This is a genomic window from Streptomyces sp. NPDC059852, from assembly GCF_042731455.1.
Classification (GTDB): Bacteria; Actinomycetota; Actinomycetes; order Streptomycetales; family Streptomycetaceae; genus Streptomyces.
This window is the reverse complement of sequence record NZ_JBHWJK010000012.1, coordinates 1-114,676: the sequence shown is the minus strand read 5'-3', so window position 1 is coordinate 114,676 and position 114,676 is coordinate 1. Positions and strand designations below refer to the sequence as shown.

General features: G+C 71.2%; 100 protein-coding genes, 1 tRNA gene and 1 pseudogene. 65 read left to right on the top strand and 37 right to left on the bottom strand.

The window, feature by feature from the left end; translation table 11 throughout:
• The first annotated feature begins 106 nt into the window (after positions 1–106).
• Together ACFV46_RS17855 and ACFV46_RS17850 are read left to right on the top strand one after the other, a co-directional pair.
• Positions 107–961 carry a nuclease-related domain-containing protein gene (locus tag ACFV46_RS17855; protein ID WP_385498829.1) on the top strand — a complete coding sequence of 285 codons (855 nt, stop codon included), beginning with the start codon at positions 107–109 and terminating at the stop codon, positions 959–961.
• Between the two features lie 146 nt (positions 962–1,107).
• Positions 1,108–1,434, top strand: coding sequence for a hypothetical protein (locus ACFV46_RS17850; RefSeq protein WP_385498828.1), 327 nt, complete (start codon positions 1,108–1,110; stop codon positions 1,432–1,434).
• 315 nt (positions 1,435–1,749) lie between these two features.
• Here the strand turns inward: ACFV46_RS17850 and ACFV46_RS17845 are convergent.
• A tRNA-Arg gene (locus tag ACFV46_RS17845) sits at positions 1,750–1,821 on the bottom strand.
• A gap of 59 nt (positions 1,822–1,880) precedes the next feature.
• Here ACFV46_RS17845 and ACFV46_RS17840 point away from each other — a divergent pair.
• The 26 genes from ACFV46_RS17840 (at position 1,881) to ACFV46_RS17715 (ending at position 30,138) form a co-directional block, all read left to right on the top strand.
• Positions 1,881–2,411 (top strand): response regulator, encoded by a 531-nt coding sequence (locus ACFV46_RS17840; protein WP_361926053.1) that lies wholly within the window; start codon positions 1,881–1,883, stop codon positions 2,409–2,411.
• Between the two features lie 119 nt (positions 2,412–2,530).
• Positions 2,531–3,787, top strand: a complete 1,257-nt coding sequence (gene nrtL, locus ACFV46_RS17835) for an ArgS-related anticodon-binding protein NrtL (protein ID WP_385498827.1) — start codon at positions 2,531–2,533, stop codon at positions 3,785–3,787.
• Between the two features lie 16 nt (positions 3,788–3,803).
• Positions 3,804–5,195: a diaminopimelate decarboxylase gene (lysA, locus tag ACFV46_RS17830; protein ID WP_385498826.1), complete on the top strand. Its 1,392-nt coding sequence runs from the start codon at positions 3,804–3,806 to the stop codon at positions 5,193–5,195.
• A gap of 171 nt (positions 5,196–5,366) precedes the next feature.
• The gene (locus ACFV46_RS17825; RefSeq protein ID WP_376729171.1) at positions 5,367–6,665 is read left to right on the top strand and encodes a homoserine dehydrogenase; all 1,299 of its coding nucleotides are present in this window, start codon (positions 5,367–5,369) and stop codon (positions 6,663–6,665) included.
• Positions 6,666–6,671: 6 nt separating this feature from the next.
• Positions 6,672–7,730, top strand: coding sequence for a threonine synthase (thrC, locus tag ACFV46_RS17820; protein ID WP_062667649.1), 1,059 nt, complete (start codon positions 6,672–6,674; stop codon positions 7,728–7,730).
• Positions 7,731–8,083: 353 nt separating this feature from the next.
• Entirely contained in the window at positions 8,084–9,013 is a 930-nt protein-coding gene (gene thrB, locus ACFV46_RS17815) for a homoserine kinase (protein WP_151785878.1), read from the top strand.
• 410 nt (positions 9,014–9,423) lie between these two features.
• A complete protein-coding gene (rho, locus tag ACFV46_RS17810) occupies positions 9,424–11,457 on the top strand; it encodes a transcription termination factor Rho (protein WP_385498825.1) in 2,034 nt (677 codons plus the stop codon).
• A gap of 123 nt (positions 11,458–11,580) precedes the next feature.
• Entirely contained in the window at positions 11,581–13,392 is a 1,812-nt protein-coding gene (locus tag ACFV46_RS17805; RefSeq protein ID WP_385498824.1) for a trypsin-like serine protease, read from the top strand.
• 211 nt (positions 13,393–13,603) lie between these two features.
• Positions 13,604–14,743, top strand: a complete 1,140-nt coding sequence (locus ACFV46_RS17800; RefSeq protein ID WP_385498823.1) for an LCP family protein — start codon at positions 13,604–13,606, stop codon at positions 14,741–14,743.
• A 124-nt stretch (positions 14,744–14,867) separates the two neighbouring features.
• Entirely contained in the window at positions 14,868–15,092 is a 225-nt protein-coding gene (gene rpmE, locus ACFV46_RS17795) for a 50S ribosomal protein L31 (protein WP_019753312.1), read from the top strand.
• 106 nt (positions 15,093–15,198) lie between these two features.
• A complete protein-coding gene (prfA, locus tag ACFV46_RS17790; RefSeq protein ID WP_361926065.1) occupies positions 15,199–16,275 on the top strand; it encodes a peptide chain release factor 1 in 1,077 nt (358 codons plus the stop codon).
• Between the two features lie 89 nt (positions 16,276–16,364).
• Positions 16,365–17,204 carry a peptide chain release factor N(5)-glutamine methyltransferase gene (gene prmC, locus ACFV46_RS17785; protein ID WP_151785883.1) on the top strand — a complete coding sequence of 280 codons (840 nt, stop codon included), beginning with the start codon at positions 16,365–16,367 and terminating at the stop codon, positions 17,202–17,204.
• 52 nt (positions 17,205–17,256) lie between these two features.
• The gene (locus ACFV46_RS17780; RefSeq protein WP_385498821.1) at positions 17,257–17,904 is read left to right on the top strand and encodes an L-threonylcarbamoyladenylate synthase; all 648 of its coding nucleotides are present in this window, start codon (positions 17,257–17,259) and stop codon (positions 17,902–17,904) included.
• Between the two features lie 52 nt (positions 17,905–17,956).
• Positions 17,957–18,625, top strand: a complete 669-nt coding sequence (locus tag ACFV46_RS17775; RefSeq protein ID WP_385498820.1) for a protein-tyrosine-phosphatase — start codon at positions 17,957–17,959, stop codon at positions 18,623–18,625.
• A 114-nt stretch (positions 18,626–18,739) separates the two neighbouring features.
• Positions 18,740–19,978 carry a serine hydroxymethyltransferase gene (gene glyA / locus ACFV46_RS17770; RefSeq protein WP_376729164.1) on the top strand — a complete coding sequence of 413 codons (1,239 nt, stop codon included), beginning with the start codon at positions 18,740–18,742 and terminating at the stop codon, positions 19,976–19,978.
• Between the two features lie 139 nt (positions 19,979–20,117).
• Entirely contained in the window at positions 20,118–21,419 is a 1,302-nt protein-coding gene (locus ACFV46_RS17765; RefSeq protein ID WP_376729165.1) for an MraY family glycosyltransferase, read from the top strand.
• Between the two features lie 305 nt (positions 21,420–21,724).
• On the top strand, positions 21,725–22,171 hold the full coding sequence (locus ACFV46_RS17760; RefSeq protein ID WP_361926075.1) for a hypothetical protein: 447 nt from the start codon (positions 21,725–21,727) through the stop codon (positions 22,169–22,171).
• Between the two features lie 225 nt (positions 22,172–22,396).
• On the top strand, positions 22,397–23,218 hold the full coding sequence (gene atpB / locus ACFV46_RS17755) for a F0F1 ATP synthase subunit A (protein ID WP_361926077.1): 822 nt from the start codon (positions 22,397–22,399) through the stop codon (positions 23,216–23,218).
• A gap of 75 nt (positions 23,219–23,293) precedes the next feature.
• On the top strand, positions 23,294–23,524 hold the full coding sequence (gene atpE / locus ACFV46_RS17750; protein ID WP_028804225.1) for an ATP synthase F0 subunit C: 231 nt from the start codon (positions 23,294–23,296) through the stop codon (positions 23,522–23,524).
• Positions 23,525–23,565: 41 nt separating this feature from the next.
• Positions 23,566–24,111, top strand: a complete 546-nt coding sequence (locus tag ACFV46_RS17745) for a F0F1 ATP synthase subunit B (RefSeq protein WP_361926079.1) — start codon at positions 23,566–23,568, stop codon at positions 24,109–24,111.
• Entirely contained in the window at positions 24,108–24,923 is an 816-nt protein-coding gene (locus ACFV46_RS17740) for a F0F1 ATP synthase subunit delta (protein WP_151785891.1), read from the top strand. Before ACFV46_RS17745 ends, ACFV46_RS17740 begins: the two co-directional genes overlap by 4 nt.
• A 132-nt stretch (positions 24,924–25,055) precedes the next feature.
• Positions 25,056–26,648, top strand: coding sequence for a F0F1 ATP synthase subunit alpha (gene atpA / locus ACFV46_RS17735; protein ID WP_062667670.1), 1,593 nt, complete (start codon positions 25,056–25,058; stop codon positions 26,646–26,648).
• A gap of 21 nt (positions 26,649–26,669) precedes the next feature.
• Positions 26,670–27,587, top strand: coding sequence for a F0F1 ATP synthase subunit gamma (locus tag ACFV46_RS17730; RefSeq protein WP_151785893.1), 918 nt, complete (start codon positions 26,670–26,672; stop codon positions 27,585–27,587).
• Positions 27,588–29,024: a F0F1 ATP synthase subunit beta gene (atpD, locus tag ACFV46_RS17725; RefSeq protein WP_283286066.1), complete on the top strand. Its 1,437-nt coding sequence runs from the start codon at positions 27,588–27,590 to the stop codon at positions 29,022–29,024. It abuts the gene before it with no gap.
• A gap of 129 nt (positions 29,025–29,153) precedes the next feature.
• A complete protein-coding gene (locus ACFV46_RS17720; protein WP_055625180.1) occupies positions 29,154–29,528 on the top strand; it encodes a F0F1 ATP synthase subunit epsilon in 375 nt (124 codons plus the stop codon).
• Between the two features lie 163 nt (positions 29,529–29,691).
• Complete coding sequence (locus tag ACFV46_RS17715) at positions 29,692–30,138, top strand: DUF2550 domain-containing protein (RefSeq protein WP_283286063.1); 447 nt, start codon at positions 29,692–29,694, stop codon at positions 30,136–30,138.
• 184 nt (positions 30,139–30,322) lie between these two features.
• On the opposite strand, the gene ACFV46_RS17710 is transcribed toward ACFV46_RS17715, so the two are convergent.
• The 3 genes from ACFV46_RS17710 to ACFV46_RS17700 form a co-directional block, all read right to left on the bottom strand.
• Positions 30,323–32,149, bottom strand: coding sequence for a glycoside hydrolase family 18 chitinase (locus tag ACFV46_RS17710; RefSeq protein ID WP_361926086.1), 1,827 nt, complete (start codon positions 32,147–32,149; stop codon positions 30,323–30,325).
• Between the two features lie 145 nt (positions 32,150–32,294).
• A complete protein-coding gene (locus tag ACFV46_RS17705) occupies positions 32,295–32,936 on the bottom strand; it encodes a response regulator (RefSeq protein WP_385498818.1) in 642 nt (213 codons plus the stop codon).
• Positions 32,933–34,120 (bottom strand): sensor histidine kinase, encoded by a 1,188-nt coding sequence (locus tag ACFV46_RS17700; RefSeq protein WP_385498817.1) that lies wholly within the window; start codon positions 34,118–34,120, stop codon positions 32,933–32,935. The genes ACFV46_RS17705 and ACFV46_RS17700 overlap by 4 nt, the downstream gene beginning before the upstream one ends.
• Positions 34,121–34,272: 152 nt before the next feature.
• On the opposite strand from ACFV46_RS17700, the gene ACFV46_RS17695 reads away from it, so the two are divergent.
• On the top strand, positions 34,273–34,845 hold the full coding sequence (locus tag ACFV46_RS17695) for a hypothetical protein (protein ID WP_385498815.1): 573 nt from the start codon (positions 34,273–34,275) through the stop codon (positions 34,843–34,845).
• Positions 34,846–34,858: 13 nt separating this feature from the next.
• On the opposite strand, the gene ACFV46_RS17690 is transcribed toward ACFV46_RS17695, so the two are convergent.
• The 3 genes from ACFV46_RS17690 to ACFV46_RS17680 are packed head-to-tail and all read right to left on the bottom strand — an operon-like array spanning position 34,859 to position 36,985.
• Positions 34,859–35,431 carry a cob(I)yrinic acid a,c-diamide adenosyltransferase gene (locus tag ACFV46_RS17690; RefSeq protein ID WP_361926095.1) on the bottom strand — a complete coding sequence of 191 codons (573 nt, stop codon included), beginning with the start codon at positions 35,429–35,431 and terminating at the stop codon, positions 34,859–34,861.
• Between the two features lie 13 nt (positions 35,432–35,444).
• The gene (locus ACFV46_RS17685) at positions 35,445–36,194 is read right to left on the bottom strand and encodes an ABC transporter permease (RefSeq protein WP_361926098.1); all 750 of its coding nucleotides are present in this window, start codon (positions 36,192–36,194) and stop codon (positions 35,445–35,447) included.
• An 8-nt stretch (positions 36,195–36,202) separates the two neighbouring features.
• On the bottom strand, positions 36,203–36,985 hold the full coding sequence (locus ACFV46_RS17680) for an ABC transporter ATP-binding protein (protein WP_385498813.1): 783 nt from the start codon (positions 36,983–36,985) through the stop codon (positions 36,203–36,205).
• Between the two features lie 79 nt (positions 36,986–37,064).
• Here ACFV46_RS17680 and ACFV46_RS17675 point away from each other — a divergent pair, with 79 nt between their 5' ends.
• The 4 genes from ACFV46_RS17675 (at position 37,065) to ACFV46_RS17660 (ending at position 42,029) form a co-directional block, all read left to right on the top strand.
• A complete protein-coding gene (locus ACFV46_RS17675; RefSeq protein WP_361926103.1) occupies positions 37,065–37,706 on the top strand; it encodes a TetR/AcrR family transcriptional regulator in 642 nt (213 codons plus the stop codon).
• A gap of 136 nt (positions 37,707–37,842) precedes the next feature.
• Positions 37,843–38,691: a 3-hydroxyacyl-CoA dehydrogenase family protein gene (locus tag ACFV46_RS17670; RefSeq protein ID WP_385498811.1), complete on the top strand. Its 849-nt coding sequence runs from the start codon at positions 37,843–37,845 to the stop codon at positions 38,689–38,691.
• Positions 38,692–38,898: 207 nt separating this feature from the next.
• Positions 38,899–39,222 carry an STAS domain-containing protein gene (locus ACFV46_RS17665; protein ID WP_055625190.1) on the top strand — a complete coding sequence of 108 codons (324 nt, stop codon included), beginning with the start codon at positions 38,899–38,901 and terminating at the stop codon, positions 39,220–39,222.
• A gap of 263 nt (positions 39,223–39,485) precedes the next feature.
• On the top strand, positions 39,486–42,029 hold the full coding sequence (locus ACFV46_RS17660; RefSeq protein WP_385498810.1) for an ATP-binding protein: 2,544 nt from the start codon (positions 39,486–39,488) through the stop codon (positions 42,027–42,029).
• A 66-nt stretch (positions 42,030–42,095) separates the two neighbouring features.
• Here ACFV46_RS17660 and nucS read toward each other — a convergent pair whose 3' ends face one another.
• Entirely contained in the window at positions 42,096–42,767 is a 672-nt protein-coding gene (gene nucS / locus ACFV46_RS17655) for an endonuclease NucS (protein WP_361926109.1), read from the bottom strand.
• Positions 42,768–43,033: 266 nt separating this feature from the next.
• Here nucS and ACFV46_RS17650 point away from each other — a divergent pair, with 266 nt between their 5' ends.
• Complete coding sequence (locus ACFV46_RS17650) at positions 43,034–43,426, top strand: SCO5389 family protein (RefSeq protein WP_062667708.1); 393 nt, start codon at positions 43,034–43,036, stop codon at positions 43,424–43,426.
• Between the two features lie 88 nt (positions 43,427–43,514).
• Here ACFV46_RS17650 and ACFV46_RS17645 read toward each other — a convergent pair whose 3' ends face one another.
• On the bottom strand, positions 43,515–44,543 hold the full coding sequence (locus tag ACFV46_RS17645; RefSeq protein ID WP_361926112.1) for an LLM class flavin-dependent oxidoreductase: 1,029 nt from the start codon (positions 44,541–44,543) through the stop codon (positions 43,515–43,517).
• A gap of 222 nt (positions 44,544–44,765) precedes the next feature.
• On the opposite strand from ACFV46_RS17645, the gene ACFV46_RS17640 reads away from it, so the two are divergent.
• A complete protein-coding gene (locus ACFV46_RS17640; protein ID WP_151785909.1) occupies positions 44,766–45,098 on the top strand; it encodes an ATP/GTP-binding protein in 333 nt (110 codons plus the stop codon).
• 3 nt (positions 45,099–45,101) lie between these two features.
• On the opposite strand, the gene ACFV46_RS17635 is transcribed toward ACFV46_RS17640, so the two are convergent.
• The 7 genes from ACFV46_RS17635 to mce all read right to left on the bottom strand — a co-directional run bounded on the left by ACFV46_RS17635 (position 45,102) and on the right by mce (position 54,845).
• Positions 45,102–45,974, bottom strand: coding sequence for an ABC transporter permease subunit (locus tag ACFV46_RS17635; RefSeq protein ID WP_151785910.1), 873 nt, complete (start codon positions 45,972–45,974; stop codon positions 45,102–45,104).
• Positions 45,971–47,227 carry an ABC transporter ATP-binding protein gene (locus ACFV46_RS17630; RefSeq protein WP_385498809.1) on the bottom strand — a complete coding sequence of 419 codons (1,257 nt, stop codon included), beginning with the start codon at positions 47,225–47,227 and terminating at the stop codon, positions 45,971–45,973. The genes ACFV46_RS17635 and ACFV46_RS17630 overlap by 4 nt, the downstream gene beginning before the upstream one ends.
• Before the next feature lie 135 nt (positions 47,228–47,362).
• The gene (locus ACFV46_RS17625) at positions 47,363–48,133 is read right to left on the bottom strand and encodes an ABC transporter permease (RefSeq protein ID WP_361926119.1); all 771 of its coding nucleotides are present in this window, start codon (positions 48,131–48,133) and stop codon (positions 47,363–47,365) included.
• Position 48,134: 1 nt separating this feature from the next.
• Positions 48,135–49,103, bottom strand: a complete 969-nt coding sequence (locus ACFV46_RS17620) for an ABC transporter ATP-binding protein (RefSeq protein WP_376727482.1) — start codon at positions 49,101–49,103, stop codon at positions 48,135–48,137.
• A gap of 124 nt (positions 49,104–49,227) precedes the next feature.
• The gene (locus tag ACFV46_RS17615; protein WP_062667721.1) at positions 49,228–50,163 is read right to left on the bottom strand and encodes a hypothetical protein; all 936 of its coding nucleotides are present in this window, start codon (positions 50,161–50,163) and stop codon (positions 49,228–49,230) included.
• Positions 50,164–50,346: 183 nt separating this feature from the next.
• The gene (scy, locus tag ACFV46_RS17610; protein WP_385498808.1) at positions 50,347–54,195 is read right to left on the bottom strand and encodes a polarized growth protein Scy; all 3,849 of its coding nucleotides are present in this window, start codon (positions 54,193–54,195) and stop codon (positions 50,347–50,349) included.
• A 209-nt stretch (positions 54,196–54,404) separates the two neighbouring features.
• The gene (gene mce / locus ACFV46_RS17605; RefSeq protein WP_055625010.1) at positions 54,405–54,845 is read right to left on the bottom strand and encodes a methylmalonyl-CoA epimerase; all 441 of its coding nucleotides are present in this window, start codon (positions 54,843–54,845) and stop codon (positions 54,405–54,407) included.
• 148 nt (positions 54,846–54,993) lie between these two features.
• On the opposite strand from mce, the gene ACFV46_RS17600 reads away from it, so the two are divergent.
• The 3 genes from ACFV46_RS17600 (at position 54,994) to ACFV46_RS17590 (ending at position 58,585) form a co-directional block, all read left to right on the top strand.
• The gene (locus ACFV46_RS17600) at positions 54,994–56,196 is read left to right on the top strand and encodes an acetyl-CoA C-acetyltransferase (RefSeq protein ID WP_376727481.1); all 1,203 of its coding nucleotides are present in this window, start codon (positions 54,994–54,996) and stop codon (positions 56,194–56,196) included.
• A 49-nt stretch (positions 56,197–56,245) separates the two neighbouring features.
• Positions 56,246–57,205, top strand: coding sequence for a methylmalonyl Co-A mutase-associated GTPase MeaB (gene meaB / locus ACFV46_RS17595; RefSeq protein WP_361926131.1), 960 nt, complete (start codon positions 56,246–56,248; stop codon positions 57,203–57,205).
• 153 nt (positions 57,206–57,358) lie between these two features.
• Complete coding sequence (locus ACFV46_RS17590) at positions 57,359–58,585, top strand: MFS transporter (protein ID WP_385498807.1); 1,227 nt, start codon at positions 57,359–57,361, stop codon at positions 58,583–58,585.
• A 16-nt stretch (positions 58,586–58,601) separates the two neighbouring features.
• On the opposite strand, the gene ACFV46_RS17585 is transcribed toward ACFV46_RS17590, so the two are convergent.
• A complete protein-coding gene (locus ACFV46_RS17585) occupies positions 58,602–59,282 on the bottom strand; it encodes a PepSY domain-containing protein (protein ID WP_385498806.1) in 681 nt (226 codons plus the stop codon).
• A 132-nt stretch (positions 59,283–59,414) separates the two neighbouring features.
• Here ACFV46_RS17585 and ACFV46_RS17580 point away from each other — a divergent pair, with 132 nt between their 5' ends.
• Together ACFV46_RS17580 and ACFV46_RS17575 are read left to right on the top strand one after the other, a co-directional pair.
• Positions 59,415–60,092 (top strand): response regulator transcription factor, encoded by a 678-nt coding sequence (locus ACFV46_RS17580; RefSeq protein WP_376727478.1) that lies wholly within the window; start codon positions 59,415–59,417, stop codon positions 60,090–60,092.
• Positions 60,089–61,558, top strand: a complete 1,470-nt coding sequence (locus ACFV46_RS17575; protein WP_385498804.1) for an ATP-binding protein — start codon at positions 60,089–60,091, stop codon at positions 61,556–61,558. The genes ACFV46_RS17580 and ACFV46_RS17575 overlap by 4 nt, the downstream gene beginning before the upstream one ends.
• Positions 61,559–61,578: 20 nt before the next feature.
• Here the strand turns inward: ACFV46_RS17575 and ACFV46_RS17570 are convergent, their stop codons facing one another.
• The 4 genes from ACFV46_RS17570 to ACFV46_RS17555 all read right to left on the bottom strand — a co-directional run bounded on the left by ACFV46_RS17570 (position 61,579) and on the right by ACFV46_RS17555 (position 64,239).
• Positions 61,579–62,055 (bottom strand): MarR family transcriptional regulator, encoded by a 477-nt coding sequence (locus ACFV46_RS17570; protein ID WP_361926144.1) that lies wholly within the window; start codon positions 62,053–62,055, stop codon positions 61,579–61,581.
• Positions 62,056–62,160: 105 nt separating this feature from the next.
• Entirely contained in the window at positions 62,161–62,958 is a 798-nt protein-coding gene (locus ACFV46_RS17565) for an AIM24 family protein (protein ID WP_361926147.1), read from the bottom strand.
• Positions 62,955–63,605, bottom strand: a complete 651-nt coding sequence (locus tag ACFV46_RS17560; RefSeq protein WP_361926150.1) for an AIM24 family protein — start codon at positions 63,603–63,605, stop codon at positions 62,955–62,957. Before ACFV46_RS17560 ends, ACFV46_RS17565 begins: the two co-directional genes overlap by 4 nt.
• Before the next feature lies 1 nt (position 63,606).
• On the bottom strand, positions 63,607–64,239 hold the full coding sequence (locus ACFV46_RS17555) for an AIM24 family protein (protein ID WP_361926255.1): 633 nt from the start codon (positions 64,237–64,239) through the stop codon (positions 63,607–63,609).
• Between the two features lie 241 nt (positions 64,240–64,480).
• Here ACFV46_RS17555 and ACFV46_RS17550 point away from each other — a divergent pair, with 241 nt between their 5' ends.
• The 9 genes from ACFV46_RS17550 to ACFV46_RS17510 all read left to right on the top strand — a co-directional run bounded on the left by ACFV46_RS17550 (position 64,481) and on the right by ACFV46_RS17510 (position 70,545).
• Positions 64,481–64,825, top strand: coding sequence for a DUF3817 domain-containing protein (locus ACFV46_RS17550; protein ID WP_361926152.1), 345 nt, complete (start codon positions 64,481–64,483; stop codon positions 64,823–64,825).
• Positions 64,822–65,118 (top strand): MTH1187 family thiamine-binding protein, encoded by a 297-nt coding sequence (locus ACFV46_RS17545; RefSeq protein ID WP_062667745.1) that lies wholly within the window; start codon positions 64,822–64,824, stop codon positions 65,116–65,118. The genes ACFV46_RS17550 and ACFV46_RS17545 overlap by 4 nt, the downstream gene beginning before the upstream one ends.
• A 242-nt stretch (positions 65,119–65,360) precedes the next feature.
• Positions 65,361–66,470 (top strand): SchA/CurD-like domain-containing protein, encoded by a 1,110-nt coding sequence (locus tag ACFV46_RS17540; RefSeq protein WP_376727476.1) that lies wholly within the window; start codon positions 65,361–65,363, stop codon positions 66,468–66,470.
• 44 nt (positions 66,471–66,514) lie between these two features.
• Complete coding sequence (locus ACFV46_RS17535; protein ID WP_361926158.1) at positions 66,515–66,979, top strand: cupin domain-containing protein; 465 nt, start codon at positions 66,515–66,517, stop codon at positions 66,977–66,979.
• On the top strand, positions 66,976–68,247 hold the full coding sequence (locus ACFV46_RS17530) for a beta-ketoacyl-[acyl-carrier-protein] synthase family protein (RefSeq protein ID WP_361926161.1): 1,272 nt from the start codon (positions 66,976–66,978) through the stop codon (positions 68,245–68,247). The genes ACFV46_RS17535 and ACFV46_RS17530 overlap by 4 nt, the downstream gene beginning before the upstream one ends.
• Positions 68,244–69,494, top strand: coding sequence for a beta-ketoacyl synthase N-terminal-like domain-containing protein (locus ACFV46_RS17525; protein ID WP_385498803.1), 1,251 nt, complete (start codon positions 68,244–68,246; stop codon positions 69,492–69,494). The genes ACFV46_RS17530 and ACFV46_RS17525 overlap by 4 nt, the downstream gene beginning before the upstream one ends.
• A 19-nt stretch (positions 69,495–69,513) precedes the next feature.
• Positions 69,514–69,780 carry an acyl carrier protein gene (locus ACFV46_RS17520; protein ID WP_055624993.1) on the top strand — a complete coding sequence of 89 codons (267 nt, stop codon included), beginning with the start codon at positions 69,514–69,516 and terminating at the stop codon, positions 69,778–69,780.
• A gap of 1 nt (position 69,781) precedes the next feature.
• Complete coding sequence (locus ACFV46_RS17515; protein ID WP_361926166.1) at positions 69,782–70,237, top strand: SRPBCC family protein; 456 nt, start codon at positions 69,782–69,784, stop codon at positions 70,235–70,237.
• Positions 70,222–70,545: a TcmI family type II polyketide cyclase gene (locus ACFV46_RS17510; RefSeq protein WP_361926169.1), complete on the top strand. Its 324-nt coding sequence runs from the start codon at positions 70,222–70,224 to the stop codon at positions 70,543–70,545. Before ACFV46_RS17515 ends, ACFV46_RS17510 begins: the two co-directional genes overlap by 16 nt.
• A 79-nt stretch (positions 70,546–70,624) precedes the next feature.
• Here ACFV46_RS17510 and ACFV46_RS17505 read toward each other — a convergent pair whose 3' ends face one another.
• Positions 70,625–71,593, bottom strand: a complete 969-nt coding sequence (locus ACFV46_RS17505; RefSeq protein WP_385498802.1) for an amidohydrolase family protein — start codon at positions 71,591–71,593, stop codon at positions 70,625–70,627.
• Between the two features lie 57 nt (positions 71,594–71,650).
• Positions 71,651–73,282, bottom strand: coding sequence for an FAD-dependent oxidoreductase (locus tag ACFV46_RS17500; RefSeq protein ID WP_385498800.1), 1,632 nt, complete (start codon positions 73,280–73,282; stop codon positions 71,651–71,653).
• A gap of 147 nt (positions 73,283–73,429) precedes the next feature.
• On the opposite strand from ACFV46_RS17500, the gene ACFV46_RS17495 reads away from it, so the two are divergent.
• The 5 genes from ACFV46_RS17495 (at position 73,430) to ACFV46_RS17475 (ending at position 77,757) form a co-directional block, all read left to right on the top strand.
• The gene (locus ACFV46_RS17495) at positions 73,430–74,698 is read left to right on the top strand and encodes a cytochrome P450 (RefSeq protein ID WP_376727472.1); all 1,269 of its coding nucleotides are present in this window, start codon (positions 73,430–73,432) and stop codon (positions 74,696–74,698) included.
• Positions 74,695–75,015, top strand: coding sequence for an antibiotic biosynthesis monooxygenase family protein (locus ACFV46_RS17490; RefSeq protein WP_361926177.1), 321 nt, complete (start codon positions 74,695–74,697; stop codon positions 75,013–75,015). The genes ACFV46_RS17495 and ACFV46_RS17490 overlap by 4 nt, the downstream gene beginning before the upstream one ends.
• A gap of 83 nt (positions 75,016–75,098) precedes the next feature.
• Positions 75,099–75,608, top strand: a complete 510-nt coding sequence (locus ACFV46_RS17485) for a MarR family winged helix-turn-helix transcriptional regulator (protein WP_283286018.1) — start codon at positions 75,099–75,101, stop codon at positions 75,606–75,608.
• 43 nt (positions 75,609–75,651) lie between these two features.
• Entirely contained in the window at positions 75,652–75,984 is a 333-nt protein-coding gene (locus ACFV46_RS17480; RefSeq protein ID WP_055624985.1) for a DUF3817 domain-containing protein, read from the top strand.
• 72 nt (positions 75,985–76,056) lie between these two features.
• Complete coding sequence (locus ACFV46_RS17475; protein WP_385498797.1) at positions 76,057–77,757, top strand: methylmalonyl-CoA mutase; 1,701 nt, start codon at positions 76,057–76,059, stop codon at positions 77,755–77,757.
• A gap of 57 nt (positions 77,758–77,814) precedes the next feature.
• Here the strand turns inward: ACFV46_RS17475 and ACFV46_RS17470 are convergent, their stop codons facing one another.
• Positions 77,815–78,450, bottom strand: coding sequence for a TetR/AcrR family transcriptional regulator (locus ACFV46_RS17470; protein ID WP_361926184.1), 636 nt, complete (start codon positions 78,448–78,450; stop codon positions 77,815–77,817).
• A 224-nt stretch (positions 78,451–78,674) separates the two neighbouring features.
• Between ACFV46_RS17470 and ACFV46_RS17465 the strand changes: the two genes are divergently transcribed.
• The 6 genes from ACFV46_RS17465 (at position 78,675) to ACFV46_RS17440 (ending at position 89,641) form a co-directional block, all read left to right on the top strand.
• Positions 78,675–79,652, top strand: coding sequence for a tetratricopeptide repeat protein (locus ACFV46_RS17465; RefSeq protein ID WP_361926187.1), 978 nt, complete (start codon positions 78,675–78,677; stop codon positions 79,650–79,652).
• A gap of 653 nt (positions 79,653–80,305) precedes the next feature.
• Positions 80,306–80,944, top strand: a complete 639-nt coding sequence (locus ACFV46_RS17460; RefSeq protein ID WP_385498795.1) for a DUF6230 family protein — start codon at positions 80,306–80,308, stop codon at positions 80,942–80,944.
• Between the two features lie 136 nt (positions 80,945–81,080).
• Positions 81,081–81,653, top strand: coding sequence for a DUF6114 domain-containing protein (locus ACFV46_RS17455; RefSeq protein WP_361926193.1), 573 nt, complete (start codon positions 81,081–81,083; stop codon positions 81,651–81,653).
• On the top strand, positions 81,643–82,989 hold the full coding sequence (locus ACFV46_RS17450) for a hypothetical protein (protein WP_385498793.1): 1,347 nt from the start codon (positions 81,643–81,645) through the stop codon (positions 82,987–82,989). The genes ACFV46_RS17455 and ACFV46_RS17450 overlap by 11 nt, the downstream gene beginning before the upstream one ends.
• Before the next feature lie 362 nt (positions 82,990–83,351).
• Entirely contained in the window at positions 83,352–88,316 is a 4,965-nt protein-coding gene (locus ACFV46_RS17445; protein ID WP_385498790.1) for an RICIN domain-containing protein, read from the top strand.
• Between the two features lie 74 nt (positions 88,317–88,390).
• Positions 88,391–89,641 carry a hypothetical protein gene (locus ACFV46_RS17440; RefSeq protein WP_361926198.1) on the top strand — a complete coding sequence of 417 codons (1,251 nt, stop codon included), beginning with the start codon at positions 88,391–88,393 and terminating at the stop codon, positions 89,639–89,641.
• 311 nt (positions 89,642–89,952) lie between these two features.
• On the opposite strand, the gene pyk is transcribed toward ACFV46_RS17440, so the two are convergent.
• From pyk to pta, 3 genes are all read right to left on the bottom strand, one after another.
• Entirely contained in the window at positions 89,953–91,383 is a 1,431-nt protein-coding gene (gene pyk / locus ACFV46_RS17435; RefSeq protein WP_361926199.1) for a pyruvate kinase, read from the bottom strand.
• Between the two features lie 113 nt (positions 91,384–91,496).
• Complete coding sequence (locus ACFV46_RS17430) at positions 91,497–92,711, bottom strand: acetate kinase (protein ID WP_385498789.1); 1,215 nt, start codon at positions 92,709–92,711, stop codon at positions 91,497–91,499.
• Positions 92,708–94,810 (bottom strand): phosphate acetyltransferase, encoded by a 2,103-nt coding sequence (pta, locus tag ACFV46_RS17425; protein ID WP_361926205.1) that lies wholly within the window; start codon positions 94,808–94,810, stop codon positions 92,708–92,710. Before pta ends, ACFV46_RS17430 begins: the two co-directional genes overlap by 4 nt.
• Positions 94,811–95,110: 300 nt before the next feature.
• Here pta and ACFV46_RS17420 point away from each other — a divergent pair, with 300 nt between their 5' ends.
• Complete coding sequence (locus ACFV46_RS17420) at positions 95,111–96,136, top strand: ATP-dependent 6-phosphofructokinase (protein ID WP_361926208.1); 1,026 nt, start codon at positions 95,111–95,113, stop codon at positions 96,134–96,136.
• Positions 96,137–96,152: 16 nt separating this feature from the next.
• Here the strand turns inward: ACFV46_RS17420 and ACFV46_RS17415 are convergent, their stop codons facing one another.
• From ACFV46_RS17415 to ACFV46_RS17390, 6 genes are all read right to left on the bottom strand, one after another.
• Positions 96,153–96,890: a helix-turn-helix domain-containing protein gene (locus tag ACFV46_RS17415; protein WP_385498788.1), complete on the bottom strand. Its 738-nt coding sequence runs from the start codon at positions 96,888–96,890 to the stop codon at positions 96,153–96,155.
• A 354-nt stretch (positions 96,891–97,244) separates the two neighbouring features.
• On the bottom strand, positions 97,245–98,084 hold the full coding sequence (locus ACFV46_RS17410) for a carbohydrate ABC transporter permease (RefSeq protein WP_385498787.1): 840 nt from the start codon (positions 98,082–98,084) through the stop codon (positions 97,245–97,247).
• A 3-nt stretch (positions 98,085–98,087) separates the two neighbouring features.
• Positions 98,088–99,023 (bottom strand): carbohydrate ABC transporter permease, encoded by a 936-nt coding sequence (locus ACFV46_RS17405; RefSeq protein ID WP_385498786.1) that lies wholly within the window; start codon positions 99,021–99,023, stop codon positions 98,088–98,090.
• 10 nt (positions 99,024–99,033) lie between these two features.
• Positions 99,034–100,407 carry an extracellular solute-binding protein gene (locus ACFV46_RS17400; RefSeq protein ID WP_385498784.1) on the bottom strand — a complete coding sequence of 458 codons (1,374 nt, stop codon included), beginning with the start codon at positions 100,405–100,407 and terminating at the stop codon, positions 99,034–99,036.
• Positions 100,408–100,531: 124 nt separating this feature from the next.
• Positions 100,532–101,233 (bottom strand): response regulator, encoded by a 702-nt coding sequence (locus ACFV46_RS17395; protein ID WP_361926219.1) that lies wholly within the window; start codon positions 101,231–101,233, stop codon positions 100,532–100,534.
• Positions 101,230–102,906 (bottom strand): ATP-binding protein, encoded by a 1,677-nt coding sequence (locus ACFV46_RS17390; RefSeq protein ID WP_385498782.1) that lies wholly within the window; start codon positions 102,904–102,906, stop codon positions 101,230–101,232. Before ACFV46_RS17390 ends, ACFV46_RS17395 begins: the two co-directional genes overlap by 4 nt.
• Before the next feature lie 197 nt (positions 102,907–103,103).
• Between ACFV46_RS17390 and ACFV46_RS17385 the strand changes: the two genes are divergently transcribed.
• From ACFV46_RS17385 to ACFV46_RS17370, 4 genes are all read left to right on the top strand, one after another.
• Positions 103,104–104,501 carry a cation:dicarboxylate symporter family transporter gene (locus tag ACFV46_RS17385; protein ID WP_361926225.1) on the top strand — a complete coding sequence of 466 codons (1,398 nt, stop codon included), beginning with the start codon at positions 103,104–103,106 and terminating at the stop codon, positions 104,499–104,501.
• Positions 104,502–104,616: 115 nt separating this feature from the next.
• Positions 104,617–105,006, top strand: coding sequence for a MerR family transcriptional regulator (locus tag ACFV46_RS17380; protein WP_361926228.1), 390 nt, complete (start codon positions 104,617–104,619; stop codon positions 105,004–105,006).
• Positions 105,003–105,335: a thioredoxin domain-containing protein gene (locus tag ACFV46_RS17375; RefSeq protein ID WP_361926229.1), complete on the top strand. Its 333-nt coding sequence runs from the start codon at positions 105,003–105,005 to the stop codon at positions 105,333–105,335. Before ACFV46_RS17380 ends, ACFV46_RS17375 begins: the two co-directional genes overlap by 4 nt.
• A 182-nt stretch (positions 105,336–105,517) precedes the next feature.
• Positions 105,518–107,734: a HelD family protein gene (locus ACFV46_RS17370; protein ID WP_385498780.1), complete on the top strand. Its 2,217-nt coding sequence runs from the start codon at positions 105,518–105,520 to the stop codon at positions 107,732–107,734.
• 127 nt (positions 107,735–107,861) lie between these two features.
• On the opposite strand, the gene glgB is transcribed toward ACFV46_RS17370, so the two are convergent.
• From glgB to ACFV46_RS17350, 4 genes and pseudogenes are all read right to left on the bottom strand, one after another.
• Complete coding sequence (gene glgB / locus ACFV46_RS17365; protein WP_385498778.1) at positions 107,862–110,903, bottom strand: 1,4-alpha-glucan branching enzyme; 3,042 nt, start codon at positions 110,901–110,903, stop codon at positions 107,862–107,864.
• Positions 110,900–112,348, bottom strand: a complete 1,449-nt coding sequence (locus tag ACFV46_RS17360) for a maltokinase (RefSeq protein WP_376727455.1) — start codon at positions 112,346–112,348, stop codon at positions 110,900–110,902. Before ACFV46_RS17360 ends, glgB begins: the two co-directional genes overlap by 4 nt.
• Before the next feature lie 84 nt (positions 112,349–112,432).
• Positions 112,433–114,133 (bottom strand): maltose alpha-D-glucosyltransferase, encoded by a 1,701-nt coding sequence (treS, locus tag ACFV46_RS17355; RefSeq protein WP_361926238.1) that lies wholly within the window; start codon positions 114,131–114,133, stop codon positions 112,433–112,435.
• Positions 114,130–114,676: pseudogene (locus tag ACFV46_RS17350) on the bottom strand (alpha-1,4-glucan--maltose-1-phosphate maltosyltransferase); the annotation flags it as partial. The gene treS and the pseudogene ACFV46_RS17350, both read right to left, overlap by 4 nt.

Sequence of the window (114,676 nt, the reverse complement as noted above, 5' to 3'; positions counted from 1 at the left end):
CTGCGCAACGGGCAAGCTGAGCGTGCGGCCTGTCCTGCGCTCTTGTGGCCCCGTCTCGCCTGCGCTGGCATGTCGGCAACGTCAATGCCGGAGAAGAGGGGGCCTTGTGGAGCTGCAGGTCACGCGCTGGAAGCGGTACGGTCATGATCGTCTGTACGGCAACCTGCCTGATGGCACCGCGGTCGGTTGGGCGGACATCGCTACGGGGGACATCACGGTCTTGCGGGCCGAGTGTCGTGACGACGTGATCGCCGTGCTCACGAAGCACTTACAGAACCTCACCGAGCATGTCCCGCCAGACAGGGCGCCGGAGGTTCAGGACCGTCCGGTGCTGCCGCCTCTGACGCCGGCCGACGACCTGGCCGCCAACCCTCCCGGGCAGGCGTTGCGTGATCTGCTCGCCGAATCGGGTCCGGGGCTGATGGAGCGAGTCGTTTCACGGCTTCTTCGGCGATCCTCAGAATGGGACTCCTGGCGAAAGGGATTGGCGGGGGAGCGGCGAGTGGGAGCCGAGTTGAACCGCTTGGGTCGCCACGGCTGGCGTGTCCTGCACTCGGTTCCGTTGGCCGACAAAGTGGATATCGATCACTTGCTGATCGGGCCTGGTGGAGTGTTCAGCATCAATACGAAGCACCACCACAAGCGGGCCGTGTGGGTCGGGGACGATTCCGTGAAAGTCGATCACGGGAAACCGGCACCCTACGCACGCAAGAGCCGGGCGGAGGCCAAGCGGGTCGCCCGAGTGCTTGAGCGCTACTGCGACTTCTCGGTGCCGGTGGAGCCGGTGCTCGTCTTCGTGGGTGTCACCGAGCTGAAGGTGGTCGCTACGCAGCTCGATGTCCGGGTGTACCAGGAGCGCCAGGTATCGGCACTCGCCCCCCTCTCAGGCGTTCTCACGGCTGACCAGGTGGAGCAGGTGTACGGCGTCGCTCGCCATCGCCAGGCTTGGAGCCTGGCTTGAGTAGCTGCTTCTCAGCGAACTGCCGGCCTTCTCTGCGGGGCCTGTGGGTGGTTTCCAGGGGGTGACCGTCGTCGGGGCGGGGCGCCCTGTCAGTGCCGTCTCTTACGCTCCGCTCTTGCACAAGCAGTTCGAGTGGAGGGACGCAGATGGGCGGCAACGCATGGACGCACACGGGCCCATATCAGCGGGATCTGGCGGCCGCGTTCCGGCAGGAGCAGGAAGACGAGCTGGCGCGGGACAACCACGGCTTCGAGGGGCGGTCCGTCGTGGAACTGTGGCGCGACCCGGAGTGGCATGAGTACATCTTCACCGGCGGCACGGGCTCCGTGTTGGACTTCCCTCTCATGATCGACGCCGCGGACACCGATGACGGTCCGTTCATGCGGCCGCTGACCGATGAAGAGGTGCGCGCGTGGGCTCCTCACGGCCGGCCCACCTACGAGGAGTGGGACGCTGCACTCGACTCCGAGTAACTGGACTTCCCAGGCCGCGCCCAGGGGAACTGCACAGTGCTCTACCGCGACGGGAGGCCCGCGCAGATCGCCTACTGGGGGGTCACTGCCGATTAGGGGAGTCGGTGCAGCCTTGCGATGCGGTCCCGTACCTGTCCGGGTCCGGGCCGCATCGTTCTGCGGGCTCACCTGCGGTGATGGTTCAAGATCCCGTCCACGCCTCGTCCACAGACCTCGACATAGAGCCGCTTCGGGCCGCATACGCCTGCACATACGCGAAGACCCCGCTCTCAGCGTTTCCGCTGGTGACGGGGTCTTTGGGCACCTCATACAGGGTGCCCCCGGCAGGATTCGAACCTGCGCACACGGCTCCGGAGGCCGTTGCTCTATCCCCTGAGCTACGGGGGCGTGTCGGTCGCGTTGCTCGCGGCGACGGGTAGAACACTACCAGCTCCGGTGGGGTGTTCATGAACGGGTTTCCCGGGGTGTGGCACCCCGTGCGAGCTGGGGTGGGTCCCCCGCAGGGGGTGGAAGTGGGGAAAACCCGGACGCGGTGGCCGGTCCGGACCTACTCTCGAGTTGTGCCAGGCGCGTCCGGCCGGGTGCTTGTTGTGGACGACAACAAGGTCATCCGGCAGTTGATCAGGGTCAATCTCGAGCTGGAGGGCATCGAGGTCGTGACCGCGGCCGATGGTGCCGAGTGTCTTGAAGTGGTTCATCAGGTGCGGCCCGACGTGATCACCCTCGACGTCGTCATGCCCCGCCTCGACGGGCTGCGCACCGCCGCGCAGCTCCGCGGTGACAGCCGTACCCGTGACCTTCCCCTCGCGATCATCAGTGCGTGTACGCAGTACGAGATCGAGAGCGGCCTTGAGGTCGGCGTCGACGCCTTCCTGCCCAAGCCCTTCGAGCCCGTCGAACTGGTGAGTGTCGTGCGGCGGTTGTTGGAAGGGGAGCGGCGGGTTGGTGGGGGGCTGGGCGCCGGCGTCAGGGTTTAAGGGTCCGGTTTCCGGTTCCTTCCGAGGGGTGGTGGCCCTTCGTCGCACCGTGCGGGAGCGCACCGACGCTCCGTAAACCCACTCGCACCCCCACCCCCCTCCTCCCATACGCTTGACCCGTGACCCCCGTCGAGCTCTCCCGTACCGTGCTGCGCGCGGTGCGTCGTGCTGTCGATGACGGGGTCCTGGACGTCGCCGTGCCGGAGCGGGTCAAGGTCGCCCCTCCCGGGCCCGGTGGCTGTGGTGACTACGCCACCAACGTCGCTCTTCAGCTCGCTCGGCCCGCCGGGCAGCCGCCCCTCCAAGTGGCCGAGATCCTGCGCACCCGGCTCGCCGCCAGTGACGGTGTGCGGGACGTCGTCGTCACCGGGCCCGGGTTTCTCAACATCTCCCTCGGGGACTCCGCCGGCGTCGATCTCGTCGCCCGCATCCTGCGACGCGGTCCCCGGTACGGGTTCGTGGAGCAGGCCTGCGGTGAGGTCGTCCATCTGCACGCCGCCCGCGAGGTCCGGGCCGTCGTCGTCATGGATGCCGTCGGCCGGTTGCTGGAGTCCCAGGGCGTGGACGTTCGCACCAGTTGTGAAGGCGGCTCGCCCGTGGGGGAGTGGGTGACCGTGCTGGGGGTGCCGAGCTGCGGGGTGGGTGAGGGAGCGCCGAGTGGGCTGTCGTCCTCGTGCGCCCACGTCATTCAGCCCGTCCCCGCCCCCGCCTCCCCCCTCCACCTCGGTCGTGACGCCGCCCGGTGGGCGCTGCTTCACCCGGCCGCCCATGACCGGCCCCGTATCTCGGACGAACATCTCGTCCAGCGTGAGGGCAACCCCCTCTTCCGCGTCCGTTACGCCCACGCCCGCATCCGGGCCGTCAGCCGTAACGCCGCCGACCTGGGATTCCGTGCCGAGCCCGGTGCAGTCGAGCCCGGTGCGGTCGAGTCCGACGGCGGCCCCGCCCGGCCGGGGGGCACCCCCACCCCGCCCACCGGCACCCCGCCCACCGGCACCCCGCCCGGGCCCCCCGGCACCCCGCCCGGCCCCCCCGACATCCCCACCCACCCCGGCGTCCCCACCCCCGGCGCCCAGCCCCGCAGCGCGCCCGGCTCGAGAGACCGTACGGCCACACCCCACCCCCTCCTCCACCTCCTGGCCGACCACCCCCGCGTCCTCGCCCAAGCCGCCGCGCACCGCGCTCCCGATCGTCTTGCCCGGCACCTCGTCAGCGTCGCCGATGCCGTGCTGCCCCTGCTGCCCGCGGTGCTGCCGCGCGGGGCGGAGAAACCCTCGGCCACCCACCGTGCCCGGCTCGCGCTCGCCGAAGCCGCCGGGGCGGTGCTGGCCGGTGGCCTGTCCCTGCTCGGCATCGACGCACCCGAACATCTCTGAGGAAGCCACGACAGTCATGAGCCGTTCCGCACATCCCGCCGGGCCCCGTCACGCCGACGTCCTCCCCGAGGGGCACTACTCGGCCCCGCCCACGGATCTCAACGCCCTCGACCCCAAGGTGTGGGCCCGGACCGTCGCCCGGGGCGACGACGGGGTCGTCACCGTCGGCGGGGTCGACGTGAACACCCTCGCCGAACAGCACGGCACCCCGGCCTACGTCCTCGACGAGGCCGACTTCCGGGCCCGTGCCCGTGCCTGGCGCGAGGCCTTCGGGCAGGACGCCGACGTCTTCTACGCGGGCAAGGCGTTCCTCTCCCGTGCCGTCGTGCGGTGGCTGCACGAGGAGGGGCTCAACCTCGACGTGTGCTCCGGCGGCGAGCTCGCCACCGCGCTGTCAGCCGGGATGCCCGCCGAGCGGATCGCCTTCCACGGCAACAACAAGTCCACCCACGAGATCCGGCGCGCCGTCGAGGCCGGGGTCGGGCGGATCGTCCTCGACTCCTTCCAGGAGATCGTCCGCGTCGCCCACATCGCGCAGGAGCTGGGCCGGCGGCAGCGGGTGCAGATCCGTATCACCGTCGGCGTCGAGGCGCACACCCACGAGTTCATCGCCACCGCGCACGAGGACCAGAAGTTCGGCATCCCGCTCGCCGGCGGGCACGCCGCCGAGGCCGTGCGGCGGGCGCTCCAGCTCGACGGTCTCGAGCTCATCGGGATCCACTCCCACATCGGGTCGCAGATCTTCGACATGTCCGGGTTCGAGGTCGCCGCGCACCGGGTCGTCGGGCTGCTCAGGGACATCCGGGACGAGCACGGGGTCGAGCTGCCCGAGATCGATCTCGGGGGCGGGCTCGGGATCGCGTACACGAGCGGCGACGACCCGCGCGAGCCGCACGAGATCGCCAAGGCGCTCACCGAGATCGTCACCCGTGAGTGCGAGAGCGCCCGGCTGCGCACGCCGCGCATCTCCGTCGAGCCCGGGCGGGCCATCGTCGGGCCGACCGCCTTCACGCTCTACGAGGTCGGGACCGTCAAGCCCCTCGAGGGGCTGCGGACGTACGTCTCCGTCGACGGCGGTATGTCCGACAACATCCGCACCGCGCTGTACGACGCCGAGTACAGCGTCGCCCTGGTGTCCCGGACCAGCGACGCCGAGCCGATGCTCGCCCGCGTCGTCGGCAAGCACTGCGAGAGCGGGGACATCGTGGTCAAGGACGCGTTCCTGCCCGCCGACCTGGCTCCGGGCGACCTCATCGCCGTACCGGCCACCGGCGCGTACTGCCGTTCCATGGCCAGCAACTACAACCACGTGCTGCGGCCGCCGGTCGTCGCCGTGCACGACGGCGCCTCCCGGGAGATCGTCCGGCGGGAGACGGAGGAGGACCTCCTGCGGCTGGACGTCGGCTGACCGCGGACGGGCAGCAGGACACCGGGCAGGGCACCGGGCTGGAAGATCTCCGGTCACCCACCCCGGTACAAATGAAATAGATGTCTCACGATCCGGACGAAGGGCAGAAACTTCCGTCCGGTGAGTGAGACTGGTGCAACCGTAGACGGTATGAGGAAACGAGGTCGGATGATGCGTACGCGTCCGCTGAAGGTGGCGCTGCTGGGCTGTGGAGTGGTCGGCTCAGAGGTGGCGCGCATCATGACGACGCACGCCGACGACCTCGCCGCCCGCATCGGCGCCCCGGTGGAGCTCGCGGGCGTGGCCGTACGGCGTCCCGCCAAGGTCCGTGAGGGCATCGACCCCGCGCTGGTCACCACCGACGCCACCGCCCTCGTCAAACGCGGCGACATCGACGTCGTCGTGGAGGTCATCGGGGGCATCGAGCCCGCCCGGACGCTCATCACCACCGCCTTCGAGCACGGCGCCTCCGTCGTCTCCGCCAACAAGGCCCTCCTCGCGCAGGACGGCGCGGCTCTGCACGCCGCCGCCGAGAAGCACGGCAAGGACCTCTACTACGAGGCCGCCGTCGCCGGCGCCATCCCGCTGATCCGGCCGTTGAGGGAGTCGCTCGCCGGCGACAAGGTCAACCGGGTGCTCGGCATCGTCAACGGGACCACCAACTTCATCCTCGACAAGATGGACTCGACCGGGGCGGGGTATCAGGAGGCCCTCGACGAGGCCACCGCCCTGGGGTATGCGGAGGCCGATCCGACCGCCGACGTCGAGGGGTTCGACGCGGCCGCCAAGGCCGCCATCCTCGCCGGTATCGCCTTCCACACGCGCGTGCGTCTCGACGACGTCTACCGCGAGGGCATGGCCGAGGTGACCGCGGCCGACTTCGCCTCCGCCAAGGAGATGGGCTGCACCATCAAGCTGCTCGCCATCTGCGAGCGGGCCGCGGACGGCGGGTCCGTCACCGCGCGCGTGCACCCCGCGATGATCCCGCTGACCCATCCGCTGGCCTCCGTGCGCGGCGCGTACAACGCCGTGTTCGTCGAGTCCGACGCCAGCGGCCAGCTGATGTTCTACGGCCCCGGCGCGGGCGGTTCCCCGACCGCGTCCGCCGTGCTCGGCGACCTCGTCGCCGTCTGCCGCAACCGGCTCAACGGCGCGACCGGTCCCGGCGAGTCCGCGTACGCGGCCCTTCCCGTCTCCGGGATGGGCGAGGTCGTCACGCGGTACCACATCAGCCTTGACGTGGCGGACAAGCCGGGCGTTCTCGCCCAGGTGGCGACCGTGTTCGCGGAGCACGGCGTGTCCATCGACACGGTCCGCCAGCAGGGACGGCAAGACGGCGTCGGCGAGGCGTCCCTCGTCGTCGTCACCCACCGTGCGTCCGACGCGGCCCTCGTCGGGACCGTCGAGGCGTTGCGCAAGCTCGACACCGTGCGGGGTGTCGCCAGCATCATGCGGGTTGAAGGAGAGTAACCAGCAATGACCCACCAGTGGCGCGGAATCATCGAGGAGTACCGGGACCGGCTGCCCGTCTCCGACACCACGCCGGTCGTGACGCTCCGTGAGGGCGGCACGCCCCTCGTGCCCGCGCAGGTGCTCTCCGAGCGCACGGGCTGCGAGGTCCACCTCAAGGTGGAGGGCGCGAACCCGACGGGGTCCTTCAAGGACCGCGGCATGACCATGGCCATCACACGGGCCAAGGAGGAGGGGGCCAAGGCGGTCATCTGCGCCTCCACCGGCAACACCTCCGCCTCGGCCGCCGCCTACGCGGTGCGCGCCGGCATGGTGTCCGCCGTGCTCGTGCCGCAGGGCAAGATCGCGCTCGGCAAGATGGGCCAGGCCCTCGTGCACGGCGCGAAGATCCTCCAGGTCGACGGCAACTTCGACGACTGCCTCACGCTCGCCCGCGACCTGAGCGACAACTACCCCGTCTCGCTGGTGAATTCGGTGAACCCGGTGCGGATCGAGGGGCAGAAGACGGCCGCCTTCGAGATCGTGGACATGCTGGGCGACGCCCCCGACATCCACGTCCTGCCGGTGGGCAACGCGGGCAACATCACGGCCTACTGGAAGGGGTACAGGGAGTACGCCGCCGACGGCCCGGCCACCCGCACCCCCCGTATGTGGGGCTTCCAGGCCTCCGGCTCCGCGCCCATCGTGCGCGGCGAGGTCGTCAAGGACCCCTCGACGATCGCCACCGCCATCCGCATCGGCAACCCGGCCTCCTGGCAGTACGCCCTCGACGCGCGCGACGAGTCGGGCGGCTTCATCGACGAGGTGACGGACCGTGAGATCCTGCGCGCCTACCGGCTGTTGGCCGCGCAGGAGGGTGTCTTCGTGGAGCCCGCGTCGGCCGCGTCGGTCGCCGGTCTGCTGAAGGCGGCCGAGCAGGGCAAGGTCGACCCGGGCCAGCGGATCGTCTGCACGGTCACCGGCAACGGCCTGAAGGACCCCGACTGGGCCGTCGCCGGCGCCCCGCAGCCGGTCACCGTCCCGGTCGACGCGGCCACGGCGGCCGAGCGGCTCGGACTGGCGTAGGCGCCACCGGACTGGCGTAGGCGCCACCGGACGGGCGTGGGGCGCCACCGCCGGAGCAGGGGCACCCCACCCCGTCGCAGGGTTTCGCGTGGCGCGTCGGTGAGCGCCCACCTGGGGAAGTTCCTGGGCAGGGGGTGCACAGGGGGCATACGACACGCATCGTGCGCCTCCCGTGCGCCCTATGTCGCCACAGAACCTGTCTTCGATAGGCTGTACTGAACCCGCCCGCCGCATATGCCTCCGCAGGGGCGCGGTGCCGCGCCGTCTCCGCGGCCCGGACGCGGCCCCCTGGGTTCTCGTACGGCATCGAAGTGTCTTCGACAATCACGCAGCTCAAGGAGAGTCATCGAGCGATGGCCGGTCCAGCGTTCCGCGCCGCCGCCGTCCGGGTGCGCGTCCCCGCCACCAGCGCCAATCTCGGCCCGGGCTTCGACGCCCTCGGCCTGTCGCTGGGGCTCTACGACGACGTCGTCGTCCGGGTGGCCGACTCCGGGCTGCACATCGACATCGCGGGCGAGGGCAGCGAGACACTGCCCCGCGACGAGAAGCACCTGCTCGTACGGTCCCTGCGCACCGCCTTCGACCTGCTGGGCGGCCAGCCGCGCGGCCTCGAGATCGTCTGCGCCAACCGCATCCCGCACGGCCGCGGCCTCGGCTCCTCCTCCGCCGCCATCTGCGCCGGCATCGTCGCCGCCCGGGCCGTGACCATAGGCGGCGAGACCAGGCTCGACGACGACGCGCTGCTGGAGCTCGCCACCGAGATCGAGGGCCACCCCGACAACGTCGCCGCCTGTCTGCTCGGCGGGTTCACCCTCTCCTGGATGGAGGCCGGCGCCGCCCGCGCCATCAGGATGGACCCGGCCGATTCCATCGTTCCGGTGGTTTTCGTCCCCGGGAAGCCGGTCCTCACCGAGACCGCGCGCGGACTGCTCCCGCGTACCGTCCCGCACGTCGACGCCGCCGCCAACGCGGGCCGTGCGGCCCTGCTCGTCGAGGCCCTGACCCGGCGCCCCGAGCTGCTGCTGCCCGCCACCGAGGACCGCCTCCACCAGGAGTACCGGGCGCCCGCCATGCCGGAGAGCGCGGCGCTGGTGGAGCGGCTGCGGGCCGACGGGGTGCCCGCGGTGATCTCCGGCGCGGGCCCGACCGTGCTGGCGCTGGCCGACGAGGCCAGTGCCGACAAGGTCGCCCATCTGGCAGGCGAGGGATGGGCCGCGAACCGGCTCGACCTCGACGCTCAAGGCGCGTGCGTACTGCCGCTCGCGCCGTCCGGTGACATCTGAACCGTGCGGTTGCCGGATTTCGAGAGGGGGAATGTTTGTTGGATCCGGTAGTGTTAACCTCAAGTCTGCACCCGACCCCACCATGGCGAGGTGCTTCGTGTCCCCGTCCGGGACAGACATTCTTCCGGGAGCCTCCCAAGTCGCACTGTGTTCCGTACGACGTATGCGGGCAGTACCTCGTACACGAGCGCTGAGCGACTCGCCGGGCACGCTCCGGAACCGGCGCGACCGAGCCGCGTGACACCGACACTCAGTGCCACGGCTCAGGGAACCGCCATCTCCAGATATTCCTCCGCCGCCTTTGGCGGACCACCGCCCCGGCACGGTCCACACACCAAGGACCTACGCCGGACAGCACAACCGGTCGCCGAGCCAGACAGGCCGACGTCCGCTCCAGGGAAGGACCCTTCGTGAGCGACACCACCGATCTGATGGGCGCACGTGTCGAGGAGACCGCTGCCGCGCCCGCCACGGACGCCTCCGCGCCTGCCAGCGGTGCCGGCTCCCGGCGGCGCCGCGGTACCGGCCTCGAGGGCATGGTGCTGGCCGAGCTGCAGCAGGTCGCCTCCGGCCTCGGCATCAGGGGCACCGCGCGGATGCGCAAGAGCCAGCTGATCGAGGTCATCAAGGAGGCGCAGGCGGGGGGAGGTGCCGCGGCTCCGAAGGCCGACGCCGCCACCGAGACCAAGCCCAAGCGCCGTGCCACCTCCAAGGCGCGCACCGGCGAGGACGCCGACAAGAAGGCGAAGGCGGAGGCCCCCGCCGAACAGGCGGCGGCCCAGCAGCAGATCGAGATCCCCGGCCAGCCGGCCGGCGGCCCCTCCCGCGGGAACGCGGGCGAGCGCGGCGCCGACGGTGAGCGCGGGGGAGACGAGGCGCCGGGCGAGCGCCGCCGCCGTCGTGCGACCGCCGAGGCCGGAGCGCCCGAGACGGTCGCCGCCGAGGCGAAGAGCGAGCCGAAGGCCGAGACGCCCGCTCAGGGCCAGCAGGGCAACGACGCCAAGGGCGACGCCGGTGAGGGCGGCGAGGGCCGTCGCCGCGACCGCAGGGACCGGGACCGGGACCGCGGCCGTGACCGTGACCGCGGGGACCGCCGCAAGGGCGACGACCAGCAGGGCGGCGGCCGCCAGGACCGTCAGCAGGGCCAGCAGCAGGGCGGCGGCCGTCAGGACCGCCAGCGTGACAACGGCCCGCAGGACGACGACGACTTCGAGGGCGGCCGGCGTGGCCGTCGCGGCCGCTACCGCGACCGCCGTGGCCGCCGTGGCCGCGACGACGTGCAGGAGCCGCAGATCGCCGAGGACGACGTCCTGATCCCCGTCGCGGGCATCCTGGACATCCTCGACAACTACGCGTTCATCCGCACCTCCGGCTACCTGCCGGGCCCGAACGACGTGTACGTCTCCCTCGCCCAGGTCCGCAAGAACGGCCTGCGCAAGGGCGACCACATCACCGGCGCGGTCCGCCAGCCCAAGGAGGGCGAGCGCCGCGAGAAGTTCAACGCGCTGGTCCGCCTCGACTCGGTCAACGGCATGGCGCCCGAACACGGCCGCGGCCGCCCGGAGTTCAACAAGCTGACCCCGCTCTACCCGCAGGACCGGCTCCGTCTGGAGACCGACCCGGGCGTGCTGACCACGCGGATCATCGACCTCGTGTCGCCGATCGGCAAGGGCCAGCGCGGTCTGATCGTGGCCCCGCCGAAGACCGGCAAGACCATGATCATGCAGGCGATCGCCAACGCGATCACGCACAACAACCCCGAGTGCCACCTGATGGTCGTCCTCGTCGACGAGCGTCCGGAAGAGGTCACCGACATGCAGCGGTCGGTGAAGGGCGAGGTCATCTCCTCGACCTTCGACCGCCCCGCCGAGGACCACACCACGGTCGCGGAGCTCGCCATCGAGCGCGCCAAGCGCCTGGTGGAGCTGGGTCACGACGTCGTCGTGCTGCTCGACTCGATCACGCGTCTGGGCCGTGCGTACAACCTCGCCGCCCCGGCCTCCGGCCGCATCCTGTCCGGTGGTGTCGACTCGACCGCCCTGTACCCGCCGAAGCGCTTCTTCGGTGCGGCCCGCAACATCGAGGACGGCGGCTCGCTGACCATCCTCGCCACCGCCCTGGTGGACACCGGGTCCCGCATGGACGAGGTGATCTTCGAGGAGTTCAAGGGCACCGGCAACATGGAGCTCAAGCTCGACCGGAAGCTCGCCGACAAGCGCATCTTCCCCGCGGTGGACGTCGACGCGTCCGGTACCCGTAAGGAAGAGATCCTGCTCGGCAACGAGGAGCTGGCGGTCGTCTGGAAGCTGCGCCGCGTCCTGCACGCGCTGGACCAGCAGCAGGCCATCGAGCTGCTCCTCGACAAGATGAAGCAGACCAAGTCGAACGTCGAGTTCCTGATGCAGATCCAGAAGACGACGCCGACCCCCGGCAACGGCGACTGAGCCGTAACGCGTCCGAAAAAGGCCGCCCCACGTCACACGAGTGACGTGGGGCGGCCTTTTGGCGCTGATAGGGACGGGTGCCACAGGCGCCCCTTCCTACTCCTGTGTCCTGGGGGGACCTTCTTGACCACCACCCAATCCGGCAGCGGTCGTCACAGACGCCGGATCCGCTTCGGGCTGCCCGTCGCCGCCGCCGGTGTCGCCGCGGCCGTCGCCGCCGCGCTGCTCACGTCCACCGCGGGAGCCGCCACCGCCGCGCCGCAGCCCACCGTGAAGCCCGCCACGGCCTCGGTGCCCTCGGCCGAGCTGGAGCGCCGGGTGACCGGCGCGCTCGCCGGCGACGACACCGCGGGCGAGCCGGCGAAGAAGTCGTCGTACGCCGCGCGCACCGACGACTCCACCGTGAACCCCATGGTGATCGGCGGCACCACGACCAGCATCACCACGGCGCCCTGGATGGCGCAGCTCTGGTACTACGACGACCGGGGCACCGCCACCGACTCCGACGACCTGGGCTTCTTCTGCGGTGGCGCCGTCGTCGCGCCGACGAAGATCCTCACCGCCGCGCACTGCGTCAAGGGCTACGACTGGTACAACTACGGCGCCGTCGTCACCGGCACCAACCAGCTGCCCACCTCCGACGGCTCCGGCGGCAGCGACCTGCACGGCGGCACCGTCTCGCTGCCGTACCGGCAGTGGTACCACCCGTCGTACAGCGCGACGACGATCGACAACGACATCGCCGTCATCACGCTGGGCAGCAAGGTCAAGGCGACGCCGATCCGCATGACGACGTCCGGCGACACCGCCTCGTACGCCTCGGGCACCAGCGCCAAGGTGTACGGCTGGGGCCGCACCAGCTCCACCAGCGAGGACATCTCGCAGTCGCTGAAGTCGGCCACGCTGCCCGTGCAGTCCGACAGCACCTGCGCCGGCTACTTCGGCGCGGACTTCGTCAAGGGCCACATGGTCTGCGCGGGCAAGCCGGCCACCGGCAGCGACACCGGCACCGTCTCCGCCTGCAACGGCGACTCCGGCGGGCCGCTCGTGGTGAACGGCCGCATCGTCGGCGTCGTCTCCTGGGGCGTGGAGAACTGCGTCGCCAAGGGCGCCTACAGCGTCTTCTCGAAGGTCAGCACCTACGTCGGCTCCGCCTACCCGCGGGTCGAGGACACCAACATCAGCGGTGACCACAAGGCCGACCTGTGGGTGCGCAACTCCTCCACCAAGACCGGCTACTCGAAGGACTCCAAGGGCAGCTCCTTCGCGGCCCGCGAGTCCTGGGGCAACTGGAACGGCGTGAACGTCGTCCTGCAGACCGACCTCGACCGGGACGGTTACCAGGACCTCGTCTACCGCCGCAGCAGCGACGGCGACGTCTTCTGGTCGCACTACGTGGCGTCCAGCGAGAGCTGGTCCACCCAGCAGATCGCGGACAACTGGAAGACCCGCACCCGCATCATCACCCCCGGTGACGTCACCGGCGACTACCTGCCCGACCTGATCTCGGTCGACTCGGGCGGTACGCTGTACGTCTACCCGGGCAAGGGCAACGGCACCTTCGGCTCCCGCTTCTCGGTCCGCACCGGCTGGAACCAGTACAACTCCGTGCGGGGCCACGGCGACTTCACCGGTGACGGCAAGGCGGACCTGATCGCGCGGCAGGCCAGCACGGGCGACCTGTACCTGTACAAGGGCACCGGCAAGACCGGCTCCGAGGCGTTCTCGTCCCGGATCAAGGTCCGCGACCACTGGACGTACAACGCCTTCGACGCCGTCGGTGACATCACCGGCGACGGCAAGGCCGACTTCCTGGCCCGCACCTCCGGCGGCACGCTCTACCTGTACAAGGGCACCGGCAAGGCCACCAGCGAGATCTTCGCCACAAGGATCTCGGTCGCGACCGACTTCAAGCAGTACGACATCTTCGGCTGACGTCCCAGGTGGGAGCGGGTTCCGCCCGCCTCACCCGCAGCTCCCCGTGCCCACCGTCGCTCCGGCGGTGGGCACCGTCGTCTGTGCAACCCTCGTCCGGGTTTCCCCGTCTGACCGGACGGGGTGACGATAGTGCGGTAAGGGTGCATATGTACCAGGCCCATCCCTGACCGCAAGGGGGAGACGACCGGACGAGCAACCGAGGAGCGCAGTGTCAGCCGAGAGCACGCCGGAGCCCGGCATACCGGGCGGACCCGGCTCCCAGACGGCCCGCCCGCGCGGCAAGGGACGCCGCCGCAAGCCCCGCCGCAGACGCAAGGGGCTGCTGATCGCGGCCTGGACGGCCGCGGGCATCGTGGTCCTGGGCGGCACCGGCGCCGGATACCTGTACTTCAAGCTCAACGGCAACCTGCAGAGCGTCGACATCGACCAGGCCCTCGGCACCGACCGGCCGCAGAAGACCGACAACGGCTCCGAGAACATCCTCGTCCTCGGCTCCGACTCCCGCTCCGGCGGCAACAAGAAGCTCGGCGGCGGCGCCGACGACGGCAGCGCCCGCTCGGACACGGCGATGATCCTGCACGTCCACAAGGGCCACAAGAAGGCCAGCGTGGTCTCCGTGCCCCGCGACACGATCATCGACCGGCCCAGCTGCACCGACGGCGACGGCACGACGCACCCGGCGGCCTCCGGCGTCATGTTCAACTCCGCGTACAGCACCGGTGGCGCGTCCTGCGCGGTGAAGACGGTCGAATCCCTGACCGGCGTCCGCATGGACCACTACCTGGAGGTCGACTTCTCCGGGTTCCAGAAGCTGATCGACCGGCTCGGCGGCGTCGAGGTCACCACCACCAAGGCCATCGACGACCCCGACAGCCATCTGAAGCTCACCGCCGGCACGCACCGGCTCGACGGCGAGCAGGCCCTCGGCCTGGTCCGCACCCGGCACGGCGTCGGCGACGGCTCCGACCTCGGCCGCATCCAGCTCCAGCAGGCGTTCATGAAGGCGCTGATCGAGCAGGCCAAGAGCATCGACCTGTTCGGCAACCCCAAGCGGCTGCTCGAGCTCGCCGACACCGCCACCAAGACCGTGACGACCGACTCCGACCTGGGCTCGGTCAACCGGCTCATGTCCTTCGCCAACGGACTGAAGGGCATCAGCTCGAAGCACATGACCATGGTGACGCTGCCCGTCCGCTACGACCCGGCCGACCCGAACCGGGTGGTCGTCGCCGAGGCCAAGGCGAAGCAGGTGTTCACGGCCCTGAAGCACGACAAGCCGATCCCGAAGGCGGCCACCGAGGGCACGGCGACCGGCGACGCGAACGGCGTCGTGACCGGCGCGGAATAGATCACCGAGCCCCCCGGTTTTGGGGGATGGCCCCAGTCCTGGCAGACTGGTACGTCGGCCCCGGTTCACGCTCCCGCATCCCGCGGCGGCGACCCGGCGCCCTCCCGGAACTCTAGGAGACACCTTGAAGCGCGACATCCACCCCGAGTACGTCGAGACGCAGGTCAGCTGCACCTGTGGCGCCTCGTTCACCACCCGCAGCACGATCTCCAGCGGCACCATCCGCGCCGAGGTCTGCTCCGAGTGCCACCCGTTCTACACGGGCAAGCAGAAGATCCTCGACACCGGTGGCCGTGTGGCCCGCTTCGAGGCCCGCTTCGGCAAGGCTGCCGCCGGCTCCAAGAAGTAGCGAGCACCGATTCGCCGGTCCACGGCCGCGCCCCCACCAGGCGCGCCGGGACCGGCGTTTTTGGTCGCCCGCCCTTCCCTTCCGTACGCATTTCAGGAGCCCCAAGATGTTCGAGGCCGTCGAGGAACTGGTCGCTGAGCACGCCGACCTGGAGACGAGGCTCGCCGACCCCTCGGTCCACTCCGACCAGGCGAACGCGCGCAAGCTGAACAAGCGCTACGCCGAGCTCACCCCGATCGTCGCCACGTACCGGTCCTGGCGGCAGACGGGCGACGACATCGGGACGGCCCGCGAACTGGCCGCGGAGGACCCGGAGTTCGCCGCGGAGGTCAAGGAGCTGGAACAGCGGCGCGAGGAGCTCACCGAGAAGCTCCGCCTGCTGCTCGTCCCGCGCGACCCGAGCGACGACAAGGACGTCATCCTGGAGATCAAGGCGGGCGCCGGCGGCGACGAGTCCGCGCTCTTCGCGGGCGACCTGCTGCGCATGTACCTGCGCTACGCCGAGCGCGTCGGCTGGAAGACCGAGATCATCGACGCCACCGAGTCCGAGCTCGGCGGCTACAAGGACGTCCAGGTCGCCGTGAAGACCAAGGGCGGCCAGGGCGCCACCGAGCCCGGCCAGGGCGTCTGGGCCCGGCTGAAGTACGAGGGCGGAGTGCACCGCGTGCAGCGCGTCCCGGCGACCGAGTCCCAGGGCCGTATCCACACCTCCGCCGCCGGTGTGCTGGTCACGCCCGAGGCCGAGGAGGTCGACGTCGAGATCAACCCCAACGATCTGCGCATCGACGTCTACCGGTCGTCCGGCCCCGGCGGCCAGTCGGTCAACACCACCGACTCCGCGGTGCGCATCACGCACCTGCCGACCGGAGTCGTGGCCTCCTGCCAGAACGAGAAGAGCCAGCTGCAGAACAAGGAGCAGGCGATGCGTATCCTGCGCTCCAGGCTGCTCGCCGCGGCGCAGGAGGAGGCCGAGAAGGAGGCCGCCGACGCGCGCCGCAGCCAGGTGCGCACCGTCGACCGCTCCGAGAAGATCCGCACCTACAACTTCCCGGAGAACCGCATCTCGGACCACCGGGTGGGCTTCAAGGCCTACAACCTGGACCAGGTCCTGGACGGCGACCTCGACGCCGTGATCCAGGCCTGCGTCGACGCGGACTCGGCGGCCAAGCTGGCGGCCGCGTAAGGACGCCGGGGACCCAGGCACGGACGAGTACGACACGGAGGACTTGCGTGCAGCAATCTTTTGGGGGGCGACCCTCGAGCCCCCGCAGCGTGCTGCTCGCGGAGGTGGCCCAGGCCACCCAGCGGCTGGCCGACGCCGGCGTGCCCTCGCCGCGCAACGACGCCGAGGAGCTCGCCGCGTTCGTGCACGGCGTGAAGCGCGGCGAGCTGCACTCCGTGAAGGACGCCGACTTCGACGCCCGCTACTGGGAGGTCATCGCCCGGCGCGAGCAGCGTGAGCCGCTCCAGCACATCACCGGACGGGCCTACTTCCGCTACCTCGAACTCCACGTCGGGCCCGGGGTTTTCGTGCCCCGGCCCGAGACCGAGTCGGTCGTCGGCTGGGCCATAGACGCGGTCCGCGCGATGGACGTCGTCGAGCCGTGCATCGTCGACCTGTGCACCGGTTCCGGCGCGATCGCGCTCGCCCTCGCCCAGGAGGTCCCGCGCTCCCGTGTGCACGCCGTGGAGCTGTCCGAGGACGCCCTGCGCTGGACCCGGAAGAACGTCGAGGGGTCCAGGGTCGAGCTGCGGCAGGGCGACGCCCTGGACGCCTTCCGCGACCTCGACGGCCAGGTGGACCTGGTCATCTCCAACCCGCCGTACATCCCGCTCACCGAGTGGGAGTACGTCGCCCCCGAGGCCCGGGACTACGACCCCGAGCTCGCCCTGTTCTCCGGCGAGGACGGCCTGGACCTCATCCGGGGCATCGAACGCACCGCGCACCGCCTGCTGCGGCCCGGCGGCGTCGTCGTCATCGAGCACGCCGACACCCAGGGCGGCCAGGTGCCGTGGATCTTCACCGAGGAGCGGGGCTGGGCCGACGCGGCCGACCACCCCGACCTGAACAACCGCCCCCGGTTCGCGACGGCCCGCAAGGCGCTGCCGTGACCACCCCCCGAGCTCTTGTCCGGAAGTACGTGTACGAGGAGGCCTGCTAGACATGGCACGGCGATACGACACCAACGACGCGACCGACCGTACGACGGGTCTGCGTGAGGCCGCGTCCGCTGTCCGCCGAGGTGAGCTCGTGGTCCTCCCGACCGACACGGTGTACGGCGTCGGCGCCGACGCGTTCACCAAGGAGGCCGTCGGCGATCTGCTGGAGGCCAAGGGGCGCGGCCGGACCATGCCGACCCCCGTCCTGATCGGCTCCCCGAACACGCTCCACGGACTCGTCACCGACTTCTCCGAGCTGGCCTGGGAGCTGGTCGACGCGTTCTGGCCGGGCGCGCTGACGCTCGTCGCCCGGCACCAGCCGTCCCTGCAGTGGGACCTCGGCGACACCCGGGGCACGGTCGCCGTGCGCATGCCGCTGCACCCGGTCGCCATCGAGCTGCTGACCGAGGTCGGCCCGATGGCCGTGTCCTCGGCGAATGTCACCGGGCACCCGGCGCCGGAGAACTGCGACGCCGCGCATGAGATGCTCGGCGACTCGGTCTCCGTCTACCTGGACGGCGGCCCCACCCCGGGCAACGTGCCGTCCTCCATCGTCGACGTCACCCGCGAGGTGCCGCTGCTGCTCCGCGCGGGCGCCATCTCGGCGGAGGAGCTGCGCAAGGTCGTACCCGACCTCGAGGTGGCCAATTGACAGCCCCCGAATCCCCCGAGCTCTCGGCTGCGCTCGAGCAGGGGGGACCCCCATGCGTGGCATAGGCGACGGGGAGAGCGCGGCGGAGATCACGACGACCTTCGTGGGTCTCCCGCGTGACAGCTTCCGCATCCTCCACGTCAGCACCGGCAACGTGTGCCGCTCACCGATCACCGAGCGGCTGACCCGTCATCTCGTGCAGCAGCGGCTCGGCGTGCTGGGCCGCTCCCTCGTCGTGGAGAGCGCCGGCACCTGGGGCCACGAGGGCGCGCCCATGGAGGCCAACGCCGAGACGGTCCTGGCCGACTTCGGCGCGGACGCCCGCGACTTCACCGGCCGGGAGCTCCTCGACGAGCACGTCATCATGGCCGACCTGGTCCTGACGGCGACCCGCGACCACCGCGCCCAGGTCATCTCCATGGGCCACTCGGCAGGCCTGCGCACCTTCACGCTGAAGGAGTTCACCCGCCTGGTGCGCGCCATAGACCCGGCCACGCTGCCCCCGCTGGAGGACGGCGTGGTCCAGCGCGCGCGTGCGCTGGTGCGCGCGGCGGCGGCTCTACGCGGGTGGCTCCTGGCGCCGACGGCGGAGGCGGACGAGGTGTACGACCCGTACGGGGCGCCGCTGACGTTCTTCCGCTCGGTGGGCGAGGAGATACACGAGGCGCTGGATCCGGTGGTGACGGCGCTGACGGGGGTGCCCGCCAGATCGTGTCCGTGAGGTCCGCCGTCCGCCCGGAGGACACGACCCAGGGGCCTAATACCGCAGGGCGCCCCCGGCATGCCGGGCCTACATTGGACTCACGTCACCGTCGACGCACGTCCGGAGCCCACCATGTCGGTCACCCACACCCTCGAGGCCGATGTCCTGCGGCGGCAGGACCCCCAGCTCGCCGACATCCTGCACGGCGAGCTCGACCGGCAGTCCACGACGCTCCAGCTGATCGCCGCCGAGAACTTCACGTCCCCGGCCGTGCTGGCGGCCCTCGGCTCGCCCCTGGCCAACAAGTACGCGGAGGGGTACCCGGGCAGCCGGTACCACGGCGGGTGCGAGATGGCCGACGTGGCCGAACGGCTCGCCGTGGAGCGCGCCAAGGACCTCTTCGGCGCCGAGCACGCCAACGTGCAGCCCCACTCCGGGTCCTCCGCGGTGCTCGCCGCCTACGCGGTCCTGCTGCGGCCCGGCGACACCGTCCTCGCCCTCGGCCTGCCCTACGGCGGGCACCTCACGCACGGCTCACCGGCCAACTTCTCCGGCCGCTGGTTCGACTTCGTCCCGTACGGCGTCGACGCGGAGACCGGGCTCATCGACCACGACCAGGTGCGCACGCTCGCCCGCACCCACCGGCCCAAGGCGATCGTGTGCGGCTCCATCGCCTACCCCCGCCACATCGACCACGCCTTCTTCCGCGAGGTCGCCGACGAGGTCGGGGCGTACCTCATCGCCGACGCCGCCCACCCCATCGGGCTGGTGGCCGGGGGAGCGGCGCCCAGCCCGGTGCCGTACGCCGACATCGTGTGCGCGACGACCCACAAGGTGCTGCGCGGGCCGCGCGGCGGCATGCTCCTGTGCGGGGCCGACCTCGCCGAGCGCGTCGACCGCGCGGTGTTCCCGTTCACCCAGGGCGGCGCCCAGATGCACACCGTCGCCGCCAAGGCCGTGGCGTTCGGGGAGGCCGCCACCCCGGCGTTCGCCGCGTACGCGCACCAGGTCGTCGCCAACGCGCGCACGCTCGCCGCCGGCCTGGCCGCGCAGGGGCTCGTCGTCACCACGGGCGGCACGGACACCCACCTCGTCACCGCCGACCCGACGCCCCTGGGCGTCGACGGCCGCACGGCCCGCGCCCGGCTCGCGGCGGCCGGGGTGGTCCTGGACTGCTGCGCGCTGCCCCACGGCGACGTCCGGGGGCTGCGCCTCGGCACGGCGGCCGTCACCACCCAGGGGATGGGCGAGCAGGAGATGACGCGGGTGGCGGCGCTGATCGCGCGGGTGCTGCGCGGGGAGGACGAACGTCACACGGCGCGTGAGGAGGTCCGGGAGCTGACCGCCGGATTCCCGCCCTATCCCCGGTGAGACGGGGTACCCGCGCCGGGCGCACAGCGACGCGTGCAACCATCGTCGTTACCCGGGAGTCCCCTCACATATGCGTCGCGTACGCCACCGTCGCTAGGGTGTGGGGCTGAGATGGCCGGCGAGACTTGTGGGGAAGCCCGTGCGTGAATACCTGCTGACGCTCTGTGTCACGGCCGCGGTGACGTATCTGCTGACAGGGCCGGTGCGGAAGTTCGCGATCGTGGCCGGGGCGATGCCGGAGATCCGGGCCCGTGACGTGCACCGGGAACCCACTCCGCGGCTCGGCGGGATCGCGATGTTCTTCGGCCTGTGCGCCGGACTGCTGGTCGCGGACCACCTCACGAACCTCAGCGCGGTCTTCGAGAAGTCCAACGAGCCTCGGGCGCTGCTCTCGGGAGCGGCGCTGATCTGGCTGATCGGCGTCCTGGACGACAAGTTCGAGATCGACGCCCTGATCAAGCTGGGCGGCCAGGTGATCGCCGCGGGTGTGATGGTCATGCAGGGCCTGACCATCCTGTGGCTGCCCATTCCCAAGGTCGGCACGGTCGCGCTGACCCAGTGGCAGGGCACGCTGCTGACGGTGGCGCTGGTCGTCATCACCATCAACGCGGTCAACTTCGTGGACGGCCTCGACGGGCTCGCGGCCGGCATGGTGTGCATCGCGGCGGCGGCGTTCTTCATGTACGCCTACCGCATCTGGTACTCGTACGGCATCGAGGCGGCGGCGCCCGCGACGCTCTTCTCGGCCATCCTCATGGGTATGTGCCTGGGCTTCCTGCCGCACAACATGCACCCGGCGCGGATCTTCATGGGCGACTCGGGCTCGATGCTGATCGGGCTCGTCCTGGCGGCCGGCGCCATCTCCGTCACCGGCCAGGTCGACCCGGACAACCTCTTCGGCGGGTCCGAGCGCAGCGCGGTGCACCAGATGGTGCCCCTGTACATCCCGCTGCTGATGCCGCTCACGATCATCGCGATCCCGGCGGCCGACCTGATCCTGGCGATCGTGCGCCGCACCTGGCGCGGCCAGTCGCCGTTCGCCGCCGACCGCGGGCATCTGCACCACCGGCTGCTGGAGATCGGCCACTCCCACAGCCGCGCGGTGCTGATCATGTACTTCTGGTCGGCCCTGATCGCCTTCGGCGCGCTCGCCTACTCGGTCAACTCGGCGTCCATGTGGATCGTCCTCGGCGTGGTCTTCCTCAGCGCCATCGGACTGGTCCTCCTGCTCCTCCCACGCTTCACCCCCCGCACCCCCCGCTGGGCGGAACACTTCGTCCCACCGCGCTACCGCCGGCGCCGGTCCGTCACCGGAACGTCGGCCGCGACCGCACAGTCGCCGGCCGCGACCGAAGACCCGGAACTCCGCACTCCGGTCGCCGCGGGAGCCGCCGGCGCCAACGGCGCCACGGCGCTCGGGTCCCGTTCGCGGGCCAGGTGAGAAGCGCCTCAAGGTAAGAATCTGACGAGAGCATTGCCAAGTCATGGGGGAACGAAGCGTCCCAATACCAGACAAGGCACCCCGTGAACCGCACAGACGCGCGCCGTCACCCTCATGTGTGACAGCAGGCACACTCTCAGGTAAAGACCTCATCAAATAGTTTGTGATACGGTTCACGAGAACCCCCCGGACAGAGCCGTAGGACCGCAGTGCGACGGTCCACCGGCGTGAGGTTCTCTCTCCACCCGGGACTACGCTCGTCCATGACGACACCCTGCCCCCACCGTGAAAGCGGAGTTGCCGCCATGCCGTCCAATGACGCCCGCACCCTGCTCCAGGCCGGTGTGCCCACAGCCGGCGCCGGCGCCGTAGCCGCCGTCGTCAGCGGTGTGGTCGCCGGTGGCAAGGGCGCGATCGGGGCCGTCGTCGCGACGCTCGTGGTGATCCTCTTCATGGGGCTCGGCCTCTACATCCTGCAGCGCACTGCCAAATCGCTTCCGCACCTGTTCCAGGCCATGGGGCTGATGCTCTACGCCGCGCAGATCCTGCTGCTCTTCATCTTCATGGCCGCGTTCAAGAACACGACGCTGTTCAACCCGCGGGCCTTCGCCATCACCCTGCTCGCGACCACACTTGTGTGGATCGCCGCGCAGACCCGGGCCCACATGAAGGCCAAGATCCTCTACGTGGAACCCGATTCGGACGCCTCCTCCAAGGACGGCAAGTCCGAAAAGACGGGGCATTCGTCGTGAGGGGTAGGGGCGGGATAAAGGCGCTCGAGAAGTCCTGCTATCGTCCGGTGCCAACTGCGGCATCGCGGGCGCGGGCATCTGAGCTGACGCCTGCTCAATCGCGAGGCGAGATGCCCCCCAGCCGCCCCCATATCCGTAACACCAGTCCCGTGCCGACCCGCGGCCTCGCGCCGCGCCGACACAACGAGGTTGCCGTACCTATGCGCCACGCTGAAGGAGCCCGCGGTGAGTGCTGACCCGACGCAGGTGCTCGCCTTCGAGACCGACTGCCACATCTTCGACGGCTGTGGCTTCCCGGCTCCCGGCCTGCACTCGTTCCTGTTCGAGCCTCTGTGGGGCGACGCGGACAGCAACGTCTACTTCAACAAGACGATGCTGCTCGCGCTGCTCGGCTCGATCGTCATCATCGGCTTCTTCTGGGCCGCGTTCCGCAAGCCGCAGGTCGTTCCGGGCAAGCTGCAGATGGTCGCCGAGGCCGGGTACGACTTCATCCGGCGCGGTGTCGTCTACGAGACGATCGGCAAGAAGGAGGGCGAGAAGTACGTTCCTCTGGTCGTCTCGCTGTTCTTCTTCATCTGGATGATGAACCTCTGGTCGATCATCCCGGTCGCCCAGTTCCCGGTGACGGCGATCATCTCGTACCCGCTCGTCCTGGCACTGATCGTCTATGTGCTGTGGATCTCCCTGACGTTCAAGCGCCACGGGTTCGTCGGTTTCTTCAAGAACGTGACCGGCTATGACAAGTCGCTCGGTGCGGTCCTGCCGCTCGCGATGGTCATCGAGTTCTTCTCGAACCTCCTGGTGCGTCCGTTCACGCACGCGGTGCGACTCTTCGCGAACATGTTCGCGGGTCACACCCTGCTGCTGCTCTTCACGATCGCCAGCTGGTACCTGCTGAACGGCATCGGCATCGCCTACGCCGGCGTCAGCTTCGTCATGACGATCGTGATGACGGCCTTCGAGCTCTTCATCCAGGCTCTGCAGGCGTACGTCTTCGTTCTACTGACGTGCACCTACATCCAGGGCGCGCTCGCCGAGCACCACTGAGCACCCCTCACCACACCCCCCTGATCGTCCGGTGGCCAACCCCCACCGGTTCGTAAAGAAGAAGGAAGAACTGGCATGTCCCAGACCCTTGCCGCCGTCTCCGGCTCGCTCGGTTCCATCGGTTACGGCCTTGCCGCCATCGGCCCCGGCGTCGGCGTCGGCATCATCTTCGGTAACGGCACCCAGGCCCTCGCCCGCCAGCCCGAGGCCGCCGGCCTGATCCGTGCCAACCAGATCCTCGGCTTCGCCTTCTGTGAGGCGCTCGCCCTGATCGGTCTGGTCATGCCGTTCGTCTACGGCACCTGATCGTCCGATCAGCGACAGCCCCCTAGACGAAAGGCACTGACATGAGCCAGCTGCTCATTCTGGCGGAGGAGGGGAAGGAAAACCCCCTCGTCCCGCCGATCCCCGAGCTTGTCATCGGCCTGCTCGCCTTCGTCATCGTCTTCGGCTTCCTCGCCTGGAAGCTCCTCCCGAACATCAACAAGGTTCTGGAGCAGCGTCGCGAGGCCATCGAGGGCGGTATCGAGAAGGCCGAGGCCGCGCAGACCGAGGCCCAGAGCGTTCTTGAGCAGTACAAGGCTCAGCTCGCCGAGGCCCGGCACGAGGCCGCGCGTCTGCGCCAGGAGGCGCAGGAGCAGGGCGCCACGCTCATCGCCGAGATGCGCGCGGAAGGCCAGCGGCAGCGTGAGGAGATCGTCGCCGCCGGTCACGCCCAGATCGAGGCCGACCGCAAGGCCGCCGCGTCCGCGCTGCGCCAGGACGTCGGCAAGCTCGCCACCGAACTGGCCGGCAAGCTCGTCGGCGAGTCCCTCGAGGACCACGCCCGGCAGAGCCGCGTCATCGACCGCTTCCTCGACGACCTCGAGGAGAAGGCCGAGGCCGGACGATGAACGGAGCGAGCCGCGAGGCCCTGGCAGCCGCACGTGAGCGACTCGACGCGCTGACGGACAACACGTCCGTCGACGCCGGACGGCTCGCCGACGAGCTGGCCGCCGTCACCGCGCTGCTCGACCGCGAGGTGTCGCTGCGTCGGGTCCTCACCGACCCGGCGCAGGCCGGCGAGGCCAAGGCCGACCTGGCCCGGCGACTGCTCGGCAACCAGGTCGGCGGCGAGACCGCCGACCTGCTGGGCGGCATGGTGCGCTCCCGCTGGTCGCAGTCCCGCGACCTGGTGGACGCGCTGGAGGAGCTGGCGAACATCGCCGACCTCACGGCCGCCCAGAAGGCGGGCACGCTCGACGACGTCGAGGACGAGCTGTTCCGGTTCGGCCGGATCGTCTCCTCCAACACGGAGCTGCGTGCCGCGCTCACCGACCGCGCCGCCACCGCCTCGGCCAAGAGCGAGCTGCTGCGCAGCCTCCTCGGCGGCCGGGCCAAGGCGACCACCGAGCGTCTGGTGACGCGCCTCGTGACCGCGCCGCGTGGACGTAGCCTGGAGTCGGGACTGGAGTCCCTGTCCAAGCTCGCCGCCGACCGCCGGGAGCGCATGGTCGCCGTCGTCACCTCGGCGGTGCCGCTGAGCGACCGGCAGAAGCAGCGCCTGGGCGCCGCCCTCGCCAAGGTCTACGGCCGCCAGATGCACCTCAATCTCGACGTGGACCCCGAGGTCGTCGGAGGCATCCGGGTCAAGGTCGGCGACGAGGTCATCAACGGCGCGATCGCGGACCGCATCGAGGACGCCGGCCGCCGCCTGGCGGGCTAGCAGCAACTCAATACGCAGTACGTACTTACGACGGCCCAGTTGGGTCGTACAGAGGATTCACCTCGTTCAGGGGGGAGTCCCCATCCCCCCAAAGTGAAACTTCGGGCCCAACAAGGAGAGCAGGGAACCCAGATGGCGGAGCTCACGATCCGGCCGGAGGAGATCCGGGACGCGCTGGAGAACTTTGTCCAGTCGTACAAGCCGGACGCGGCCTCGCGCGAGGAGGTCGGTACGGTCACCCTTGCCGGCGACGGCATCGCGAAGGTCGAGGGCCTCCCCTCGGCCATGGCCAACGAACTGCTGAAGTTCGAGGACGGCACCCTCGGCCTCGCGCTCAACCTGGAAGAGCGCGAGATCGGCGCCATCGTCCTCGGTGAGTTCAGCGGCATCGAGGAGGGTCAGCCGGTGCAGCGCACCGGTGAGGTGCTCTCCGTGGCCGTCGGCGAGGGCTACCTCGGCCGCGTCGTCGACCCGCTCGGCAACCCGATCGACGGCCTCGGCGAGATCGAGACCAGCGGTCGTCGTGCCCTCGAGCTGCAGGCCCCCACGGTCATGCAGCGCAAGTCGGTGCACGAGCCGATGGAGACCGGCTACAAGGCCGTCGACGCGATGACCCCGATCGGCCGTGGCCAGCGTCAGCTGATCATCGGTGACCGTCAGACCGGCAAGACCGCCCTGGCCGTCGACACGATCATCAACCAGCGCGACAACTGGCGCTCGGGCGACGTGAACAAGCAGGTCCGCTGCATCTACGTCGCCATCGGCCAGAAGGGCTCGACCATCGCGTCGGTCCGCCGCGCGCTGGAGGAGAACGGCGCGCTGGAGTACACGACCATCGTCGCCGCCCCGGCGTCCGACCCGGCCGGCTTCAAGTACCTGGCGCCGTACACCGGTTCGGCCATCGGCCAGCAGTGGATGTACGAGGGCAAGCACGTCCTCATCATCTTCGACGACCTCTCGAAGCAGGCCGACGCCTACCGCGCCGTGTCCCTGCTGCTGCGCCGCCCGCCGGGCCGTGAGGCCTACCCGGGTGACGTCTTCTACCTGCACTCCCGTCTGCTGGAGCGCTGCGCGAAGCTCTCCGACGACATGGGTGCCGGCTCGATGACCGGTCTGCCGATCGTCGAGACGAAGGCCAACGACGTCTCGGCGTTCATCCCGACCAACGTCATCTCCATCACCGACGGCCAGTGCTTCCTGGAGTCGGACCTGTTCAACGCCGGTCAGCGCCCCGCGCTGAACGTCGGTATCTCCGTCTCCCGAGTCGGTGGTTCCGCGCAGCACAAGGCGATGAAGCAGGTCTCCGGCCGTCTGCGCGTGGACCTCGCCCAGTTCCGTGAGCTGGAGGCGTTCGCCGCCTTCGGTTCCGACCTGGACGCCGCGTCGAAGGCGCAGCTGGAGCGCGGCCAGCGCATGGTCGAGCTGCTGAAGCAGGCCCAGTACGAGCCCATGTCCACCGAGGACCAGGTCGTCTCCGTCTGGGCCGGCACCACCGGCAAGATGGACGACGTCCCGGTCGCCGACATCCGGCGCTTCGAGAAGGAGCTCCTGGAGTACCTGCACCGCAAGGAGCAGGGCCTCATGACCTCCATCAAGGAGGGCGGCAAGATGTCGGACGACACCCTCACGGCCGTCGCCGACGCCATCGCGGAGTTCAAGAAGCAGTTCGAGACCTCGGACGGCAAGCTGCTCGGCGAGGACGCTCCGGCCGCTGCCGCCAAGTGACGTAAGGAAGGGACCTGACTCATGGGAGCTCAGCTCCGGGTCTACAAGCGTCGCATCCGATCCGTCACCGCGACCAAGAAGATCACGAAGGCGATGGAGATGATCGCCGCCTCGCGCGTCGTCAAGGCGCAGCGCAAGGTGGCGGCCTCCACGCCGTACGCGACCGAGCTCACCCGCGCGGTCACGGCGGTCGGCACCGGTTCGAACACCAAGCACCCGCTGACCACGCAGGCCGAGACGGTCACGCGGTCCGCGGTGCTGCTCCTCACGAGCGACCGTGGTCTCGCCGGCGCCTTCAACTCCAACGCCATCAAGGCCGCGGAGCAGCTGACCGAGCGCCTCGAGCGCGAGGGCAGGCAGGTCGACACGTACATCGTGGGCCGGCGCGGTGTGGCGCACTACAACTTCCGCGAGCGCAAGATCGCGGAGTCGTGGAGCGGCTTCACCGACGAGCCCACGTACGCGGACGCCAAGAAGGTCGCGGCCCCGCTGATCGAGGCCATCGAGAAGGACACGGCCGAGGGCGGCGTGGACGAGATCCACATCGTCTACACCGAGTTCGTCTCGATGATGACGCAGCAGGCGCTGGGCGCCCAGCTCCTGCCGCTGCGCCTCGACGAGGTCGCGCAGGAGGCTCCGTCGAAGGACGAGATCCTCCCGCTGTTCGACTTCGAGCCCTCGGCGGAGGACGTCCTCGACGCCCTGCTGCCGCGGTACGTCGAGAGCCGGATCTACAACGCGCTGCTCCAGTCGGCCGCTTCCAAGCACGCCGCCACGCGGCGCGCGATGAAGTCGGCCACCGACAACGCGGGCGAGCTGATCAACACGCTCTCCCGTCTTGCCAACGCGGCCCGCCAGGCCGAAATCACCCAGGAAATCAGCGAGATCGTCGGTGGCGCCAGCGCCCTGGCCGACGCGACCGCGGGGAGTGACCGATAAATGACCACCACTGTTGAGACCGCGACGGCTACGGGCCGCGTCGCCCGGGTCATCGGCCCGGTCGTCGACGTGGAGTTCCCCGTCGACGCGATGCCGGACATCTACAACGCCCTTCACGTCGAGGTGGCCGACCCGGCCAACGCCGGCGAGAAGAAGACGCTGACCCTGGAGGTCGCCCAGCACCTGGGTGACGGCCTGGTCCGCACCATCTCCATGCAGCCCACCGACGGTCTGGTCCGCCAGGCCCCGGTCACCGACACCGGCGACGGCATCACCGTCCCGGTCGGCGACTTCACCAAGGGCAAGGTGTTCAACACCCTCGGTGAGGTGCTGAACGTCGACGAGCAGTACACCGGTGAGCGCTGGTCCATCCACCGCAAGGCGCCGAACTTCGACGAGCTCGAGTCGAAGACCGAGATGTTCGAGACCGGCGTCAAGGTCATCGACCTTCTCACCCCGTACGTCAAGGGTGGAAAGATCGGTCTGTTCGGTGGCGCCGGCGTCGGCAAGACGGTGCTCATCCAGGAGATGATCTACCGCGTCGCCAACAACCACGACGGTGTGTCGGTGTTCGCCGGTGTCGGTGAGCGCACCCGTGAGGGCAACGACCTCATCGACGAGATGAGCGAGTCGGGCGTCATCGACAAGACCGCGCTGGTCTTCGGTCAGATGGACGAGCCCCCGGGCACCCGTCTGCGCGTGGCCCTGGCCGGTCTGACCATGGCGGAGTACTTCCGCGATGTGCAGAAGCAGGACGTGCTGTTCTTCATCGACAACATCTTCCGCTTCACGCAGGCCGGTTCCGAGGTGTCGACCCTGCTCGGCCGTATGCCCTCCGCGGTGGGCTACCAGCCGAACCTGGCCGACGAGATGGGTCTCCTCCAGGAGCGCATCACCTCGACCCGTGGTCACTCGATCACCTCGATGCAGGCGATCTACGTCCCCGCGGACGACCTGACCGACCCGGCCCCGGCCACCACGTTCGCCCACCTCGACGCGACGACGGTTCTGTCCCGTCCGATCTCCGAGAAGGGCATCTACCCGGCCGTGGACCCGCTGGACTCCACGTCCCGCATCCTGGACCCGCGCTACATCGCGCAGGACCACTACAACACCGCGATGCGCGTCAAGGGGATCCTGCAGAAGTACAAGGACCTCCAGGACATCATCGCGATCCTCGGTATCGACGAGCTCAGCGAGGAGGACAAGCTGGTCGTCCAGCGTGCCCGCCGCGTCGAGCGCTTCCTGTCCCAGAACACGCACGTCGCCAAGCAGTTCACCGGTGTGGACGGCTCGGACGTGCCGCTGGACGAGTCGATCACCGCGTTCAACGCGATCTGTGACGGTGAGTTCGACCACTTCCCGGAGCAGGCGTTCTTCATGTGCGGTGGTCTCGAGGACCTCAAGAAGAACGCGAAGGAACTGGGCGTCTCCTGACGCATCGGTCTTCGTGAGCCATTGAGCTCGTGATGAGGGGGCGGGGCACGTCCCGCCCCCTCATTCATGCCTATTAGACTTGTAACCAACACCCGGCAGAACCGCCGGGTGGTGACCCGAGGAGCCATCTTGGCTGCTGAGCTGCACGTCGCGCTGGTCGCCGCCGACCGTGAGGTCTGGTCGGGCCAGGCCACCCTGGTCGTCGCGCGCACCACGTCCGGCGACATCGGCGTCATGCCCGGTCACCAGCCGCTGCTCGGTGTGCTGGAGTCGGGCCCGGTGACCATCCGTACGAGTGATGGTGGGACCGTCATCGCCGCGGTGCACGGCGGTTTCATCTCGTTCGCGGACGACAAGCTGTCGCTGCTTGCGGAGATCGCCGAACTGTCCGAGGAGATCGACGTCCAGCGCGCGGAGCGGGCGCTCGAGCGCGCGAAGTCGGCGGACGACGCCTCGGCCGGCCGCCGCGCGGAGGTCCGCCTGCGGGCGGCGACGGCGCGCTGACCCTCCGGGTCGCCTCCCGGGGCCTTTAGGCTCAGGGGGAGCGCTCGCGATTGACGTCACTCAGCCGCGGCTGGGACCGGAGCGATCCGGTGCCGGTCGCGGCTGAGGCAGATACGGATGTTTTTTCCGTTCCGTTACCTAGGAGACGAGGAGGTCGGTGTCGATGGTCCTCGCTCTGACTGTGTGCGGAACCGTCGTCGCCCTTGTGGTGCTGGGGTTGTTCGTCTTCGGCCTGCGCCGCAGACTCATCCAGCGCTCGGGCGGCACCTTCGACTGTTCGCTGCGCTGGGACGTGCCGGAGAAGCCGGACACCAACGGCAAGGGCTGGAGCTACGGCGTCGCCCGCTACAACGGCGACCGCATCGCGTGGTACCGGGTCTTCTCCTACGCCTACCGTCCGCGCCGCGTCCTGGAGCGCTCCGCCATCGAGGTGGCCGGCCGCCGCGTCCCCGACGGCGAGGAGGAGCTGGCGCTCCTGTCCGACGCCGTCATCCTCACCTGTCTGCACCGGGGCACCCGGCTCGAACTGGCTATGACCGAGGACGCGCTGACCGGCTTCCTGGCCTGGCTGGAGGCGGCCCCGCCCGGCCAGCGCGTCAACGTCGCCTGACGGCGGCGGGACCTGACGCCGCCCCTCAGGCCGTCGTACACACCGGCCGCTGCCGGGGTGTCGGCGCGTTCTGCTGCCCGACGACGCGCGCCGGGGAGCGCGGAGCACGAAAAGAGCCACGGACAGGCTCGTGACCTGTCCGTGGCGGGGTGCTGCTGCCGTACGGGTTACCGCTGTGGTGCGGTTACTGCAGACCGCTGTTGATGGCGCTCACCAGCTCGCCGTTGCCGGTGTCACCGCTGAACTCCCAGAAGAAGGCGCCGCCGAGGCCCTGGTTCTTGGCCCAGCTCATCTTCCCGGCGATCGTCGACGGGGTGTCGTACGACCACCAGTTGTTGCCGCAGTAGGCGTAGGCGGTGCCGGCGATGGTGCCGGTGGCCGGGCAGGAGTTCTTCAGGACCTTGTAGTCCTCGATGCCCGCCTCGTAGGTGCCCGGGGCCGCGCCGGTCGCCGAGCCACCGGGGGCGGCCTGGGTGACGCCGGTCCAGCCGCGGCCGTAGAAGCCGATGCCGAGCAGCAGCTTCTTGGACGGCACGCCCTTCGACTTCAGCTTGGCGATCGCGTCGGCCGAGTTGAAGCCGGCCTGCGGGATGCCGGAGTACGACGTCAGCGGCGAGTGCGGGGCCGTCGGGCCCTGCGCGTTGAAGGCGCCGAAGTAGTCGTACGTCATCACGTTGTACCAGTCGAGGTACTGCGAGGCGCCGCCGTAGTCGGCCGCGTCGATCTTGCCGCCGTTGGAGCCGTCGGCGGTGATGGCCGCGGTGACCAGGTAGTTGGAGCCGAACTCGGCGCGCAGCGCCTGCACCAGCGTCTTGATGGCCGCGGGGCCGGACGAGTCACAGGTGAGACCGCAGGCGTTCGGGTACTCCCAGTCGATGTCGATGCCGTCGAAGACGTCGGCCCAGCGCGGGTCCTCCACGACGGCCTTGCAGGACTTGGCGAACGCGGCGGCGTTCTGTGCCGCCTGGCCGAAGCCGCCCGAGTAGGTCCAGCCGCCGAAGGAGTACAGCACCTTGATGTGCGGGTACTTGGCCTTCAGCTGGCGCAGCTGGTTGAAGTTGCCGCGCAGCGGCTGGTCCCAGGTGTCGGCCTGGCCGCTGACGGACTGGTCGGCGGTGTACGCCTTGTCGTAGGCGGCGTAGGTGTCGTCGACGGTGCACTGACCGTTCTTGACGTTGCCGAACGCGTAGTTGATGTGGGTGATCTTCGAGGCCGTGCCCGACGTCACCAGGTTCTTGACGTGGTAGTTGCGCCCGTAGACGCCCCACTCGGTGAAGTAGCCGAGCTTGACCTTGTCACCGGGGGGCGGCTCGGTGGTGCCGCCGCCGGTGGTGCGCACCGCGCGGGCGCCGCTGGCCGGGCCGACCTGGTCGGCGGTGTCCCGGGCCTTGACGGTGTACGAGTAGTCGGTGCCGGCGCTCAGGCCGGTGTCCGTGTACGAGGTGGCCGTGACGGTGGCGACCTTGGCGCCGTCGCGCAGGACGTCGTAGTTCTTGACGCCCTTGTCGTCGGTGGCCGCGCTCCAGGACAGCTTCACCGAGGTGTTGGTGATGTCCGAGGCGGTCGGGGTGCCGGGGGCGCTGGGCGGGTTGTCACCGGGGTTGGTGGTGCCGCCGTCGCAACTGCCCCCGTTGAGCTTGCAGTTGGAGGGGGAGCCGGAGCCGGTGCCGTTGAAGCCGAAGCTCACGGAGGCGCCGGGGGCGAGGCTGCCGTTCCAGGACTTGTTCTTGGCGGTCCAGTGGGTGCCGGAGGAGGTGACGTCGGCGTCCCAGGCGGAGGTGACCGAGGTGCCGGAGGGGAAGTCCCACTCGACGGTCCACGAGGAGAGCGTGGTGGTGCCGGTGTTCTTCACCGTCCACTTGCCCTCGAAGCCGGTGCCCCAGTCCTGGGGCTTGGAGTAGGTGGCGGTGGCGGAGGTCGCCGCCTCGGCCGGGCTCGCGAGGCCGACCAGACCGGCCAGCGGGAGCAACAGCGTCGCGAATCCTGCCGCGGCTCTGTGTCTGAAGCGCATGTCGCGCCTCCTTGGGGGAGTCCTGGGGCGTGACTGAGCCTCACGCCCACTCATGGTGCGGTGAGAATAGAAAGGTCTGGACCACAGGTCAATAGGTCTGGACCACTTGACGTTTGACGCCGGATGGGCTTCCCCCGCCCGTGATCTAGATACCCAACTCCTGCGCCAGTACGGCCGCTTGGACCCGGCTGCGCAGTTCCAGCTTCCCCAGCAGACGGCTGACGTGCGTCTTCGCAGTCGCCTCGGCCATGTCCAGCCGGGCCGCGATCCCGGCGTTCGACAGTCCCTCGCCGAGACAGGACAGCACCTCGCGCTCGCGCCGGGTGAGCGTGTCCAGCACGGACGGATCGGGCGCCTTCTCCCGTGCCGGCTTCGCCGCGAACGCGGCGATCAGACGCCGGGTGACGGCCGGTGCGATCAGACCCTCGCCCCGCGCCACCGTGCGCACCGCCTCGATCAGGTCCTTCGCCTCGGTGTTCTTCAGCAGGAACCCGGACGCCCCCGCGCGCAGCGCCCCGAAGACGTACTCGTCCAGGTCGAAGGTGGTCAGCACGAGCACGTCCGCGAGCCGCTCGGCGACCACCTGCCGGGTGGCGGACACCCCGTCCAGGCGGGGCATCTGAATGTCCATCAGCACCAGGTCGGGACGCAGCTCCCGGGCCAGGGCCACCGCCTGCTCGCCGTCCGCCGCCTCACCGACGACCTCGACGTCGGGCGCGCTGCGCAGGATGAGGACGAGGCCGGCGCGGACCGCGGACTGGTCCTCGGCGACCAGGACACGGATCATGCGGAGTCTCCTTCGGTCAGCGGAAGCAGCGCGCGTACGGCCCAGATCTTGCCGTCCGCGGAGTCCGGGTCACGGGTGGGGCCCGCCTCGAACGTGCCGCCGAGCAGCGCGACCCGCTCCCTCATGCCGACCAGACCGGCGCCCGAGCCGGGTGCGCGGGGCCCCTCCCGGTCGCCGAACGGGCTGGTCACCGTGACGGCCAGAGAGCCGTCCCGGCGGACGACGCAGACCCTGACCCGGCCGGGCGCCGCGTGCTTGAGGGCGTTGGTCAGCGACTCCTGGACGATCCGGTAGGCGGCCAGCCCGACGGGGGCCGGGACCACGCCGGGGTCGGCGTCGAGACGGACGTCCAGGCCGTTGGCGCGGGCACCGGCGGCCAGGGCGTCGAGGCTGTCCAGCGTCGGCGCGGCCGCCGGCGCCGTGTCGTCGGCCGCGTCGCGCAGGATGCCGATGAGCCGGCGCATCTCGGCGAGCCCCGCCACGCTGTTCTCCCGGATCACGGTCAGGGCGTCCCGGGAGGTCGCCGGGTCGTCGAGGGAGAGCGCGGCGGTGGAGTGGATGGCGATGGCGGAGAGGTGGTTGGCCACCAGGTCGTGCAGCTCGCGGGCCATGCGGGCGCGCTCCGAGGACACGGCCTGGGCGCGGTCCTTCTCGGCGAGCAGCGCCGTCTGCTCGGCGCGCAGCCGGGCCGCCTCGGCGGCGTCGCGGTGGTTGCGCACGATCCAGCCGGTGGCGGCGGGCCCGTACGCCACGATCCCGATGACCACGCCGATGAGCAGCGCCTCGGGCTCCCGCCACGCCACGTACGGGACCAGCGTCCCGGCCACCGTCAGCAGACCGGTGATCCACTGGATGCGCCGGGCCGAGGCGAGCGGGCCGTACACCACGGCCGCGTAGACGATGTCGGTGAACATCAGGACGGTGGCCAGGCTGCCCTGGGTGAGGACGTCCGCGCAGATCGCGGGCGTGGCGATCAACAGGGCGGTGCGGGGGGCGGCCCGGCGCAGCAGCTCGCAGCCGGACATCACGGTCAGCGGCACCAGGATCGGCCAGGGCCCGTCGAAGAGCGTGACGGGGTCCTCGCGGGTCCGCGTGCCCAGGCCGATGCCCACCAGCAGCAGACCCCCGAGCAGCCCGCCGACGGCGACGTACACGTCGAAGCGGTGCGGGCGGGGGAGGGTCATGCGTCCATCCAACACGCTGCCCCCGGCGCACGCGTGATGCCGTGGGCGGGTCCCGGACTGCATCTTTCGATGTACGGCGGTTTCGTCACCGCCGACGACGGAAGCGGCCGCGCCCGGCGGGAGCCTGGAAGGGTGACCGAAGGGAGCCCGTCGTGATCGTCGCCCTCATCATCGCCTGTGAGGCCGGCTTCTGGGTGCTGCTGGCCCTGGGGCTGGCCGTGCGCTATCTGCTGGGGTGGTGCAGGACCAGTGTGGTCCTGCTGCTGTGCGAGCCGGTGCTGGAACTCGTCCTGTTCGCCGCCACGGCGGTCGACCTGAGGAACGGCGCCGAGCCCGGCTGGGAGCACGGCCTGGCGGCGCTGTACATCGGCTACACGGTGGCCTACGGCCACTACACGATCCGGTGGCTGGACGGCCACGCCGCGCACCGCCTGGCCGGGGCGCCCCGCCCCCCGCGCCCGCCGCGGTACGGGATGCCGCGGGCCCGCCACGAGGGCGCCCTCTGGCTGCGGACGCTCCTCGCGGCGGCGGTCGCCCTGGCCCTGCTGCAGGCCGCCGTCTGGTACGTCGGGGACGGTGACACCTCGTCCCTGCGGTCCTTCCAGTGGGTGGCGCTGCGGGCCGCCGGCATCCACGGGCTGATCGCCCTGACCTACCTGCTGTGGCCGAAGCGGCCCAAGGACGCGCCCGGCCGGGACCCGGAACGGGAGACCGTGGGCCGGTGATCGTCCGTTCCGTTCAGCGCTCCCCGCCCGGTACCCACAGCACGTCCCCGACCTCCTTGTTCGCCGTCCTGGCGAGGATGAACAGGAGGTCGGAGAGGCGGTTGAGGTAGGTCGCGGTGAGCGGGTTCATCGTCTCGCCGTGGACCTCCAGCGCGGCCCACGTCGAGCGCTCCGCGCGCCGGACGACCGTGCACGCCTGGTGCAGCAGGGCCGCGCCGGGGGTGCCGCCCGGCAGGATGAAGGACCGCAGCTTCTCCAGCCGCTCGAGGAAGCGGTCGCAGTCCGCCTCCAGCCGGTCGACGTAGAACTGCTCCACGCGCAGCGGCGGGTACTCGGGGTTCTCCACGACCGGCGTCGACAGGTCGGCGCCCACGTCGAACAGGTCGTTCTGCACACGGGTGAGGACCTCGACGACCTCCTCGTCCAGCCCGCCGAGGGCGATGGCGGTGCCGATGACGGCGTTCGCCTCGTTGGAGTCGGCGTACGCCGAGATCCGCAGATCGGTCTTGGCGGTGCGGCTCATGTCGCCGAGGGCGGTGGTGCCCTGGTCGCCGGTCCTGGTGTAGATGCGCGTCAGATTGACCATGTGACCAGCCTAGTTACGCTCCGGCGCGGCGGAACACGCGTGTGCCCACCGTCACGGCGAGCACCGCGAACAGGACGGCCACGACCGTGCCGTACAGCATGTGCTCCGTGGCGTACGCGCCGACGTAGGCGTCCCGGACCGCGTCCACCAGATAGCGGAAGGGGACGAAGTGGGACAGGACGTCCAGCCAGCGCGGCCCCAGCGTCATCGGCAGCATCAGGCCGGACAGCAGCATCATCGGCATCGTCAGGGCGTTGACCGCCGGGCCGAACTCCTGCGGGGTGCGGACCTTCAGCGCGAGCGCGTACGACAGCGAGGCCAGCGACACCGTCAGCAGGCCCACGAAGGCGAACCCGATCAGCACGCCGGGCAGCGGGGCGCGCAGGCCCATCGCGAGCGCCGCCAGCACCAGCAGCACCGCCTGGAAGACGAACACCGTGGCCTCCCGCAGCACCCGTCCGAGGAGGAGGGCGAGCCGGCTGACGGGCGTCACCCGCATCCGGTCGACCACGCCCTGGCTCTGCTCGATGATGACCGCGAAGCCCGCGAAGGACGCCCCGAACAGGCCGAGTTGGAGCAGCAGTCCGGGCACGAGCACCTGCCAGGAGGACCCCTTCCCGCCGAGCGGGAGGTCCGTGAGCAGCGGGCCGAAGAACAGCAGGTACAGCAGGGGCATCAGCACGCCGAAGAGCAGCGCGAACCGGGAGCGCAGGGACTGGCGGAGATAGCGGCCGTAGATGAGGGCCGTGTCCTGGATGAGCATGAGGGGTCCTATACGGCGACGGGGGCGGCGTCGGCCGGGGCCGGGCCGCGGCCGGTGAGGGCGATGAAGGTGTCCTGGAGGGTCGCGTCGATCGAGCCGCCGTACCGCAGCTTCAGCGCGCTCGGCGTGCCCTCCGCGACGACGGTGCCGCGGTCGACGATCACCAGGCGGTCGGCGAGGGCGTCGGCCTCGTCCAGGTAGTGGGTGGTGAGGACGACGGTGGTGCCCTGCTCGTCGCGCAGGCGCCGCACCAGGTCCCACAGGCCGGCCCGGCTCCCGGGGTCGAGGCCGGTCGTCGGCTCGTCGAGGAACAGCACCTTCGGGCGGTGGGTGAGCGCCATCGCGATGTCCAGGCGCCTGCGCTGGCCGCCGGAGAGGGTGCCCGCCTTGCGGTCCAGCAGTTCGGTCAGGCCGAGGTCGTGGGCCAGTTCCCCGGCGCGCTCGACGGCCCGCGCCTTGGGCAGGCGGTACAGCCGGCCCTGGGTCACCAGCTCCTCCCGCACGGTGATCTGCGGGTCCACCCCGCCCGACTGGGCCACATGGCCAATGGCGCGGCGTACCCCGGCGGGGTCGGCCGCGAGGTCGTGACCAGCGACGGTCGCCGCGCCGCCGGTGGGTGCCAGCAGGGTCGTCAGCATCCGCAGGGTCGTCGTCTTGCCGGCGCCGTTCGGGCCGAGGAGGCCGAGGATCTCGCCCTCCTGGACGGTCAGGTCGACGGAGCGCACGGCCTCCACGGGGCCGCGCTTGGTCTGGAAGGTGCGGGCCAGTCCGGCCGCGCTGATGACAGGCATGCGCACAGAAAAACAGAGTCACTGAAATTTTGCAACGGCTCTAAAATTCAAGAGGGCCCATCGAAGTTAGGATGAGGGCATGGCGGAAGGGCTCAGGGAGCGCAAGAAGCGCGAGACGCGGCAGCGGATCTCGGACATCGCGACCGGGCTGTTCCTGGAGCACGGCTTCGTGACCGTGACCGTCGCCGAGGTCGCGGAGGCCGCCGACGTCTCGGTGAACACCGTCTACAACTACTTCCCGGCCAAGGAGGACCTGTTCTTCGACCGCTCCTCCGGGGTCGTCGACCAGCTGTCCCGCTGGGTGCGCGGCCGGCCGCAGGGGGAGTCGGCCGCCCGCGCCGTGCTGCGCGAGCTGCGCGCCGAGGTCGAGGCGGTCTCGCCCCGCGTCGGGCTCATGGAGGGCTACGACCGCTTCATGCGCTGCATCCAGGAGGCGCCGCCGCTGCGCTCCCGGCTCTGGAGCCTCCGGCAGGAGATCCACGACGACCTGGAGGCGACCCTGCGCGAGGAGACCGGCGCCGCCGCCGGCGACCCGCTTCCGGGGCTGATCGCGAGTCAGCTCGCCTGGATCCACCAGACCGTCTTCGAGGCTGTCGGCCGGGAGATGGTCAAGGGGCGCAAACCGGGCGAAGTGTCCCGTGAGACGCTGGCGCTTCTCGACGACGTCGAGGAGCTGTTGAGCGAGAAGGTGCTCAACTACGCCGTCCGGGGCGCGCAATGAGCCGTGCCGGTGTGATGTCCGTCAGATGAGACGTGACTCGCGTTACTAACCGGTCACACAGTGCCTCACTGCCGCTAGGGTCCGCCGAAGAGCAACCTCAACAGGGTGTAAGGCGTTTCTAAGGGGAGTCGCAACAGTGGCACGGAAGCTTGCCGTCATCGGCGCCGGCTTGATGGGTTCCGGGATCGCCCAGGTCTCCGCGCAGGCGGGCTGGGACGTCGTCCTGCGGGACGTCACGGACGAGGCGCTCGCGCGCGGGACCGACGGCATCAAGGCCTCGTACGACAAGTTCGTGAGCAAGGGCAGGATGGAGGCGCACGACGCCGACGCCGCCCTGGCCCGGATCACCGCGACCACCGACCTGGACGCCGCCGCCGACGCGGATGTCGTGGTCGAGGCGGTCTTCGAGAAGCTGGAGGTCAAGCACGAGATCTTCCGGGCGCTCGACAAGATCGTCCGCCCGGACGCCGTGCTCGCCTCCAACACCTCCGCCATCCCGATCACCAAGATCGCGGCGGCCACCGAGCACCCCGAGCGGGTCGTCGGCGTGCACTTCTTCTCGCCGGTGCCGATGATGCAGCTCGTCGAGCTGGTGCGCGGCTACAAGACCAGCGACGAAACCCTCGCCACCGCCCGTGAGTTCGCCGAGTCCGTCGGCAAGACCTGCATCGTCGTCAACCGCGACGTCGCCGGCTTCGTCACCACGCGGCTGATCTCGGCGCTCGTCGTCGAGGCGACCAAGCTGTACGAGTCGGGCGTCGCCACCGCCGAGGACATCGACCTGGCCTGCAAGCTGGGCTTCGGCCACGCCATGGGCCCCCTGGCCACGGCCGACCTGACCGGCGTCGACATCCTGCTGCACGCCACCTCGAACATCTACACCGAGTCCCAGGACGAGAAGTTCGCGCCGCCGGAGCTGATGCGCCGGATGGTGGACGCGGGTGACATCGGCCGCAAGAGCGGGCAAGGCTTTTACAGCTACTGAGGTTTCGTCCACCACCGCACAGCCCTCGCACGAGTCACGCGATGGGGTGAATTCGGTATCGGTTCGCTCACAGACGGCAACCTCTGGCCGCTGAACGCAGTCAGAGGTTGCATCACCGGCCACTGCGAAGACTCGTAGCAAAGACAGACCCACGCACCTACGCAGACCACACACCGCGGAGCACGAACGCACGCTTAGGGGAGCGCTATGCACATCAGGGGCGACCACGCCGAACTGGTCGTCGGGGGCCGCCTCGACGTCCGCAGCGCGGCGGACGCCCGTACGGTCCTGCACTCGGCCGTCGACGACGGAGTCGGCGATCTGGTGCTCGACCTGTCCGAGCTGGACTCCTGGGACGCCACCGGACTCGGGGTGATCATGGGGGCTCACCGGCGGGCCGGCCGCTGCGGCCGGCGTCTGGTGCTGCGCGGCGTGCCGCTGCAGATGCAGCGCCTGCTGGTGGCCACCCGGCTGCACCGGATCCTGGCGATCGAGGGCGGCATCGGGGTGGAGTCCCTGCCCCGCGTGTGACACCCCGGCACGGGTGGGGCGGGACAGTCGGGCGTTCCGTCTGCGAAGCGCACACCGCGCACAATCCTCACGAGACTGTGATGTCTCGGGCGGCGCGGGACCCCGGGCTGTCGTAGATACTGTGCGAAGGTTTAGGGTTCGGCTGCCCGCTGGCTAGACGTTTCCCTTCGAGCGGGCCCGGACCAGAAGCGACAGCGCGGTGTGCAGCAAGGCCGGGAGGGGCTTGGCATACGCACACGACGCTTTTGGGGGGCTTGGAACCGATGGACCCGAACACCCGGGGACCCGAGGGATACGGCCACGACGCGGACGAGCAGTCGTCGCGTCCGCGCCCGCCCAGGGATCCCCTCACACCCGACTTCGGACAGCACGCGCCGACACTCGCCCGCACCGTGCAGCTCGTCTCGGGCGACCTCCTGCTCACCGTCAACCCGGTCGACGGCAGCGAGATAGAACCCTGCCCGCCCGCCGAGCGGCCGTCCCGTCCCGAGAAGCTCTCCGCGGCCGACCGCGCCGAGGCCGACCGGGCCGCGAAGCCGCCCGTGCCGCCCGGGCCGACGCGCCCCGCCCCACCCCTGCTGGCCCGTCAGGACGACCGCGAGCAACTGGTCCGGCTGCTCGCGCGCGGCCGCTCCGTCCGCCTGGTCGGCCCCCGTGGCGCCGGCCGCACCAGCCTCCTCGACCTCGTCGCCGACGACTGCGCGGACCTCGCTCCCGACGGCGTGGTCCGGCTCACCGGCTTCCGCCGCACCCCGGACGACCTCCTGCAGGATCTCTTCCGCGCGGTGTACGACGCCCCGCTGCACCGTCCGGAACAGGACGAACTGCTCGCGTGCGTGCGGGACATCGGAGCGGTCGTCGTCCTGGACGACATCGAGTTCGGCGGCACCGCCCTCGACGAGCTCCTCGACGCCACCCCCGAGTGCGCCTTCCTGATCGGCGCCACGCCCGACGTGCCCGCCCCGTCCGCCGAGTCCGACGTCGAGGAGGTCGTCCTCGGCGGCCTCGACCGCGCCGCCGGCATGGAGCTGCTGGAGCACGTGGTCGGCAGGGACCTCACCGAGGACGAGCGGAACTGGGCGGGTGACCTCTGGTTCGAGTCGGAGGGACTGCCGCTGCGGTTCGTCCAGGCGGGTGCCCTGCTGCGGCAGCGCGACCGGCTGCGGGCCGAGGCCGAGGCGGTCGACGAGTACGGCGTCTTCGAGGACGCCCCGCCCGCCGACGCCGTCGGGACCGAGAGCGTCCGCGACCGCGACGAGGTGCCGCTGCCGTCCCTCGGGGAGGCGGCCGCGCCGGCCCGGCTGCTCGCCTCACGGCTCAGCCCCTCCGCCCGGGCCGCCCTGCGGTTCGCGGTCGCCCTCGGCGGCGAGATGCCGCACCAGGCGCATCTGCCCGCCCTCGTCGGCGACACCCACGCGGACGCCGCCCTGGGCGAACTGACCGACTGCGGGCTCGTCTCGCCGATCGGCGCCCGCTACCGGCTCGCCGCCGGCGTGCAGATCCAGCTGGAGGCCGCCGGCTACGCCGACGACGTCGAGGAGACCGCCCTCGGCGCCGCCCAGCACTACACCTGGTGGGCCGGGCACCCCTCGGTCACCCCGGAGCGCGTCAGCGCCGAGGCGGACGCCCTGCTCGCCGCACTCGGCGTGCTCGTGGCCTCCCCGGCCCCGGCCCCCGACTCCTCCGGCACCGACGAGGACGAGACCGACCCCGCCGTCCAGCTGGCCCGCGCCGCGGCGCCCGCCTTCGCCGCCGGGCTGCACTGGAGCGCCTGGGAGCGCGCGCTGCGCGCGGGCGCCGAGGCGGCCCGGGCGGCCGGTGACGTCACGGAACAGGCGTACTTCCACCACGAGTTGGGCGTCCTCGCGCTGTGCGACGGCCGGCTGGAGCGGGCCCGCACCGAGCTGGAGACCGCGATCGGCCTGCGCGGCGCCCTCGCCGACAAGCGCGGCACGGTCGCGGGCCGCCGGGCGCTCGCCCTGGTCGCCGACCGCACCGGCACCGCGCCGGGACTAGCCGCCCTCACCGCCACGGCGGGCGAGGAGGTCCCGGACGCCCGGTACGAGGAGTCCCAGTCGCCGCCCGGGGGAGTGCCCGCGCCCTTCCCGGCCGTCGTCGACACCTCGACGCTGGTCACCCACCGGTCGTCCGCGCCCGTGGACCCGGTGCCCACCCACAAGGGCCGGGGCGGTGTCCGCAGCTTCGCCCGGCGCAACCTCGTCGCGGCCGGCGCGGGCGCGCTCCTGGTGGCCGTGCTCGGCACGGTCGTGACGCTCGGCGCGACCTCCGACGGCGACCCCGAGGGCCCGTCCACGCGGGTCGGCGTCAACCCGTCCGCGAGCCAGGGCGCCGGCGACGACAGCCTCGGCGCGGACGAGGCGGCGGGATCGGACAGCAAGGGCTCCGGCGACACCGGCTCGGCGACCAGCCGGCCGACGGACCCCGGCCCCGACGGCACGCTCGGCACCTCGGACGACCCGACGCCGACCACCTCGGGCAAGCCGTCGGACGACCCGAGCGGCACGCACAAGCCGGGCGGTGGCGACTCCGACGAGACGACGAAGCCGCCGTCGACCACCAAGCCCCCGTCCTCGACGAAGCCGCCGACGACCAAGCCCCCGACGTCCACGAAGCCGCCGACCTCGCAGCCGCCCACCAGCGAGACCCCGACGACCGAGCCGCCCACCAGCGAGCCGCCGCCGTCCGAGCCGCAGTCCTCGGACTCGGCGAGCGGAACGGCGTCCAGCGCGCCCGCGAGCGGCACGGCGAGCGCCTCGCAGAGCGGCGGCGACGACACCGTCATCTGACGGCCCGATCAGGACAAAGGGCCGGTTCCGTCGAGCGGAACCGGCCCTTCGCCGTCGCGCGGTGCGTCAGAACAGCCGGAGCTTGTCGTCCTCGATGCCGCGCAGCGCGTCGTAGTCCAGCACCTGGCAGCCGATCCCGCGGTCCGTCGCGAGGACCCGGGCCTGCGGCTTGATCTCCTGGGCGGCGAAGATGCCGCGCACCGGGGCGAGATGGGGATCGCGGTTCAGCAGCTCCAGATAACGGGTCAGCTGCTCCACGCCGTCGATCTCGCCGCGCCGCTTGATCTCGACCGCGACCGTGCGTCCCTCGGCGTCCCGGCACAGGATGTCCACCGGGCCGATGGCCGTCATGTACTCGCGCCGGATCAGCGTGTAGCCCTCGCCGAGCGTCTCGATGCGGTCCGCGAGGAGTTCCTGGAGGTGCGCCTCCACGCCGTCCTTGATCAGACCGGGGTCCACGCCCAGTTCGTGCGAGGAGTCGTGGAGGATCTCCTCCATCGTGATGATCAGCTTCTCGCCCGCTTTGTTGACGACCGTCCAGACGTCCTTCTGCTCGCCGTCGCCCTCCTTCAGGGTGCAGGGCGGCGACATCCAGTTCAGGGGTTTGTAGGCCCGGTCGTCCGCGTGGATCGAGACGCTGCCGTCCGCCTTGACCAGGATCAGACGGGGCGCCGAGGGCAGGTGGGCGGTGAGCCGGCCCGCGTAGTCGACGGAGCATCGGGCAATGACGAGACGCATGGTCCGCAACGCTACTCGACGGGCCCGGGTCGACGCGATCCGCCCTAAGGGAGTCCGTTAGACCCCGGACTGCCCCTGTTCGTTTCTGGCCGATTGTGAGCCTAAAGGGACTGGCTCATGTACGCATTCTCCTGGTGCCGTCACGGTCTGTTGCCTACCGTATTAAACGGGAGGTCGCGGGGTGTGTACACAGCGTGTCCGGTCGCGCGGACTCCCTCATCTGTCCGGCAACCCCTGCCACCGGCGGGGGTGCGAGAGGAGAACCCATGTCGCTCGACGTCTCACCGGCCCTACTCGAGAAGGCCGAGCGAGGCGAGGTCGACGAAGCCGAATTCGTCGACTGCGTCCGGACCTCCCTGCCCTATGCATGGGAGATGATCAGCTCCCTGGTGGCTCAGCTGAAGGTCGACGGCGGTCAGTTCGCCGACAACCAGACGCCCCCGCCGGACGAGCAGGCACGGGGACAGTTGCTGCGTGCCCTTGCGAGCGACGCGATACGCGGCGCCCTGCAGCGGCACTTCGGGGTGCGGCTGGCCTTCCAGAACTGCCACCGGGTGGCGGTGTTCCCGGTCGACTCCTCGGTCGACGAGTCATTGGCCCGCTTCACCTCGGTCCGCAGTCAGGTGCTCAACCAGTCCCCGGAGTTCAGGGACTGCTGAGCGAGCCGCTCGCTTGCCGCTCCGTACGCGGGAGGTGCATCAGTACCGGGGCGGCAAGCCCACCGGCGGGGGACCTCCCGCGCGCGATTCAGCCGAGCTGCGGGAGGACTTCGGCGCCCAGCCGCCGGACGTTCTCCTCGGTGGCCGCCAGGTCGCCCGAGCCCTCGACCAGCAGGGCGAAACGGGAGATCCCGGTGCGCTCGCTGGTCGCCGCGAGCCGGTCGGCGGCGAGGCGCGGGGTGCCTACCGGGTGCAGCCCGCAGAGCAGTTCGGTGTAGGCGAGCGGATCGCGCATGGTCCGCGCGCGGCCGTCCACCGTCACATGGGCCTCCAGACCCTGTCGCAGCCATCCGGGCATCGCCTTCGTGAGCGTCTCCACGGCGTCCGTGCGCCGGTCGGCGATCTGGCAGACCCCGGCGGAGACATGGGCGGCGGCGCGGATCTCGTCCTCGGTGCGCCCGGCCGCGCGCGCCTGCTCCCGCCACAGGGCGACCATCTCGGCCTTCTCCTCGTCGCCCACGTGCATCCCGAGCAGCATCGGCAGCCCGCGCTCGGCCGCGAGGCGCACACTGCGCGGCGAGGTGCAGGCGACGACCACCTCGGGGCCCTCCGTCTCGGTCAGGCACTCCGAGGGGCGGGGCACGACCGGCACCTCGCGGAAGCCGAACCGCTCGCCCGAGGCCCCGACCGCCGGTTCGCGCAGCCAGCGCAGCAGCAGATCGAGCGACTCCGGGAAGCCCTCCTCGTAGGCGCCCAGACCCGAGCCGAACACCTCCAGGTCGATCCACGGCCCGCCGCGCCCCACGCCCAGAGAGAACCGCCCGCCGGAGGTGATGTGCAGCAGGGCGGCCTGCTCGCCCAGGGCCACCGGGTGCGCGGTCGGCAGTACGCTGACCGCCGTGCCCACGCGCAGCCGGCGGGTGCGGCCGAGCAGCAGGGCGGCCAGGGTGACCGCGGACGGACAGGTGCCGTACGGCACGAAATGGTGCTCGGCCAGCCAGACCGAGTCGAGGCCCGCCTCCTCGGCGACCTCCGCGGAGCGGACCGCCCGGTGCAGCGCCTCCCCGTCGCCCTGGCCCGGGAACCGGGCCGCCAACACGAAACTACCTACGCGCATCGCTGTTTTCCTGCTTCCTTGGCTCCGACGCGGAGCTCCCCCAGCGGGCATAACCGTCTGACACGTGCCGAGGACACGGCCTGGCGGGGGGATTTGCGGATTGTCTGCAGAATGACGGGTCCGCGTGGGGGACTTGTGGGGGTTGGTTCCGTACGGTTACCCCGGTCCGTGCCGCGTAGGCTGGAGACGGCCCCCGTCCTGTATAGCTCCGTGAGGTGTCCCGTGTCCCCGCGTCGCAACCGATCCAAGGGCGCCGGTCCGTCCGGCCGCGGTGCCGGGGAGGACCGCTCCGGCCGCTACGGCGGCTGGCAGTCCTCGGAGACCTGGCAGGGAGAGGACTGGAACGTACGGCATGTGGCGGGCGCGAGCGCGCAGGGCAAGACGTACCGCTGCCCGGGCTGCGACCAGATGATCCCGGACGGCGTCCCGCACGTCGTCGCCTGGCCGGACCACGCGGGCGTCGACGACCGCCGGCACTGGCACAAGGCGTGCTGGAACGCGAAGGACCGCCGCACCACGCGGGTGCAGCGGTCCCGTAACGCGCCGAGGTTCTGAGCGCTACACGTCGCGCCGCTCCAGGAGCGCCCAGGCGCCCGCGAACGCGGCGGCCGTCACCCCGAGCATGATCCACAGCGGGTCCCAGCCGTGCGGGCCGGACTCCGACAGGGACTGCGCGTAGAAGACGCTCAGCTGGTTCGGGATGGAGTACTCGAACAGCGCCTGCTGCAGGTCCTGAAGGCTCTCCGAGAACATGAAGAGCGCGATCACCAGCGGCGCCAGCAGCAGGCCGATCATGATCGTGATCGCGCCCGCCGAGTGCCGGATGACCGAGCCGACGACGAGTGAGAGCAGTCCGAGCAGCGCGATGTAGAGCGAGATGCCGACCGTGCCCTTCAGCCACTCCTCGGTGGACGGCTCGCGGGCGCCGTCCAGCATGGCCACGTCCGCGAGGGCGACCAGCAGGGCCGACACCAGCGTCACCGTGAAGGCCACCGCGAAGAACACGATCGCCTTCGCCGCCAGCACCCGGCCGCGGGTCGGGCAGGCCGTCATCGTGGTGCGGATCATGCCGGTGCCGTACTCCGACGCCGTCGTCAGCACGCCCAGCGTGATCACGCAGATGGTGCCGAGCAGCAGCCCGAAGAACCCGAACGACAGAGGGCTCTCGCCCGCCAGACTCTCCTCGGCGGCGTTGGCGGCGATCAGCGCGGCGACCGCCAGGCCGATGCCGACCACGAGCACCACGAACACCCCGAGCGTCCACATCGTGGAGCGCACCGAGCGGATCTTCGTCCACTCCGAGGCGAGCGCGTGCCCGAGGTGCGTGCGCACCACCGGGATCGGCGAGGTGTACGTCGGGTACGGCTGACCGGGAGCCGCCTGCCAGGTCGGTGCGGCGGTCTGCGGCATCGGGGGCTGGGGCGTGCTCATCGGGCTTCCTCGGGCTTGGTCGGGGCGGCGGGGGCGGCGTCCTGGGGCGCGGCGGCCGGCGCGGGCGGCTGGGCGGGCGCCTGCGGAGGCGCGGGCGCTGCGGCGGGCTGCGGCGCGGGCGCCTGGCTCGCGGGAGCGTCCTGCGGCGCCTGGGCGGGCGGCTGGGCGTACGGGTTGGCCAGGGCGGCGCCCGGGTCCGCGGGCGCGCCGTAGGGGCCGGGAGCGCCCTGCTGGGGCGGCGGCGGGGCGTACCAGCCGGGCTGGCCCTGACCGGGCACCGGCATCGGCGGCTGGGCGCCCGGCGGCAGCGGCTGCTGCAGCCCGGCCTTCTGGTCGGCGGTCGAGCGGTAGTCGACGGCGCCCTGCGTCATCCGCATGTACGCCTCCTCCAGCGAGGCCTGGTGCGGCGAGAGCTCCCACAGCCGTACGTCGGAGGCGTGGGCGACGTCGCTGATGCGGGGGAGCGGCAGCCCGGTCACCCGCAGCGCGCCGTCCTGCTCGGGCAGCACGTGCCCGCCCGCCTCGGTGAGCGCGCCGGCCAGCTTCTCGCGCAGCTGCGGCTCGGTGTCGGGGGTGCGGACCCGGGCGAACCCGGCGGAGTTCGCCGCGATGAAGTCCCTCACGCTCATGTCGGCGAGCAGCTGGCCGCGCCCGATCACGATGAGGTGGTCGGCGGTCAGCGCCATCTCGCTCATCAGATGGGAGGAGACGAAGACGGTACGGCCCTCGGCCGCCAGCGACTTCATCAGGTTGCGCACCCAGTGGATGCCCTCGGGGTCGAGGCCGTTGACCGGCTCGTCGAACAGCAGCACCTGCGGGTCGCCGAGCAGCGCCGCGGCGATGCCCAGGCGCTGGCCCATGCCGAGCGAGAAGCCCTTGGAGCGGCGCCCGGCCACCTCCTGGAGGCCGACCACGCCCAGCACTTCGTCCACGCGCCGGGCCGGGATGCCGGCGAGCTGCGCGAGGCTCAGCAGGTGGTTGCGGGCCGAGCGGCCGCCGTGCACGGCCTTGGCGTCGAGCAGCGCGCCGACCTGGCGGGGCGCGTTCGGCAGCCTGCGGTACGGATAGCCGCCGATGGTGACGTGGCCCGCGGTCGGGTTGTCCAGACCGAGGATCATCCGCATCGTCGTCGACTTGCCGGAGCCGTTGGGGCCCAGGAAGCCGGTGACGGCACCGGGCCGCACCTGGAAGGACAGGTTGTACACAGCGGTCTTGTCGCCGTAGCGCTTGGTCAGGCCGACTGCCTCGATCATGCTCCGCACCCATCGAAAGGTTCAGGACAGCGGGGCGCACGCCCCCCGTAAGGGTTAGGAGGATATAAGGGCGCTGACGGTTCCACTCAAGGGCGAGTAAAAACTTCGCCGCGCCGGCCTCCTCGGCCCTCTCTTCTAGGCGTCCCGCTTCCGCAGGGTGAGGTATCCGCCGGCCACGGCCGCGATCACCCACAGCGCCATGATGCCGAGCCCGCCCCAGGGGCCGTAGGGACGGTCGTCGTCGACCGGGGTGACCACCTGCAGGATGGCGCTTCCGGCCTGGTCGGGCAGGTACCGGCCGACCTTCTCGGTGGCGGAGACGTTCCCGAGGATGTTGGAGACCAGGAAGAAGAACGGCATCAGGATGCCCAGCGACAGCATGGGCGAGCGCAGCATCGCCGCGATCCCCATCGAGAACATCGCGATGAGCATCATGTACAGCCCGCCGCCGAACACCGCCCGCAGCACCCCCGGGTCCCCGATCGACGCCCGGTGGTCGCCGAGCATGGCCTGCCCGAGGAAGAAGGTGAGGAAGCTGGTCGCCAGCCCGACGGCCAGCGCCAGCCCGGTCGCCACCGCGATCTTGCTGAACAGGAAGGTGCCGCGGCGTGGCACGGCGGCCAGCGAGACGCGGATCATCCCGGTGCTGTACTCGTTCGAGACGACCAGCACGCCGAAGACGATCATCGCGAGCTGACCGAGGCTCATCCCCGCGAAGCTGATGAAGGTCGGGTCGAAGTCCAGCCGGTCCCGTTCGCTCAGGTTGTCGAACTCGTTCTTCGACAGCGCCGAGATCAGCATCCCCAGGGCCACGGTCACGACCAGCGCCAGGGAGAGCGTCCACACGGTGGACGCCACGGAGCGGATCTTGGTCCACTCCGAGCGGAGCACCTGCGTCGTCGCCATCTCAGCTCCTCCTCCAGCCCTCGCCCCATGCCTGCCGCTGTTGCGGCGGCGGGGCCGGGGCCTGCCCGGTGTGCGCGTGGTACTCGACCGACTCCGCGGTCAGCTGCATGAAGGCCTCCTCCAGGGACGCCTGCTGCGTGCTCAGCTCGTGCAGCACGATGCCGTGGCGTGCCGCGAGCTCGCCGATCCGCGCGGACGTGCCGCCGTCGATCTCCAGCGCGCCGTCGCCCGCCTCCACCGGTGTGACGTCCTCCGCGCGCAGCGCGTCGAGCAGCTGCTCCCGCTGGGGACTGCGGACGCGGACGTACGCACGGGAGTTGCGGGCGATGAAGTCGGCCATGGAGGTGTCGGCGAGCAGCCGGCCCTGCCCGATGACGACGAGGTGGTCGGCGGTCAGCGCCATCTCGCTCATCAGATGGGAGGAGACGAAGACGGTACGGCCCTGCGCCGCCAGCGACTTCATCAAGGTGCGGATCCAGTGGATGCCCTCGGGGTCGAGGCCGTTGACCGGTTCGTCGAACATCAGGATGCGGGGGTCGCCGAGCAGCGCGGCCGCGATGCCGAGGCGCTGCCCCATGCCCATCGAGAAGCCCTTGGTCTTCTTGCGCGCGACCGCCGTCAGACCGACCGTCTCCAGCACCTCGCGGACCCGGCTCGCCGGGATGCCGTTGCTCTGCGCCAGGCACAGCAGATGGTTGTAGGCGCTGCGGCCGCCGTGCCAGGCCTTCGCCTCCAGCAGGGCGCCGATGTACGTCAGCGGGTCCTTCAGCTCCTCGTAGTGCCTGCCGTCGATCCGGACGTCACCGGCCGTCGGGTGGTCCAGACCCAGCACCATCCGCATGGTCGTCGACTTGCCCGCGCCGTTCGGCCCGAGGAAGCCCGTGACGATGCCCGGTCTGACGGTGAAGGAGAGGTTGTTCACCGCCACCTTGTCGCCGTACCGCTTGGTCAGCCCCGAGAGCTCGATCATGCGGCCACGCTAGGGGGAGCGTTGGGCCGATGCCACCCGGACGGCGCGAACAGCCCCAGGAATCGGCCGAGGCCCGCACCCCGGGGGGCACGGGCCTCGACCGTCGTCCTACGGCGTCAGCCGGTCACCGGGTCTGCTGCGCCGGGACCCCGCGGGAGATCGGCTCGTCCTCGGCCGGCGTGCCGGCGGCGGCCACCGCGGCGCCCGTGAGCGTCGCGAGCATCTCGCGGACGTTCGTCAGCTGGGCGTTGATGCTGTCGCGGCGGTTGGTGAGAGCGGCCAGCTCGCGCTCGGATTCCGAACGGATCCGGTCGGCCTTGGCGTTCGCGTCGGCCACGATGTCCTCGGCCTGGCGCTGCGCGGTCTCCACCGTCTGGCGGGCACGGCGCTCGGCGTCGGTGCGCAGCTTCTCGGCCTCCAGGCGCAGCTGCTCGGCGCGGTGCTCGATCTCGGCGAGGCGCTTCTCGGCCTTGGCCTGACGCGAGGCCAGGTCGCGCTCGGACTGCTCCCGGCGCTTGGCGAGGTTCGTCTCGAAGTCGGCGGCGGCCTGGGCGGCCTTGGCGCGGGTCTCCTCGAAGAGGGCGTCCGCCTCCTCACGCTTGGACTGAGCGTCCTTCTGGGCCTCGGACCGCAGCTGCGAGGCGTCGCTCTTCGCCTTCTCGACGATGCGGACGCCTTCGTCCTCGGCCTTGGCCTTGCGCTCCGCAGCGAACGATTCTGCGTCGTTGCGCACCTGCTGGGCCGCCGACTCGGCGAGCTCACGGTGCTGCTCCGCGGCGCGGCGCGCCTCCTCGCGCAGATCCTTGGCCTCCTCCTCGGCGAGGCGGAGGATCTTCTCGACACGCGCGCCGAGGCCCGCGTACGACGGCTCGGCGTCGGTCACCTGCGCCTGGGCGTTCTGCGTCTCGAGGTGGAGCTCCTCGATGCGCTTCTCCAGGGCGGTGATACGGGTGAGAGCGCTGTCACGGTCGGAGACGAGCTTCGAGATCCGTTCGTCCACCTGAGCGCGGTCGTACCCACGCCGCACAAGCTCGAAGCCGTAGGGGGAAGTGTCGCTCATGGGGTTCCTGTCGAATGAGACCGGTGAGGTGATAAGTGGAATCCTAGGGGCCGAAGCGGTGTGTCATCGAGCGGATACGTGTTTGATCTGGAGAATGAGACCCCTTTTGAGTGGCTAACCGTCGGACGGCTTGCCAAAAACCCGGTCAAAGCCCCCAGACGTCACCGGAACCCGCGGCGGGCGCTAGCCGTCTGACGACTTGCCACCCGATCGGGGAGCGCCCACGGTCGCCCCCGCCTTGACCCCGCCGTCCTTGGCCCCGCCGGGAGCCTCGAAGGACTCCAGCGCCTCCAGGACGTCCTGCACCCGGGAGATCTCGGCGTTGATGTCCTCACGGCGCCGGACGAGGACCTCCAGCTCGCGCTTGCCCTCCTCGACCGTGGCCTTGGCCTCGCGGATCGCCTCGGCCTTCAGCTCCTCGGCCTCCCGGATCAGCTGCGCCCGCTTCTGCTCGGCCTCCTTGAGCAGCCCCTCGGCCTTCTTCACCGCGGCGATACGGACCTTGCCGGCCTCGGAGTTGGCCTCCGACACCAGCTCCTTGGCCTTCGCCTGCGCCTTGGCCAGCTGCTCCTCGGACGCCTTGATGAGCGCGTCGCAGCGGTCGCCGGTCGACTTCATCGTCTCGGCGGCCTCCCGCCGGGCGCGCTCGTGCAGCTCCTCGATCTCGCTCGTGATGCGGTCGCGCAGCTCCTCCGCCCGCTCCCGGATCGCGGTGGCGTCCCGGCGGGCCCCGACCAGCAGCTCGTCGGCGTCCGTACGGGCCTTCTCCACCGTAGTGTTGCCCTCGACCGTCGCCTCGGCGACGAGCCGCTCCGCCTCCTTGCGGGCCGCGCCGACCATCGTGTCGGCCTGCGCCTCCGCGTCCGCGGTCGTCTTGAGCGCCTGCTGCTGCGCCTCGGTGAGCAGCTTGTCCGCCTCGGCGGTCGTCTCCGTGATGAGCGTGTCGACCTGCTCCGCCGCCTCCGAGCGCCGCTTGTTGGCGTCCTTGCGGGCCTCGTCCAGGGTGCGCTCGGCCTCCTCGCGGGCCGCGGCCACCAGACGCTCGGCCTCCGCGGCCGCCTCGGCGCGCACGCGCTCCGACTCGCCGCGGACCCGCTCGGCGTGCTGCTGCGCCGAGCCGACCGCGTCCGCGGCCTCGGCGCGCAGCCGCTCCGCGTCCGACGTGGCGTCACCGACCAGCTTCTCCGCCTTGGCGAGCGCGTCGGCCAGCATCCGGTCGGCCTCGGCGATCGTCTCCGACTGCAGCCGTTCCGCCTCGGAACGGGCCTCGGTGATGAGGGTGTCGGCCTGCTCCGCCGCGTCCGAGCGGATGCGGTTGGCGTCCTCGCGGGCGTCCGCCCGGGTCCGGGACGCCGCCTGGTCCGCCTCCGCGATCCTGTCGGACGCCTCGGTGCGCAGCCGCTGGGCGTGCTCGGTGGCCTCCGTACGCAGCCGTTCCGCCTCGGCGATGGCCTCCCCGACCGTGCGCTCGGCCAGCGACCTGGCGGCCTCCGTCTCCTCCTTGGCCTCACGCCGCAGCCGCGCGGCGTCCTCGCCGGCCCGCTCGCGCTCGGCGTAGGCGTCGGTACGGACCCGGTCCGCCTCCTCCTCGGCCTCCCGGCGCGTACGCTCCGCCGCGTGCTCGGCGGCGCTGCGCAGCCCGGTGATCTCCTCCTGGGCCTGCTCGTGCAGCCCGGCCACGGAGTCGCGGACCTGCTGGGCGTGCTGCTCGGCCGCCGACACCATCTCGGTGGCGCGCCGGTCGGCCTCCTCGACCAGGCGCTCGGCCTCGGCCTGCGCCTCCTCGACCCGGTTGCGGGCGGAGGCCAGCAGCTCCTCGCTCTGCTCGCGGGCCCGCTCACGCTCCTGGTCGGCCTCCTGGCGCGCCGAACCGAGCAGTTCCTCGGCCTCGCGCCGACGGCGGCCGGCCTCCTCCTGGGCGGCGGCCAGCGTCTCGGAGGCCTCCGTGGCCAGCCGCTCGGCGGCGGCCTGCGCCTCGGCGCGCACCCGGTCGGCGGTCTCCTGGGCCTCCGACCGCAGCCGCTCGGCCTCGGCCGCTGCCTCCGACCGCAGCCGTACGGCGACGGCCTCGCCCTCGGCGCGGGACGCCGACGCGTCCGACGCGGCCTCGGTGCGCAGCCGGTCGGCGTCCTCCTCGGCCTGCTGCTGGAGCGTACGGATGCGCTCGGCGGCCTCGGTGCGCAGCCGGTCGGTCTCCTCGGCGGCCTCCCGGCGGATGCGGGCGGCCTCCTCGCGGGCGTCGGTGAGGGCCTGCTCGGCCGCCGCGAGCCGCTGCTCGGCCTCGGTGTGAAGGCGCGTCAGCTCCTCGGCGGCCTCCGCGCGGCGCGCCTCGACGCCGCGCTCGGTCTCCTCGCGCAGCTCCTGGGCGGCCCGCTCGGCGTCGGCCTTGATGCCCTCGGCCTGCTCGACGACCTCCTCGCGGTGCCGCTCGGCCTCCTGCCGGGTGCGCTGCAGCGTCTCCTCGGCCTGCCGGCGCAGCGTGGTCGCCCGCTCGATGGCCTCGGTGCGGACCTTCTCGCTGTCCGTCGTCGCCTTCTGGCGCAGGTCGTCCGCGTCCTGCTTGGCCTTCGCCAGCAGTTCCTCGGCGGTCTTGGCCGCCTCCTCGATCTGCTGGACGGCCTCCTTGCGGGCCTCCGCGCGGATCTTCTCGCCCTCGGCGACGGCCTCCGAGCGCAGCTGCTCGGCCTCGCCGCGCAGCCGGCGGGCCTCCTCCTGGAGCTCGACCGTCTTGGCCCGGTACTCCTTGGTGTCGTCCTTCGCCGCGCCCTTGAGCTGCTCGGCGATGTCGTGCGCCTCCGCGCGCAGCCGGTCCGCCTCGGCCTCGGCCTCCCGGCGGATGCGCTCGGCCTCCTCGACGGCGGCCTTGGTGGTGCTCTGCGCCTCCTGCTGCGCCTTGTTGAGCACGTCCTCGGCGGTCTTGGCGGCCTTGGACAGCTGCGTCGCGCTCTCCTCGGCGGTGAGCGTGCGGGCCTTCTCGGCGGCCTCGGCGAGGACCTTCTCGGCCTCGGCGCGGGCGTCGGCGATGACCTGCTCGGCGTCGGCCTTGGTGTTCTCGGCCTCCTTGGTGGCCTCCTCGACCAGCCGGGCGACCTGCTCCTTGGCCGTGCGCATGCGCTGCTCGTTGGCCGACTCGGCCCCGGCCAGCGTCTTCTCGGCGGCCGCCTTGGCCTCGGTGACCAGCTTCTCGGCCTCGGACTGCGCCTTGCGCAGCGCCTCCTCGGCCTCGGCCATGCGCTGCTCGGCGGCCCGGCTGAGCTCGGTGGCCTGCCGGCGGGCCGCGTCCGACTCGCTGACCGTGGACGTGCGCAGCTGCTCGGCGTGGTCGGTGGCCTCCTGGGCCTGGGTGGAGGCGGCGTTCAGCAGGCGCTCGGCGTCGGTGCGCGCCCGGCGCAGGATCTGCTCCGCCTCGGTGCGCGCCTCCTCGGCGGCGTCCGTCAGACGGCGGCGGGCCTCGCCGGCCAGCCGCTCGGCCTCGGCGCGCGCGGCCGACAGGGCCTGCTCGGCCTCGGCGCGCGACTCGTCCAGCAGACGCCGGGCCTGCTGCTCGGTGCGGGCGCGCAGCTGCTCCGCCCACGCCACGTTCTCGTTGACGTGCGACTCGACGGTCTGCCGGCGCTCCGCCAGCTCCTGGTCCAGCTGCTGGCGGCGGGTGACCGCCTCCTGGTGCAGCTCGGCCTGGAGCCGGGCGGCCTGCTCCGCGTGCTCCTGGAGGATGCGCTGCGTCTGCGCGCGGGCCTGGCTCAGCTCGCGCTCGGCCTCCTGGCGCAGCTGGTCCGCCTGCACCTGGGCGTTGCGCAGCAACTGCTCGGCCTGGTAGCCGATGTCACCGCCGTCGAAGGCGGGCCGGGACATGATGGTGCGGCGCGCCTCGTGCAGCTTGGCGCGCAGCACCTCGACCTGGTAGCCGAGGTCCTCGGCGTGCTGGATCGCCTTCTCCCGCTCGGTCTTCAGCCGATCCATCTCGGCCTCGAACCGAGAGAGGTGGTCGACGTCAGCCGCCGGCTCTCGCTCCTGGCGTTCGTAGCCCCGCACTGCGCGGTCCCATCCGTCCCCTGGTCGCATCCCTGGCCATGAGCCCCGTCCGTCCGAACGGACGGTGCCCCCGGGGAATGGTGTCAGATCAACGGCGGAGCATGGGCTGCTGCCCCGACGCTCGCCCCCCGAAACCCGGACCCCGGCATGCGGTCACCTCGGTTCAGAGAGCGACCGCCCCCAACCCTACCGGCCCCTATGTACGAGGGTCAGTGCTCAGGTGACTCAACAGGCGCCGAAGTGACCAGTTCTGTCAGAACTCCGTGGCAATCCTTCGGGTGCAGGAACGTGATGCGTGACCCCATGGAGCCGATCCGCGGCTCTTCGTACAGGACGCGCACGCCCTTGTCCTTGATCGCGGCGGCGTCGCCGTCCACGTCGGCCGTGCCGAAGGCGATGTGGTGGACGCCCTCGCCGTTCTTGTCGAGCCACTTCGCCACGGTGGAGTCGGGGCGGGTCGGCTCGAGAAGCTGCAGGTAGGAGGCGCCGCCGTCCGAGGTGTCGTTGATCTTGAGCATGGCCTCGCGCACGCCCTGCTCCTCGTTGACCTCGGAGTGGAAGACCTCGAAGCCGTAGGTGGCCCGGTAGAACTCGACGGTCTTGTCGAGATCGAAGCAGGCGATTCCGATGTGGTCGATTCGCGTCAGCATGGATTCAGTGGAGCGCTCACGGGGTGGTTACGCAACGTGCGCGCGATCACACCGACGGCCCGGTGACGGCACGGAGTGCCACTCAGTACATTCGAAGTAAACCCTCGTTCACTCCTCGGCTGTGCAGGCTGGAAGGGGATCTCACCTCATGTCTTCTGCAAACGGCACGACGTCCGTCATCGTCGCGGGTGCCCGCACCCCGATGGGACGGCTGCTGGGCTCGCTGAAGTCGTTCTCCGGAGCCGACCTCGGCGGCTTCGCGATCAAGGCCGCCCTCGACCGTGCGGGGATCGGTGGCGACCAGGTCCAGTACGTGATCATGGGCCAGGTGCTCCAGGCCGGGGCGGGGCAGATCCCGGCGCGCCAGGCCGCGGTCAAGGCCGGCATCCCCATGAACGTCCCCGCGCTCACCATCAACAAGGTGTGCCTCTCCGGCCTCGACGCCATCGCCCTCGCGGACCAGCTGATCCGCGCCGGCGAGTTCGACGTGATCGTCGCCGGTGGTCAGGAGTCCATGACCAACGCGCCCCACCTGCTGCCGAAGTCCCGCGAGGGCTACAAGTACGGCGCCGTGCAGGTGCTCGACGCGATGGCCCACGACGGCCTGACCGACTCCTTCGAGAACATCGCCATGGGCGAGTCCACGGAGAAGCACAACACCCGCCTCGGCATCGCCCGCCCCGAGCAGGACGAGATCGCCGCCCTGTCCCACCAGCGCGCCGCCGCCGCCCAGAAGAACGGCGTCTTCGAGGCCGAGATCACCCCGGTCGAGATCCCGCAGCGCAAGGGCGACCCGGTCCTCTTCAGCAAGGACGAGGGCATCCGCGGCGACACCACCGCCGAGTCGCTGGGCAGGCTGCGCCCGGCGTTCGCCAAGGACGGCACGATCACGGCCGGCTCCAGCTCCCAGATCTCCGACGGCGCCGCCGCGGTCGTCGTCATGAGCAAGGCCAAGGCCCAGGAGCTCGGCCTGGACTGGATCGCCGAGATCGGCGCCCACGGCAATGTCGCGGGCCCCGACAACTCGCTGCAGTCGCAGCCCTCGAACGCCATCCTCCACGCCCTGAAGAAGGAGGGCCTGGAGGTCTCCGACCTCGACCTCATCGAGATCAACGAGGCCTTCGCCGCCGTCGCGGTGCAGTCAATGAAGGACCTCGGCGTGTCATCGGAAAAGGTGAACGTCAACGGTGGTGCCATCGCCCTGGGCCACCCGATCGGCATGTCCGGCGCCCGTCTCGTGCTGCACCTCGCCCTGGAGCTGAAGCGGCGCGGCGGCGGCGTCGGCGCGGCCGCGCTGTGCGGTGGCGGCGGTCAGGGTGACGCGCTGATCGTGCGGGTACCGAAGGCCTGAGTCCTTTCCGCGAGGACGCAGTAGCGAACGATCTGTGAACGGAGCTGTGATGCAGGACGTCTCCACCCTGGTGGCCCAGGCCAGGGAAGGCCGGCCGCGGGCCGTGGCCCGGCTGATCTCCCTCGTGGAGGGGGCGTCCCCGCAGCTGCGGGAGGTCATGGCGGCGCTGGCGCCGCTCACCGGCAACGCCTACGTCGTCGGCCTGACCGGCTCGCCCGGCGTGGGCAAGTCGACGTCCACCTCGGCGCTGGTGACGGCCTACCGCAAGCAGGGGAAGCGGGTCGGCGTCCTGGCCGTCGACCCGTCCTCGCCGTTCTCCGGAGGCGCCCTGCTCGGCGACCGGGTCCGGATGTCGGACCACGCCTCCGACCCCGGCGTCTACATCCGGTCCATGGCGACCCGCGGGCATCTGGGCGGCCTCGCCTGGGCCGCCCCGCAGGCCATCCGCGTCCTGGACGCGGCCGGCTGCGACGTGATCCTGGTGGAGACCGTCGGCGTGGGCCAGTCGGAGGTGGAGATCGCCTCCCAGGCCGACACCTCCGTCGTCCTCCTGGCCCCCGGCATGGGCGACGGCATCCAGGCCGCCAAGGCGGGCATCCTGGAGATCGGCGACGTCTACGTCGTCAACAAGGCGGACCGCGACGGCGCCGACGCCACCGCCCGCGAGCTCAACCACATGCTCGGCCTCGGCGAGTCCCGCGGCCCCGGCGACTGGCGCCCGCCCATCGTCAAGACGGTCGCCGCCCGCGGCGAGGGCGTCGACGAGGTCGTGGAGGCCCTGGAGAAGCACCGGGCCTGGATGGAGGAGCGGGACGTCCTGGCCGAGCGCCGGCGCGCCCGCGCCGCCCGCGAGGTGGAGACCATCGCCGTCACCGCGCTGCGCGAACGCATCGCCGACCTGCACGGCGACCGCCGTCTCGGCGCCCTCGCGGAGCGCATCACCGCCGGTGAACTCGACCCGTACCGGGCGGCCGACGAACTCGTGGCGGGCCTGACCCGCACCACCTGAAGGGCTGTCCGCCCCGCGCGGGCGCTGCTACCTTGATTGGCATGTTCCTCTCCTTGGCGTAGGCGCACACCGGGCCGCGGTCCGAGCCCCCGAGCCCCCGGGCTCCCGCGGCTCCTCGGTGTCCCCTTCTCCACGCCATCGCGAGGACCCGCCATGCCTGCCTCCTACGCGCACGTGCTGCGCCTGCCCCATGCCCGTACGACCTTCGCCGCCGCCCTGCTGGGCCGGCTGTCGTACGGGATCGTGCCCCTGTCCGTGATGCTCGCCGTGACCCGGGCTCGCGGGTCCTACACGGTGGCCGGCGCCGTGATGGCGCTGTTCTCCGGGACCAGCGTCTTCCTGTCACCCGCCCGGGCCGCCCTGATCGACCGGTACGGGCCGCGGCGGGCCCTCGTGCCGATGACCGCCGCCTACGCCGGACTGCTCGGGCTCCTCACGGCCGTCGTCTGGCGGCCGGGCGCCGTCTCGCCCCTGCTCCTGGGCGCCGTGGCCGCCGCCGCGGGCGCCTGCACCCCGCCGCTCGGCCCGGCCATGCGGGCCGTGTGGGGCAGGATCGCCCCTGACCCGGACCTGCTGCGGCGCGCCTACAGCCTGGACGCCGTCGCCGAGGAACTGCTGTTCGTCTCGGGCCCGTTGCTGGTCGGCGCCCTCGTGGCGGCCGCCCCGCCGGCCGTCGGCATCGCGGTCGGGGCGGTGCTGATCGCGGCCGGTGCGGCCGGCTTCGTGATGTCCCCCGTGGTGCGGGCGGTACGGCCCGAACGTGTGAGGGCGACGGCCCGCGAGGGCGCCCGCGCCAGGGTCCTGAGGGCCGTCCGGCGGCCCGTGCTCGCCGCGCTGGGCGTCGGGCTCGCGCTGGGCGCCGCCGATCTGCTCGTCGTCGCGTTCGCCGAGAACCATGGAGCCGGCGGTGGTGGCGCGGCCTGGCCGCTGGCCGCCCTGTCCGCCGGGAGCGCCGTCGGCGGACTGCTCCACGGGGCGGTGTCCTGGCGTGCCCCGGCGGGCCTACGGCTGCCGCTGCTGACGGCCGGGCTCGGGCTCGCCGTGCTCCTCGCGGGCCTGGCGACCGGGCTCGGCACGCTCACGGCGGTCATGGCGGCCGCCGGGTTCTTCGTCTCGCCCGCCCTCACCACGGCCTACCTCCTCGCCGACGAGACGGCGCCCTCCGGCGCCCGGGTGCGGGCGGGCGCCTGGGTCAACACGGCGGTCAACGCGGGGAGTACGGCCGGTACGGCCGCCGCCGGAGTGCTGGCGGGGCTGCTCCCCACGGGCTGGTGCCTGGCCGCGACCGGCGCGGCGACGCTGGTCGTGGCGGCGACAGCGGTGAGGGGCGCCACCCGGCAAGGTGGCGCCCCTCGACCCGTGGGGACGGGGATCGTGTGACGGTGACGCCCTGACCTCAGTCGTCGTCGCGGTCGTCGTGATCACGGCCGCCGTGGTGGTCGTCCTGGCCGTCGTCGTCGTGGTGCGGGGTCACCGCCCCGCTCTTGAGGTCGACGTTCCACTCGCCCCGGGTGGTCTCGGCCTTCCAGGCGGCCGGGCCGTCGTCGTCGAGGTCGATCTCCACGACCACGCCCTTGGCGGCCGCCGCTTCGGCGGCCTCGCGGGCGTCGACCGAGGCGCCCTTCAGCGCGGCGAGGTCCGCGCGGCCCTCGCGGTCGTCATCGTCGTCGCGCCGGTCGCTCAGCACCTTGCCGTCGCCCGCGGAGACCCGTACGTCGTGCTCGGTGCCGTCGCCCTTGACGACGGTGACCTCCCAGACGCGCGAGCCGTCGTCGTCCAGTTCGGCGGAGACGGCCGTGCCCGGGGTCCGCTCCAGCGCCGCCGCGATCGCGTCGGTGGCGGTGACGCCGGTGCGGCCGGCCTGCGAGCGGGCCTCGTCCCGGTCGTCCCGGTCGTCGTCCCGGCCGTCGTGGCGGTCGCCGCCGTCGTCGTCCTTCCGCGTGTCGTCGCGGTCGTCGGCGACCCGGACGTCCGCCTGCGACGCGCCGTCGTCACCGCTGCCCGCGTAGGCCGCGACCGTGCCGCCGCCGATCAGGGCCGCCGCGGCGACGGTGGCGAGGACGAGGTTGCGCTTCATGGGGTTCCTCCCGTTTCCTGCCGAACAATCCGGCTCGTGCCTTTCTACGGGACCCAATGTGCCCGGGTGATGCTGAGAGGAAGCTGAAGGACCCTGAAGACGTCTTCAGGTGCGCTTTGCCACGCTGTACGCATGCGCCTGCTGATCGTGGAGGACGAAAGACGCCTGGCCCGGTCCCTCGCCCAGGGCCTGACCGCCGAGGGCTACGCCGTGGACGTCGTCCACGACGGCCTCGAGGGGCTGCACCTGGCCGGCGAGGGGACCTACGACCTCGTGATCCTCGACATCATGCTGCCCGGCATGAACGGCTACCGGGTCTGCGCCGCCCTGCGCGCCGCCGGCCACGACGTGCCCATCCTCATGCTCACCGCGAAGGACGGCGAGTACGACGAGGCCGAGGGCCTGGACACCGGCGCCGACGACTACCTCACCAAGCCGTTCTCGTACGTCGTCCTGGTCGCCCGTGTGAAGGCGCTGCTGCGGCGCGGCCGGCAGGGCGCGGGTGCCTCGCCCGTGCTCGTCCTCGGCGACCTCAGGGTCGACACGGCCGCCCGCCGGGTCTTCCTCGGCGCCGAAGAGGTGCCGCTGACCACACGGGAGTTCTCGGTGCTGGAGACACTCGTGACGCGGCCCGGCGAAGTCGTGTCCAAGTCGCGCATCCTGGAGCACGTCTGGGACTTCGCCTACGACGGCGACCCGAACATCGTCGAGGTCTACGTCAGCGCGCTGCGGCGCAAGCTGCGGCCGGAGCTGATCCGGACCGTACGGGGCGCCGGGTACCGGCTCGAGCGGCAGGAGACGGCGCCGTGACGCGCCGTCTGTTCGGTTCCGTCCGGTCCCGGGCGACGCTCGCCGCCACACTCGTGGTCGCGGTGGCCCTGGTCGCCACCGGGGCGGCCCTCCTGCTGTCGCTGCGGTCCGACCTGACCGGGCAGGCGGAGACCGAGGCGGCGAGCGCGGCGCGGGCCGTCGCCGTCGAACTGTCCGACGGCCGCCCCTACGACAAGCTGACCGGCCTCGACGAGGACGACCGGCCCGTCCAGATCGTCGACGAGCGGGACAGGGTGGTCGCGGTCAGCGAGGACCTGGAGCGCGTCACCGGCACGGGCGTCGACGCCGTACGACCGGGGCAGGGCGCGGGCGGGCGGGGCGGCGAGGACGGCGAGGACGGCGACGACGGCGAGGACGGCGACGACCACTCGGGCCGCTCCGGCACCGGCGGCTCGGGCGGCGACCGCCGGGCCGGGACCGGCGAGGTCGACTCCGACACCGACTTCGGCACCGGCACGGCGACCATCGACGGCACCACCGCGGACTACCGGTTCGCCTCCGTCGAGGTCGAGTTCGAGGACCGCGGGAAGTTCACCGTGCACGCCGGGGCGCCGCTCGCCGCGGAGCGCAGCGCCGTCGGCACCGCGACCACCGCCATGCTGATCGGCTTCCCGCTGCTGCTCGCCGTCGTGGCGGGCGCCACCTGGCTGGTCACCCGGCGCGCGCTGAGCCCGGTCGAGGGCATCCGCCGCGAGATGGCGGCCATCACCGCCAGCGAGGACCTGGCGCGCCGCGTCCCGGTCCCGTCCACCCACGACGAGGTGGCCCGGCTGGCCCTGACGACCAATGAGACGCTGGCCGCGCTGGAGAGCTCCGTGGAGCGCCAGCGCCGGTTCGTCGCGGACGCCTCGCACGAGCTGCGCAGTCCCATCGCGTCACTGCGCACCCAGCTGGAGGTGGGCGCCGCGCACCCCGGCCTGCTCGATCTGGACGGAGCGGTGGCGGACACCGTACGGCTGCAGACGCTCGCCGCCGATCTGCTGCTGCTCGCCCGGCTGGACGCGGGGGAGCGGCCGGGGGACGCGCGCTTCGACCTGGGCGCCCTGGCCGGCGAGCACGCCGGGGGCCGGGCCGGGGTGACGGTGGCGGCGGACGCCGTGCCGGTGGCCGGGTCCCGGGCGCAGGTGGGGCGGGTGCTCACCAACCTGCTGGACAACGCGCTGCGGCACGCCCGTTCGGCGGTCACCGTGGGTGTGCGGGCGGAGGGGGAGTGGGCGGTCGTGTCCGTCGCCGACGACGGGGACGGGGTGCCGGAGGCCGACCGGGAGCGGATCTTCGAGCGGTTCGTGCGGCTGGACGAGGCGCGCAGCCGGGACGACGGAGGTGCCGGGCTCGGCCTCGCCATCGCCCGTGATGTCGCCGTACGGCACGGGGGGACGCTGACCGTGGGCCGGGCGCCCGCGGGCGGAGCTCTGTTCGAGCTCCGCCTGCCGCGGGCTCGGTAGGCGCGGGGCGGCCGTCCGGGTCAGGGGCGCCCGCGCTGGCTGCGCAGGTGCTCGGCGATCGGCTTGAGGGCCTTGTCGAGCTCGGTCAGCGCCTCGGGGGAGAGCAGGTCGATGAAGTGCCTGCGCACGGACGCCACGTGATGCGGCGCGACCTTCTTCATCGTCTCCAGGCCGTGCTCGGTGAGGACCGCGTAGAGGCCGCGCCGGTCGGACTCGCAGTTCTCGCGCCGGACCAGGTCGGCGTTCTCCATCCGGGTGATCTGGTGGGAGAGCCGGCTCTTGGACTGGAGGGTGGCCGACGCGAGGTCGCTCATCCGCATCCGTACGTCCTCCGACTCGGACAGGTTCACCAGGATCTCGTAGTCGTTCATTGTCAGGCCGAACGGCTGGAGGTCCTTCTCGAGCTGGTACGTCAACAGCCTGTTGACCTCCAGGTGGGTGCGCCAGGCGCACTGCTCCGCATTGGTCAGCCAGCGGGTGGCCGTCTCGGTCTCCATGAATGAAGTCTACCTAAAATGTTGAAAGGCGAACTAGTGAGGGGTGGCGTGTGACGTGTCACCCGTGTGCGCACACGTTCGATGTCACACTCCGCAGACTACCGCTCACAGCCCGAAGCGACGCTGGAGGTCTCCCAGCTGTCCGGGAAGGCGCGGTGCCCCTCCCGCTTGTGAAGGGCCTGTGTGCGCCCCACCGGAACCGGGGACTCCGGCGTCCGGCGGCAACACCCCCGTGGCCTGCTCCGCCATGAGGGTCTCGCTCGACTGGAGCAGCACCGTGCCGGCCCCGACGAACTCGAACTGATGCTCCTCCCCGGAGGCCCCTCCGATGCCCGTCAGTGCACGTAGACCGCCCATCACGCCGGTCATGTAGCCATGGTCGTAGTGATGGCACGGCGACGGGCAGTCGGCCCAGCCGACGAGCGCCTGCGGGTCCACCCGGATCGGGGGTTCCATGAACACCACCGGCCCGTTAGATGCGGCCACGAACTTCCCGGTTCCGATCAGTGTCAGAAAACCCGGCACGATCGATTGCTTGAGGGCAAGACTTGGCTGAAAAGCGAGCAGGTTGCCCGAGCGAATGGTCAGGTTGCCGTCCTCGAGGTCGTACGAATTGACGTCGAAAGCCCGGTCGGCCAGCAGCATCTTGCCCGAGCCCTCCGCCACGACCCAGTCGCTCGCGTGCAGTGGCGAATGGAAGGACGTACGGACGAGGCGGTCCAGACGGCCGTGCCCGATGCCGTTGAACTCCATCGAGCCGTAGTAGGCGATCATCTTGCCCTTCTGCAGGAACCACTGGTTCCCCTTGAGCTCCACGCAGAAGGTGTACGAGTTCACGTTGTCGTCGCTGGGCAGCGTCATCGGGTCGTACACCGTGGGACCCGCGCCCGGGTGGTGGCTCACAGCTTCTCCTCCGACGCCTGCACGTACACCGCACCGCTGCCGCTGAGCTCCAGCTGGAACGCCTCGCCGGAGCCCCGGCCCACCATGTCCCGCCAGCCCAGCGCCGTCGACAGCTTGTTCCGCACGTCGCCGTGGTGCGCGACGTACGCCTGCGGGTCGACGTGGACCGGGCGCTGCGGGGTGATCGGGACCTCGAAGACCCCGCCGTGCGCCATGACCGCCACCGACCCGTGTCCCTTCAGGGTCGTGGTGAACAGGCCCTGGCCGCTGATCTGCCCGCGCACCATGCCCATCACGCCGCCCTGCGAGCCGAGGAACATCGTGCCCTGCTGGAGGGTGCCCTCGAAGGCGAGCAGCCGGTCCGCCTCGACGCACAGCGTGTCCCCGGCGAGGTGGATCACCTGGATGTGGTGGCCGCCGTGCCCGAACAGCACCGTGCCGCTGCCCTCGACGGTCATCAGCGGGGTGTCCTCGTTCGCCACCCGGCGCCCGATCATCGACATGATCCCGCCCTGGCCGCCGGCCATGTTCGGGGTGAAGGAGACGTCGCCCTTGTAGGCGAGCATCGCGCCGCGCTGGCTGAACAGCCGCTGCCCCGGGACGACGGTGGCCTCGATCATCTTGGAGTTGATCTCACGGAAGGCCATCTCAGAGGTCCCCCGCGATCGTGTTGCGCTCACTCGGCTGTACGTACACCAGCCCGTCCCCCTCGAAGCGGATCTGGAAGGCCTCCCCGCCGCCCTCGCCCATCAGCGTGCGGAACGTCACACCGGACTGGAAGGACTGCCGCAGGTTCCCCTGGTGCGCCACATAGGCACCCGGGTCGACGGTCAGCGGGTACTGCGCGCTGACCCGCAGCACCACGGCCGGGCCGTCCGACATGATCGCCGCCTGCCCGTGCCCCTCGACCGTCGTCGTGAACAGCCCGTTGCCCTGGGAGGCGCCGCGCAGGCCCGTGAAGGACGTGCCGGTCCGCAGCGCCGCGTCCGTCGCGAGCAGGTTGCTGGACTCGACGTACAGCTTGTCGCCCTGGAGGCCGACCAGGTTGATCTCGGAGGCCCGGTCCGCGAACCAGCACGTCCCGTGGCCCTTCACCTCCATCACCGTCATCTGCTCACCGGTGAGGCGCCGGGTCACCATGCCCCGGATGCCCTCACCGCCGCCGCTCATCTTCTTGAAGGCCATCTGCCCGTCGTACGCGACCATGGAGCCGTTCTTCGCCTTCACGGCGTCCCCGGTCATGTCGACGGCGAGCACCTTGCTGCCCTGGAGTCGGAACATCGCCACGCAGCGAAGGTAACCGCAGGCGCCCCCCGCGGACAGATACCTGCGACGGACTTCACCCCTGACGGGACCCTGGGGCGGCGGGCGTGTGGCGTGTGCGCGGACGGCCGCCGACCCCCGCGCCCCGGGCGCCTCGCGGGTTTGCCACAATGGCCGAGGCGATTGTGCTTGCGTTCACAAGCTGATCACGGGCGCTCGCCGTCCCTCCCGCCGACCCACCCCACCCCGAAGGTGACCCGTGGACCTCAAGACCGCCGGCGCGCTGCGCCGCCTCCGTCTCGTCTCGACCCCCGAGGCGGTGTCGTTCCTGCTCCTGCTCGTCTGCTCGGTGCTGAAGCGGACCACGGACTTCAACGCGGTGCCCGTCATGGGCGCGGTCCACGGAGTCCTGTTCGTCCTGTACGTGGTCTTCTGGGCGGACGCCTGGAACCGCGCCAAGTGGCCGCTGGGCACCGCCGCCCTCTACTTCGTCCTGTCCGTCCTGCCGACCGGCGGCTTCTTCGCCGACCGCCGGCTCAAGCGCGAGGCCGAGGACGCGGTGATCGCGTCCCGCGCCCGTCAGGAAGGGATCGTGAACGCATGATCGTCGCGTTCTCCGTGACCCCGCTCGGTGTCGGCGAGGACGTGGGGGAGTACGTCGCCGACGCCGTCCGGGTGGTCCGCGAGTCCGGGCTGCCGCACCGCACCGACGCGATGTTCACCTCCGTCGAGGGCGAGAGCTGGGACGAGGTCATGGACGTCGTCAAGCGTGCCGTCGCGGCCGTCGAGGCGCGGGCGCCCCGCGTGTCGCTCGTGCTGAAGGCGGACATCCGGCCCGGCGTGACCGACGGACTCACCTCCAAGGTGGAGACCGTGGAGCGGTACCTGGCCGGATGACCGGCGGCCGGTGAGCTCCGGCATCGCACAACCCCCTTGCCGGCAGGGGGACTTCGAGGCGCCCCCGATGACGGGGGCGCCTCGCGGCGTTCCGGGACGCGGGACCGTCCCTCAGATGGCCCGCGCGGCTCGCGGTCCGAAAGGCCCTGACCCACGATGAAGGCTCAGGGCCGGGATCCGCGTTCGCGCTGGTGGACGAGGGTACGGCCGCCGCTTGCTCCCGCGAAGGAAGGGTCCGCCGGATGACCACTTCGCCCTACACGTCGCAGTCGGCGTTCGACGGCTCCAGGATGCGCGTCCTCCTGTTCGTCGACCTCAAGGAAGGCGCGCAGCAGGAGTTCCTGGACGCCTACGAGCAGATGCGCGACCGCGTCGCGTCGATACCCGGTCACCTCGGTGACCAGCTCTGCCAGTCCGTGGAGAACCCCTCCCAGTGGATCATCACCAGTGAGTGGGCCACGGCCCCGCCCTACCTCGCCTGGGTCAACAGCGAGGACCACATCGAGACGGTCCGGCCGCTGCAGAACTGCGTCCGTGAACTCCGCTCGACGCGCTTCGGCGTCGTCCGCGAGACCGGCGGACGGCAGCGCCCCACCGGGGGGCTCCAGTCGGCCCCGCGGACGGGCGACGGCGTGATCCGACACGCCCTCACCTTCACCGTCAAGCCCGGTTCCGAGTCCAAGGTCGCGGAGATCCTCGCCGGTTACACCCCGCCGGAGGCCCGCGTCGACGACACCACGCGGCTGCGCCGCACCACCCTCTTCATGCACGGCAACCGCGTCGTGCGCACGGTGGAGGTGGAGGGCGACCTGACCAAGGCGCTGCGCCACGTCTCCCGCCAGCCCGAGATCCGGGCCGTGGAAGAGGCCCTCAACCCGCATCTGGAGCAGGACCGGGACCTCGCCGACCCCGAGTCGGCCCGCACCTTCTTCATCCGCGCCGCCATGCCGCCCGTCCACCACGTGGCGCGCGGCGGCCCGGAACCCGACGGCATCACCCGGCACGCCCTCTACTACCCGGCCCGGCCGGGCTGCGGACTGGCGCTCGCCGAGCTGCTGGCCCGTCAGGACGAGGCGGCCGCCGCCGACCCGGCGTCCCCCGTCCACCGCAGCACCGTCTTCCAGCGCGAGGACATCGTCGTCCGCCTGGTCGACGTCCGGGGCGACCCCGAGACCGACCCGGTCAGGACGCTCGGCATCGACGGCCCGCGCAAGGCCGCCGTCCTCGCCCGCCTGCTCGACGGAGAGGCGCTCGGCGTGCCGGGTCCGCTCCCGGGCGAGCGCGAGGCGCGCCGCCTCCTCGCCCACGCCGGCATGGCGCTGATCACCGACCGCAGGGCCGCGCAGTCCTGACGGCGCGGGGACCGACACCTCACCGAACGACCTGGAGACAGACCATGGACAAGATGCGCCCGCGCGTCGTGGACCTCAACGACGTCGAGCCGAACCGCAAGCGCGGCGGCGACCTGCGGACCCTGCTCACCCCCGTCACGGTGGGCGCCACGAGCGGTTTCATGGGCCTGGCCATCATGCGGCCCGGCGAACGCATCAGCGAGCACTACCACCCGTACTCGGAGGAGTTCGTGTACGTCGTGGAGGGCCGGCTGGAGGTGGACCTGGACGGAGAAACGTTTTCCCTCCGGGCCGACCAGGGCCTCATGATCCCCATCGACATGCGGCACCGCTTCCGCAACGTCGGTGACGAGGAGGCCCGGATGGTCTTCCACCTCGGCCCGCTGGCCCCCAAGCCGAGCCTCGGTCACGTCGACACCGAGGAGCCGGAGATCAGCGACGACCTCAAGCCCTACCCGCTGGTCCAGGAAGAGGGAGCGAGTCCCGCCCGGCCCGGGGTGTTGTCATGACCCGGCGCGTGGCGGTGACCGGCATAGGCGTGGTCGCCCCCGGCGGCATAGGCGTCCCCGCCTTCTGGGACCTGCTGTCCAGCGGCCGTACGGCGACCCGCGGGATCACCCTGTTCGACCCCGAGGGGCTGCGCTCACGGATAGCCGCCGAGTGCGACTTCGACCCCGTGCAGCACGGCCTCGACCCCGCCGTCGGCGAACGCGCCGACCGCTACATCCAGTTCGCCCTGGTCGCCGCCCAGGAGGCCGTGACCGACAGCGGGGTCGATCTCGCCGCCGAGAACCCCTGGCGCGTGGCCGTCTCCCTCGGCAGCGCGGTCGGCGGCACCACCCGCCTGGAGCACGACTACGTCCTCGTCAGCGCGCACGGCGAACGCTGGGACGTCGACCACCGGGCCGCCGGACCCGAGCTGCACCGGGCGTTCTCGCCCAGCACGCTCGCCTCCGACGTAGCCGAACGCTTCGGCGCCCAGGGGCCCGTGCAGACGGTGTCCACCGGCTGCACCTCCGGCCTCGACGCCGTCGGCTACGCCTTCCACACCATCGAGGAGGGCCGCGCCGACATCTGCCTCGCCGGGGCCTCGGACTCCCCGATCTCCCCGATCACCATGGCGTGCTTCGACGCCATCAAGGCCACCTCGCCGAACAACGACGACCCGGCCCACGCCTCACGGCCCTTCGACGCCCACCGCGACGGCTTCGTCATGGGCGAGGGCGCCGCCGTCCTCGTCCTGGAGGAACTGGAGCACGCCCGGGCCCGCGGAGCGCACGTCTACTGCGAGATCGGCGGCTACGCCACCTTCGGCAACGCCTACCACATGACCGGTCTGACCAGTGAGGGCCTGGAGATGGCCCGGGCCATCGACGAGACGCTCGACCACGCGCGGGTGAACCCCACGGAGATCGACTACGTCAACGCGCACGGCTCCGGCACCCGCCAGAACGACCGGCACGAGACCGCCGCCGTCAAGAAGTCGCTGGGCTCCCACGCCTACGACACGCCCATGAGCTCCATCAAGTCCATGGTGGGCCACTCGCTCGGCGCGATCGGCGCGATCGAGGTCGTCGCCTGCGTCCTCGCGCTGGCCCGCCAGGTGGTGCCGCCGACGGCCAACTACGAGACCCCGGACCCCGAGTGCGACCTGGACTACGTCCCGCGCACCGCACGCCCCCGCCGGCTGGACAACGTCCTGTCCGTGGGCAGCGGCTTCGGCGGGTTCCAGTCCGCGGTGCTGCTGACGGGCCCCCAGGGGAGGAGACGACGATGAGTGGTCGAACCACCCGGCGGACGGCCGTCACGGGCATCGGCGTGGTCGCGCCCAACGGGCTGCACGCCGAGACGTACTGGAAGAACGTCAAGGACGGCACCAGCGTCCTCGACCGGGTCACCCGCGAGGGCTGCGAGCACCTTCCGCTCCGGGTCGCCGGAGAGGTCCGCGGCTTCGACGCCTCCGCGCTGATCGAGGAGACCTTCCTCGTCCAGACCGACAAGTTCACCCACTTCGCGCTCGCGGCCGCCGACGCCGCGCTCCAGGACGCCGGGCTGAGCCAGGCCGCCTGGGCCGAGGCGCCGTACTCCGTCGGCGTCGTCACCGCCGCCGGTTCGGGCGGCGGCGAGTTCGGCCAGCGCGAACTGCAGAAACTGTGGGGCAAGGGCTCCCGGTTCGTCGGGCCCTACCAGTCCATCGCCTGGTTCTACGCGGCCAGCACCGGCCAGATCTCCATCCGCAAGGGCTTCAAGGGCCCCTGCTCGGTGGTGGCCGCCGACGAGGCGGGCGGCCTCGACGCCGTCGCGCACGCCGCCCGGGCCGTGCACCGCGGCACCGACGTCATCGTGGCCGGGGCGGCCGAGGCACCCCTCGCCCCCTACTCCGGCGTCTGCCAGCTCGGCTACCCCGAGCTCAGCACCGAGGCCGACCCCACCCGCGCCTACCGCCCCTTCACCTCAGCCGCCTGCGGATTCGTGCCCGCCGAGGGCGGTGCCGTCCTGGTCGTGGAGAACCTGGACCGGGCGCGGCGCCGGAACGCGCACGTACGGGCCACCGTCGCGGGGCACGCGTCGACCTTCACCGGCGCCTCGCGCTGGGACCGCTCCCGGGAAGGGCTCGCGCAGGCCGTCCGGGGCGCCCTCGACGAGGCCGGCTGCGCACCGGAGGAGATCGACGTGGTCTTCGCCGACGCGCTGGGCGTCCCCGAGGCCGACCGCGCCGAGGCGCTCGCCCTCGCCGACGCCCTCGGCCCGCACGGCACCCGCGTGCCGGTCACCGCCCCCAAGACCGGTATCGGGCGCTCCTACTGCGGCGCGCCGATGCTCGACGTCGTGGCCGCGGTGCAGGCCATGGAGCACGGGCTGATCCCCCCGACGCCCGGCCTCTTCGACATCTGCCACGACATCGACCTGGTGACGTCCTCGGCCCGCCCGGCCGACCTGCGCACCGCCCTCGTCCTCAGCCGGGGACTCATGGGCTCCAACGCGGCGCTCGTCCTGCGCCGGGGCGACGCGTCCGCCGTATAGAACGACAAGGAGAACGTGTATGACCACGCAAGTGACCCAGGTGACCTTCACGGAGCTGGCGACGCTGATGAAGCAGGCCGCCGGTGTGACCGTCGACCCGCACGACCTGGAGGGCCGGGCGGACACCCCGTTCGCCGAGTTCGGCCTCGACTCGCTCGGCCTGCTCGGCATCGTGGGCGAGCTGGAGAACCGCCACGGCCGGGCGCTGCCCACCGACGCGGAGCGCTGCAAGAGCCCGCGCGCCTTCCTCGACCTGGTCAACGGCTCGCTCGCGACGGGAGCCTGACATGGCCGGACACACCGAGAACGAGATCACCATCGCCGCTCCCGTCGACCTCGTCTGGGACATGACGAACGACCTGGAGCGCTGGCCCGAGCTGTTCAGCGAGTACGCCTCCTGCGAGGTGCTCTCCCGCGAGGGCGACACGGTGACGTTCCGTCTCACCATGCACCCCGACGAGAACGGCAAGGTGTGGAGCTGGGTCTCCGAGCGCGTCGCCGACCGCGAGAAGCTCGTCGTGCGCGCCCGCCGCATCGAGACCGGCCCCTTCGCCTACATGAACATCGTGTGGGAGTACGAGGAGACCCCGGCCGGCACCCGGATGCACTGGACGCAGGACTTCGAGATGAAGCCCGACGCCCCCGTGGACGACGCCGGGATGACCGAGATCATCAACCGCAACTCGCCCATCCAGATGGCCCTGATCCGCGACCGTGTGGAGGCGGCATGCACCACGCACTGATCGTCGCCCGCATGGAGCCGGGCGCGGCCAAGGACATCGCCGGCGTCTTCGCCGAGTCCGACCGCGGCGAACTGCCCCACCTCGTGGGCGTCACCCAGCGCTCGCTGTTCCAGTTCGGCGACGTCTACATGCACTTCATCGAGGCCGAGCAGGACCCGGGTCCCGCCATCGCGAAGGTGGCCGGGCACCCCGAGTTCGTCGGCATCAGCCGCCGCCTCGAGGCGTTCGTCAGCCCCTACGACCCGGGGACCTGGCGGAGCCCGAAGGACGCCATGGCCCGCTGCTTCTACCAGTGGCGCAAGGACTGACGGACCCGCACGACGAAGGCCGCCGCCCGCACCCGTCGAGAGTGCGGGCGGCGGCCTTTCGCATCCGCCGTGGAACCGGCTACGACCGGTCGAGCGCCGGCATCAGACGCAGCGCGTTGTCCCGGTTGATGCGCTGGAGCTGCTCCTCGGACAGGAACGGGTCGCTGTCCAGGGCCGGCGTCACCCGGTCGGCGATGACGTGCGCCGGCGTCGGCGGCCAGTCCGTGCCGAAGAGGATGCGGTCCGGATCCACGGTGGCCATCAGCGTCGGCGTCGCCGACGGCGACATCGGCCCGGCCGTGTCGAAGTAGAAGCGGTGCAGATAGTCGCGGACCCGCTCGGGCTCGATGCCCGGCTCCACGGAACCGCCGAACAGTTCGAGGCGGGTGGCCATGTAGGGGAGGAAGCCACCGCCGTGCGGCAGGATGAAGCTCAGGTTCGGGTAGCGGTCCAGCGTGCCGTTGCGGATGAGGTTCACGGCCGCGCGGGTCGTGTCCATCAGGAAGTCGCACACGAAGGGCGGCATCCCGGGCAGCCCGCCGACGCCGTCCTTGCCGGCCGGCACCTCCATGGGGTGCGTGCTGACGACCGCGGACCGCTCGTCCAGCTCCCGCAGCAGCCGGTCGTGCGCCGGGTCGCCGAGGAAGACGCCGCCCATGCTGGTCCGGGTGCTCACCCCGACCGCGCCGAGCTCGTCCAGGCCGTGCCGCACGCTCCAGGAGGACAGCTCCAGGTCGTCCAGGAAGACCGGGGTGAAGAAGGCGAAGCGCTCCGGGTCGGCCTCGACGACGTCGGCCGCCGCGCGCAGCGCGACCCGGGCGCTCTCCTGACGCGCGGCCCGGTCCTGGAACCGGCCGAGCATGGCCACGGTCATCACGGCGGTGCCGATGCCCGTCTTGTCCATGATCTCCAGAGCCGCGTCGCGGTCCCAGCGGGTCCACCAGGGCAGCCTCTGCCGGTCGACGACGCCGTGCTGCTCCGCCCAGTCCAGCCAGGCCGGGGCGGTGAAGTGGTGGTGGACGTCGATGCGTCCGGCGAGAGGGGGCATGGCACACCGTCCTCGGTGCTCGATGAGGGTGACAGTGACGAGGGGTGACAGGGCAGGTCAGTCGCGGCAGAGCACGCTCTGCAGCACGTTGGTCAGGACGCGGTCGGCGTCCGGCATGGCCGCGTCGGCCCGCCAGGCGACGAAGCCGTCGGGGCGCACCAGTACCGCGCCGTCCTCGGCCGTGCCGTGCAGCTCGGCCCAGTCGGCGCCCGCCTCCGGGGCCAGGTCGTGGTCGGGTCCGGTGCCCACGAGGTACGCCTCGACGGGCACGCCCAGGTTCGCCGACGCCTTCTCCACGGCGGTCCGCCACTTCTGCCCGCCCGACCCGGCGAGCAGCACGAAGGAGCGCTCGTACAGGTCCAGGGTGGAGATCCGCACGCCGTCCCGGGTGACCCACAGATGGGGCGCGCGGCTTCCCGGTTCACCGCCGAGCTGGAAGGCGTCCGGCACGACCGGGCGGTGCGCGGGGGCGTCCACGACGGCCCGGGAGGCGTAGCGGTAGCACAGGGCGACGGTCATCATGTCCGCCGGATCGTCGTTGCGTTCCGTGGCGGGGCTGAAGCCGGGGTGCTGTTCGTCGGCGGCCTGGAGGCAGGCGCGGGTCCCCGTGGCCAGGGCGACCGGGCGCCGTTCGAGCTCGTAGGTGTCCAGCAGCGCCGGTCCCGCCCAGCCGCGCAGCACGGCCGCCAGCTTCCAGGCCAGGTTGTGGGCGTCCTGGATGCCCGTGTTGGAGCCGAAGGCGCCGGTGGGCGGCATCTCGTGCGCGGAGTCGCCGGCGAGGAGGACACGGCCCCGGCCGTAGGCGTCCGCGACGCGCTTCGAGGCGTGCCAGGGCGCCCGGCCGGTGATCTCGACGTCGATGTCCGTGACACCGACCGCGGCGCGGATGTGCGCTGCGAGCCGCTCGTCGGAGAAGTCCTCGAGGGTCTCGCCCCGGGCCGGGTACCAGGGGACGTGGATGACCCAGCGCTCCTCGTTGTCGACGGGGAGCAGGGCGCCCTCGCCGTCGGGCGTGGTGACGTAGCAGACGACGAATCGCTTCTCGCCGACGTGGTCCTTCAGCTTCCGGCTGCGGAAGGTGACGCTGACGTTGTGGAACAGCTCGCCCGGGCCGGACTGGCCGATCTCCAGGCGGGTGCGCACCGGGCTGCGCGGGCCGTCGGCCGCGACCAGGTAGTCGGCGTGCACCACCCGGGTCAGGCCGGACGCCCGGTCCAGGATCTCGGCCCGTACGCCGTCGCCGTCCTGGGCGAAGGACAGCATCTCGGAGCCGAAGCGGACGTCGGCGCCCAACTCCCGCGCGTACTCCAGCAGAACGGGCTCCAGGTCGTTCTGGCTGCACAGGCACCAGTCCGACGAGCTCACCCGGGAGATGTCCATGCCGCCGGAGATGTCCCCGATGATCCAGCGGCGCCGCGTCCCGGTGAGGGTGTCCACCTGGAGGATGCCGTCGTTGCCGGACAGCACACGCGCCGCCTCACGGATCCGCGGCTCCACGCCGGCGGTCCGGTAGATCTCCATCGTGCGCACGTTGTTGCCCCGGCCGCGCGGGTGCGTGGACGTCCCGGCATGCCGTTCCACGAGGAGGTGCTGAATTCCGAGGCGTCCCAGGAAGACCGAAGTGGAAAGACCCACCAGGGAACCGCCGACGACGAGAACTGGTACAGATTCCGCTTCGTGTCCGCTCACGTCGTCGATGTTTACCGTGACGGCCTGCGAGCCACACGTGGTTCCTTGAGCGAACCCATATGGCGCAGCGCCGTTTGCGGCGTCCCGCACCCCGGGCAACTGTGGCTTCACACCACGGTCATTCACGCCAACCCCGGGGAATAAGTCATGACGCAAGCGTTCGCATCCGAGGAATCCGAGGCACTGTCGGCACAGGAGGCGGCCGCCGCTGCGTCGTCGTGCAGCCGGGAGTTCCGCGCCGACCCGCACCCCGTCTACGCCGCCCTCAGGGAGTCGGCGCCGGTCTGCCCCCTGTCCCCGCCGCACGGCGTGCAGACGTACCTCATCACGCGTTATGACGACGCCCGCGCCGCCCTCGCCGACCCCCGGCTGAGCAAGGACATGTACGGCGCGATCGACGCCTACCACCGCATCTTCGGCGACTCGTCGATCGCCCTCGACGACAACATGCTCTTCTCCGACCCGCCGAAGCACACCCGGCTGCGGCGCATCGTCGGCAGCACCTTCACCCCGAAGCGCGTGGAATCCCTGCGGGCGCGGGTCCAGCAGATCACCGACGACCTGCTCGACGCGTGCCCGACGACCGAGACGGTGAATCTCCTCCCGGAATTCTGTTTCCCCCTTCCGCTGCACGTCATCTGTGAACTCCTCGGCGTTCCGGAGAACGAGCGGAAGCAGGCTCAGGAATGGTCCGCCACCGTCGCCCAGACCGGATTCGGTCCGGAGGCGCGGGCGAAACTGGAGATCGCCGAGGGAAATCTCCGCGACTATCTCGTGGACCTGTGCGCGCGCAAGCGCAGGGAGCCGGACGGCGGTCTGCTCAGCGCCCTCGTCACCGCCCAGGACCAGGAGGGCGCCCTCACCGACGGCGAACTCGTCTCCACCGCCTGGGTGCTGCTCTTCGCCGGGCACAAGTCGACGGCGTACCAGATCGGGAACGCGGTCTACCACCTGCTCAGCCGGCCGGACCAGAAGGAGCTGGCGCTGAAGGACGAGAGCTCGCTGGCCGCGGCCATCGAGGAGGTCTTCCGGTTCGAGACCTCCGTGGAGAACTCCACGTTCCGCTACGCCAAGGAGGACGTGGTCATCCGGGACACCCTGATCCCCAAGGGCGCCCTGGTCCAGATCTCCATCACCGGCGCCCACCGCGACCCGGAGATGTTCGCCGCCCCCGACGAGATGGACGTCCGGCGCCCGAACGTCCAGGCGTCGCACCTCGCCTTCGGCCACGGCCCGCACTACTGCGTCGGCGCCCCGCTCGCCCGGCTGGAGATGCAGATCGCGCTGGGCACCCTCTTCGCCCGGCACCCCCAGGTGGCCCTCGCCCAGAAGCCCGGGGACGCGCGCTGGATGACCGTGCCGTTCCCCGCCTTCCGCGGACTGGCCGAACTCCCCGTCGTCCTCGACCCGTCATGACGGGCGGTTCCCCGGGACGCGTGCGCGTGGTGCGGCTGCTGCGTGTGCGCGAGGGGATGGAGGCGGACTTCGTCACGTCGTACGACGAGGTCCGCCGGGGCTCGACGGCCGTCCCCGGGCATCTCGGGGAACAGCTGTGCCGCTCCCTGGACGACCCCGCCCAGTGGCTGCTCACCAGCGAGTGGGAGAGCTTCGAGGCGGTACGTGCGTGGCGGACCGGCTCCGCGCACCGGTCCCTGGTCGAGCCGATGAACGCCTGTCTGCACGACGACCGCTGGACGGCGGTGTTCGAGGTCAGGCAGACCACGTCCGCGTGAGCGGCCGGCGCGGGTGCCGGGGAGTGCGACCGAAGGGCGAGACGGGGCTGACCAGCATGTGACCGGCCGGTAAGGTCTTGCGCGTGCCGAAGCCGCTCAGTCTTCCCTTCGACCCCATCGCCCGCGCCGACGAGCTCTGGAAGCAGCGCTGGGGCAGTGTGCCGTCCATGGCCGCCATCACCTCGATCATGCGCGCCCAGCAGATCCTGCTCGCCGAGGTCGACGCGGTGGTCAAGCCCTACGGGCTGACGTTCGCCCGCTACGAGGCCCTGGTCCTGCTGAACTTCTCCAAGGCCGGCGAACTGCCGATGTCCAAGATCGGCGAGCGGCTGATGGTGCACCCCACGTCGGTGACGAACACCGTGGACCGGCTGGTCCGGTCCGGCCTGGTGGCCAAGCGCCCCAACCCCAACGACGGGCGCGGCACCCTCGCCTCCATCACCGACAAGGGCCGCGAGGTCGTCGACGCGGCCACCCGCGACCTGATGGCGATGGACTTCGGTCTCGGCGTCTACGACGCCGAGGAGTGCGCGGAGATCTTCGCGATGCTGCGTCCGCTGCGGGTCGCGGCACACGACTTCGAGGAGAGCTGACCCCGGCCAAGATCTCCCGGAACGGGTGGTTACGCTCTCTCCCATGAAGAAGAGCGTCCTGACCCGCTACCGGGTGATGGCCTACGTCACCGCCGTCATGCTGCTCGTGCTGTGCACCTGCATGGTGTTCAAGTACGGCTTCGACATGGGCGAGGACGTCACCTTCGCCGTCTCCCAGGTCCACGGCTTCCTCTACATCGTGTACCTGATCTTCGCCTTCGACCTCGGGTCCAAGGCGAAGTGGCCGTTCGGCAAGCTGCTCTGGGTGCTCCTCTCCGGCACCATTCCGCTGGCCGCCTTCTTCGTGGAGCGCAAGGTCACACGGGATGTGGAACCGCTGGTCAGCGGTGTGGAGCCGGCCGTCGCCAAGGCCTGACACGACCGCCGCGCCCCGGTGCGGCGGTTCTCCCATCGACATTTACTAGGACGTCCTAGTAAATTCGTGGGTATGGACGCTGACGCCATCGAGGAGGGCCGCCGACGCTGGCAGGCCCGGTACGACGCCGCGCGCAAGCGCGACGCAGACTTCACCACGCTCTCCGGCGACCCCGTGGAGCCGGTGTACGGGCCACGGCCGGGAGACAGGTACGAGGGCTTCGAGCGGATCGGCTGGCCCGGGGAGTACCCCTTCACCCGCGGGCTGTACCCGACCGGCTACCGAGGGCGGACGTGGACCATCCGGCAGTTCGCCGGGTTCGGCAACGCCGAGCAGACCAACGAGCGCTACAAGATGATCCTCGGCAACGGCGGAGGCGGCCTCTCCGTCGCCTTCGACATGCCGACCCTCATGGGCCGCGACTCCGACGACCCGCGCTCGCTCGGTGAGGTCGGGCACTGCGGCGTCGCCATCGACTCGGCCGCCGACATGGAGGTCCTGTTCAAGGACATCCCCCTCGGCGACGTCACCACGTCGATGACCATCAGCGGGCCCGCCGTGCCGGTCTTCTGCATGTACCTGGTGGCCGCCGAGCGCCAGGGCGTCGACCCGGGCGTACTCAACGGCACCCTGCAGACCGACATCTTCAAGGAGTACATCGCGCAGAAGGAGTGGCTCTTCCAGCCCGAGCCGCACCTGCGCCTCATCGGCGACCTGATGGAGCACTGCGCGGCCGGCATCCCCGCCTACAAGCCGCTGTCCGTCTCCGGCTACCACATCCGCGAGGCCGGGGCGACGGCCGCGCAGGAGCTGGCGTACACCCTCGCCGACGGCTTCGGCTACGTCGAGCTGGGCCTCAGCCGCGGCCTGGACGTGGACGTCTTCGCCCCGGGCCTGTCCTTCTTCTTCGACGCGCACGTCGACTTCTTCGAGGAGATCGCCAAGTTCAGGGCCGCCCGCCGGATCTGGGCGCGCTGGATGCGGGACGTGTACGGCGCCCAGACCGACAAGGCCCAGTGGCTGCGCTTCCACACCCAGACCGCCGGGGTCTCGCTGACCGCGCAGCAGCCGTACAACAACGTGGTGCGCACCGCCGTCGAGGCGCTGGCCGCCGTGCTCGGCGGGACCAACTCACTGCACACCAACGCGCTCGACGAGACCCTCGCCCTGCCCTCCGAGCAGGCCGCGGAGATCGCCCTGCGCACCCAGCAGGTCCTCATGGAGGAGACCGGCGTCGGCAATGTCGCCGACCCGCTGGGCGGCTCCTGGTACGTCGAGCAGCTCACCGACCGCATCGAGGCCGACGCCGAGAAGATCTTCGAGCAGATCAAGGAGCGGGGCCTGCGCGCCCACCCCGACGGCAGGCACCCCATCGGGCCGATCACCTCCGGCATCCTGCGCGGGATCGAGGACGGCTGGTTCACCGGTGAGATCGCCGAGTCCGCCTTCCAGTACCAGCGCTCCCTGGAGAAGGGCGACAAGAAGGTCGTCGGCGTCAACGTCCACACCGGCTCCGTCACCGGCGACCTGGAGATCCTCCGGGTCAGCCACGAGGTGGAGCGCGAGCAGGTGCGGGTGCTGGCCGCCCGCAAGGCCGCCCGCGACGACGCCGCCGTGCGTACCGCGCTGGACGCCATGCTGGACGCCGCCCGCAGCGGCGCCAACATGATCGAGCCGATGCTGGACGCCGTGCGCGCCGAGGCGACCCTGGGCGAGATCTGCGACGCCCTGCGCGACGAGTGGGGCGTCTACACGGAGCCGGCGGGCTTCTGAGCCCCGCGGCGCGAGCCTGTGTGGGGGAGGGCGGACCCGGTCCGTCCTCCCCGCCGCTCAGTCGCCGGCGGCGGCCGTTCCGGCGCCCGCCAGCCCCAGCAGCAGCACCTGGGTGAAGCCGCGCACCCACTCCTCGTCCGCCGGATGCCCGCTGACCAGCGTCCGGTGCACCACCGCCCCCGCCACCATGTCGAAGATGAGGTCGGCCGTACGCTCCGACTCCGCCGGGTCGGACGGCGGCGGAAGCTCCCCGCGGCCCTGGGCACGTGCCCGGCCCTCCAGCACCAGCCGCTTCTGCCGGTCGACGATCGACGTGCGGATACGGTCGCGCAGCGCCTCGTCCCGGGTGGACTCCGCCACGACCGCCATCAGGCCGCTCCTCGCCTCCGGACGGGCCAGGATCGCGGCGAACTGGAGCACGACTCCCTCGATGTCGGCGGCCAGGCTGCCCCGGTCGGGCAGGCGCAGCGCGTCGAACAGCTCGGCGACCGCGTCCACCACCAGTTCGTGCTTGCCGGCCCAGCGGCGGTAGAGCGTCGTCTTCGCGACCCCGGCCCGGGTGGCCACGTCCCCCAGGGTCAGCTTCGACCAGCCCAGCTCGACCAGTGCCTCCCGGGTGGCCGCCAGGATCGCGGCGTCCGCGGCGGCGCTGCGGGGGCGTCCTGGGCGGGCGGGAACGGGGTGGCTCTGCATGGTTCGACGATATCCGTGCCGATGTCGTGCGGCTGGTGAGGGAGATCACGGGCGGGGGGTGTCCCGGGGCCGCCCGTTGCCATTACGCTACGACTCGTAGCGAAAGCGATGACCACGCTTGACCACGCGGACGCGGGTGGGGACCCGGCGTCACGACCGCACCGGCCTCAGCCGGTTTTCACACCGCTTTTCACAGCGCGCGCCGAACGGGGGAGGATAGACGCATGCAGCCACGGAACATGTCCATGAGCGGGGTCGTCGACCTCGCCGCGGTGAAGGCGGCCCAGGAGGCCAAGGCGAAGGCGGAGCAGGCGCGAGCCGAGGCCGCCCGGCAGGGCGGCGGGCCCGGAGCCGTGTCACCCGCCGACCTCGTCATCGACGTGGACGAGGCGGGCTTCGAGCGCGACGTCCTCCAGCGCTCCGCCGAGGTACCGGTCGTCATCGACTTCTGGGCCGAGTGGTGCGAGCCGTGCAAGCAGCTGAGTCCGCTGCTGGAGCGCCTCACCGTCGAGTACAACGGCCGTCTCCTCCTCGCCAAGATCGATGTCGACGCCAACCAGATGCTGATGCAGCAGTTCGGCGTGCAGGGCATCCCCGCCGTCTTCGCGGTCGTCGCCGGCCAGGCGCTGCCCCTCTTCCAGGGCGCGGCCGGCGAGGCGCAGATCCGTCAGACGCTGGACCAGCTCGTCGCGGTGGCCGAGCAGCGCTTCGGCCTCACCGGCCTCACCGTCGACCCCGACGCCGAGCCCGGCGGCGCGCAGACCGCCCCCGCGGTGCCCGTAGGGCCGTACGACGCCCTGCTGGAGGCCGCCGTGCAGGCGCTGGACGCGGGCGATCTGGCCGGTGCCGTCCAGGCGTACAAGAACGTGCTGGCCGAGGACCCGGCGAACAGCGAGGCCAAACTCGGGCTCGCGCAGGCCGAGTTGCTCCAGCGCGTGCAGGGCCTCGACCCGCAGCAGGTCCGCAAGGACGCCGCGGACAAGCCTGCCGATGTGCAGGCGCAGATCGCCGCCGCCGATCTGGACCTGGTGGGCGGGCACGTCGAGGACGCCTTCGGCCGGCTCATCGAGACCGTGGGCCGCACCGCGGGCGACGACCGGGACGCCGTACGACTGCGGCTGCTGGAGCTGTTCGAGGTCGTGGGCGCCGACGATCCGCGCGTGGCGGCGGCACGCAGGGCGCTGGCGCGCGCCCTGTTCTAGGGGGTTCCGCGACCGGGGCGAGGGGCCGGTTCGGCCCGCCCGCCCGGTGTTGCGGCTGTGAAGGGATTGGCCGACAGGGCATCACGGCGGCCGCGCTTTACCAAATCTTGGTAATCGCGGCCGCCGTTACTGCGGGTAAGTCGCGGGCGTCGTTCTGTCGGATTTCGTATGTCCATTCTTGGACAAATCCGGTCGCTTGACGCCACCCTGCGTCGCGGACCGAGACCAGCGGGTCGTTGTTCGGTTATCGCGCCGTTACTACCGAGTAACGAGGCCCCTTGTGCGGGCGGCGAGAATGCACCACGATCGGCCACGCTCGGTCCTGTTCCCTTCGCCCGACCGCCAGTCGGGTCGCGGGAGTTCCTGGGTCCCCACCGAGCAGAGCCGGCGGCAGTGGCGCCGGCTCTTGGACAGGGGGGTCTTCGCCCGTCCGGTGAAGCCTGTCCAGCAAGGTTGTGCGTGATGCGTGTCAGGCGCGACCAGTGGTTGTCGCTCGGGGGTGATCGCCGGTGATTCGGGCGCGGTTCTCGCGCCACCGAGCGCGGGCGCTCTCCTTCCCGAGGACGTAGCACTTCTCCCATCCCTGCCCGGCTGAGCCGTCGAGCCGACAGTGGCAGCCAGGGCCGGAGATGTACGTCCGAGAAGGAGGAAATATGGAGTCCCAGGTGCGTGGCGGGACCAGATGGAAGCGGTTCGCTGTGGTCATGGTGCCCAGCGTCGCCGCCACGGCAGCGATAGGTGTCGCCCTCGCGCAGGGCGCTCTGGCCGCGTCGTTCAGCGTCTCGGGTCAGTCGTTCAAGGTGACGACGGACAAGCTCGAAGGCCAGGGTTTCTCGCAGTACGGCGCTCTTGACGAGGGCTACACGCTCACCGGCAAGAAGACGGTTCACCCCGTCGCCGTCTCGGCGTTCACGAACGCCACGATCAACAACCTGTGCCAGTCGGTCGTCACCCCGGACCTGCCGTTCGTCGGTGACGTGAGCCTGGTTTTGCGGGCCGGCACCGACCCGAAGAAGCCGGTCGAGGCGAAGAACCTCTACATCGACGTCGCCGACCTGAAGGCCGACGCCGAGTTCAAGAACATCGACATCGGCGTCGCCGCCAAGGACGCCACCAAGGGTCCGGGCATGAAGGGCGGCGGCGAGCAGGCCAACCCCTACGGCTTCGCTCAGCAGGCCGAATCGGCCACCCTGACGGGCGTGAAGCAGACGGCGTGGGCGACCACCGCCGGAACCTTCAAGCTCAGCGGGCTGAAGATGTCGCTGTCGACGGACGGCGCGGAGTGCTACTGAGCACTCTCTGACGGGCGGGGGAGCCGGTGGCGCCCCCGCCCGTGCACTCTCCGCCCGTCTGCCGCGCAGGCGGGCGAGCGAACGACTCACCCTCGCTTCACCACCACAGCAACGCCGCACCAGGGAGCTGTTTTCCATGAGCGCCGAGACTCCTGCCGTACCCGGCACCGATGAGCACTACCTCCGGGTCGCCAGGCGGAAGTTCCGCGCCTGGCGGGGCACCAGGCCGTTCTGGGCAGGTCTGTTCGTCCTTCTCGGCGGTCTGCCGATCGCCTACTTCCCGTACGCGCACCTGCAGATCGGTCACCTGACCCTGGCGATGTCCACGACGGCCGGCGCCGGGTCGCTCATCATCGGTGTCCTGCTCGTCGTGCTCGGCATCAGCCTCTGGTTCCAGAAGCACGTCCGCGTCTTCGCGGGCATCGCGGCGATCCTGCTGGGTCTGGTCTCCATCCCCGTGTCCAACCTCGGCGGCTTCCTCATCGGCTTCCTCTTCGCCCTCGTCGGCGGAGCGATGGCCGTGTCCTGGGCGCCCGGCGAGGAGGAGGACGCGCAGCCCGCGCAGTCGGACACGACGGGTGAGGGGCCCGCGCCCGAAGGTGCCGCGGACTCCGACACCACCCTCCTCAAGCCCGTGGTGGGCGAGCCGAACGATCTGTCAGGAACGAGCCCGGCGAACGGGGCGAACGGGAGGCACAGTGCCGGCTGACGAGGTGACCCACGGGACTGAGGTGGACACGTCCCGTGTGAGAACCGGGCCGCGACACGCGGCGCCCAAGAAGCCGCTGTTCACCAGATTCCACATGCCGGCGGGCAAGGCGATAGCCCTGGCGGCGATGCCGACGGCGGTCCTGATGGGCATGGGCTTCACGCCCACGCTCGCACAGGCCGACAGCGACAACGCCACCAAGCCCACGGCCAACAGCCTGACGGCCGACGAGTACAAGGACTGCGTGGCCGCGCTGGAGGACGACGCCTCGGCGTCCCCGTCCCCGAGCGCCAGCGCGTCGGCGAACGAGGAGGAGACGGCGAAGCCGGACCCCTCGGACTCCGCCGACTCCTCGCAGCCGTCGGGCTCCTCGGACTCCTCGCAGTCCGCGGGTGGCGGGTCTTCGTCGGATTCAGGTTCCGACGACGACGCCGAGCCCGCGCCGAAGCCGTCCGAGAGCAAGACCGGGGAGGCCCCGTCCGGCCAGGCGGCCACGCCGTCCCCGTCGCCGTCCAAGAGCAGCGGCAACCTGCTCGAGACCATCGGCGACGCCGTCGAGGGCATCCTCACGGGCGGCTCCAAGGCCGACGAGAGCGCGAGCCCCACACCGACGCCCTCCGCGAGCGCCACCGAGGAGGCGTCCTCCGGCAGCGAGGAGCCCTCGGCGAAGGAGACCTCCGCGGCCTCCGACCCCGTGAAGGAGACCGAGGACAAGGTCACCGACACGGTGAAGAAGACCGTCGAGGATGCCGGTGACAAGGCGTCCGGCGCGGCCGAGGACGCCACCGACGCGGCGAAGGACGCGGCGGACGAGGCCACGGCCACGCCGAGCCCGTCCGAGAGCGCCGGCGCCGACCCGGACGACTGCCCGGTCGCCACCGACGACGAGGGCGGCGTCGACAACACCGTCCCGCTGCCGGACGACCCGTGGTACCTGAACGCCAGCTCGCTGCTGCTGAAGGGTGCCGACTACCAGGGCATCGTCGAGGTGAAGACGGCCAGCGGCAAGAAGAAGCGGGTGCTCAAGTACGTCATATCCGACGGCACCGACATCGGTGACCTGCACCAGACGGTGAACGACAAGCAGTCCGGCAAGACCTACCACGTGCAGGCGGCCCAGGGCTCGACGTCGACCATCCGCGGTGGCAAGACGGTGATGTACACGGAGAGCATCTCCGGCAACCTGCTGGGGCTGATTCCGATCACCTTCGACCCGGACAACCCGCCGCCGCTGAACATCCCGCTGATCTACTTCACCAAGGTCAAGGTCACGCAGGCCGCCCAGTTCGGCGGCACCCTGCACGTGCCGGGGCTGCACAACTACATCACCGACTGAGCCGGGCGTCGCGACGACGCCGACACGAGCCCGTCCGGGAGCCGCACACCGTCTGTGGCCCGACCCTCACCCGAGGGCCGGGCCACAGACGTGTCCGGGTAGGCGTCGCCCTCCCTTCACGCTTCCTCCGCCATCTCTCCCTGAACTCGGCTACTTGTGGGTACAGTTGTGCTGCACGTGTTCGGAACATGACCAATTTCGGACCGTGTACGACCGACTGCGACCGGGGGAACTGCGTCGTCGACGGGGGAACGGGGAAGGGGCGCGTCAGCGTGCCCACATGACCTCTCACTGCCTTTTTCGTCCCCCATCTGTGAACGCCCGCCCCTGGTTGCCCTCCGCACCCAGGAAGGGATGCCCCCTTGCGTTCCAGACCCCCCGGGTCCTCCACGGCTCCGCCGAGGACGAGACGGACCCGTCTCACCCGGCTGGTGCCGCTCCCGCTGGCCGCCGCCCTCCTCACGGGCCTCGCCGTGAGCCCCGACCTGCTCACGCGCCCCACGAACCGCCTCGACGACGCCGCCCCCGCGGCGAGTTCGAGCCCGTGGTTCGAGGACACGGCCGCGGAGCAACTGCGCCAGGACCAGTGCCTGATGGCCGACGTCCTGCGCCTGGGCGGCACCTCGATGGCCACCACGGCCCAGGACGCCCTCAACCGGCCCCCCGCCGAACTGCACGCCATCGCCGACCGCAAGTACTGGGAAGACACCCCGCTGGCCACGGCGTTCAAGAGCGACCGGGCCGCGGCACAGAAGGCACTGCAGGACCTCTCCACCCAGCGCGACGCCTGGAAGAAGCCCCTCGAGGGCCTGACCAACCCCGCCGGCTTCACCGCGACCGGCTTCCTCTGGCCTCCCGACGGCAGTGACGGCAAGCCCGGCTTCTACACACAGACCGGCCTGGACCGGTGGACCGCCGACCGCTTCTGGCAGGACGAGGAGACCTTCTACAAGGACTCCACCCCCGCCGCCGACGCCGCGACCCGCAAGGCCGTCACCGACCTGGGCACCCCCCTGTACGGCAAGGACCCCGACCCGAGCCTCCCGAGCGACGAGTGGAACCGGGCCCTCGCCGAACGCGACGCCTTCCAGTGGCTCACGGACACCACCGGCCAGGCGACCGGTGCCGACGACGCCCGGATCTTCCTGACCTCCGGAGGCTTCCCCCGTACCACCCCGGAACCGGGCTCGCCCGAGTACCGCATCGCGGTCGAGGACCTCAAGTCCCGCTTCTCCACCTGCGCCTGGCGTGACCCGCTCGACCCGCGCGACGCCCTGAGCGACGCGACGGCCACCGCGGCGGCGGAGTGGCAGCAGGAGATCGCCTCCCAGGCCACCCAGCGCGACCAGATCCTGACCGCCAACAAGGATGCCACCAAGGCGCTCACCGTCGGGGCCAAGGCACTCGGTGACCTCGTCGGGCAGTCCTGGACCGCCGACCACCTCACCCGTTGGCAGGACTACTGGTCCGCCGGTGGCGTCGGGGCCATCGGGAACGCGCCCACCACCATCGAGGTCACCGGCAAGAAGGGCCTGTGCCTGGACGCCGCGGGCGGGGGCACGACCGACGGCACCGCCGTGCAGATCTACACCTGCAACGGCTCCGCCGCCCAGCAGTGGACCGTCGAGGGCGACGACAAGGGCCTGCACCTGCGCAACGTCAAGGCGCTCAAGTGCGTGGAGGTCGCCGGGAACAACTCCGCCGACGGCACGAAGATCCAGCTCGCGACGTGCAAGAGCACCCCGGCCCAGACCTGGGAGTACAACGTCCGGGCGGCCACGCCGCTCAAGAACGTGGGCACGGGCAAGTGCCTGGATCTGAAGACGTACGACAACGGCCAGGACTCCCGGCTGTGGACGTGCTCCGGCGCCACCCCGCAGAAGGTCACCATCAAGCCGTCCGGCCAGAAGGGGACCGTCCCGCCGAAGGCCCAGTTCGACAAGGCGAAGGCGGGCCTGGCGGCCGCACGCACCGGTGCGGCGAACCAGCTGACGGCGCTCAAGGCGCAGCTGGCCGCCGCGAAGAAGGCGGCGACCGCCTCCGACACCGCCGAGCAGGCGGCGTACGCCATCGCCGACCAGCAGGGCGCCCCGCGGGGCCGCGGGCTGCTCGTGGGCCAGCAGAAGGCCCAGGTCACCAAGGGTGCGGTGGCCGCGCTGGAAGCCATGGTGAAGGCCGGTGAGACCGCCGAGGCGGCGACCCGCGCCTCCGCGAGCGACAGCGACACCATCGCGCAGCGCGCGCTCGCCCAGGCGGCCCAGGCCAAGGCCGAGTTCCGCAAGAAGGCCGCCGAGACGGCCGAGTTGCAGGCGAAGGCCGCCGCGGACGCCGCCAAGGTGCACCGCGACAACGCCAAGAAGGACAAGGAGACCGCGGAGGCCAAGCTCGCCGTGGCCCTGAAGGCGGAGGGCGAGGCCAAGTCGGCCGCCGCGACCGCCCACGCCAAGCGGCTGGCCGCCGAGGCCGAGGAGAAGACGGCCAAGGCGGAGAAGGAGAAGGCGGCCGCGAAGCAGGCGGAGGCCGAGCAGCACAAGAAGACGGCCCAGGCGGAGGCGGCGAACGCCAAGGAGGCGCGGGAGAAGGCCGAAGCGTCCGAGGCCACGGCGGTCGCGCGCAAGAACGACGCGGTCAAGGCCCGGGACAACGCCAAGGCCAAGCGTGACGACGCCTGGGAGGCCGAGCAGAAGGCCGACGCCCTGCGCGCCAAGGCCGATGCCAAGGCGGCGTACGCCGAGTCCCTGGACGCGGGCGACGCGGCGGACGCCGCCCGTGCCGCGGCCAACGAGGCGGACAAGCACGCCGACGACGCGGAGGCGGCCGCCGGCCGGGCCCGGACCGCAGCCAACGCCGCCACGAAGGCTGCCGAAGAGGCGGACGCGGCGGCCACGCGGGCCGAGGCGGCGGCCAAGCGCTCCCGCGCCAACGCCGACGCCGCGCAGGCCGCGAAGCTGAAGGCGGACGCCGCGGTGAAGACCGCGACGAGTGCAACGGCCGACGCGATCAAGGCGTCGCAGCACGCCTCCGACGAGGCGAAGACGGCGGTGAAGCTGGCCGACGAAGCCGAGGCGAAGGCCAAGACCGCCAAGTCCGAGGCGGACGAGGCCAACAAGGAGGCCGGCAAGGCGCTGGTGGCGTCCGCGAAGGCGGCGGGCTTCGCCTACGTGACGGCGCAGGCCGCCGTGGACGCCGGAAAGGCCGCCGCTCAGGTGGCGAAGCCGGCGAACGACGCCATCCAGCTCGGCTCGCCGTACGTCGACACCGACTCGGCCGCCGGTCTGGTGGTGCTCACCGGGCAGGGCTCCAAGACGATCGCGGAGCAGCAGCAGGCCGTCGCCGAGACGCACGCCAAGAACGCCAAGGAGGAGGCCGCCTCCTCGCAGGCGCTCGCCGACCAGGCGAAGGGCGACGCCAAGGCCGCCTACCAGCACGCGGCGAACGCGGCCAAGCACGCGTCGGACGCCCGTGGTTACGCCAAGGAGGCCCTGGGGTACGCAGCCGACGCCGCGAAGGCCGCGTCGAAGGCGGTCGCGTCACGGGCCCGCACCGTCGAGTACGACCGCCAGGCAGCGGAGGACGCGGCGGCAGCCGACAAGGCGGCGGGCCGCGCCGAGAGCCACGCCAAGGCGGCCCGCGACTCGGCCGACGAGGCGGCCCTCGACGCCGAAGCGGCCCGCAAGGCCGCCTCGGCGGCAGAGGCGGACGCCAAGGAGGCCCGAGCGGCAGCCGACCGGGCCGACAAGGCGGCCACGGAGGCCGAGGAGGCGGCGAAGGACGCCGAGAAGTACGCCGAGGAGGCCCAGGAGGCGGCTGAGCGGGCGGAGAGCAAGGGCAAGCTCGATCAAGTCGTCTCTGGTGCCTCGACCGGCGTGGGCAACGTCTTCTACGTCGTCGACCGGATCGAACCCATCGGCGATCCAGAGGTGATCAAGAAGGACAACTGCAACCCGATCGTGCACTTCGGTGACTGCGTGATCACGGCCGTCATCAAATTCGACGCGTACGTGGACCTCTACCTGTGCACGGCAGAGAACATGCCGGCCACCCAGTTCGGGTGCCCGTCCACGTCCACCGTCTTCCTCGGCCCCAAGGTCCTCAAAGGGCTGAAGAAAGAGGTCACGCACACCATCTCGATGATTGAGTTCAACGAAGGCATCGACCCGGTCAAGATCCTCCTCGGCGATTTCATCGAGTGTGCCCAGAAGATTGCCCCGGGCGGTGAGAGCGGCAGCGGCACGGGGTGCCTGTGGGCTGCCAGCTGGTTCGTCGGCGGTAGGACCATCAAGGCCGTGGCCGACGCGATTCACGCTCTGAACGCGGCCATGCACACGGGAGTCGGGGTCTCGGACGCCTACAAGGCGCTGAAGGCCCTGGACCTGGACGCCGCCGCCATGGCCGACATCGGGCGGACCGTACACCTCTATGAGGATTTGACGACCGCCTGCCGCATCAACAGCTTTCCCGGTGCTACGCAGGTACTGATGGCCGACGGTGGGCGGAAGCCGATCAGTGAGGTGCGCCGCGGAGAATGGGTGCTGGCGGAGGACCCGGAGACCGGCGTCCGACGGCCTCAGAGGGTCGACGCGACGTTCGCTCACGATAGCGACCGGCTGGTGGACATCACCTTCACCGACGGAGACCGACTCACCAGCACTCCGGGCCACAAGGTCTATGTCGCGGAGCGCGGTTGGAGGCTCGTTTCGGAGCTCCGCGTGGGCGACTCGCTGCGCTCTCCGAACGGTTCCCTGCACACGGTGCGCGTGATGAATGACCGTACCGGGCTCGTTGCGAGCCGTGTCTACGACCTGACAGTGGACGGACTGCACACGTTCTTCGTACGCACCGAAGGCGAGCAGCCGGACGACCTGCTGGTCCACAACTGCATGAACCTCTCCGACGAGCTGGTGTTCCCTCAGGCGGGGGCGCATACGCTGAGCAGACATGTCCGTGTGACCCCGCAGCAGGCACGCGCGTTCGCCGAGGAGAACCTGCGGAAGGGCCGGCCGGGGATCAGCAGTGTGTGGGTGAGTGAGGAGATCGCCCAGCAAGGCGTCGATCGGGCCTTCGCTCAGTACTTCTTCCCGAACGGCAAGAAGCGGACCGCCAGCTTCGACGCCCTGGACAACTGGCTCAACAAGCGAGGCAAGTGGAAGAACCAGCCGGAGTTCACGTTCACTGCCACCTGGGACAAGTACTCGTCTCTCGGCACGGTGTACCGAGCAGACGGCAGCTCATACGCTGCTGGGAACGCGATCAAGGTGATCCTCCATAGGCTGCCCGGAAAGACCGGCCATGAGGGCTTCATCGTGTACACCTCGTACCCAGTCTGATCTCTGGTCCAAGGGCCCGTCCGATCTTCGGGCGAGCCCGGTCGAGACGGACGTGAAGAGACAAGGAGTGGATTGTGGTCAGGCGGCGACCGGCGTACGGCGTGCTCTACGAGGGCGACTTCGGGTTGAGTGAACTCGCCGCGCGGGTCTTCGCCGACCAAGCCCCGGCGCTGGGCCCCGACCAGGTGATGGCCCTCGCGGCCGACGTCGCCGGTCTCGCCGAGCGGGAGGGCGCCGTGGAGCTCGGTGCTGACGTACGCCGTCTCCTCGACTCCTCGCTGCCGGACGACGTGCTCCGTACGGCGTGGCTGGCGGCCACCCGGCATCGGTTCGACCCGGCGGAACACGGGATGACCACGCGCGCGTGGCTCTCCACGCTCGCGGACAGATGGCCGGCCCTTGAGGCCGTCACCGAGGAGAGCCCGTGTGAGGCGGTGATGGCACACATCCGTGCCTCCTCCGTGCCCGCGTCCTCGGCCCTCGCACGCGTCACAGAGGAAGCCGGCGCCGATCTGGGTTTCCGGCTCTTCCTCCGTGCGCTCAAGGCGTACTGCCTACCTGTGGAAAAGGACGAGCACGACCGGCTCGTCGCCCTTGGTGAGGAGTTCGGCCACCCCGGACCCCTCGTCCACGACGGTCTCGACGTCCGGTGGCCTCCCATCGACACCGCCCGGCGTGACGCCTTGGGCGACGTCGGCTTCTCCCACCTCACCGCCTGGTTCGCCGGCTCCTGGCATCATGACGCCACGCCCGAACAGGCCCTGCGTCAGGCCGCCGCGGCCGACCACGAGGGTCAGACCCCCGGCTCCCAGGCGGCCTTCCTCCTCCAGGACACGCTCCGTCTCCTAAACTCCCCCCTCCCCACCCCGGCCCTCACCGCGCTCTGGCTGGCGGCGACGGACCGCGGCTACAACATCGACCAGCTGGGCATCGACGGACGGGACTGGCTCCGGCAGATCGTGGCCACGTGCGGGGAGGTTCTGCGTGACGTCGCCCCTGCCTACACTCCGTCCCCACCGGACGTCGTGGCCGAGTCCGCCGACCCCGTGCTGCGGGAGCTCCGCGCTGTGGCACCGCTGATGGCGGACCGGTCCGTGAGCCCTCACTGGGAGGCGATCCCCGGGACCGAGGCGGCGGCCGTCCTGGAACAGGTCGTGACCCGCGTCGATCCCGACCTCGGCTTCCGGCTTCTGCTGCGGATGCTGGACGTTCTGTCCCTACCGCTCGCCGAAGAGCAATACGTCCGCTACCAGCGCCTGGCCGCCCACTTCGGGCACCACGAGGACCTGGTCACCGACACGCTCTGGCAGCGCGTGGAGCACTGATATGAGAACCACCTGGAACTCACCCGCCACGGCGACGCCTTCATCGCCCGGCTCACGCCCTCCCAGGCATCCGCGATGTTTGACCCTGCTGGTCGGCGTCGGACGGTAGCCCGTCCATGCGCTCGTGGGACGTCTGGCCTGACCGCACACCGCGTCCCGGGACTTCCGCCTCACCGTCGAGGAGCTCACAGGAGAACGTCGACGCCCTGGCCTCCGCCCTCGTACAGGCCGTCGGCAAGGCGTGACACACGCAGAGGGCGCCCCCCGCCGCAAAGCGAGGGGCGCCCTTCCACAGCCAAGACGTCCAGACGTCAGTCGCGGCCCTGGCCGCCCAGGTGGTGGACCCGGACCATGTTCGTCGTGCCCGGGACACCGGGCGGGGAGCCCGCCGTGATGACCACGATGTCGCCCTCGTGGAACAGGCCCAGCTTGACGATCTCCTGGTCGACCAGGTCGACCATCTCGTCGGTGCTGTTCACGAACGGCACGACGTGCGGCTCGACGCCCCAGCTCAGGGTCATCTGGTTGCGCGTGGACTCGTCCGTCGTGAACGCGATGATCTGCTGCGCCGCCCGATAGCGGCTCAGGCGGCGGGCGGTGTCGCCGGACTGGGTGAAGGCGACCAGGCCCTTGCCGCCGAGGAAGTCGGCGATCTCGCAGGCCGCGCGGGCGACCGAACCGCCCTGGGTGCGCGGCTTCTTGCCCGGCACCAGCGGCTGGAGGCCCTTGGAGAGCAGTTCCTGCTCGGCGACGGTGACGATCTTCGACATCGTCCGGACCGTCTCGATCGGGTAGGCGCCGACCGAGGACTCCGCCGACAGCATGACCGCGTCCGCGCCGTCCAGGATCGCGTTGGCCACGTCGGATGCCTCGGCGCGCGTCGGACGGGAGTTGGTGATCATCGACTCCATCATCTGGGTCGCCACGATCACCGGCTTCGCGTTGCGCCGGCACAGCTCGATGAGGCGCTTCTGCACCATCGGGACCTTCTCGAGCGGGTACTCGACGGCCAGGTCGCCGCGCGCGACCATCACGCCGTCGAACGCCATCACGACGTCCTCCATGTTGGCGACCGCCTGCGGCTTCTCCACCTTGGCGATGACCGGGACGCGGCGGCCCACCTCGTCCATGACCTTGTGCACGTCCTGCACGTCGTTCGCGTCCCGCACGAAGGACAGGGCGACCAGGTCGCAGCCCATGCGCAGCGCGAAGCGGAGGTCCTCGACGTCCTTCTCGGACAGCGCCGGCACGTTCACCGCCGCGCCCGGGAGGTTGATGCCCTTGTGGTCGGAGACGACGCCGCCCTCGATGACGATGGTCCGCACCCGCGGGCCCTCGACCTCGACGACCTTCAGCTCGACGTTGCCGTCGTTGATGAGGACCTGGTCGCCCTTGGCGACGTCCCCGGGCAGGCCCTTGTAGGTCGTCCCGCAGATGGACTTGTCGCCCGGGACGTCCTCGGTGGTGATGACGAACTCGTCACCGCGCTCCAGCTCGACCGGGCCCTCGGCGAAGGTCTCCAGACGGATCTTCGGTCCCTGGAGGTCGGCCAGCACGCCGATGGCGCGGCCGGTCTCCTCGGCGGCGGCCCGCAGGCGCTCGTACCGCCCCTGGTGGTCCTCGTGGGTGCCGTGGCTGAAGTTGAAGCGGGCCACGTTCATGCCGGCTTCGATCAGCGACACGAGCTGTTCATGGGAGTCGACCGCGGGGCCGAGAGTACAAACGATTTTCGAACGGCGCATGGGACGATCCTATCGGTTTGTTTCGCCGCGGAATATTCCGTCTGGTGGAAAGTACAAATGAGCTGTGCTTTGCTCAGCCGTGTTACCGGGCCGTTTACCTCCGTTGCCGTCGCTCAGTCGCCGCCCCCGCCGACCAGAGCGTAGGTCTGCGTCGCGATCTCCAGTTCCTCGTCGGTCGGCACCACCGCGACCGCGACCCGCGCGCCCGCCGGTGAGATCAGGCGCGCCCCGCCGCCGCGCGCGGCGTTCAGCTCCGGGTCCACGGCGAGGCCCAGCTGCCCCAGGCCCGCCATGGCGGCCTCGCGGACCGGCGCCGCGTTCTCCCCGACCCCGGCCGTGAACACGACGGCGTCGACCCGGCCGAGCACCGCGTAATAGGCGCCTATGTACTTCTTCAACCGGTGAATGTAGATGTCGAAGGCCAATTGCGCGCGCTCGTCACCCTCGTCGATCCGGCGCCGGATCTCCCGCATGTCGTTGTCGCCGCAGAGCCCGACCAATCCGCTCTTCTTGTTGAGCAGGTCGTCGATTTCCGCGATGGACATTTCGGCGACCCGCGCCAAATGGAAGATGACGGCGGGATCGGTGTCACCCGATCGCGTACCCATCACGAGTCCCTCCAAGGGGGTCAGCCCCATGGAGGTGTCCACACACCTGCCGCCACGCACCGCGGACGCCGAGGCGCCGTTGCCGAGGTGCAGCACGATGACGTTCACCTCTTCGGGGGCCCTGCCCAGCAGCTCGGCGGTGGCCCGGGACACGTACGCGTGCGAGGTGCCGTGGAAGCCGTAGCGCCGGACGCGGTGCCGGTCGGCGGTCTCGACGTCGATGGCGTAGCGGGCGGCCGACTCCGGCATCGTGGTGTGGAACGCCGTGTCGAAGACGGCGACCTGCGGCAGGTCCGGGCGCAGCGAGCGGGCCGTGCGGATACCGGTGAGGTTGGCCGGGTTGTGCAGCGGCGCCACCGGGATGAGCCGCTCGATCTCGGCGAGCACGGCCTCGTCCACGATCGTCGGCTCGGTGAACCGCTTGCCGCCGTGCACCACGCGGTGTCCGATCGCGGCCAGCTCCGGCGAGTCCAGCCCGAGGCCGTCCTGGGCGAGTTCCGCCGCGACCGCCTTCAGCGCCGCGTCGTGGTCGGCGATCTGACCGCCGCGCTCACGGCTCTCGCCGCCGCCCGTCAGCGGGGTGTGCTTCAGCCGGGAGGTCCGCTCGCCGATGCGCTCGACGAGCCCCGTGGCGAGCCGGGCGCGCTCGCGCATGTCGAGCAGCTGGTACTTCAGCGACGACGAGCCGGAGTTGAGGACGAGGACGCGGGTGGCGGTCACGGGGCGGCGGCCTTCCGCTCGGAGGACGGGGCGGGGGACTGGGACTGGATCGCCGTGATGGCGACGGTGTTGACGATGTCCGAGACGAGGGCGCCCCGGGACAGGTCGTTGACCGGCTTGCGCAGGCCCTGCAGGACCGGTCCGACGGCGATCGCGCCGGCGGAGCGCTGGACGGCCTTGTAGGTGTTGTTGCCCGTGTTGAGGTCCGGGAAGATCAGCACCGTCGCCTGCCCGGCCACGTCGGACTCCGGCAGCTTGGTCGCGGCGACCGACGGCTCCACGGCGGCGTCGTACTGGATGGGGCCCTCGATCCGCAGGTCGGGGCGACGCGAGCGGACCAGCTCGGTCGCCGCGCGCACCTTGTCGACGTCGGCGCCCGAGCCCGAGGTGCCCGTGGAGTACGACAGCATCGCGATCCGCGGCTCCACCCCGAACCGCGCGGCCGTGGCCGCCGACTGCACGGCGATGTCGGCCAGCTGCTCGGCGTCCGGGTCCGGGTTCACCGCGCAGTCGCCGTAGACGAGGACCTTGTCGGCGAGGCACATGAAGAACACCGAGGAGACGATGGAGGCGTCCGGCTGCGTCTTGATGATCTCGAAGCCGGGCCGGATGGTCGCCGCCGTGGAGTGCACCGAGCCCGACACCATGCCGTCGGCGAGACCCTCCTGCACCATCAGCGTCCCGAAGTAGTTGACGTCGCTGACGACGTCGTACGCCAGCTCGACGGTGACCCCCTTGTGGGCGCGGAGCCGGGCGTACTTCTCGGCGAAGGAGTCGCGCAGCTCGCTGGTGGCCGGGTCGATCAGCTGCGTGTCGCCGAGGTCGATGCCGAGGTCGGCGGCGGTCTTGCGGATCCGGTCGGCCGGTCCGAGGAGGGTGAGGTCGCAGACGCCGCGCCGCAGCAGCACCTCCGCGGCCTGGAGCACGCGCGGCTCGGTGCCCTCGGGCAGCACGATCCGCCGGATGTCCGCGCGGGCCTGCTCCAGCAGCTTGTGCTCGAACATCATCGGTGTCACCCGGTCGGAGTTCGGCGCCGAGACCCGCCCCAGCAGGTCCCCGGTGTCCACGTACCGTTCGAACAGACCGAGCGCGACCTCCGCCTTGCGCGGGGTGGCAGCGCTCAGCTTGCCCTCCAGTGACGACAGCCGCTCGGCGGTGGAGAAGCTGTAGCCGGGCACGGACAGCACCGGGGTGCCGGGGGCGAGGCGCGCGGCCAGGGTGAGGATCTCGTCGCCGGGCCGCTCGTCGAGGGTGAGCAGGACCCCGGCGATCGGCGGGGTGCCCGCGCTGTGCGCGGCCAGCGAGCCGACGACCAGGTCGGCCCGGTCGCCCGGGGTGACGACCAGGCAGCCCGGCGTCAGGGCGGTGAGGAAGTTCGGCAGCATCGCGCCGCCGAACACGAAGTCCAGGGCGTCGCGCGCGAGCCCCGAGTCGTCGCCGAGCAGCACCTTCGCGTCCAGGGCCTGGACGATCTGCGCGACGGTCGGCGCGGACAGGGCGGGTTCGTCGGGGACGACGTAGCAGGGCACGGGCAGCCGGGAGCCCAGCCGCTCGGCGATCTCGTCCCGGTCCTCGCGGGCCACCCGGTTGGTCACCACGGCGAGCACGTCGCAGCCCAGGTTCTCGTACGCCCGGTAGGCGTTGCGCGTCTCGGCGAGCACCGACTCGGTGTTCTGCCCGCGCCCGCCGACGACCGGGATCACGGAGGCGCCGAACTCGTTGGCGAGCCGGGCGTTCAGGGACAGCTCGTCCGGAAGCTGGGTGTCGGCGAAGTCGGTGCCCAGCACCAGGACGACGTCGAAGTCGCGGGTGACCGCGTGGAAGCGGTCGACGAGCGTGGACACCAGCTCGTCCGTGCCGCGCTCCGCCTGGAGGGCGGACGCCTCGTGGTAGTCCATGCCGTAGACCGTCGCCGGGTCCTGGGAGAGGCGGTACCGGGCACGCAGCAGTTCGAACAGGCGGTCGGGCGAGTGGTGGACCAGCGGCCGGAACACCCCGACCCGGTCGACCTGGCGGGTCAGGAGCTCCATCACCCCCAGCTCGACGACCTGGCGGCCGTCGCCGCGGTCGATGCCGGTCACGTACACGCTCCGCGTCACGCGTGATCTCCGTTTCCTCTGTCGCCGTCTCGTCCGTCCCCCGTCCCCGGGTCCCACAGCGGGCCGCGACATCACCCGGTGAGAGGAGTGAAACCCTCTTGACACTACCCTTGGCCGTCGTTAAGGCGCCCGCCAGGACGAGGGGCCCGGCAGGGGGTACGCGCGGGGCGAGGAGCCCTCGGCACGGTCCGGAACAGGGCGGAACGGGACGGACCGGACGCAAGCGACAGGGCCCTCGGGGACGTGAAACAATCGGATCGGCTCACCGGTATCACGACAGCGAGCAGGAGACACAGCACGATGCGCATCGGAGTTCTCACCGCAGGCGGCGACTGCCCCGGCCTGAACGCCGTGATCCGGTCGGTCGTGCACCGGGCCGTGACCCAGTACGGCGACGAGGTGATCGGCTTCGAGGACGGCTTCGCGGGCCTGCTCGACGGCCACTACCGCACCCTCGACCTGGACGCGGTCAGCGGCATCCTCGCCCGCGGCGGCACCATCCTCGGCTCCTCCCGGCTGGAGCGCGCGCGGCTGCGCGAGGCCTGCGAGAACGCCCCGGACATTGCCCGTGACTTCGGCATCGACGCCCTCATCCCGATCGGCGGCGAGGGCACGCTGACGGCCGCCCGCATGCTGTCGGACGCGGGCCTGCCGGTGGTCGGCGTCCCCAAGACGATCGACAACGACATCTCCTCGACGGACCGCACCTTCGGCTTCGACACCGCCGTCGGCGTCGCCACCGAGGCCATGGACCGGCTGAAGACCACCGCCGAGTCCCACCAGCGCGTCATGGTCGTCGAGGTCATGGGCCGGCACGCGGGCTGGATCGCCCTGGAGTCGGGCATGGCGGCCGGCGCGCACGGCATCTGCCTCCCGGAGCGCCCGTTCGACCCCGGCGACCTCGTCAAGATGGTCGAGGAACGCTTCGCCCGCGGCAAGAAGTTCGCCGTGATCTGCGTGGCCGAGGGCGCCCACCCCGCCGACGGCAGCATGGACTACGGCAAGGGCGAGATCGACCAGTACGGCCACGAGCGCTTCCAGGGGATCGGCACCGCCCTCGCCTTCGAGCTGGAGCGCCGCCTCGGCAAGGAGGCCAAGCCGGTCATCCTCGGCCACGTCCAGCGCGGCGGCGTGCCCACCGCCTACGACCGCGTCCTCGCCACCCGCTTCGGCTGGCACGCCGTGGAGGCGGCGCACCGCGGCGAGTTCGGCAGGATGACGGCCCTGCGCGGCACGGACATCGTGATGGTCCCGCTCGCGGAGGCCGTCACCGAGCTGAAGACGGTCCCGAAGGACCGCATGGACGAGGCGGAGTCGGTCTTCTAGGAGACCCCGTCCGGCGTCAGGGCGCCCCGCCCTGGACCGCCGTCCAGAAGCGCTCCACGATCCCGTCCAGGAAGGCGCGGCCCGTCGCGCTGTGGTCCCCGCTGCCCGCGCCCCAGCTGAGGGTCGCGGTCATCTGCCCCTGGTACTCCTGGTGCAGCTCCCGCAGCGCGTCCTGGATCAGCCGCCGGTCCAGCGGCGCCATCGCGGCCACCGGGCGGATGTACGCCTGCCAGCGCGTCGTCACGGCGCTGCGCAGCAGATCGGCCAGGCGCCCGTCGCGGCCCGTCACGGTGATGAAGTCCGGGAGCGACAGCCCGAGCACCTCGGCGAGCGCGGCGGACTGGCGGTCGGTGCCCCGCCAGCCGTCGTGCTCCTCCATGCGCAGATAGGCGCGCAGGTCGTGCCCTACGGCACGGGCCACGTCCTCGGGCGCGAGGCCCTGGGCGACGCGGTGCTCGCGCAACGTCCGCGGTCTGCCGAGCAGTTCGCCCGGCGAGCACCACAGGACGCCCGCGAGGGCGGTGAGTTCGGCGTTCTCCGGAGCGACGAGTTCGCGTTCCCACGCGAGGACGAGGTCCCCGGTGACATGGGGGAGGCCGTAGGAGACCCGTATGCCGTAGGCGACGTGCTCGGGCCCCATGTTGAGGCCGGCTCTGAGGCGGCGGGCGGCCGGGGCGTCGAACGGCGGGGTGGGCGGGTTGCGGAGGCTGGAACGGCGGGGCGGCTGGTTCGGCTGAGCTTGCGGTCGGCGCACGGCCCACACCGTAGGACGGCCGGCATACCGTGACTACGGTCTGTTCGGCCAGGATCACGGATCGTACGAAGATACGGCTACCGGCGGGTTCGATCCCTGGAGGGTGACGGTGCCGCCCCCGGTGGGACGCCGCACGGCCGGGACGGGTGCGGCCCCGCTGGTGCCCTCACCCGGCGAACGGCAAGCTCAGGCGGCATATTCGCTCCCGTGTGCGTCCCGGCTCCCGGCGCCGGCACACCCTCGCCGCGCTCGCGCGCACACCCGTAACTCGAAGAGGAGTGCGACCTGCCCGGTGCGGCGGACCGCCCCCGGCACCCGGGGCGGCGGCTCGAATCCGACGCCCGCCCCCGCCCCCTACCCCTTGACCGCCCCGCCCAGCGCGAACCCGCCGCCCAGCCGGCGCGCCACCAGCACGTACAGCAGGATCACCGGGGTCGAATACAGGATCGAGAACGCGGCCAGCTGCCCGTAGACCACCGTGCCCCGGTTGCCGAAGAACTCGTTGATGCTGACCGCCGCCGGCATCTGGTCCGGGGTCAGCAGCAGCATGAACGGGACGAAGAAGTTCCCCCACATCATCACGAACGAGAACACCGTCACCACCGCCACACCCGGCCCCATCAGCGGCAGCACGATCCGCACCAGCGACTGCAGCGACGACGCCCCGTCCGTCCAGGCCGCCTCCTCCAGCTCCTTCGGCACCCCGTCCATGAAGTTCTTCATCAGCCAGACGGCGAACGGCAGTTGGGACGCGGCGAAGAAGAAGATCGTGCCTTCCATGGTGTCGATCAGGTTCACCCGCACGAACAGCGCGTACACCGGCACCATGATCGCGGTGATCGGCAGGCTCGTCGCGAACAGGACCGTCAGCAGGAACGGCCGGTTGAAACGCGACCGGAACCGCGACAGCGGATAGGCGGCCAGCGCCGCGCACGCCACCGTCAGCAGCGTCCCGCCGCCGCACAGCAGCAGGCTGTTCAGCAGCGGGGTGAAGGTGATGTCCGGGGTCATGACGGCGTCGAAGTTGTCCAGGGTCAGGCCGTCCGGGAGCTTCACCCGCAGATCGGCGTGCGGGTCCAGGGCGGACAGCACCACCCAGGCCAGCGGGAGCACGAACGCGGCGGCCACCACCAGCAGTCCGGCGTCGGCGGCCAGCCGGTGCGAGGCCCTGCGGGACGAGAGCGTGCGGGGCATGGCTCAGACCTCCGTTCGCAGCAGACGCAGATAGACCACCGAGAACAGCGAGCCCACCACGAGCAGCAGCAGGGCGACCGCGGTGCCGTAGCCGATCATGCTCTTCTGGAACGCCTCCTCGTACATGAACAGCGGCAGCGTCTGGCTGCGGCCGCCCGGACCGCCCCGGGTCATCACCCAGATCAGCCCGAACACGGACAGCGTCTGCAGGGTGATCAGCATCAGATTGGTGCCGATGGAACGCCGGATCATCGGCAGCGTGATGTGCCACATCCGGCGCCAGCCGCCGGCCCCGTCGACCTCCGCGGCCTCGGTGATCTCCTTCGGGATCTCGTCGAGGGCCGCCGAGTACACCAGCATCGAGAAGGCCGTGCCCCGCCAGACGTTCGCGAAGGACACCGCCAGGATCGGCAGGGTGAACAGCCAGTTCTGGGTGGGCAGATGGAGCCAGTCCAGTACGGCGTTCAGGGTGCCCTCGCGACGGAAGAAGGCGTACAGCAGAAAGCCCGCCACGACCTCCGGCAGCACCCACGCGGTGATGACGATGCCGCCGACCAGCGTGCGCACCGGCTTCGAGGCGCGCCGCATGAGCGCCGCCAGTGCCAGCCCCAGGGTGTTCTGGCCGACCAGGGCCGAGATCACCGTGAAGACGAGGGTGAGCCAGACGGCGTTCAGGAAGGCGTCGTCGCCGAAGGCGGTGGTGAAGTTCTCGAAGCCGACGAACGAGTCCTCGGCCTGCCCGGTGAGCTGGAGATCGGTGAAGGCGATGGAGGCGCAGTACGCGATCGGGCCGGCCAGGAAGAGCAGCAGCAGGACGACCGCCGGGGTCAGCGGGAGGACCCGCAGCAGCGGGACGCGACGGGACCGCGCGGATGGGCGGGGCGGCACGGCGGCCGGACCCGGCCCCTTCGCGAGGCCGGGGTCGGTGGCGGTCTTCATGAGCGGGGGCTCACTTCTCGATCACCTGGCCGTCCGTCGCCGACTTCAGTTCCTCGTCGTACGCCTTCGCCGCGTCCTCCACGGACACGTCACCCGTCGTCACGCCCTCCATCGCCTCCTGGATCGCGGTGGAGACCTTCGGGTACGCCGGGTAGGCGGGCCGGTAGTGCGTGGAGGCCACCAGGTCGGTGAAGAACTTGATGCCGGGCTGCGCGTCGACGTACGCGGGGTCGGCGGCGACGTCCTCGCGCACCGCGATGCCCGAGTTGGCGATGTACCACTTCTGCGCGTTCGCCTTGGTCTGCATGGTCTTCACGAACTCGAAGGCGAGGTCGGGGTTGCCCGCCTTGGCAGGGATCGCCCACGTCCAGCCGCCGGACATGCTCACCTTGCCGGGCGCCTGCCCGTTCTGCGTGGGCATGGGGGCGAGGCCCAGCTTCTCGGACCACTCCGGCCACTCGTGGCCGCTGCCCTCCAGCCAGTCCTGCGGCAGCCAGGAGCCGTCGAGGTCGATGCCGAGCCTGCCCTCGGGCAGCAGCTCACCGCGCACCCGGGTGCCGAAGTTGGGGTCGAGGGCGTCCGAGACGTCCGGTCCCAGCTTCTCCTTGTAGACCGTCTCCACGAACGCGAGGGCGTCACGGAAGCCCTTTCCGCCGGCGATCCACTTCTTGGACGCCTTGTCGTACAGCGGGTCCGAGGCGCCGTCGCCGGTGCCGTACAGCAGCATCTCGAAGCCCTGCATGGTGGCGGCCTCACCGGCGGGCTTGCCGGTGTAGACGTTGAGGGGGGTGACGCCGGGGACCTTCTTCTTGATGGTGCGGGCCGCGTCGAGGACGTCGTCCCAGGTCCTCGGCCGCCAGTCGGACGGGAGCCCCGCCTTGGCGAAGATCCCCTTGTCGAACCACAGGCCCCGGGTGTCGGTGCCGTCGGGGACGCCGTACGTCTTGCCGTCCTCGCCCTTGGCGGCGGCCTTCGCGGTGTCGATGAACTGGTCCCAGTCCCGCCACTTCGCGAGATACGGGTCGAGCGGCTTCAAGTACCCGCTGGTGATGTCCGAGTTGATGAGGAAGGTGTCCTCGTAGACCAGGTCGGGAGCGGTCTTGGGGGAGCGGAGCATCTGCTGCAGCTTGGTGTAGTACTCCGAGTCCGGGGCCTTGATGGGGACGAACTCGACCTTCTTGCCGGGGTTCGCCTTCTCGAACTGCTTCTTGATGTCCGCGAGATAGGTGTCCATCACCTTCACGGAGTTGTCCGTGGACTGCTTGAAGGAGACCTTCACGGTGTCCGGGTCGCTGCCGGAACCGCCGCCGCACGCGGTGAGCGTGGCGGCGGCGAGGGCGGCGGCGAGGAGCGGGGGGAGGGCGGCGGTGGGGCGCACGGGCATGACCTCCTGCGGGCGCACGACGTTGTGGCGCTGGACGGCTGCCCGGTGAACCTAAGAGGAGTGGTCTAGTCAGGTCAATGCATGTGCGGGGGAAAGCGCTTGAGGAGATCGTGAGGGGACGCCCTCAACGGCCCTTGGGACCCGGGACCCACCGGTACACCAGCTCCGGCCGCCCCACCTGCCCGTACACGGGCCTGCGTTCGGCGCGGCCCGCGTCCACCAGGTGCTCCAGATAGCGGCGGGCCGTGATCCGGGAGATCCCCACGGCCTCGGCGACCCCGGCCGCCGTCAGCCCCCCGTCCGCGTCCCGCACCGCGCCGGTCACCCGTTCCAGGGTCGGGGCGCTCAGGCCCTTCGGCAGCGCGGCGGGGCCCGGTGCCCGCAGCGCGGCGAGCGCCCGGTCCACCTCGTCCTGGCCGCTCGCCTCGCCCACGGCCGCGTGGAACTCCGCGTACCGCACCAGCCGGTCCCGCAGCGTCGCGAAGGTGAACGGCTTCAGCACGTACTGCACGACGCCCAGCGACACGCCCTCGCGCACCACCGCCAGATCCCGGGCCGACGTCACCGCGATCACGTCCGCGTGATGCCCGGCCGCCCGCAGCGACCGGGCCAGCTGCAGCCCGTGGACATCCGGCAGATGCAGATCCAGCAGCAGCAGATCCACCGGCGTGCGCTCCAGCGCCCGGCGCGCCTCCGCTCCCGTGCGCGCCTGGCCGACCGCGACGAACCCCGGCACCCGGCCGACGTACATCACATGCGCGTCCGCCGCGACCGGGTCGTCCTCCACCACCAGCACCCGGATCGGCTGCGCGGCATCCGCCGTCATACGTCACCTCTCACGGCCACCGCGTCCTCGGCGGACCCGCCCTGCGCGGGTACGGGCGCCGCGCCGCCGGCGCCGTCCGCCAGGCCGAGCCGCACCTCGAAGACGGCCCCGCCGTCCTCGGCCCGCGTCACCGACAGCTCTCCCTGGTGCCGGTTCACGACCTGCCGGACCAGCGCCAGGCCCAGGCCCCGGCCGCCGGGACCGGACGGCTTCGTGGAGAAGCCGCGCCGGAACACCGCCTCGGCGTGGGCGGGGTCCACCCCGGTGCCGGTGTCCGTCACCCGCAGCACCAGCTCGCCGTCCCCGGCGTACGCCGTCACCGTCACCCGCGCCCCCACACTTCCCTGCGCCGCGTCCACGGCGTTGTCGATCAGATTGCCCAGCACCGTCACCAGGTCCCGGGCGGGCAGCGCGTCGCTCAGCAGCCCGTCGTCGAGCCGGCTGTCCTCCGACACGACGAGTTCCACGCCCCGCTCGTTCGCCTGCGCCGTCTTGCCGAGCAGCAGCGCCGCCAGCACCGGCTCGCTCACCGCCGCGACCACCTGGTCCGTCAGCGCCTGCGCCAGCTCCAGCTCGGCGGTGGCGAACTCCACCGCCTCCTCGGCCCGCCCCAGCTCGATCAGCGACACCACCGTGTGCAGCCGGTTCGCCGCCTCGTGCGCCTGCGAGCGCAGCGCCTGCGTGAAGCCCCGCTCCGAGTCCAGCTCGCCCATCACCGACTGCAGCTCGGTCACATCGCGCAGCGTCACCACGGTGCCGCGCCGCTCACCGCCGGAGACCGGGGAGGTGTTCACCACCAGCACCCGCTCCGCGGTCAGATGCACCTCGTCCACCCGGGGCTCGGACGCGAGCAGCGCCCCCGTCAGCGGCGCCGGCAGCCCCAGCTCCGCGACGGACCGGCCCACCACGTCACCCACCCCCAGCAGCTCCCGGCCCCCGTCGTTGATCAGCGCCACCCGGAACTGCCCGTCCAGCATCAGCAGCCCCTCCCGCACCGCGTGCAGGGCGGCCTGATGGTAGTCGTGCATCCGGCTCAGCTCGGCCGCGTTCATCCCGTGGGTGTGCCGGCGCAGCCGTGCGTTGATCACGTACGTGCCGACCGCGCCCAGCGTCAGCGCGCCCGCCGCCCCGCCGATCAGGGCGGTCAGCTGCTCCTGCACCCGCTTGCTGATCTCCTCGACCCGGATGCCCGCGCTGACCAGGCCCACGATGTGCTCCCGGCCGGTGCCGCCGTCGTAGATCGGCACCACCGCCCGTACCGACGGGCCGAGCGTCCCGGTGTAGGTCTCCGTGAACGGCTCCCCGCGCAGCGCGCGCTCGGTGTGCCCCCGGAAGTGCTGCCCTATCTGCCGCTCGTCGGGGTGGGTCCAGCGGATCCCGCGCGGGTCCATGATCGTGACGAAGTCGACCTCGGCGTCCCGCTGCACCCGCAGCGCGTACGGCTGGAGCGCGGCCGTCGGGTCGTCGGTGCGGATGGCGTCCCGCGTCGACGGGGCGTCGGCGATGGACTGGGCCACCGCCGCGGCCTGCCGGCCCGCCGCGTCCTCGGCCTGGCCGCGGTCGCTGAGGTAGGTGAAGACCGCGTACCCGGAGAACAGCACCGCGATCAGCACGGCCTGCATGGCGAACAGCTGCCCTGCCAGGCTGCGCGGTCGGGGGACGGGGATACGCATGCCGCCCAGTCTGCCCGCACGTTTCCCGGTGAACTAAATGAACGGAAGGGTGACCGCCCTCACAGGGCGGGAGATAGTCGCCGCATCGCTGCACACGACCCCCGTCCCCAGGGGCGCGCCCGTCCACCAGCGAACCCCCACCCCGGACGTGAGCCGCACGCCGGTGACCACCGACGAAGACGTCAAGGAGGGCAGCCGTGGCCGCCGCCAGTTCCCCCGATACGGCACCTGCCGCACCCGTCGCCAGGCGGGACCGCACGCACTACCTCTACATCGCGGTGATCATCGCGGTGGCCCTCGGCATCGCCGTGGGCCTGGCCGCGCCGGACTTCGCCGTGGAGCTGAAGCCCATCGGGACGGGCTTCGTCGCGCTGATCAAGATGATGATCTCGCCGATCATCTTCTGCACGATCGTGCTGGGCATCGGCTCCGTGCGGAAGGCCGCCAAGGTCGGCGCCGTCGGCGGTATCGCGCTCGGCTACTTCCTGGTGATGTCGCTGGTCGCCCTCGCCATCGGGCTCGTCGTCGGCAACATCCTGGAGCCCGGCTCCGGCCTCGCGGTCACCGACGCCGTCAAGGACGTCGGCCAGGCGCAGGTGGACGCCGAGGCGAAGGACACCACCGAGTTCCTGCTCGGCATCATCCCCACCACGATCGTCTCCGCCTTCACCTCCGAGTCGGTCCTGCAGACCCTGCTGGTCGCGCTGCTCGCCGGTTTCGCCCTGCAGGCCATGGGCTCGGCCGGGGAGCCGATCCTGCGCGGGGTGCAGCACATCCAGCGGCTCGTCTTCCGCATCCTCGCCATGGTGATGTGGGCCGCGCCCATCGGTGCCTTCGGCGCCATCGCCGCCGTCACCGGCTCCGCCGGACTGGACGCGCTCAAGAGCCTCGCCGTGCTGATGCTCGGCTTCTACGTGACCTGCTTCCTGTTCGTCTTCCTCGTGCTCGGCGCGCTGCTGCGGATCGTCGCCGGGCTGAACATCTTCACGCTCTGCAAGTACCTGGGCCGTGAGTTCCTGCTGATCCTGTCGACGTCGTCCTCCGAGTCGGCCCTGCCGCGCCTCATCGCCAAGATGGAGCACCTCGGCGTCAGCAAGCCCGTCGTCGGCATCACCGTCCCGACCGGCTACTCCTTCAACCTCGACGGCACCATGATCTACATGACCATGGCGTCCCTGTTCATCGCCGACGCCATGGGCACCCCGATGTCGATCGGCGAGCAGATCCCGCTGCTGCTGTTCCTGCTGGTCGCCTCCAAGGGCGCCGCCGGTGTCACGGGTGCCGGGCTCGCCACCCTGGCGGGCGGTCTGCAGTCGCACAAGCCGGCCCTGGTGGACGGCATCGGCCTGATCGTCGGCATCGACCGCTTCATGAGCGAGGCCCGCGCCCTGACGAACTTCGCGGGCAACGCCGTCGCCACCGTGCTCATCGGCACCTGGACGAAGGAGATCGACCGCGAGCGGGTCGACCAGGTCCTCGCCGGTGAGATCCCCTTCGACGAGGCGACCCTGCTCGACGACCACGGCGCCGAGGGCGAGCCCGCGGCGGCCGCGGCCCCGGGACCGGACGGCGAGAAGGAGCTCGCGAAGGCGTGACCGCCCTGACCGGCCCCTTCGCACCGGACGCCCGGCCCCGCCTGAACCGGGGCCGGGCGTCCGGCCGTGTGCGGCCCTTGCCCTGACGTCGGCGTCAAGGACTACGTTCGAACCCATGCGAATCGGCGAGCTGGCCGCACGGGCCGGGACCACGACGCGCACCCTGCGCTACTACGAGTCGCGCGGGCTGCTGCCCGCACGGCGCGGCGCCAACGGGCACCGGGTGTACGACGAGGGCGATCTCCGGTTGCTGCGGCAGATCAGGACGCTGCAGGACTTCGGGTTCGACCTGGAGGAGACCCGGCCGTTCGTGGAGTGCCTGCGGGCCGGGCATCCGGACGGCGACACCTGTCCGGCCTCGCTCGCGGTGTACCGGCGCAAGCTGGACGAACTGGACGTGCTGATCGGCGAGCTCCAGGCCGTGCGCGCCACGATCGGGCTGCGGCTGGCGCTGGCCGAGGGCGAGGAACCACCGATGTGCGAACTGGGAGGGCGGGACCTGTGATCGACGTGGCGGGCGTGACCGAGGTGACGGACGCGGACTTCGAGGCGGAGGTGATCGGGGCGGAGCTGCCGGTGCTGGTGGAGTTCACCGCCGACTGGTGCCCGCCGTGCCGGCAGATGGGGCCGGTGCTCGGCGCGCTGGCCGCGGAGGAGGGGGAGCGGCTGAAGGTGGTCCAGCTCGACGTGGACACCAATCCGCTGACGACCAACGCCTACAAGGTGCTGTCCATGCCGACCTTCATCGTGTTCCGGGCCGGCGAGCCGGTGAAGGCGATGGTCGGGGCACGGGCCAAGCGGCGGCTGCTGGAGGAGCTGGCCGACGTGCTCTGAGCACCCCGCGCCCACCGCGCCACGCACAGCAGAAATCCCCCGAGGCAATTGCGCCCGGGGGATTTCGTTGCGTATATTGAATGGTTCGCGACTTCGAATGAAGAAGGCGCGGAGAAGTTCAGTGAGCACAGTATATCCGGGCGGGAGCGGAATTGTCAAACACCGAATTCCAAGACGGTGAATTGCGACGCGAGCAGGAATTCATCGACGGCCTGTACGCACGCGTCGACGCCCTGCGCGGCGACACCGAGGCCGGAGTCTCGGACGCGCTCGCCCAGGGCGACAAGCCCATGCAGGCCCGCCTGGAGCGGGACATCCTCGTCGCCGAACGCTCGGGGCTGCTCGCCGCGCTCAACGCAGTGGACGGCTCCCTGTGCTTCGGCCGGATCGACCTCTCCTCGGGCGCGGCCCACCACATCGGCCGGATCGGCCTGCGCGCCGACGACACCGAGCGCACCCCGATCCTCATCGACTGGCGGGCCGACGTCGCCCGCCCCTTCTACCTGGCCACCGGCCACACCCCGATGGGGCTGCGGCGCCGGCGGCACATCACCACCGAGGGGCGGACCGTCACCGCCCTGCACGACGAGATCCTCGACCTCGGCGACCGCGAGCGCACCGGCCACGAGGACCCCACCGGCGACGCCGTCCTGCTCGCCGCCCTCGACGCCGCCCGCACCGGCCGGATGCACGACATCGTGCAGACCATCCAGGCCGAGCAGGACGAGATCATCCGGGCCCCGCACCGCGGCGTCCTCGTCGTCGAGGGCGGCCCCGGCACCGGCAAGACCGCCGTCGCCCTGCACCGCGCCGCCTACCTCCTCTACGAGCACCGCGAGCTGCTCGCCAAGCGGGCCGTCCTGATCGTCGGCCCCAACCCCGCCTTCCTCGGCTACATCGGCGAGGTCCTGCCCTCCCTCGGCGAGACCGGGGTGCTGCTGGCCACCGTCGGCGAACTCTTCCCCGGCGTGAAGGCGACCGCGACAGACACCCGTGAGGCGGCGGCCGTGAAGGGCCGCGCCGACATGGCCGACGTCCTCGCCGAGGTCGTCCGCGACTGGCAGGCGCTGCCCGACCCGGTCATCGCCATCGAGCACGACCGCGAGGTGCTGATGCTCGACGACGGACTGGTGAAGGTGGCCCGCGAGAAGACGCGCGCCGCCCGGCTGCCGCACAACGCGGCGCGCGAGCACTTCGAGGGGCACATCCTCAACACCCTCACCGAGCTGTACGCCGAGCGGGTCGGCACCGACCCCTTCGACGGCACCAGCCTCCTCGACCCCAGCGACATCACCCAGATCCGCGACGAGATCGCCGAGAACCCCGAGGTGTGGGCGGCCATCGACCAGCTCTGGCCGCGGCTCACCCCGCAGCGCCTGGTCGCCGACTTCCTCGCCGACCCCGTCGGCTACCTCCCCGACGAGGACGCGGCCGCGATCCGGCGGCCCGTGACCCGGGCGTGGACCGTGGCGGACGTACCGCTGCTCGACGAGGCCGCCGAACTGCTCGGCGAGGACGACCGTCTCGCCCGGGCCCGGGCGAGACGCGAGCGCGAGACGCAGATCGCCTACGCGCAGGGCGTGCTGGACGTGTCGTACGCGTCCCGGACCTACGAGTTCGACGACAAGGACGAGGAGGACAGCGAGGTCCTCTCCGCGCACGACATCATCGACGCCGAGCGGTTCGCCGAGCGGCACGAGGAGGACGACCACCGCAGCGCCGCCGAGCGCGCGGCGGCCGACCGCACCTGGGCGTTCGGGCACATCATCGTCGACGAGGCGCAGGAGCTGTCCCCGATGGCCTGGCGGCTGCTCATGCGGCGTGTCCCCACCCGGTCGATGACCCTCGTCGGAGACCCGGCGCAGACCGCGGAACCGGCGGGCGTCGGCTCCTGGGAGGACATCCTCCGGCCGTACGTCGAGGACCGCTGGGAGCACACCCGGCTGGGCGTCAACTACCGCACACCCGCCGAGATCATGGAGCTGGCGGCGGCCGTCGTCCGGGCGGAGAACCCGGACTTCGAACCGCCCAGTTCCGTACGGTCCACGGGGGTGCGCCCGTGGGTCCGGGCCACCGACGACCTGCCCGAGGCCGTGGCCTCGGCGGTGAAGGAACTGACCCCCGCGGAGGGGCGGCTCGCCGTCATCGCACCCCGCCATCTGCACCGCAGGCTCGCGGCGCGGCTGGACGGGGTGACGGCGGGCGAGCAGCCCGACCTCACGCGGACGGTCGTCCTGCTCGACCCCCGCCAGGCCAAGGGCCTGGAGTTCGACTCGGTCCTGGTGGTCGAACCGGCCCTGTACGGCACGAGCGACCTGTACGTGGCGCTGACGCGCGCGACCCAGCGGCTGGGCGTCCTGCACACGGGTCGCCTGCCGAAGGCACTGGCCGAGAACTGAGCAACGCCGGACGGGCTGATTTCCAGCCCGTCCGGCGTTTGAGGACGAGGCCCGTCGAGGGCCGAAGCGGGGGTCCGGGGGCGGCAGCCCCCGGGGACGGAAGGGTAGGGGCGGCGGTGGCGAAGAACTAAGCCGGACGCAACCAGACGGTGGCGAGCGGCGGCAGCGTCAGCCGGATGCTCGCCGGGCACCCGTGCCAGCTCTGCGGATCCGGCTTCACCGGCTCGGGGTTGACCACGTCACCGCCCCCGTACCGCGCCGCATCCGTGTTCACCACCTCGTGCCACGCCGGCACCTCCTCCGGCACCCCCACCCGGTACTCGTCCCGCACGACCGGCGACATGTTCGACACGGCCAGCAGCGGCGCGCCCTCGGCGTCGTACCGCAGGAACGCGAACACGTTGTCGTCGGCCGCGTCCCCCACCACCCACCGGAACCCGGACGGATCGGTGTCCCGCTGCCACAGCGCCGGCGTGTGCCGGTACACCGTGTTCAGGTCACGGACCAGATCGCGCACACCCCGGTGGTCCGCCTCCGCCCCGTACGCCGGGTCCAGCAGCCACCAGTCCGGCCCGTGTGCCTCCGACCACTCCGCGCCCTGCGCGAACTCCTGGCCCATGAACAGCAGCTGCTTGCCGGGGTGCGCCCACATGAAGCCCAGATACGCCCGAAGATTCGCCCGCTGCTGCCACCAGTCCCCGGGCATCTTCGACACCAGGGACCGCTTGCCGTGCACCACCTCGTCGTGCGAGATCGGCAGGACGTAGTTCTCGCTGTACGCGTACACCATCGAGAACGTCATCTCGTCGTGGTGGTACCTGCGGTGCACCGGCTCCTTCGTCATGTACTCCAGCGAGTCGTGCATCCAGCCCATGTTCCACTTGAGCCCGAAGCCCAGCCCGCCGAAGCCGCCCGGCCCGGTCACGTGCGTGGGCCGGGTCACCCCGTCCCAGGCGGTCGACTCCTCGGCGATGGTGACGATCCCCGGGTTGCGCCGGTACACGGTCGCGTTCATCTCCTGCAGGAACGCCACCGCGTCCAGGTTCTCCCGGCCGCCGTGCTCGTTCGGCACCCACTGGCCGGGCTCGCGCGAGTAGTCCAGGTAGAGCATCGAGGCGACGGCGTCCACGCGCAGCCCGTCGATGTGGAACTCCTCGCACCAGTACACCGCGTTGGCGACCAGGAAGTTGCGCACCTCGCGCCGACCGAAGTCGAACTCCAGCGTCCCCCAGTCGGGGTGGGCGGAGCGCAGCGGGTCCTCGTGCTCGTACAGCGGACGCCCGTCGAACTCGGCCAGCGCCCAGTCGTCGCGCGGGAAGTGCGCCGGAACCCAGTCCATCAGCACCCCGATGCCGGCCTGGTGCAGCCGGTCCACGAGGTACTTGAAGTCGTCGGGCGTGCCGAGCCGGGCCGTGGGCGCGTAGAACCCGGTGACCTGGTAGCCCCACGAGCCCCCGAACGGATGCTCGGCGACCGGCATCAGCTCCACATGCGTGAAGCCGAGGTCCTTGACGTAGGCGGGCAGCTGCTCGGCGAGCTGCCGGTACGTCAGCCCCGGACGCCAGGACGCCAGATGGACCTCGTACACCGAGAACGGCGCCTCGTGCGGGGCCGGCGTGCCACGCCGCTCCAGCCACTGCGCGTCGCCCCACTCGTACTCCGAGGCGCACACGATGGACGACGTGTTCGGCGGGGCCTCGGTGCGGCGGGCCATCGGGTCGGCGCGCAGCGTCTTCGACCCGTCGGGCCGGGTGATCTCGAACTTGTACAGCTCGCCCTCGCCGACGCCGGGCACGAACAGCTCCCACACCCCTGTGCCGCCGAGCGAGCGCAGCGGGAAGCCGGTGCCGTCCCAGTAGTTGAAGGTGCCGGCGAGGGAGACGCCGCGCGCGTTCGGCGCCCACACGGTGAAGCGGGTGCCGGTGACGCCCTGGTGGGTCATCGGCTGGGCGCCGAGCGCCTTCCACAGCTCCTCGTGCCGGCCCTCGCCGATCAGATGCAGATCGAGCTCGCCGAGCGCGGGCAGGAAGCGGTAGGCGTCCTCGGTCTCGTGCACCGACCCCTCGTACGCCACGAGGAGCCGGTAGTCCTGCGGGACGTCCCGCAGCGGGAGCAGCCCCGTGAAGAACCCGTCGCCGTCGTCGTGGAGTTCGGCCCGTACGGCACCGGCGGCGACCGTCACCGACAGGGCGAACGGCCGGAAGGCGCGGAAGGCGACACCGCCGGGGACGGGATGCGCCCCGAGCACGGAGTGCGGGTCGTGGTGCGTGCCGGAGAGCAGCCGGTCGCGGTCGGCGGCGTCCAGCGCGGCGGAGCCCGCGACCGTCACGGGGGCCGGGGGCTCGGCGGGGGAGCCGGGTCCGGGCGTGCCCTCGGCCGCCTGCTGGGCCGGGATCTTCTTCTGCGCGGCCTGCTGGGCGGGGATCTTCCGGGCCCCGGCCTTCCGGGGGGCCGCGCCCCCGGCCGCCGGGGTCGTGGGGGCGGCCCCCTTGCCCGCGGCGGCCTTGGCGGGCGTCCGCGCGGTGGCCTGCCGGGCCACGGTCTGCTTCGCGGCGGTCTTCCTGGCGGCGGCTTCGGTGGTGGCCGTCTTCTTGGCGACGGTCTTCTCGGTCGCGGCCTTCTTGGCGACGGCCTTCTTCGCGACGGTCTTCTTGGCAGCGGTCTTCTTCGCGACGGCCTTCTTGGCCACGGTCTTCTTGGCCACGGTCTTCTTCGTCAGCGTCTTCTCAGCCACCGTCTTCTCGGCCGGGGCCTTCTTCGCGGCGGCCTTCTTCAGCACGGTCGTCTCGGCGGCCTGGGCCGGAGCCTTCTTGGCCACGGCCTTCTTCGTCACGGCCTTCTCCGCCGCCACCCCCTTCGGGGCCGCCTTCCTCGCGGCCGCCTTGACCGGAGCCCTCTTCGCGGCCGTCTTCTTCGCGGCCGTCTTCTTCGCCGCCGACGCTGCCGGTGCGGCCTTCTTCGCCACCCCCCTCCGCATCGACTCCACGGCCTTCTCGACGGCCTTCGCGGGCCGGGACTTCCCGGCCGGTGCGGCCTTCTTCGCCGTCGTCGCCTTCTTCGCCGTCGCCTTCTTCGCGGCCGGCGTGGACTCGGCCGGCGTGGACTCGGTCGGCGTCCCGGCCGGGTGCTGCGGGTCCGGGCCGCTGGAGGGAGTGGTGCGGGGGGTCACGGGCGGGGCCTCCTCGGCGAAGGGGGGAACACGGGGGTGGAGGGAGGTGCGGGCGGGGCGTCGGCGGCGAGGCGGCGTATCGCCGCCATCGGCACCGGCAGCCAGTCGGGCCGGTGCCGGGCCTCGTAGACGACCTCGTAGATCGCCTTGTCGGTCTCGTACGCCCGCAGCAGCACCGGATCGGTCCGCGGGTCGGCGCCGCCGGCCTCGGCGTACCCGGAGCAGTAGGCGGCCCGGCACGCGTCCGCCCAGCCGGGCGCCGGGTGCTCGGCGGAGTGGGCGGCGTAGTCGAAGGAGCGCAGCATGCCCGCCACGTCCCGGGCCGGCGGCTGCGGCATCCGCCGTTCCGCGAGCGGTTTCGACGGCTCGCCCTCGAAGTCGATCAGCCACCACTGCCCGGCGGGCGAGCGCAGGCACTGCCCGAGGTGCAGATCGCCGTGGACGCGCTGCGCCGTCCAGGTGCGCCCCTCGGCGGCGAGATCGGCCAGCGCGTCGAAGGCCGAGCGCAGGGCGGGGGCGTACGGCCGTAAGGCGGGCACGGCCTGGGCGGCCGCGTCGAGCCGTGCGGCCATGCCCTCGACCTGCTGCCGGACCTGGGAGTGCCCGAGCGTGACCGTCGGCAGGGCGCGGGCGAGCGCCATGTGCACCTCGGCGGTCGCGCGCCCGAGGGCCCGGGCCGCGGAGGCGAACTCCTCGCCCTTGGCGAGTCCGCGCAGTGCCAGGTCCCAGCCGTCCGCCGCGCCCTGCACGAACGGCTGGAGCACCCCCAGCACATACGGCTCACCCGACAGCTCCGCCCGCATCCACGCCGTGGGCGCGGGCACCCGGTCGCAGCCCTCGCGGGCCAGTGCCAGCGGCAGCTCCAGGTCCGGGTTGACGCCGGGAACGACCCGGCGCAGCAGCTTCAGGATGAACGTATCGCCGTATACGACGGACGAGTTGGACTGCTCCGAGGTGACCAGGCGGGGCACGAGGCCCGACCGGATCTCGGCGCCGGGGTCCCGCTCGAAGCGCAGGGCGCCGACGCGCGCCCCGCTGCGCAGGGCCTCCAGCAGGAGTTCGCAGGGGCGTGGGTCGTACAGCGCGTCGTACACGGTGCGCCCCGCCAGGGGGCCCTCGGTGACATGCCCGATCAGCGCGGGTGCCAGCCGGGGCGGCAGCGCCTCACGGTCCCCGACGAGCAACTGGTAGCAGTCGGCGGGCTGTTCGGGCGCCCCCGGCGCCGGTGTGAGCGGCTGATGGGCGCGCACCAGAAGGTGGTACAGGCCGCGCTTGCCTCCGGGCGGCAGCAGCTCCGTCGCCGCGACCAGCGAGAAGCCCGTGACCGGACGTCCCTTGCCGGCGAACCAGCGCTGCCGTGGCAGCCAGTCCCTGAGCAGGGGGTCCAGTGACGCGAGGAGGCCGGGCGGAGTGCTGAGGGTGCTTCGGGTGACGGCTTCCGACATGACGTCGCGTCCTTTCCCCGGACGGTCGGGGTGATACTTCTGCGTGCCCCGCGCGGGGCGGTGGAAACCGCCCCGCGCGGGCTCTCAGGCGGCGTCCTTGCGCAGCCGGAACCAGTAGAAGCCGTGGCCCCCGAGCGTCAGCAAGTACGGCAGATCACCGATGGCCGGGAATCGCACCCCGCCGAACAGCTCGACCGGATGGCGGCCGGTGAACGGACTGAGATCGAGTTCCGTGGGCTGCGCGAACCGCGAGAAGTTGTTCACGCAGAGCACGAGGTCGTCCTCGTACTCCCGCAGGAACGCGATCACCGCCGGGTTCGACGACTGGAGTTCGGTGTACGAGCCGAGTCCGAAGGCCGGGTTCTGCTTGCGGATCTCGATCATGCGCCGGGTCCAGTGCAGCAGCGAGGACGGCGAGGACATCGACGCCTCGACGTTGGTGACCTGGTAGCCGTAGACCGGGTCCATGATCGTCGGCAGGAACAGCCGCCCGGGGTCGCTCGACGAGAAACCGGCGTTGCGGTCCGGCGTCCACTGCATCGGCGTGCGCACGGCGTCGCGGTCGCCGAGCCAGATGTTGTCGCCCATGCCGATCTCGTCGCCGTAGTACAGGATCGGCGAGCCCGGCAGGGACAGCAGCAGCGCGGTGAACAGCTCGATCTGGTTGCGGTCGTTGTCCAGCAGGGGTGCCAGCCTGCGCCGGATGCCGATGTTGGCCCGCATGCGGGGGTCCTTGGCGTACTCGGCCCACATGTAGTCGCGTTCCTCGTCGGTGACCATCTCCAGGGTCAGCTCGTCGTGGTTGCGCAGGAAGATGCCCCACTGGCAGCCGGACGGGATCGCCGGGGTCTTCGCCAGGATCTCGGAGACGGGGTAGCGGGACTCGCGGCGCACCGCCATGAAGATGCGGGGCATGACGGGGAAGTGGAACGCCATGTGGCACTCGTCGCCACCGGAGGAGTAGTCGCCGAAGTAGTCGACCACGTCCTCCGGCCACTGGTTCGCCTCGGCCAGCAGCACCGTGTCCGGGTAGTGCGCGTCGATCTCCTTGCGGACCCGCTTCAGGAACTCATGGGTCGCGGGCAGGTTCTCGCAGTTCGTGCCCTCCTCGGCGTAGAGGTAGGGGACGGCGTCGAGGCGGAAGCCGTCGATGCCGAGGTCGAGCCAGAACTTCAGCGCGGAGAGGATCTCCTCCTGCACGGCCGGGTTCTCGTAGTTGAGGTCGGGCTGGTGGGAGAAGAAGCGGTGGAAGTAGTACTGCTTGCGGACCGGGTCGAAGGTCCAGTTGGACGCCTCGGTGTCCACGAAGATGATGCGGGCGTCGGGGTAGGCCTTGTCGTCGTCGGCCCACATGTAGTAGTCGCCGTAGGGACCGTCGGGGTCCTTGCGGGACTCCTGGAACCACGGGTGCTGATCACTCGTGTGGTTCATGACGAAGTCGATGATGACCCGCATCCCGCGCTGGTGGGCGGCGTCCACGAACTCCACGAAGTCCGCGAGGTCCCCGAACTCGGGGAGCACGGAGGTGTAGTCCGAGACGTCGTAACCGCCGTCGCGCAGCGGAGACTTGAAGAAGGGCGGCAGCCACAGGCAGTCCACGCCCAGCCATTGCAGGTAGTCGAGTTTCGCGGTCAGGCCCTTGAGGTCGCCCACGCCGTCGCCGTTGCTGTCCTGGAAGGAGCGGACCAGGACCTCGTAGAAGACGGCGCGCTTGAACCAGTCGGGATCACGGTCGTTCGCGGGGGTGTCCTCGAAGGTGTCCGGGACGGGCTCGTTGACGATCATGTGGCGGGTGACCCTCCGATCTGCGGGGTGGACGGTCGCAGAGCCTGGTCGTGCGCATCCCGGGGACGCCCCCCGGGCTCCCGGCCGACGACGAGCACATGCGCGCCGCCGGGCAGGAGGCGCACATAGTTCGCTCTGCCCCAGTGATAGGTCTCGCCGGTGAGCTCGTCGCGCACCGGCGCCGACTCGTGCCAGTCCAGGCCGAGTTGCGGCATGTCCAACGAGACCGTGGCCTCCTGGGTGTGGTGAGGGTCGAGGTTGGCGACCACCAGAACCGTGTTCGAACCGCTGCGCTTCGAGTAGGCGATCACCGCCTCCTTGTCCGCGTGGTGGAAGTGCAGGTCACGCAGCTGCTGGAGGGCCGGATTCGCCCGCCGGACCGTGTTCAGCCGGGTGATGAGGGGGGTGATGGTGCGGCCCTCGCGTTCGGCGGTGGCCCAGTCCCGCTGGCGCAGCTGGTACTTCTCGCTGTCGAGGTATTCCTCGCTGCCGTCGCGCAGGGGGGTGTTCTCGCAGAGTTCGTAGCCGCTGTAGACGCCCCAG

Excerpts from the sequence above, each read along its gene's own strand:
- ACFV46_RS17850 (WP_385498828.1), top strand. The coding sequence starts at position 1,108 with ATGGGCGGCAACGCATGGACGCACACGGGCCCATATCAGCGGGATCTG.
- ACFV46_RS17840 (WP_361926053.1), top strand. The coding sequence starts at position 1,881 with ATGAACGGGTTTCCCGGGGTGTGGCACCCCGTGCGAGCTGGGGTGGGT.
- lysA (WP_385498826.1), top strand. The coding sequence starts at position 3,804 with ATGAGCCGTTCCGCACATCCCGCCGGGCCCCGTCACGCCGACGTCCTC.
- ACFV46_RS17825 (WP_376729171.1), top strand. The coding sequence starts at position 5,367 with ATGCGTACGCGTCCGCTGAAGGTGGCGCTGCTGGGCTGTGGAGTGGTC.
- thrC (WP_062667649.1), top strand. The coding sequence starts at position 6,672 with ATGACCCACCAGTGGCGCGGAATCATCGAGGAGTACCGGGACCGGCTG.
- thrB (WP_151785878.1), top strand. The coding sequence starts at position 8,084 with ATGGCCGGTCCAGCGTTCCGCGCCGCCGCCGTCCGGGTGCGCGTCCCC.
- prfA (WP_361926065.1), top strand. The coding sequence starts at position 15,199 with ATGTTCGAGGCCGTCGAGGAACTGGTCGCTGAGCACGCCGACCTGGAG.
- ACFV46_RS17780 (WP_385498821.1), top strand. The coding sequence starts at position 17,257 with ATGGCACGGCGATACGACACCAACGACGCGACCGACCGTACGACGGGT.
- ACFV46_RS17775 (WP_385498820.1), top strand. The coding sequence starts at position 17,957 with ATGCGTGGCATAGGCGACGGGGAGAGCGCGGCGGAGATCACGACGACC.
- glyA (WP_376729164.1), top strand. The coding sequence starts at position 18,740 with ATGTCGGTCACCCACACCCTCGAGGCCGATGTCCTGCGGCGGCAGGAC.
- ACFV46_RS17760 (WP_361926075.1), top strand. The coding sequence starts at position 21,725 with ATGCCGTCCAATGACGCCCGCACCCTGCTCCAGGCCGGTGTGCCCACA.
- atpE (WP_028804225.1), top strand. The coding sequence starts at position 23,294 with ATGTCCCAGACCCTTGCCGCCGTCTCCGGCTCGCTCGGTTCCATCGGT.
- ACFV46_RS17745 (WP_361926079.1), top strand. The coding sequence starts at position 23,566 with ATGAGCCAGCTGCTCATTCTGGCGGAGGAGGGGAAGGAAAACCCCCTC.
- ACFV46_RS17740 (WP_151785891.1), top strand. The coding sequence starts at position 24,108 with ATGAACGGAGCGAGCCGCGAGGCCCTGGCAGCCGCACGTGAGCGACTC.
- atpA (WP_062667670.1), top strand. The coding sequence starts at position 25,056 with ATGGCGGAGCTCACGATCCGGCCGGAGGAGATCCGGGACGCGCTGGAG.
- ACFV46_RS17730 (WP_151785893.1), top strand. The coding sequence starts at position 26,670 with ATGGGAGCTCAGCTCCGGGTCTACAAGCGTCGCATCCGATCCGTCACC.
- atpD (WP_283286066.1), top strand. The coding sequence starts at position 27,588 with ATGACCACCACTGTTGAGACCGCGACGGCTACGGGCCGCGTCGCCCGG.
- ACFV46_RS17715 (WP_283286063.1), top strand. The coding sequence starts at position 29,692 with ATGGTCCTCGCTCTGACTGTGTGCGGAACCGTCGTCGCCCTTGTGGTG.
- ACFV46_RS17710 (WP_361926086.1), bottom strand. The coding sequence starts at position 32,149 with ATGCGCTTCAGACACAGAGCCGCGGCAGGATTCGCGACGCTGTTGCTC.
- ACFV46_RS17705 (WP_385498818.1), bottom strand. The coding sequence starts at position 32,936 with ATGATCCGTGTCCTGGTCGCCGAGGACCAGTCCGCGGTCCGCGCCGGC.
- ACFV46_RS17700 (WP_385498817.1), bottom strand. The coding sequence starts at position 34,120 with ATGACCCTCCCCCGCCCGCACCGCTTCGACGTGTACGTCGCCGTCGGC.
- ACFV46_RS17690 (WP_361926095.1), bottom strand. The coding sequence starts at position 35,431 with ATGGTCAATCTGACGCGCATCTACACCAGGACCGGCGACCAGGGCACC.
- ACFV46_RS17685 (WP_361926098.1), bottom strand. The coding sequence starts at position 36,194 with ATGCTCATCCAGGACACGGCCCTCATCTACGGCCGCTATCTCCGCCAG.
- ACFV46_RS17680 (WP_385498813.1), bottom strand. The coding sequence starts at position 36,985 with ATGCCTGTCATCAGCGCGGCCGGACTGGCCCGCACCTTCCAGACCAAG.
- ACFV46_RS17675 (WP_361926103.1), top strand. The coding sequence starts at position 37,065 with ATGGCGGAAGGGCTCAGGGAGCGCAAGAAGCGCGAGACGCGGCAGCGG.
- ACFV46_RS17665 (WP_055625190.1), top strand. The coding sequence starts at position 38,899 with ATGCACATCAGGGGCGACCACGCCGAACTGGTCGTCGGGGGCCGCCTC.
- ACFV46_RS17660 (WP_385498810.1), top strand. The coding sequence starts at position 39,486 with ATGGACCCGAACACCCGGGGACCCGAGGGATACGGCCACGACGCGGAC.
- nucS (WP_361926109.1), bottom strand. The coding sequence starts at position 42,767 with ATGCGTCTCGTCATTGCCCGATGCTCCGTCGACTACGCGGGCCGGCTC.
- ACFV46_RS17650 (WP_062667708.1), top strand. The coding sequence starts at position 43,034 with ATGTCGCTCGACGTCTCACCGGCCCTACTCGAGAAGGCCGAGCGAGGC.
- ACFV46_RS17645 (WP_361926112.1), bottom strand. The coding sequence starts at position 44,543 with ATGCGCGTAGGTAGTTTCGTGTTGGCGGCCCGGTTCCCGGGCCAGGGC.
- ACFV46_RS17635 (WP_151785910.1), bottom strand. The coding sequence starts at position 45,974 with ATGAGCACGCCCCAGCCCCCGATGCCGCAGACCGCCGCACCGACCTGG.
- ACFV46_RS17630 (WP_385498809.1), bottom strand. The coding sequence starts at position 47,227 with ATGATCGAGGCAGTCGGCCTGACCAAGCGCTACGGCGACAAGACCGCT.
- ACFV46_RS17625 (WP_361926119.1), bottom strand. The coding sequence starts at position 48,133 with ATGGCGACGACGCAGGTGCTCCGCTCGGAGTGGACCAAGATCCGCTCC.
- ACFV46_RS17620 (WP_376727482.1), bottom strand. The coding sequence starts at position 49,103 with ATGATCGAGCTCTCGGGGCTGACCAAGCGGTACGGCGACAAGGTGGCG.
- ACFV46_RS17615 (WP_062667721.1), bottom strand. The coding sequence starts at position 50,163 with ATGAGCGACACTTCCCCCTACGGCTTCGAGCTTGTGCGGCGTGGGTAC.
- mce (WP_055625010.1), bottom strand. The coding sequence starts at position 54,845 with ATGCTGACGCGAATCGACCACATCGGAATCGCCTGCTTCGATCTCGAC.
- ACFV46_RS17600 (WP_376727481.1), top strand. The coding sequence starts at position 54,994 with ATGTCTTCTGCAAACGGCACGACGTCCGTCATCGTCGCGGGTGCCCGC.
- meaB (WP_361926131.1), top strand. The coding sequence starts at position 56,246 with ATGCAGGACGTCTCCACCCTGGTGGCCCAGGCCAGGGAAGGCCGGCCG.
- ACFV46_RS17590 (WP_385498807.1), top strand. The coding sequence starts at position 57,359 with ATGCCTGCCTCCTACGCGCACGTGCTGCGCCTGCCCCATGCCCGTACG.
- ACFV46_RS17585 (WP_385498806.1), bottom strand. The coding sequence starts at position 59,282 with ATGAAGCGCAACCTCGTCCTCGCCACCGTCGCCGCGGCGGCCCTGATC.
- ACFV46_RS17580 (WP_376727478.1), top strand. The coding sequence starts at position 59,415 with ATGCGCCTGCTGATCGTGGAGGACGAAAGACGCCTGGCCCGGTCCCTC.
- ACFV46_RS17570 (WP_361926144.1), bottom strand. The coding sequence starts at position 62,055 with ATGGAGACCGAGACGGCCACCCGCTGGCTGACCAATGCGGAGCAGTGC.
- ACFV46_RS17560 (WP_361926150.1), bottom strand. The coding sequence starts at position 63,605 with ATGGCCTTCCGTGAGATCAACTCCAAGATGATCGAGGCCACCGTCGTC.
- ACFV46_RS17555 (WP_361926255.1), bottom strand. The coding sequence starts at position 64,239 with ATGTTCCGACTCCAGGGCAGCAAGGTGCTCGCCGTCGACATGACCGGG.
- ACFV46_RS17545 (WP_062667745.1), top strand. The coding sequence starts at position 64,822 with ATGATCGTCGCGTTCTCCGTGACCCCGCTCGGTGTCGGCGAGGACGTG.
- ACFV46_RS17540 (WP_376727476.1), top strand. The coding sequence starts at position 65,361 with ATGACCACTTCGCCCTACACGTCGCAGTCGGCGTTCGACGGCTCCAGG.
- ACFV46_RS17535 (WP_361926158.1), top strand. The coding sequence starts at position 66,515 with ATGGACAAGATGCGCCCGCGCGTCGTGGACCTCAACGACGTCGAGCCG.
- ACFV46_RS17530 (WP_361926161.1), top strand. The coding sequence starts at position 66,976 with ATGACCCGGCGCGTGGCGGTGACCGGCATAGGCGTGGTCGCCCCCGGC.
- ACFV46_RS17525 (WP_385498803.1), top strand. The coding sequence starts at position 68,244 with ATGAGTGGTCGAACCACCCGGCGGACGGCCGTCACGGGCATCGGCGTG.
- ACFV46_RS17520 (WP_055624993.1), top strand. The coding sequence starts at position 69,514 with ATGACCACGCAAGTGACCCAGGTGACCTTCACGGAGCTGGCGACGCTG.
- ACFV46_RS17515 (WP_361926166.1), top strand. The coding sequence starts at position 69,782 with ATGGCCGGACACACCGAGAACGAGATCACCATCGCCGCTCCCGTCGAC.
- ACFV46_RS17510 (WP_361926169.1), top strand. The coding sequence starts at position 70,222 with ATGCACCACGCACTGATCGTCGCCCGCATGGAGCCGGGCGCGGCCAAG.
- ACFV46_RS17505 (WP_385498802.1), bottom strand. The coding sequence starts at position 71,593 with ATGCCCCCTCTCGCCGGACGCATCGACGTCCACCACCACTTCACCGCC.
- ACFV46_RS17495 (WP_376727472.1), top strand. The coding sequence starts at position 73,430 with ATGACGCAAGCGTTCGCATCCGAGGAATCCGAGGCACTGTCGGCACAG.
- ACFV46_RS17490 (WP_361926177.1), top strand. The coding sequence starts at position 74,695 with ATGACGGGCGGTTCCCCGGGACGCGTGCGCGTGGTGCGGCTGCTGCGT.
- ACFV46_RS17480 (WP_055624985.1), top strand. The coding sequence starts at position 75,652 with ATGAAGAAGAGCGTCCTGACCCGCTACCGGGTGATGGCCTACGTCACC.
- ACFV46_RS17475 (WP_385498797.1), top strand. The coding sequence starts at position 76,057 with ATGGACGCTGACGCCATCGAGGAGGGCCGCCGACGCTGGCAGGCCCGG.
- ACFV46_RS17470 (WP_361926184.1), bottom strand. The coding sequence starts at position 78,450 with ATGCAGAGCCACCCCGTTCCCGCCCGCCCAGGACGCCCCCGCAGCGCC.
- ACFV46_RS17465 (WP_361926187.1), top strand. The coding sequence starts at position 78,675 with ATGCAGCCACGGAACATGTCCATGAGCGGGGTCGTCGACCTCGCCGCG.
- ACFV46_RS17460 (WP_385498795.1), top strand. The coding sequence starts at position 80,306 with ATGGAGTCCCAGGTGCGTGGCGGGACCAGATGGAAGCGGTTCGCTGTG.
- ACFV46_RS17455 (WP_361926193.1), top strand. The coding sequence starts at position 81,081 with ATGAGCGCCGAGACTCCTGCCGTACCCGGCACCGATGAGCACTACCTC.
- pyk (WP_361926199.1), bottom strand. The coding sequence starts at position 91,383 with ATGCGCCGTTCGAAAATCGTTTGTACTCTCGGCCCCGCGGTCGACTCC.
- ACFV46_RS17420 (WP_361926208.1), top strand. The coding sequence starts at position 95,111 with ATGCGCATCGGAGTTCTCACCGCAGGCGGCGACTGCCCCGGCCTGAAC.
- ACFV46_RS17410 (WP_385498787.1), bottom strand. The coding sequence starts at position 98,084 with ATGCCCCGCACGCTCTCGTCCCGCAGGGCCTCGCACCGGCTGGCCGCC.
- ACFV46_RS17405 (WP_385498786.1), bottom strand. The coding sequence starts at position 99,023 with ATGAAGACCGCCACCGACCCCGGCCTCGCGAAGGGGCCGGGTCCGGCC.
- ACFV46_RS17400 (WP_385498784.1), bottom strand. The coding sequence starts at position 100,407 with ATGCCCGTGCGCCCCACCGCCGCCCTCCCCCCGCTCCTCGCCGCCGCC.
- ACFV46_RS17395 (WP_361926219.1), bottom strand. The coding sequence starts at position 101,233 with ATGACGGCGGATGCCGCGCAGCCGATCCGGGTGCTGGTGGTGGAGGAC.
- ACFV46_RS17390 (WP_385498782.1), bottom strand. The coding sequence starts at position 102,906 with ATGCGTATCCCCGTCCCCCGACCGCGCAGCCTGGCAGGGCAGCTGTTC.
- ACFV46_RS17380 (WP_361926228.1), top strand. The coding sequence starts at position 104,617 with ATGCGAATCGGCGAGCTGGCCGCACGGGCCGGGACCACGACGCGCACC.
- ACFV46_RS17360 (WP_376727455.1), bottom strand. The coding sequence starts at position 112,348 with ATGTCGGAAGCCGTCACCCGAAGCACCCTCAGCACTCCGCCCGGCCTC.
- treS (WP_361926238.1), bottom strand. The coding sequence starts at position 114,133 with ATGATCGTCAACGAGCCCGTCCCGGACACCTTCGAGGACACCCCCGCG.